Origin of the sequence: Arthrobacter sp. BB-1, from assembly GCF_006151685.1 — a bacterium.
Classification (GTDB): Bacteria; Actinomycetota; Actinomycetes; order Actinomycetales; family Micrococcaceae; genus Arthrobacter.
The window spans coordinates 285,068-398,207 of the sequence record NZ_VDEV01000012.1 but is presented as its reverse complement, the minus strand read 5'-3'; the positions used below and the strand labels follow the sequence as shown (position 1 = coordinate 398,207).

At 66.7% G+C, this 113,140-nt stretch carries 108 protein-coding genes (2 of these 108 cut by a window edge); 28 read left to right on the top strand and 80 right to left on the bottom strand.

Going from position 1 to position 113,140, the window contains the following annotated elements; translation table 11 throughout:
• Positions 1-3,476, top strand: the 3' portion of a protein-coding gene (locus tag FHJ30_RS08000; RefSeq protein WP_139028756.1) for a Pls/PosA family non-ribosomal peptide synthetase. 583 nt of this gene lie to the left of the window's left edge; 3,476 of the gene's 4,059 nt are visible here — the last part of the coding sequence; the start codon falls outside the window, past its left edge; it ends in the stop codon at positions 3,474-3,476.
• A gap of 35 nt (positions 3,477-3,511) precedes the next feature.
• On the top strand, positions 3,512-4,891 hold the full coding sequence (locus FHJ30_RS07995) for a M1 family metallopeptidase (protein WP_139028755.1): 1,380 nt from the start codon (positions 3,512-3,514) through the stop codon (positions 4,889-4,891).
• Here FHJ30_RS07995 and FHJ30_RS07990 read toward each other — a convergent pair.
• Genes FHJ30_RS07990 through pheS form a run of 3 tightly spaced genes read right to left on the bottom strand, consistent with a single transcriptional unit; the run spans position 4,779 to position 9,194 of the window.
• Positions 4,779-5,567: a 4'-phosphopantetheinyl transferase superfamily protein gene (locus tag FHJ30_RS07990; protein WP_139028754.1), complete on the bottom strand. Its 789-nt coding sequence runs from the start codon at positions 5,565-5,567 to the stop codon at positions 4,779-4,781. The genes FHJ30_RS07995 and FHJ30_RS07990 overlap by 113 nt on opposite strands.
• A gap of 19 nt (positions 5,568-5,586) precedes the next feature.
• On the bottom strand, positions 5,587-8,130 hold the full coding sequence (gene pheT / locus FHJ30_RS07985) for a phenylalanine--tRNA ligase subunit beta (protein ID WP_139028753.1): 2,544 nt from the start codon (positions 8,128-8,130) through the stop codon (positions 5,587-5,589).
• Between the two features lie 2 nt (positions 8,131-8,132).
• Complete coding sequence (gene pheS, locus FHJ30_RS07980; RefSeq protein ID WP_139028752.1) at positions 8,133-9,194, bottom strand: phenylalanine--tRNA ligase subunit alpha; 1,062 nt, start codon at positions 9,192-9,194, stop codon at positions 8,133-8,135.
• A 197-nt stretch (positions 9,195-9,391) separates the two neighbouring features.
• Between pheS and FHJ30_RS07975 the strand changes: the two genes are divergently transcribed.
• From FHJ30_RS07975 to FHJ30_RS07965, 3 genes are all read left to right on the top strand, one after another.
• Positions 9,392-9,874 (top strand): hypothetical protein, encoded by a 483-nt coding sequence (locus tag FHJ30_RS07975; RefSeq protein ID WP_139028751.1) that lies wholly within the window; start codon positions 9,392-9,394, stop codon positions 9,872-9,874.
• Positions 9,875-9,877: 3 nt separating this feature from the next.
• Complete coding sequence (locus FHJ30_RS07970; protein ID WP_139028750.1) at positions 9,878-10,651, top strand: SIMPL domain-containing protein; 774 nt, start codon at positions 9,878-9,880, stop codon at positions 10,649-10,651.
• Positions 10,652-10,722: 71 nt separating this feature from the next.
• Positions 10,723-11,892: an Rv2578c family radical SAM protein gene (locus FHJ30_RS07965; protein WP_240793631.1), complete on the top strand. Its 1,170-nt coding sequence runs from the start codon at positions 10,723-10,725 to the stop codon at positions 11,890-11,892.
• Here the strand turns inward: FHJ30_RS07965 and FHJ30_RS07960 are convergent.
• The gene (locus FHJ30_RS07960) at positions 11,889-12,338 is read right to left on the bottom strand and encodes a (deoxy)nucleoside triphosphate pyrophosphohydrolase (RefSeq protein ID WP_139028749.1); all 450 of its coding nucleotides are present in this window, start codon (positions 12,336-12,338) and stop codon (positions 11,889-11,891) included. The two genes, FHJ30_RS07965 and FHJ30_RS07960, sit on opposite strands and share 4 nt — an antisense overlap.
• Positions 12,339-12,497: 159 nt before the next feature.
• On the opposite strand from FHJ30_RS07960, the gene FHJ30_RS07955 reads away from it, so the two are divergent.
• Positions 12,498-13,706: an MFS transporter gene (locus FHJ30_RS07955; protein ID WP_139028748.1), complete on the top strand. Its 1,209-nt coding sequence runs from the start codon at positions 12,498-12,500 to the stop codon at positions 13,704-13,706.
• Between the two features lie 54 nt (positions 13,707-13,760).
• On the opposite strand, the gene FHJ30_RS07950 is transcribed toward FHJ30_RS07955, so the two are convergent.
• Entirely contained in the window at positions 13,761-14,720 is a 960-nt protein-coding gene (locus FHJ30_RS07950; RefSeq protein ID WP_139028747.1) for a cation diffusion facilitator family transporter, read from the bottom strand.
• Positions 14,721-14,915: 195 nt separating this feature from the next.
• Here FHJ30_RS07950 and FHJ30_RS07945 point away from each other — a divergent pair, with 195 nt between their 5' ends.
• Complete coding sequence (locus FHJ30_RS07945; protein WP_066274925.1) at positions 14,916-15,191, top strand: GlsB/YeaQ/YmgE family stress response membrane protein; 276 nt, start codon at positions 14,916-14,918, stop codon at positions 15,189-15,191.
• A gap of 100 nt (positions 15,192-15,291) precedes the next feature.
• On the opposite strand, the gene FHJ30_RS07940 is transcribed toward FHJ30_RS07945, so the two are convergent.
• From FHJ30_RS07940 to infC, 4 genes are all read right to left on the bottom strand, one after another.
• Positions 15,292-16,203 carry an RNA methyltransferase gene (locus FHJ30_RS07940; RefSeq protein WP_139028746.1) on the bottom strand — a complete coding sequence of 304 codons (912 nt, stop codon included), beginning with the start codon at positions 16,201-16,203 and terminating at the stop codon, positions 15,292-15,294.
• Between the two features lie 63 nt (positions 16,204-16,266).
• Complete coding sequence (rplT, locus tag FHJ30_RS07935; RefSeq protein WP_066274920.1) at positions 16,267-16,653, bottom strand: 50S ribosomal protein L20; 387 nt, start codon at positions 16,651-16,653, stop codon at positions 16,267-16,269.
• 118 nt (positions 16,654-16,771) lie between these two features.
• Positions 16,772-16,966: a 50S ribosomal protein L35 gene (rpmI, locus tag FHJ30_RS07930; RefSeq protein ID WP_009358635.1), complete on the bottom strand. Its 195-nt coding sequence runs from the start codon at positions 16,964-16,966 to the stop codon at positions 16,772-16,774.
• 118 nt (positions 16,967-17,084) lie between these two features.
• The gene (gene infC / locus FHJ30_RS07925) at positions 17,085-18,095 is read right to left on the bottom strand and encodes a translation initiation factor IF-3 (protein ID WP_240793630.1); all 1,011 of its coding nucleotides are present in this window, start codon (positions 18,093-18,095) and stop codon (positions 17,085-17,087) included.
• Between the two features lie 388 nt (positions 18,096-18,483).
• Between infC and FHJ30_RS07920 the strand changes: the two genes are divergently transcribed.
• Positions 18,484-18,870, top strand: a complete 387-nt coding sequence (locus FHJ30_RS07920; RefSeq protein WP_139028745.1) for a DUF1844 domain-containing protein — start codon at positions 18,484-18,486, stop codon at positions 18,868-18,870.
• A 167-nt stretch (positions 18,871-19,037) separates the two neighbouring features.
• Here the strand turns inward: FHJ30_RS07920 and FHJ30_RS07915 are convergent, their stop codons facing one another.
• From FHJ30_RS07915 to FHJ30_RS07885, 8 genes are all read right to left on the bottom strand, one after another.
• Positions 19,038-20,327: an MFS transporter gene (locus tag FHJ30_RS07915; protein ID WP_139028744.1), complete on the bottom strand. Its 1,290-nt coding sequence runs from the start codon at positions 20,325-20,327 to the stop codon at positions 19,038-19,040.
• 54 nt (positions 20,328-20,381) lie between these two features.
• Positions 20,382-21,269 (bottom strand): SseB family protein, encoded by an 888-nt coding sequence (locus FHJ30_RS07910; protein ID WP_139028743.1) that lies wholly within the window; start codon positions 21,267-21,269, stop codon positions 20,382-20,384.
• A 28-nt stretch (positions 21,270-21,297) separates the two neighbouring features.
• Positions 21,298-22,044 (bottom strand): bifunctional 1-(5-phosphoribosyl)-5-((5-phosphoribosylamino)methylideneamino)imidazole-4-carboxamide isomerase/phosphoribosylanthranilate isomerase PriA, encoded by a 747-nt coding sequence (gene priA / locus FHJ30_RS07905; RefSeq protein ID WP_139028742.1) that lies wholly within the window; start codon positions 22,042-22,044, stop codon positions 21,298-21,300.
• Between the two features lie 40 nt (positions 22,045-22,084).
• Positions 22,085-22,246, bottom strand: coding sequence for a hypothetical protein (locus FHJ30_RS21330; RefSeq protein ID WP_171058961.1), 162 nt, complete (start codon positions 22,244-22,246; stop codon positions 22,085-22,087).
• A complete protein-coding gene (hisH, locus tag FHJ30_RS07900) occupies positions 22,247-23,014 on the bottom strand; it encodes an imidazole glycerol phosphate synthase subunit HisH (protein WP_139028741.1) in 768 nt (255 codons plus the stop codon).
• A complete protein-coding gene (gene hisB / locus FHJ30_RS07895) occupies positions 23,011-23,637 on the bottom strand; it encodes an imidazoleglycerol-phosphate dehydratase HisB (protein WP_066274905.1) in 627 nt (208 codons plus the stop codon). The genes hisH and hisB overlap by 4 nt, the downstream gene beginning before the upstream one ends.
• Before the next feature lie 59 nt (positions 23,638-23,696).
• Positions 23,697-24,815, bottom strand: a complete 1,119-nt coding sequence (locus FHJ30_RS07890; protein WP_139028740.1) for a histidinol-phosphate transaminase — start codon at positions 24,813-24,815, stop codon at positions 23,697-23,699.
• A 107-nt stretch (positions 24,816-24,922) separates the two neighbouring features.
• Positions 24,923-25,291 (bottom strand): LysM peptidoglycan-binding domain-containing protein, encoded by a 369-nt coding sequence (locus tag FHJ30_RS07885; RefSeq protein WP_370633191.1) that lies wholly within the window; start codon positions 25,289-25,291, stop codon positions 24,923-24,925.
• 374 nt (positions 25,292-25,665) lie between these two features.
• On the opposite strand from FHJ30_RS07885, the gene lexA reads away from it, so the two are divergent.
• Entirely contained in the window at positions 25,666-26,400 is a 735-nt protein-coding gene (gene lexA / locus FHJ30_RS07880) for a transcriptional repressor LexA (protein WP_139028738.1), read from the top strand.
• Between the two features lie 66 nt (positions 26,401-26,466).
• Here the strand turns inward: lexA and FHJ30_RS07875 are convergent, their stop codons facing one another.
• On the bottom strand, positions 26,467-28,524 hold the full coding sequence (locus tag FHJ30_RS07875) for an ATP-dependent DNA helicase (RefSeq protein WP_139028737.1): 2,058 nt from the start codon (positions 28,522-28,524) through the stop codon (positions 26,467-26,469).
• Positions 28,517-30,097, bottom strand: a complete 1,581-nt coding sequence (gene hflX, locus FHJ30_RS07870) for a GTPase HflX (RefSeq protein WP_139028736.1) — start codon at positions 30,095-30,097, stop codon at positions 28,517-28,519. Before hflX ends, FHJ30_RS07875 begins: the two co-directional genes overlap by 8 nt.
• A 445-nt stretch (positions 30,098-30,542) precedes the next feature.
• Between hflX and FHJ30_RS07865 the strand changes: the two genes are divergently transcribed.
• Positions 30,543-31,166 (top strand): class I SAM-dependent methyltransferase, encoded by a 624-nt coding sequence (locus tag FHJ30_RS07865; protein ID WP_139028735.1) that lies wholly within the window; start codon positions 30,543-30,545, stop codon positions 31,164-31,166.
• Here the strand turns inward: FHJ30_RS07865 and dapF are convergent.
• From dapF to FHJ30_RS07835, 6 genes are all read right to left on the bottom strand, one after another.
• On the bottom strand, positions 31,138-32,082 hold the full coding sequence (gene dapF / locus FHJ30_RS07860; RefSeq protein WP_139028734.1) for a diaminopimelate epimerase: 945 nt from the start codon (positions 32,080-32,082) through the stop codon (positions 31,138-31,140). The two genes, FHJ30_RS07865 and dapF, sit on opposite strands and share 29 nt — an antisense overlap.
• A gap of 32 nt (positions 32,083-32,114) precedes the next feature.
• The gene (gene miaA, locus FHJ30_RS07855; RefSeq protein ID WP_139028733.1) at positions 32,115-33,023 is read right to left on the bottom strand and encodes a tRNA (adenosine(37)-N6)-dimethylallyltransferase MiaA; all 909 of its coding nucleotides are present in this window, start codon (positions 33,021-33,023) and stop codon (positions 32,115-32,117) included.
• 3 nt (positions 33,024-33,026) lie between these two features.
• Positions 33,027-34,586: a tRNA (N6-isopentenyl adenosine(37)-C2)-methylthiotransferase MiaB gene (miaB, locus tag FHJ30_RS07850; RefSeq protein WP_139028732.1), complete on the bottom strand. Its 1,560-nt coding sequence runs from the start codon at positions 34,584-34,586 to the stop codon at positions 33,027-33,029.
• 18 nt (positions 34,587-34,604) lie between these two features.
• Positions 34,605-35,096: a regulatory protein RecX gene (locus tag FHJ30_RS07845; RefSeq protein ID WP_139028731.1), complete on the bottom strand. Its 492-nt coding sequence runs from the start codon at positions 35,094-35,096 to the stop codon at positions 34,605-34,607.
• Between the two features lie 144 nt (positions 35,097-35,240).
• Positions 35,241-36,296 carry a recombinase RecA gene (gene recA, locus FHJ30_RS07840; protein WP_066274884.1) on the bottom strand — a complete coding sequence of 352 codons (1,056 nt, stop codon included), beginning with the start codon at positions 36,294-36,296 and terminating at the stop codon, positions 35,241-35,243.
• Positions 36,297-36,486: 190 nt separating this feature from the next.
• Complete coding sequence (locus FHJ30_RS07835; protein ID WP_139028730.1) at positions 36,487-36,711, bottom strand: DUF3046 domain-containing protein; 225 nt, start codon at positions 36,709-36,711, stop codon at positions 36,487-36,489.
• Between the two features lie 40 nt (positions 36,712-36,751).
• Between FHJ30_RS07835 and FHJ30_RS07830 the strand changes: the two genes are divergently transcribed.
• Positions 36,752-37,285, top strand: coding sequence for a MarR family winged helix-turn-helix transcriptional regulator (locus tag FHJ30_RS07830; RefSeq protein ID WP_139028729.1), 534 nt, complete (start codon positions 36,752-36,754; stop codon positions 37,283-37,285).
• Positions 37,286-37,364: 79 nt separating this feature from the next.
• Here the strand turns inward: FHJ30_RS07830 and FHJ30_RS07825 are convergent, their stop codons facing one another.
• The 7 genes from FHJ30_RS07825 to FHJ30_RS07795 form a co-directional block, all read right to left on the bottom strand.
• Complete coding sequence (locus tag FHJ30_RS07825; protein WP_043793869.1) at positions 37,365-37,817, bottom strand: helix-turn-helix domain-containing protein; 453 nt, start codon at positions 37,815-37,817, stop codon at positions 37,365-37,367.
• 167 nt (positions 37,818-37,984) lie between these two features.
• Positions 37,985-38,464 (bottom strand): CinA family protein, encoded by a 480-nt coding sequence (locus FHJ30_RS07820; protein ID WP_139028728.1) that lies wholly within the window; start codon positions 38,462-38,464, stop codon positions 37,985-37,987.
• Positions 38,461-39,105, bottom strand: coding sequence for a CDP-diacylglycerol--glycerol-3-phosphate 3-phosphatidyltransferase (pgsA, locus tag FHJ30_RS07815; protein WP_139028727.1), 645 nt, complete (start codon positions 39,103-39,105; stop codon positions 38,461-38,463). The genes FHJ30_RS07820 and pgsA overlap by 4 nt, the downstream gene beginning before the upstream one ends.
• A gap of 23 nt (positions 39,106-39,128) precedes the next feature.
• Positions 39,129-42,032: a DNA translocase FtsK gene (locus tag FHJ30_RS07810; RefSeq protein ID WP_139028726.1), complete on the bottom strand. Its 2,904-nt coding sequence runs from the start codon at positions 42,030-42,032 to the stop codon at positions 39,129-39,131.
• Between the two features lie 134 nt (positions 42,033-42,166).
• Positions 42,167-43,858: a ribonuclease J gene (locus tag FHJ30_RS07805; RefSeq protein ID WP_139028725.1), complete on the bottom strand. Its 1,692-nt coding sequence runs from the start codon at positions 43,856-43,858 to the stop codon at positions 42,167-42,169.
• 41 nt (positions 43,859-43,899) lie between these two features.
• Complete coding sequence (gene dapA, locus FHJ30_RS07800) at positions 43,900-44,808, bottom strand: 4-hydroxy-tetrahydrodipicolinate synthase (protein ID WP_139028724.1); 909 nt, start codon at positions 44,806-44,808, stop codon at positions 43,900-43,902.
• Between the two features lie 207 nt (positions 44,809-45,015).
• The gene (locus FHJ30_RS07795; protein ID WP_373683125.1) at positions 45,016-45,375 is read right to left on the bottom strand and encodes a hypothetical protein; all 360 of its coding nucleotides are present in this window, start codon (positions 45,373-45,375) and stop codon (positions 45,016-45,018) included.
• Between the two features lie 86 nt (positions 45,376-45,461).
• On the opposite strand from FHJ30_RS07795, the gene FHJ30_RS07790 reads away from it, so the two are divergent.
• Positions 45,462-46,697: a heparan-alpha-glucosaminide N-acetyltransferase domain-containing protein gene (locus FHJ30_RS07790; RefSeq protein WP_139028723.1), complete on the top strand. Its 1,236-nt coding sequence runs from the start codon at positions 45,462-45,464 to the stop codon at positions 46,695-46,697.
• A gap of 85 nt (positions 46,698-46,782) precedes the next feature.
• Here FHJ30_RS07790 and FHJ30_RS07785 read toward each other — a convergent pair whose 3' ends face one another.
• The 7 genes from FHJ30_RS07785 to FHJ30_RS07755 form a co-directional block, all read right to left on the bottom strand.
• Positions 46,783-47,262, bottom strand: a complete 480-nt coding sequence (locus tag FHJ30_RS07785) for a hypothetical protein (protein WP_139028722.1) — start codon at positions 47,260-47,262, stop codon at positions 46,783-46,785.
• 3 nt (positions 47,263-47,265) lie between these two features.
• Positions 47,266-48,036 carry a 4-hydroxy-tetrahydrodipicolinate reductase gene (gene dapB / locus FHJ30_RS07780; RefSeq protein WP_139028721.1) on the bottom strand — a complete coding sequence of 257 codons (771 nt, stop codon included), beginning with the start codon at positions 48,034-48,036 and terminating at the stop codon, positions 47,266-47,268.
• 96 nt (positions 48,037-48,132) lie between these two features.
• Complete coding sequence (locus FHJ30_RS07775; RefSeq protein ID WP_139028720.1) at positions 48,133-48,609, bottom strand: molybdenum cofactor biosynthesis protein MoaE; 477 nt, start codon at positions 48,607-48,609, stop codon at positions 48,133-48,135.
• The gene (locus FHJ30_RS07770) at positions 48,599-49,129 is read right to left on the bottom strand and encodes a MogA/MoaB family molybdenum cofactor biosynthesis protein (protein ID WP_139028719.1); all 531 of its coding nucleotides are present in this window, start codon (positions 49,127-49,129) and stop codon (positions 48,599-48,601) included. Before FHJ30_RS07770 ends, FHJ30_RS07775 begins: the two co-directional genes overlap by 11 nt.
• Positions 49,126-49,620, bottom strand: a complete 495-nt coding sequence (gene moaC, locus FHJ30_RS07765) for a cyclic pyranopterin monophosphate synthase MoaC (RefSeq protein WP_139028718.1) — start codon at positions 49,618-49,620, stop codon at positions 49,126-49,128. Before moaC ends, FHJ30_RS07770 begins: the two co-directional genes overlap by 4 nt.
• Complete coding sequence (glp, locus tag FHJ30_RS07760) at positions 49,608-50,933, bottom strand: gephyrin-like molybdotransferase Glp (protein WP_373683124.1); 1,326 nt, start codon at positions 50,931-50,933, stop codon at positions 49,608-49,610. The genes moaC and glp overlap by 13 nt, the downstream gene beginning before the upstream one ends.
• A gap of 23 nt (positions 50,934-50,956) precedes the next feature.
• Positions 50,957-52,456: a molybdopterin-dependent oxidoreductase gene (locus FHJ30_RS07755; protein WP_240793636.1), complete on the bottom strand. Its 1,500-nt coding sequence runs from the start codon at positions 52,454-52,456 to the stop codon at positions 50,957-50,959.
• Positions 52,457-52,800: 344 nt separating this feature from the next.
• Here FHJ30_RS07755 and moaA point away from each other — a divergent pair, with 344 nt between their 5' ends.
• The 3 genes from moaA to FHJ30_RS07740 all read left to right on the top strand — a co-directional run bounded on the left by moaA (position 52,801) and on the right by FHJ30_RS07740 (position 56,177).
• Positions 52,801-53,928 carry a GTP 3',8-cyclase MoaA gene (gene moaA, locus FHJ30_RS07750; protein WP_171058960.1) on the top strand — a complete coding sequence of 376 codons (1,128 nt, stop codon included), beginning with the start codon at positions 52,801-52,803 and terminating at the stop codon, positions 53,926-53,928.
• Positions 53,929-53,933: 5 nt separating this feature from the next.
• The gene (locus tag FHJ30_RS07745; RefSeq protein ID WP_139028716.1) at positions 53,934-54,200 is read left to right on the top strand and encodes a MoaD/ThiS family protein; all 267 of its coding nucleotides are present in this window, start codon (positions 53,934-53,936) and stop codon (positions 54,198-54,200) included.
• Positions 54,201-54,365: 165 nt separating this feature from the next.
• A complete protein-coding gene (locus FHJ30_RS07740) occupies positions 54,366-56,177 on the top strand; it encodes an HNH endonuclease signature motif containing protein (RefSeq protein WP_240793629.1) in 1,812 nt (603 codons plus the stop codon).
• 95 nt (positions 56,178-56,272) lie between these two features.
• Here the strand turns inward: FHJ30_RS07740 and FHJ30_RS07735 are convergent, their stop codons facing one another.
• The 9 genes from FHJ30_RS07735 to FHJ30_RS07695 all read right to left on the bottom strand — a co-directional run bounded on the left by FHJ30_RS07735 (position 56,273) and on the right by FHJ30_RS07695 (position 65,967).
• Entirely contained in the window at positions 56,273-56,788 is a 516-nt protein-coding gene (locus FHJ30_RS07735) for a DUF1579 family protein (RefSeq protein ID WP_240793628.1), read from the bottom strand.
• 60 nt (positions 56,789-56,848) lie between these two features.
• Positions 56,849-58,192 (bottom strand): pitrilysin family protein, encoded by a 1,344-nt coding sequence (locus FHJ30_RS07730; RefSeq protein ID WP_139028714.1) that lies wholly within the window; start codon positions 58,190-58,192, stop codon positions 56,849-56,851.
• A gap of 122 nt (positions 58,193-58,314) precedes the next feature.
• Positions 58,315-60,582: a polyribonucleotide nucleotidyltransferase gene (locus FHJ30_RS07725; RefSeq protein WP_139028798.1), complete on the bottom strand. Its 2,268-nt coding sequence runs from the start codon at positions 60,580-60,582 to the stop codon at positions 58,315-58,317.
• Between the two features lie 242 nt (positions 60,583-60,824).
• Positions 60,825-61,094, bottom strand: coding sequence for a 30S ribosomal protein S15 (gene rpsO / locus FHJ30_RS07720; RefSeq protein WP_013600532.1), 270 nt, complete (start codon positions 61,092-61,094; stop codon positions 60,825-60,827).
• Positions 61,095-61,299: 205 nt separating this feature from the next.
• The gene (locus FHJ30_RS07715) at positions 61,300-62,559 is read right to left on the bottom strand and encodes a kynureninase (RefSeq protein ID WP_139028713.1); all 1,260 of its coding nucleotides are present in this window, start codon (positions 62,557-62,559) and stop codon (positions 61,300-61,302) included.
• Positions 62,556-63,410, bottom strand: a complete 855-nt coding sequence (kynA, locus tag FHJ30_RS07710; protein ID WP_139028712.1) for a tryptophan 2,3-dioxygenase — start codon at positions 63,408-63,410, stop codon at positions 62,556-62,558. The genes FHJ30_RS07715 and kynA overlap by 4 nt, the downstream gene beginning before the upstream one ends.
• 26 nt (positions 63,411-63,436) lie before the next feature.
• Positions 63,437-64,420 carry a bifunctional riboflavin kinase/FAD synthetase gene (locus tag FHJ30_RS07705; RefSeq protein ID WP_139028711.1) on the bottom strand — a complete coding sequence of 328 codons (984 nt, stop codon included), beginning with the start codon at positions 64,418-64,420 and terminating at the stop codon, positions 63,437-63,439.
• A 122-nt stretch (positions 64,421-64,542) separates the two neighbouring features.
• Positions 64,543-64,914, bottom strand: a complete 372-nt coding sequence (locus FHJ30_RS07700) for a winged helix-turn-helix domain-containing protein (protein WP_139028710.1) — start codon at positions 64,912-64,914, stop codon at positions 64,543-64,545.
• 21 nt (positions 64,915-64,935) lie between these two features.
• Entirely contained in the window at positions 64,936-65,967 is a 1,032-nt protein-coding gene (locus tag FHJ30_RS07695; protein ID WP_139028709.1) for a TerC family protein, read from the bottom strand.
• Between the two features lie 432 nt (positions 65,968-66,399).
• Between FHJ30_RS07695 and FHJ30_RS07690 the strand changes: the two genes are divergently transcribed.
• Positions 66,400-69,255, top strand: coding sequence for a tetratricopeptide repeat protein (locus FHJ30_RS07690; RefSeq protein WP_171058959.1), 2,856 nt, complete (start codon positions 66,400-66,402; stop codon positions 69,253-69,255).
• 12 nt (positions 69,256-69,267) lie between these two features.
• Here FHJ30_RS07690 and FHJ30_RS07685 read toward each other — a convergent pair whose 3' ends face one another.
• The 3 genes from FHJ30_RS07685 to truB are packed head-to-tail and all read right to left on the bottom strand — an operon-like array spanning position 69,268 to position 71,040.
• Positions 69,268-69,726 (bottom strand): hypothetical protein, encoded by a 459-nt coding sequence (locus FHJ30_RS07685; RefSeq protein WP_139028707.1) that lies wholly within the window; start codon positions 69,724-69,726, stop codon positions 69,268-69,270.
• A 19-nt stretch (positions 69,727-69,745) separates the two neighbouring features.
• Complete coding sequence (locus FHJ30_RS07680; protein WP_139028706.1) at positions 69,746-70,099, bottom strand: hypothetical protein; 354 nt, start codon at positions 70,097-70,099, stop codon at positions 69,746-69,748.
• A 2-nt stretch (positions 70,100-70,101) separates the two neighbouring features.
• Complete coding sequence (truB, locus tag FHJ30_RS07675; protein WP_139028705.1) at positions 70,102-71,040, bottom strand: tRNA pseudouridine(55) synthase TruB; 939 nt, start codon at positions 71,038-71,040, stop codon at positions 70,102-70,104.
• 90 nt (positions 71,041-71,130) lie between these two features.
• Here truB and FHJ30_RS07670 point away from each other — a divergent pair, with 90 nt between their 5' ends.
• The gene (locus FHJ30_RS07670) at positions 71,131-72,288 is read left to right on the top strand and encodes a pyridoxal phosphate-dependent aminotransferase (protein ID WP_171058958.1); all 1,158 of its coding nucleotides are present in this window, start codon (positions 71,131-71,133) and stop codon (positions 72,286-72,288) included.
• Positions 72,289-72,309: 21 nt separating this feature from the next.
• Here the strand turns inward: FHJ30_RS07670 and trxA are convergent, their stop codons facing one another.
• Both trxA and FHJ30_RS07660 read right to left on the bottom strand, forming a co-directional pair.
• Positions 72,310-72,747, bottom strand: coding sequence for a thioredoxin (gene trxA / locus FHJ30_RS07665; RefSeq protein WP_139028703.1), 438 nt, complete (start codon positions 72,745-72,747; stop codon positions 72,310-72,312).
• 2 nt (positions 72,748-72,749) lie between these two features.
• On the bottom strand, positions 72,750-73,235 hold the full coding sequence (locus FHJ30_RS07660) for a nucleoside deaminase (RefSeq protein ID WP_139028702.1): 486 nt from the start codon (positions 73,233-73,235) through the stop codon (positions 72,750-72,752).
• A gap of 180 nt (positions 73,236-73,415) precedes the next feature.
• Here FHJ30_RS07660 and FHJ30_RS07655 point away from each other — a divergent pair, with 180 nt between their 5' ends.
• Positions 73,416-74,549 (top strand): ScyD/ScyE family protein, encoded by a 1,134-nt coding sequence (locus FHJ30_RS07655; protein WP_139028701.1) that lies wholly within the window; start codon positions 73,416-73,418, stop codon positions 74,547-74,549.
• A gap of 73 nt (positions 74,550-74,622) precedes the next feature.
• Here the strand turns inward: FHJ30_RS07655 and rbfA are convergent, their stop codons facing one another.
• From rbfA to rimP, 5 genes are all read right to left on the bottom strand, one after another.
• A complete protein-coding gene (rbfA, locus tag FHJ30_RS07650; RefSeq protein ID WP_139028700.1) occupies positions 74,623-75,132 on the bottom strand; it encodes a 30S ribosome-binding factor RbfA in 510 nt (169 codons plus the stop codon).
• Positions 75,133-75,370: 238 nt separating this feature from the next.
• Positions 75,371-78,313 carry a translation initiation factor IF-2 gene (gene infB, locus FHJ30_RS07645; protein WP_139028699.1) on the bottom strand — a complete coding sequence of 981 codons (2,943 nt, stop codon included), beginning with the start codon at positions 78,311-78,313 and terminating at the stop codon, positions 75,371-75,373.
• Between the two features lie 152 nt (positions 78,314-78,465).
• Entirely contained in the window at positions 78,466-78,807 is a 342-nt protein-coding gene (locus FHJ30_RS07640) for a YlxR family protein (protein WP_370633190.1), read from the bottom strand.
• 181 nt (positions 78,808-78,988) lie between these two features.
• A complete protein-coding gene (gene nusA / locus FHJ30_RS07635; protein WP_104997387.1) occupies positions 78,989-79,969 on the bottom strand; it encodes a transcription termination factor NusA in 981 nt (326 codons plus the stop codon).
• A complete protein-coding gene (rimP, locus tag FHJ30_RS07630; protein WP_139028697.1) occupies positions 79,969-80,583 on the bottom strand; it encodes a ribosome maturation factor RimP in 615 nt (204 codons plus the stop codon). The genes nusA and rimP overlap by 1 nt, the downstream gene beginning before the upstream one ends.
• 104 nt (positions 80,584-80,687) lie before the next feature.
• Here rimP and FHJ30_RS07625 point away from each other — a divergent pair, with 104 nt between their 5' ends.
• The 3 genes from FHJ30_RS07625 to FHJ30_RS07615 all read left to right on the top strand — a co-directional run bounded on the left by FHJ30_RS07625 (position 80,688) and on the right by FHJ30_RS07615 (position 84,083).
• Entirely contained in the window at positions 80,688-82,025 is a 1,338-nt protein-coding gene (locus tag FHJ30_RS07625) for a DUF4439 domain-containing protein (protein WP_240793627.1), read from the top strand.
• Between the two features lie 167 nt (positions 82,026-82,192).
• Positions 82,193-82,990: a VIT1/CCC1 transporter family protein gene (locus FHJ30_RS07620; protein ID WP_373683123.1), complete on the top strand. Its 798-nt coding sequence runs from the start codon at positions 82,193-82,195 to the stop codon at positions 82,988-82,990.
• Between the two features lie 49 nt (positions 82,991-83,039).
• On the top strand, positions 83,040-84,083 hold the full coding sequence (locus tag FHJ30_RS07615) for an aminoglycoside phosphotransferase family protein (protein ID WP_139028696.1): 1,044 nt from the start codon (positions 83,040-83,042) through the stop codon (positions 84,081-84,083).
• Between the two features lie 67 nt (positions 84,084-84,150).
• On the opposite strand, the gene FHJ30_RS07610 is transcribed toward FHJ30_RS07615, so the two are convergent.
• Positions 84,151-84,954, bottom strand: a complete 804-nt coding sequence (locus FHJ30_RS07610) for a TSUP family transporter (protein WP_139028695.1) — start codon at positions 84,952-84,954, stop codon at positions 84,151-84,153.
• 6 nt (positions 84,955-84,960) lie between these two features.
• Positions 84,961-86,772, bottom strand: a complete 1,812-nt coding sequence (locus tag FHJ30_RS07605) for a proline--tRNA ligase (protein WP_139028694.1) — start codon at positions 86,770-86,772, stop codon at positions 84,961-84,963.
• Between the two features lie 503 nt (positions 86,773-87,275).
• Here FHJ30_RS07605 and FHJ30_RS07600 point away from each other — a divergent pair.
• Genes FHJ30_RS07600 through FHJ30_RS07590 form a run of 3 tightly spaced genes read left to right on the top strand, consistent with a single transcriptional unit; the run spans position 87,276 to position 89,550 of the window.
• Positions 87,276-88,127, top strand: coding sequence for an ABC transporter ATP-binding protein (locus FHJ30_RS07600; RefSeq protein WP_139028693.1), 852 nt, complete (start codon positions 87,276-87,278; stop codon positions 88,125-88,127).
• An 11-nt stretch (positions 88,128-88,138) separates the two neighbouring features.
• Complete coding sequence (locus FHJ30_RS07595; protein ID WP_139028795.1) at positions 88,139-88,882, top strand: ABC transporter permease; 744 nt, start codon at positions 88,139-88,141, stop codon at positions 88,880-88,882.
• Complete coding sequence (locus FHJ30_RS07590; RefSeq protein ID WP_139028692.1) at positions 88,879-89,550, top strand: TetR family transcriptional regulator; 672 nt, start codon at positions 88,879-88,881, stop codon at positions 89,548-89,550. The genes FHJ30_RS07595 and FHJ30_RS07590 overlap by 4 nt, the downstream gene beginning before the upstream one ends.
• Here FHJ30_RS07590 and FHJ30_RS07585 read toward each other — a convergent pair.
• The 9 genes from FHJ30_RS07585 to FHJ30_RS07545 all read right to left on the bottom strand — a co-directional run bounded on the left by FHJ30_RS07585 (position 89,547) and on the right by FHJ30_RS07545 (position 97,396).
• Positions 89,547-90,437 (bottom strand): DUF4081 domain-containing GNAT family N-acetyltransferase, encoded by an 891-nt coding sequence (locus FHJ30_RS07585; protein WP_139028794.1) that lies wholly within the window; start codon positions 90,435-90,437, stop codon positions 89,547-89,549. The two genes, FHJ30_RS07590 and FHJ30_RS07585, sit on opposite strands and share 4 nt — an antisense overlap.
• Positions 90,400-91,566 (bottom strand): flavodoxin-dependent (E)-4-hydroxy-3-methylbut-2-enyl-diphosphate synthase, encoded by a 1,167-nt coding sequence (ispG, locus tag FHJ30_RS07580; RefSeq protein WP_139028691.1) that lies wholly within the window; start codon positions 91,564-91,566, stop codon positions 90,400-90,402. The genes FHJ30_RS07585 and ispG overlap by 38 nt, the downstream gene beginning before the upstream one ends.
• Before the next feature lie 34 nt (positions 91,567-91,600).
• Positions 91,601-91,894, bottom strand: a complete 294-nt coding sequence (locus FHJ30_RS07575) for a YciI family protein (RefSeq protein WP_139028690.1) — start codon at positions 91,892-91,894, stop codon at positions 91,601-91,603.
• Positions 91,895-91,971: 77 nt separating this feature from the next.
• Positions 91,972-92,487: a hypothetical protein gene (locus FHJ30_RS07570; RefSeq protein ID WP_139028689.1), complete on the bottom strand. Its 516-nt coding sequence runs from the start codon at positions 92,485-92,487 to the stop codon at positions 91,972-91,974.
• The gene (locus FHJ30_RS07565; protein WP_139028688.1) at positions 92,484-93,173 is read right to left on the bottom strand and encodes a MarR family transcriptional regulator; all 690 of its coding nucleotides are present in this window, start codon (positions 93,171-93,173) and stop codon (positions 92,484-92,486) included. The genes FHJ30_RS07570 and FHJ30_RS07565 overlap by 4 nt, the downstream gene beginning before the upstream one ends.
• Positions 93,174-93,241: 68 nt before the next feature.
• Positions 93,242-93,940, bottom strand: coding sequence for a hypothetical protein (locus FHJ30_RS07560; protein WP_139028687.1), 699 nt, complete (start codon positions 93,938-93,940; stop codon positions 93,242-93,244).
• A 57-nt stretch (positions 93,941-93,997) separates the two neighbouring features.
• Complete coding sequence (locus FHJ30_RS07555; RefSeq protein WP_139028686.1) at positions 93,998-95,329, bottom strand: RIP metalloprotease; 1,332 nt, start codon at positions 95,327-95,329, stop codon at positions 93,998-94,000.
• 17 nt (positions 95,330-95,346) lie between these two features.
• Positions 95,347-96,531: a 1-deoxy-D-xylulose-5-phosphate reductoisomerase gene (gene dxr / locus FHJ30_RS07550; RefSeq protein ID WP_139028685.1), complete on the bottom strand. Its 1,185-nt coding sequence runs from the start codon at positions 96,529-96,531 to the stop codon at positions 95,347-95,349.
• Positions 96,532-96,652: 121 nt separating this feature from the next.
• Positions 96,653-97,396, bottom strand: a complete 744-nt coding sequence (locus FHJ30_RS07545; protein WP_139028684.1) for a TSUP family transporter — start codon at positions 97,394-97,396, stop codon at positions 96,653-96,655.
• 50 nt (positions 97,397-97,446) lie between these two features.
• On the opposite strand from FHJ30_RS07545, the gene FHJ30_RS07540 reads away from it, so the two are divergent.
• The gene (locus tag FHJ30_RS07540) at positions 97,447-98,916 is read left to right on the top strand and encodes a lipase maturation factor family protein (protein ID WP_139028683.1); all 1,470 of its coding nucleotides are present in this window, start codon (positions 97,447-97,449) and stop codon (positions 98,914-98,916) included.
• A 33-nt stretch (positions 98,917-98,949) separates the two neighbouring features.
• Here FHJ30_RS07540 and FHJ30_RS07535 read toward each other — a convergent pair whose 3' ends face one another.
• From FHJ30_RS07535 to FHJ30_RS07505, 7 genes are read right to left on the bottom strand one after another with little or no spacing between them, the layout of a single operon-like run.
• Positions 98,950-99,789: a CoA ester lyase gene (locus FHJ30_RS07535; RefSeq protein ID WP_139028682.1), complete on the bottom strand. Its 840-nt coding sequence runs from the start codon at positions 99,787-99,789 to the stop codon at positions 98,950-98,952.
• Complete coding sequence (locus FHJ30_RS07530; protein ID WP_139028681.1) at positions 99,786-100,328, bottom strand: MaoC family dehydratase; 543 nt, start codon at positions 100,326-100,328, stop codon at positions 99,786-99,788. The genes FHJ30_RS07535 and FHJ30_RS07530 overlap by 4 nt, the downstream gene beginning before the upstream one ends.
• Positions 100,325-101,092: a CoA transferase subunit B gene (locus tag FHJ30_RS07525; protein ID WP_139028680.1), complete on the bottom strand. Its 768-nt coding sequence runs from the start codon at positions 101,090-101,092 to the stop codon at positions 100,325-100,327. Before FHJ30_RS07525 ends, FHJ30_RS07530 begins: the two co-directional genes overlap by 4 nt.
• 2 nt (positions 101,093-101,094) lie before the next feature.
• Positions 101,095-101,904 (bottom strand): CoA transferase subunit A, encoded by an 810-nt coding sequence (locus tag FHJ30_RS07520; RefSeq protein ID WP_139028679.1) that lies wholly within the window; start codon positions 101,902-101,904, stop codon positions 101,095-101,097.
• 49 nt (positions 101,905-101,953) lie between these two features.
• Positions 101,954-103,129, bottom strand: coding sequence for an acyl-CoA dehydrogenase family protein (locus tag FHJ30_RS07515; RefSeq protein WP_139028678.1), 1,176 nt, complete (start codon positions 103,127-103,129; stop codon positions 101,954-101,956).
• 2 nt (positions 103,130-103,131) lie between these two features.
• Positions 103,132-105,369 (bottom strand): biotin carboxylase N-terminal domain-containing protein, encoded by a 2,238-nt coding sequence (locus FHJ30_RS07510; RefSeq protein WP_139028677.1) that lies wholly within the window; start codon positions 105,367-105,369, stop codon positions 103,132-103,134.
• An 8-nt stretch (positions 105,370-105,377) separates the two neighbouring features.
• Positions 105,378-106,985, bottom strand: a complete 1,608-nt coding sequence (locus FHJ30_RS07505) for a carboxyl transferase domain-containing protein (protein ID WP_139028676.1) — start codon at positions 106,983-106,985, stop codon at positions 105,378-105,380.
• 142 nt (positions 106,986-107,127) lie between these two features.
• Between FHJ30_RS07505 and FHJ30_RS07500 the strand changes: the two genes are divergently transcribed.
• The gene (locus tag FHJ30_RS07500; RefSeq protein ID WP_139028675.1) at positions 107,128-107,868 is read left to right on the top strand and encodes a TetR/AcrR family transcriptional regulator; all 741 of its coding nucleotides are present in this window, start codon (positions 107,128-107,130) and stop codon (positions 107,866-107,868) included.
• A 60-nt stretch (positions 107,869-107,928) separates the two neighbouring features.
• Here FHJ30_RS07500 and FHJ30_RS07495 read toward each other — a convergent pair whose 3' ends face one another.
• From FHJ30_RS07495 to pdhA, 3 genes are read right to left on the bottom strand one after another with little or no spacing between them, the layout of a single operon-like run.
• Positions 107,929-109,338 carry a 2-oxo acid dehydrogenase subunit E2 gene (locus tag FHJ30_RS07495; protein ID WP_240793626.1) on the bottom strand — a complete coding sequence of 470 codons (1,410 nt, stop codon included), beginning with the start codon at positions 109,336-109,338 and terminating at the stop codon, positions 107,929-107,931.
• Positions 109,339-109,346: 8 nt separating this feature from the next.
• Complete coding sequence (locus tag FHJ30_RS07490) at positions 109,347-110,357, bottom strand: alpha-ketoacid dehydrogenase subunit beta (RefSeq protein ID WP_139028673.1); 1,011 nt, start codon at positions 110,355-110,357, stop codon at positions 109,347-109,349.
• Complete coding sequence (gene pdhA / locus FHJ30_RS07485) at positions 110,357-111,526, bottom strand: pyruvate dehydrogenase (acetyl-transferring) E1 component subunit alpha (RefSeq protein ID WP_139028672.1); 1,170 nt, start codon at positions 111,524-111,526, stop codon at positions 110,357-110,359. Before pdhA ends, FHJ30_RS07490 begins: the two co-directional genes overlap by 1 nt.
• Before the next feature lie 195 nt (positions 111,527-111,721).
• Here pdhA and FHJ30_RS07480 point away from each other — a divergent pair, with 195 nt between their 5' ends.
• A complete protein-coding gene (locus FHJ30_RS07480) occupies positions 111,722-112,195 on the top strand; it encodes an Lrp/AsnC family transcriptional regulator (protein ID WP_139028671.1) in 474 nt (157 codons plus the stop codon).
• A gap of 161 nt (positions 112,196-112,356) precedes the next feature.
• On the top strand, positions 112,357-112,914 hold the full coding sequence (locus FHJ30_RS07475; protein WP_171058957.1) for a hypothetical protein: 558 nt from the start codon (positions 112,357-112,359) through the stop codon (positions 112,912-112,914).
• A gap of 106 nt (positions 112,915-113,020) precedes the next feature.
• On the opposite strand, the gene FHJ30_RS07470 is transcribed toward FHJ30_RS07475, so the two are convergent.
• Positions 113,021-113,140, bottom strand: the 3' portion of a protein-coding gene (locus tag FHJ30_RS07470; protein ID WP_139028670.1) for a cation acetate symporter. 1,497 nt of this gene lie beyond the right edge of the window; 120 of the gene's 1,617 nt are visible here — the last part of the coding sequence; its start codon lies beyond the right edge, outside the window; it ends in the stop codon at positions 113,021-113,023.

Genomic DNA, 113,140 nt, shown 5'->3' with positions numbered 1-113,140 from the left:
ACGACGCGTGGGTGATCTTCACCTCCGGTTCAACCGGAACCCCGAAGGGCGTTGCTGTACGGCACCGTTCTGCTGCGGCGTTCGTGGACGCCGAAGCCCGGATCTTCCTACCTGCGGAACCGATTGGAACGGCGGACCGGGTGCTGGCGGGGCTGTCCGTGGCGTTCGACGCGTCCTGCGAGGAAATGTGGCTTGCGTGGCGGCACGGCGCCTGCCTGGTCCCTGCGCCCCGTGCCCTGGTGCGGACCGGCATGGATCTTGGCCCCTGGCTCATCAGCCACGGCATCACGGTTGTATCCACCGTCCCTACCCTGGCTGCCCTCTGGCCCGCCGAAGCGCTCGAAAACGTCCGGCTGCTGATCTTCGGCGGGGAGGCGTGCCCGCCGGAACTCGCGGAGCGGCTGGCCGTGGACGGCCGGGAAGTGTGGAACACCTACGGCCCCACCGAGGCCACGGTAGTGGCCTGCGCTGCGCGCCTGGGCGGCCCGGGTCCGGTGCGGATCGGCCTCCCGCTGGACGGCTGGGATCTGGCCGTGGTGGACGGCAGCGGGATTCCCGTTCCCCCGGGAGGCATTGGCGGGCTCATCATCGGCGGCGTTGGGCTTGCCCGCTATCTTGACGCGGCCAAGGACGCCGAAAAGTATGCGTCCTTTCCCACGCTCGGCTGGGACCGCGCCTACCGCTCGGGGGACCTTGTCCGCTTTGAAGCCGAGGGCCTCATCTTTATGGGCCGCGCCGACGAACAGGTCAAGCTGGGCGGACGGCGCATCGAACTGGGAGAAATCGACGCAGCCCTGCAGGCACTGCCAGGGATCGCGGGCGCTGCGGCCGCGGTCCGGACGACGGCGGCCGGGAACCAGATCCTCGTGGGGTACCTTGCGCCGGCCGGGCCTGCTGGGCTGGACCTGGCCGCCGCCCGCAGGCTCCTCGCTGACAGCCTTCCAGCTGCGTTGATTCCGCTGCTGGCCGTCGTCGACTCCCTGCCCACCAAGACCAGCGGCAAGGTGGACCGCCATGCCCTGCCCTGGCCGCTCCCCGGCAGCGGAGCCGACGACGCAGGCCCCGCCCTGGTGAACCTTCCCGATGACGCCCAGTGGATCGTTGACCAGTGGGGCGCTGTCCTGGGCAGTAAGGCAACCAGCCTCGACGCGGATTTTTTTGCGGCCGGGGGCGGATCCCTTGCCGCGGCGCAGCTCGTCTCTGCGCTGCGGGTCCGCTACCCCACGATCACTGTGGCAGACATCTACGCCACGCCCCGCGTCGGGGCCCTGATCGATGTAGCCCGTCAGTCACTGCCGGACGGCGCCCCCGCCGGCCCTGCCAAAGCGCGCACGGTCCGGCCCACCGCCCGGAAGTCCCAGGTTTTCCAGACGCTGATGGGCGTCCCGCTCCACATCCTCGTGGGCATGCGGTGGCTGACGTACCTGATGGCGGCGAACAACCTCCTGGCGGGGCTGGCCGGCTTCACCGCTGCGGCCACGGTGTCCTGGTGGTGGGTGGGTGCGTCCTGGCTGGTGTTCGTCAGCCCTGCCGGGCGCATGCTCATCTCCGTTGCAGCGGCCCGGATCCTGCTCCGGAACGTCAAGCCGGGCACCTATCCCAGATCCGGGAAAGTCCACCTCCGGCTGTGGCTGGCTGAGCAGATCCAGGACCTCGCGGGAGCGGTCAGCCTGGCCAGCGCACCCTGGGTGCCCTACTACGCAAGGGCCCTGGGCGCGAAAATCGGCAGCAACGTCAACCTGCACTCGCTGCCGCCCGTCACCGGTCTCCTGTCGCTGGGCACCGGAGCCAACGTGGAGCCCGAAGTTGACCTGTCGGGATGGTGGATCGACGGTGACAGCGTGCACATCGGAGCCATCCGGATCGGCGCAGGCGCCACGGTAGGCGCCCGGAGCACCCTGATGCCCGGCGCCAGCATCGGCGCCGGCGGCCAGGTGGAGCCCGGCTCGGCGGTCCTGGGCAAGGTCAAGGCAGGCCAGGTAGTGGCCGGTTCACCGGCGGAACGCCGCGGCAAAGCGAAGCAGAACTGGCCCGCCCAGCCGGCCACCGGTGCATTGCTGGCCCGGCTCTGGTTCACAGCCTTCGCCGCCGCAAGCGCACTGCTGGCCATGATCCCCTACGTTTCCGCTGGCGCTGCCTGCCTGGTGGCCTTCCTGTTCATCCGGGGCCACAGCTCACTGTCCGAGGCCTGGTTGCCCCTGCTGGCCTCCCTGCCCCTTGCCGCCCTGGTCTGGTTCACCGCCAACCTGCTGCTGGTCCTGGGAACCACGCGCCTGCTTGGGCTGGGCCTGCGGGAGGGCCACTACCGCGTGCGGAGCCGGATCGGCTGGCAGATCTGGGCTACCGAACGTGTCCTGGACCTGGCCCGGGACCTCCTGTTTCCCGTCTACGCCAGCCTCTTTACGCCCGTCTGGCTTCGCCTGCTCGGAGCAAAGGTCGGCAGGAACGTGGAGGCCTCCACCGTGCTGCTGGTTCCCAAGATGACCACCGTGGGAGAGGGCGCGTTCCTGGCGGATGACACGATGGTGGCCTCCTACGAGCTTGGCGGCGGCTGGTTGCGGATCGCACCGGCCAAGATCGGCAAACGCTCGTTCCTGGGCAACTCGGGCATGACGGGGGCGGGACGCAATGTTCCCAAGAACTCGTTGGTGGCCGTCCTGTCCGCGACACCTTCGAAAGCGAAGTCCGGAACCTCCTGGCTGGGCAGCCCGCCCGTACGGCTGCGGCGCACGGCCATCGCCTCGGACAGTTCGCTCACCTACCAGCCGCCAGCCAGGCTGAAGCTGGCACGTGCGTTGTGGGAGGCCTGCCGGTTCGTTCCCGTGGCGCTCACGGTGGGCCTCGCCGTGGGCGTGCTGCTGGCCCTGGACTGGCTCGCCGCATCCTTGGGCTACGCCGCGGCGGCCCTGCTGGGAGGCATGGTGATGCTGCTGGCCGGTGCCGTGGCTGCTGCCAGTGCAGTGGTTGCCAAATGGGTGCTCGTCGGCCGCATCAGGGCCGGGGAACACCCGCTCTGGAGCTCGTTCATCTGGCGGAACGAAGTAGTGGATACATTCATTGAAATGGTCAGCGCGCCGTGGTTCGCCCGGGCAGCCACCGGCACGCCGGCCCTTGTCTGGTGGCTGCGCGCCCTGGGCGCCAGGATTGGCTCCGGAACATGGTGCGAGAGCTACTGGCTGCCGGAAGCTGACCTGGTCACCCTTGGGGCGAACTCCACCGTCAACCGAGGCTGCGTCGTGCAGACGCACCTGTTCCACGACCGCATCATGAGCATCGGCCCTGTTACGCTCGAAGACGGCGCAACGATGGGACCGCACGGTGTCATCCTCCCGCAGGCGCGCATCGGCCACGGCGGAACGGTGGGACCGGCCTCCCTGGTAATGCGCGGGGAAACGGTACCGGCCGGAACCTACTGGATGGGCAACCCCGTCAGTCCGTGGGCCGGCCCCGGTGTTCCTGCACCCCGCCTGAAGTAAGTATTCGCCACCGTTTGTGATTGAGGCCCGCGTCCATGAGTCTTCCTGAACCAACAGCGTCCGGACCCGCCACCGGGACGGCCATCCCGGGGGTGCTGTCCGACCGCTACATGCCGGGCCACGGTACCGACTCGTACCGGGTGTCCCGCTACGAGCTGGACCTCGACTACCGGATGGCCGCCAACCGGCTCAGCGGCCGTGCCGTCATCTACGCCACGGCAGCCAGGCAGGCGTCCGCCGTCGTCCTGGACCTGGCGGGCCTTCGCGCCGTCAAAGTGCAGATGAACGGGCGGCGCGTGCGGCGCTTCGCGCAGCGGGCAGAACAACTGGTGGTCCATTTGGACGCCGACCTCGCCCCGGGCGAAACGTTCACAATAGACGTCCGCTATGAGGGCAATCCTGCTCCGCGCCGCGGGCTGTGGGGTGAAGTGGGGTGGGAGGAACTGACCGACGGCGTACTGGTGGCCGGCCAGCCCAACGGCGCGCCGTCGTGGTTTCCGTGCAACGACCATCCGCGGAGCAAGGCAAGCTACCGGATCGCGGTGACTACTGACGCCAATTACCGTGCCGTCTGCAACGGCACGCTGGTGGGCCACAGCATCAGGGCAAGCCGGGAGACCTGGACCTACGAGCAGGAGGAGCCGATGGCCACCTACCTGGCCACGGTCCAGATCGGCCGGTACGAATCCCTGGTCCTCGACCCGGGGGTCGCCCCGGGCGTGCGCCAAACCGCCGCAGTCCCGCCTGCCCTGGCAGCCGCGGCCCGCCAGGGGCTGCGCCTGCAGCCGGACATGATGCGCACGTTCGTCAGCTGCTTTGGGCCCTATCCGTTTTCCGAGTACACGGTTGTGGTGGCGGACGATGTCCTGGAAATTCCGCTGGAGGCCCAGACAATGGCCATTCTGGGCCGTAACCATCTCAGCCTGGACTGGGACGCCCAGCGGCTGATCGCCCACGAACTCTCGCACCAGTGGTTTGGAAATTCGCTCACAGTCGGCGGGTGGCACGACATCTGGCTGCACGAGGGGTTTGCCTGCTACGCCGAATGGATCTGGTCCGAGGCGGCAAGCGTGATGGCCACCCAGGACAGGGCGGCTGCGGCGTGGCGCAGGCTTTCCGCCGCCGGGCAGGACCTGCTCATCGGAGACCCCGGACCGGCCCTGATGTTTGACGACCGTGTCTACAAGCGCGGGGCACTGGCGCTGCACGCGCTCCGCCTGCACTGCGGGGACCTTGCGTTCTTTACCCTGTTGCAGGAATGGACCAGGACCCACCGCCACGGCACCGTCTCAACGGCCGACTTTATCCTGATCGCCAACGGTGTTGCTGGCATTGACGCCGAGGCAGTGCTCCACCCGTGGCTCTTTGAGCTTGCGCTTCCACCGCTGCCCGCGGCGCGGAGCCGGCTGGCCTAGCTAGGGCCACGGCAGCAACCAGCGACGCCGGCAGGCCCGTTGCGGTGGACGGCAGGTCCCGCACTCCGGGTTCCTCCAGTGCGGCCACCGTCCTGGGATCCACCCTGAGCCCGTCGCCGGTCATCTTGAGCCAGGCCTCCTTACGGCTCCAGAGCCGGGCCCGTTCCCGCAGCAGCGCCCCGCCGTGAAGTCCTGCAAGGGTGAGCCTCTCGGAGGGGGTCAATGCCACGGCGTCGAACCCCTCGAAGCCGAACCGTCCCGGATCCTCGGCGTCCACCCCCAGCCCCTCTCCCCTGCCGGGCGGGGAGACTGCCGCCAGCAGGACCCAGTTGCCGGTCCTGGCCATGCTTAGCAGCAGGGGCGCCGGACGGCCGCGATGCAGGAAGCCCGGGCGGCCATGGGAGAGGCCGGGTCCGGAACCGCATTGGGGGCAGGAGTAGGAGGGCTGCAGCTGCGATGCCGGGAGACCGAGCACGTCGCCGGCGAAACGGCGCAGTGCTGCCCTGCCGGCCAGGAACCGCCGGGCCGCAGCCGGATCCATGGCCGCTGCCCGCAGTTGTTCAGCGGGTCCGGGGACGAGCCCTTCCGTGAATCCTTCCAGGCAGTCCTGCTGCGCCTGCGGGCAGTGGACATCGGTTGCGATGTCCACTGCCCGCAGGGCCAGCCTGGCGTCCATGGGACTTGGGTGATACCGCCTAGCGCTGGACCGCGCCGAAGCGCTCAGCGGCCAGGGCGACGGCGCTCTCGCGTGCAGCCGAGGCCTCGTCCGCCGTCAGGGTGCGGTCGTTGGCACGGAACCGGAGTCCGAAGGCCAGGGACTTCTTGCCTTCCTCGATCCCCTTGCCGGCGTAGACGTCGAAGAGCGCAACGTCCTCCAGCAGTTCTCCGGCACCTTCGCGGAGGGCGGCCAGTACCTCATCGGCCGGAATCCCGGCGGGAACCACCAGCGCCACGTCCTGGGTGGCTACGGGGAACGTGGAGATGTGTTTCGCCACAATGACATCAGGCGCAGCATCGAACAGCGCGTCGGCGTTGAGCTCGAGGGCTACGGAGCGGGGCGGCATGTCCGCGGCGGCCAGCAGTTTGGGGTGCAGTTCACCGGCATAGCCCACCACTTCACCGCTGCGGAGCGAGAGCTTTGCGGCGCGGCCCGGGTGGAACGCCTGGTGCGCGCCCTGGCTGACCACAATGTCCACGCCCAGGACGTCGCCGGCGAGGCGGGCGACGTCCACGGCGTCAGCCCAGTCCCACAGCCGCGGCGTGTGCCCCGGTGCGGCGGGTGAATCATGGCCAGTGAGGACTGCGGCGAGGTGGAACGGCTGGGCGGGGACGCCGTCGTACAGCGCATCCAGCACCTCATCGGCAGGCTTGGCGCCCAGCGGCGGGATGGCGTCGGTGCCCGTCTTCTCGGACGGGTGGAACACCAGGCCCGATTCGAAGAGTGCCAGGTCCCGGAACCCGCGGGAGTGGTTCCGCTTGGCCACCTCGATCAGCCCGGGCAGGATGGAAGTCCGCAGGAAGCCCTGCTCCTCGCTGATCGGGTTTGCCAGCTTGACCGCGGTCCGGGCGGCACCCTGTTCAGGCACGCCGAAGGTGTCGTTGGCCGCCTTGGACACGAAGGGGTAGGCCAGGACTTCGGTGAGCCCGGCATCGGCCAGCGCCTGGATCAGGCGGCGGCGCTGCTGCTGCACGCGGGTCAGGCCGCGGCCGGGAGGTGCCACAGGCAGCGTGGCGGGAATCTGGTCGTAGCCCACCAGGCGGGCGATCTCCTCGGAGAGGTCCTCCTTGGTCTCCAGGTCGTGGCGCCAACTGGGGGCAGTGACGCTCCAGCCGTCGTCGTTCTTCACCACGGCTGCGCCCAGGTCCTCCAGGGAGGTGGTGATCTGCTCTTCGGTGAAGTCGATGCCGATCCGGGCGGCCGCGAAGGCCGCCGGAAGTTCGATGGTGACAGAGTCGGGGGCGGTTCCCACGTCGGTTCCCGCTTCGTCTGCCGTGCCTCCGGCGAGCTCCACCAGGAGGTCCACCACGCGCTGGGCGGCGATGCCGGCAACCTGCCAGTCCACACCGCGCTCGAAGCGCTTGGACGCTTCGGACGGCAGCTTGTGGCGGCGGCGGGAACGGGAGATGGACACCTCGTCGAAGTGCGCGGCCTCCACCAGGATGTTCGACGTCGAGTCCCCCACCTCGGTGTCCGCCCCGCCCATCACGCCGGCGATGCCGATGGCGCCGGAGTCATCGGTGATCAGCAGGTCCTCGGCGTCGAGGGTGCGCACCTTGTCATCGAGGGTGGTGATCTTCTCGCCGGCCGCGGCCCGGCGTACCACGATGTCCCCGGACAGCTTGTCGAGGTCGTAGCAGTGCGTGGGCTGTCCAAGTTCCAGCATCACGTAGTTGGAGATGTCTACCGGCAGCGAGATGGAGCGGATGCCGGCCAGCCGGAGGCGGGACACCATCCACGGCGGGGTGGGCCTGGTGGCGTCCACGCCGCGGACGGTCCGGGCCACGAACCGGTCGCAGCCAGGGTTCCCGTAGATGGGGGCGTCGTCGTTGAGCTTGACGCCGTAGCCGCCGGAAAGTTCCGCCGGAGCGTTGACGCGCGACGCGGGATCCGTGAAGGCGGTGCCGGTGGCGTGGGCATACTCGCGGGCTACCCCGCGGATGGAGAAGGCGTAGCCGCGGTCCGGGGTGACGTTGATTTCCGCGGCTTCATCGTAGAGGCCAAGCAGTTCCATGGCGTCGGTGCCGACCTCGGGGTCCAGCCCGATCCGGGACAGCACCAGGATGCCGTCGTGGTCCTCGCCGATGCCCAACTCGCGGACGGAGGCGATCATGCCGGCGGACAGGTGGCCGTACGTCTTCCGCGCGGAGATGTGGAAGTCGCCGGGCAGCACGGCGCCGGGAAGGGTGACCACCACTTTGTCGCCTTCCACGAAGTTGTGGGCGCCGCAGATGATGCCCTGCACGCCGGACGGGTCAATGCCGTCGCCGGTGAGCGTCTGCTCCTGGCCCTCGGGGACCACACGGACCTGGCACCAGTTGATGGTCTTGCCGTTGGTCTGCGGTTCCTTGACGATGCTGAGGACCTGGCCCACCACGATGGGGCCCTTCAGGGTGTCCGTGGGACGGTGGACGTCCTCTTCCTCGAAGCCCACCTTGACCAGTTCGGCCATCACGTCTTCGGCCGTTGCTTCGGCCGGTACCTCTGCAAATTCACGCAGCCAGGAAATTGGGATACGCACTGTTAGATCTCCATCCCGAAGTGCTCGCTGAAACGTACATCGCCTTCGATCATGTCGCGCATGTCGCCGACCTCGTTGCGGAACATCAGGGTCCGCTCGATGCCCATGCCGAAGGCAAAACCTGAATAGACGTCGGGGTCGATGCCCGCGGCGCGGAGCACGTTGGGGTTGACCATGCCGCAGCCGCCCCACTCGATCCATGCCGGTCCGCCCTTGGCGCCCGGGTGGAAGATGTCCAGCTCGGCAGAGGGCTCCGTGAAGGGGAAGTAATTGGGGCGCAGGCGGATCTGGGCTTCGTCGCCGAACATCTGCCGGGCGAAGTGTTCCAGGGTGCCGCGGAGGTCCGCCATGCTGAGCTTTTTATCAATGGCGAGGCCTTCGAACTGGTGGAACACCGGCGTGTGCGTGGCGTCGAGCTCGTCCGTGCGGAACACTTTTCCGGGGCACAGCACGTAGATGGGCAGCTCGCGTTCCAGCATGGAGCGGACCTGCACCGGGGACGTGTGGGTGCGCATCAGCAGGTGGGCCTCGGGCGGCTCCACGAAGAAGGTGTCCTGCATTTCGCGGGCCGGGTGGTCCGGCTTGAAGTTCAGTGCGTCAAAGTTGAACCACTCCGATTCCACTTCCGGGCCCTCGGCGATTTCCCAGCCCATGCCGACGAAGATGTCCGAGACGCGGTCCTGGAGGGTGGACAGGGGGTGCCGGGCACCGGCACGACGACGGCGGGGGGCGGCGGTGACGTCCACCGTCTCTTCGAGCAGGATCCGGGCGTCATTTTCGGCTTCCAGCTCGGCGGTGCGGTCCGCGAGCGCCTTGTTGACCCGCCCGCGGGAGGAGCCCATAAGCTTTCCGGCCACGGCCTTCTGGTCCTTGGGCAGCTTGCCGATTTCGCGGTTGGCAAGGCTGAGGGGGGACTTCTCGCCGGTGTGGGCGAGGCGCACCGCCTTCAGCTCGTCAAGGGTGGCCGCGCCGGCGATGGCGGCGACGGCCTGGTCTACAGCGGCAGTGATGGCGGCTTCATCCGTGGGGTTCGGGATGGCGGCGCCCGGCAAAGTTTCAGTCATCTACTGTTCTTAGCTACGAGTCGTGGCTGCCGGTGAATGGCGCAGCCTGCGCGGTTTCCCGGCGGCGCGTCCATCACTGGCAGGTCATGGATGAAAGCCCCAAGGGCAGGGCATTCAATGACCAGGTCAGGGCCCACCGGCAGAACCGGCGGCCACTATCCTCCAGTCTAATTGAACCGTCCGGCTAGCATGGCCTCATGACAGCGCCTCGAAGCCAGCGGGCACAGGAGCGCCTCACGGCCGCCCAGCGGCTGAGGCAGGCCGCCAACCTGGCCAACGGCAGCACGGTCCTTGGCCTCGCCGTCGCCCTTGCAGCGCGGACGGACATCCGCAGCGGACCGCGGGGCCTGGTCCTCGCCGGCGGGTACGGGTGGCGGCTGCCGTTCGCGGGGGCGTTCACCCTGGGCAACGTGGTGCTGTGCCGCTGCCCCGCCGACAACCTGCAGTTGCAGCCGGCCCTGCTGGGCCACGAGGAACGGCACTGCAACCAGTACGCCTGGTGCCTGGGTTTCCCGTTCCTGCCGTTGTATCTCCTCAGCGCCGGGTGGTCGTTGCTGCGCACCGGGAACCCTGGGACGGCCAACATCTTTGAACGGCACGCCGGACTGGCCGCCGGCGGCTATCCCGAGCACGTACGCCCCCGCCGCCGGCGCCGCGGGCCGGCTGAAGCGGAGGCGTGACCCATGGCAGCGGATTCCAGCAGCGGCAGTGAGGCAGAGGACGGCTTCGGGGCGGCCGGCTATCAGCCCGGCGGCACGGGTTTCCCCGGGAATGGTCCTGGCGGCACCCACGCGCCCGGCGGTCCTCCGCGCGGCGCTGACCGGTTCGGCACCGTCACAGTCACCGGGACCGGCTCGGCGGACGCTGCCCCTGATCTCATGGTGGTGTCCATCGGGGTGGAGTGCCGCGCCGACTCGGTGGAGGCCGCCTACTCCCGCGCCGGCGCCAGCTCGGAGGCCGTTGCGTCCGCGTTCCGCCGGCACGGCGTCGATGGTGCGGACGTCCGCACTGCCGGCCTGAACGTGCGGGCGGACCTCGCGTGGAGGGAAGGGGAGGGCCAGCGTGTGACGGGGTATGTTGCAGCCAGCACCCTCACAGTAAGGTTGCGGACGCCTGGCTCCGCATCCGCCGCGATCTCCGGAGCCGTCGAGGCGGGCGGCAACGAGGTCCGGCTGAACGGCCTCGAACTCACGTTCAGCGACGACGCCGCGGTGCGGGCACGGGCCCGTGAAGCTGCGTGGGTGGATGCGGCAAGTACGGCGCAGCAGTATGCCCGGCTTGCCTCGGCCCGGCTGGGACGGGTGCTTTCCATTGAGGACAACATTCCGGTCCAGGGTCCGGTGCCGCTGGCGCGGATGCAACGCGCCGCTTCGGTGAAATCCCTCGCCGTGGAAACCGGGGATTCGACGGTGGCCATGTCCATCACCGTGGTGTGGGAGCTCCTGGACCTCCCCTAAGTGCGTTGCGGTTCGTCGACGCGGGGCAGGCATGCTTGACTTTGCTTCGAACATACATTCGAATGGAGGGCATGAGATGGGATGCCCAAGCACTGATGCCCCGGCCCGCAGGAACTGCTCCGGACACCGCTTCCCCACCCCTGCTTCCCTTGGCTGGCCTGGTCCGCTCTGTCACCACACCCGAGTTCGCCGGCATCACTTTCCACGAGGTCACCGCCAAATCGGTGCTCAACAAAGTGCCGCCCGGCTCCAGGATGCCGTTTGAGTGGACCATCAACCCCTACCGCGGCTGCAGCCATGCCTGCGTCTATTGCTTCGCGCGCAAGAGCCACACTTACCTGGATTTCGACGCCGGCCTGGACTTCGACAGCCAGGTGGTGGTCAAGGTCAACGCCGCGGAGGTCCTCCGCAAGGAACTCGCCAAACCATCCTGGGGCCGCCACCAGGTGGCGCTCGGCACCAACACGGATCCCTACCAGCGTGCCGAGGGCCGTTACCGGTTGATGCCCGGGATCATCACCGCCCTTGCCGAGTCAGGCACTCCCCTCTCCATCCTCACCAAGGGGACGCTGCTGGCAAGGGATATTCCATTGCTGAAGAGCGCCGCAACCCAGGTGCCTGTGGGCCTGGGCATTTCCCTGGCCATGACCGACGAAGCCCTCTCCGAGGCAGTCGAGCCCGGCACGCCGGGGCCCCGGGCACGGCTCAAGCTTGTGTCCCGCCTTCGCGAGGCCGGACTGCCCTGCGGGGTGATGGCCATGCCCATCCTCCCCTGGCTTTCTGACAGCGATGAGGCCCTTGACGCTCTTTTCGCTTCATTGGCTGCTGCCGGTGCCACGGGCGCCACCGCCGGAGCCCTGTACCTGAAGCCGGGAACCAGGGAGTGGTTCATGAGGTGGATTGCCGCCAACCATCCCGGACTGGCCGGCCGCTACCGCCGCCTGTACGGCTCCGGCTCGTACGCCTCCAAGGAGTACCGGTCCTGGCTTGCCGGCAAAGTACGGTACTTCAAGGCACGCCACGGATTCAGCAATTCTTCCGGCTTCAGCCACAGGGACCTGGAGGACGACCCCCGTGGCGAGGAAGCCGAGTACCCGGCAGGCGCCATTCCGGCAGCGGCAGGCCATGGTGCCGGCCCCGCTACGCCCGGCAAGCCCGGAGTGCCAGGGCTTTCAGGGCCGGAGGGGCTTCCCCGGCTGGCAGGCCAGGGCGGACCAGCAGGACAGGCAACGCTCTTCTAGGAGCGCGCAGCCCCTGCCTGCACTGCCAGGGCGGAAAGAAGCGCCCTGACGATCGGGAAATCGGCGGGTATCCAGGGCAGGCCCAGGACGGCTTCCGGATCAGACAGCGCCACCCACCGCAGTTCATCGTGGTCTTCAAGCGGCCGGGCTTCCCCGCGGGCCACTTCCGCCAGCCACACCCTCATGCTGGCACTGTCGTTCAACGGCCAGCCTTGCGGCGCCTCCGCCGGAAGCTCGGGGCCGAGCCGCACGCCGATCCCGAGTTCCTCGAACAGCTCGCGGGCAAGTGCCGCTTCCGGTTGCTCGCCGGATTCCACCTTGCCGCCGGGGAACTCCCACATGCCAGCCAGCTTTTCAGGCGCGCTGCGCCGCGCCACCAGCAGCAGGGAGGGTTCCGCCAGGCTGTCAACGACGGCTCCGCCTACCACCTGTATCAGTCCAGTCACTGGCTCATTCTATGGGGGACAATGGTGGGGCCGGACACACCATCCCCGCAGCGGGAATACCCTTCCCCCTTCCCGGGGTTGTTGGCAGGGTCCGGATTTACCAGCCCCACTGCCGCGGCATCGGTCCCATCATCACGTCCTACCCCGAAAAGCAGGCCTATGAGCAGCGTCCTCGAAACGTCCACGGCAGCCCCCACCCGGTCCCCCAACATCGCCATGGCCATCTTTGCCCTCGCCATGGGCGGCGTGGGCATCGGCGTCACGGAATTCACCATGATGGGCCTGCTGAAGGAAGTTGAGCAGGGCCTGGGGATTTCGACGCCGGAAGCCGGACACCTCATTTCGGCCTACGCCCTGGGCGTGGTGGCGGGGGCACCGCTGCTCGCCGCCGTCGGCGCCAAGCTCCCCCGCAAGCACCTGGCGCTGGGACTCATGCTGTTTTTCACCGCCGCCAACTTCCTGTCCTTCCTTGCCCCTGACTACGGGACCATGCTGGCCTCGCGCTTTGCTGCGGGCCTGCCCCACGGTGCGTTCTTCGGAGTGGCAGCCGTCATTGCTGCCTCGCTGGTTCCGCCAACACGGCGGGGGTGGGCGATCTCCATGGTGATGGCCGGGCTCAGCATCTCCAACGTGGTGGGGGTTCCCTTTGCCACGTGGATGGGGCAAACATACGGCTGGCGGCTGCTGTTCATCATGGTGGGATTTATCGGGCTCCTGACGCTTGCCCTGGTCTGGAAGTTCGTCCCGTTCCACCACGCCCACCCGGACGCAAGCATCCGGCGCGAGCTGGGAGCCCTCAAGCGCCTGCAGGTCTGGCTGGCCATCCTGATCGGCATTGTGGGCTTTGGCGGCTTCTTCGCCACCTACACCTACATCGCGCACACCATGACGCTGGTGGCGGGCATCCCGTCGTCGCTGATTCCGCTGGTGGTGGCGCTGTATGGCCTGGGAATGGTGGCCGGCAACATCGTGGGCGGCAGGATCGCGGACAAGTCGGTGATGGGAACCCTGTACAAGGTGTTGCCCGCCATAGCCGTTGCCCTGGTGGTCTACGCCGTCGCAGTCCACTGGCCGTGGTCCGCCTTCGTCATGGTGTTCGTGGTGGGCGCATCAGGATCCATGCTGATCCCCGCGCTGCAGACCAGGCTCCTGGACGCGTCCCCTGACGCGCCGTCCCTTGCCTCGTCACTGAACCATGCGGCGCTCAACGTGGCCAATGCACTCGGCGCCTTCCTGGGCGGGCTGGTGATCGCCCTGGGCTGGGGATACGTTGCCCCCGCGCTGGTAGGCGCTGTCCTCGCCGTGATGGGACTCGGCGTCGCCATTGCCAGCGGCCTCCTGGAGCGCAGGAAGCCGCTGACCGCCTGATCCTTGGACCGGGCTGGCAGCGGCTTCCGGCCGCCAGCATTTGCCAGGCCGGCCTTACGACTGCGGGGCTGTTGCTGCAGGCTGCTGGCCTGTCCCCGTGGCGTTGGCCCGGTGCAGGTCGGGCTCCAGGTAGATGACGCGTGCAATGGGCACGGCCGCGCGGATCCGTGCCTCCGCTGTGTCGATTTCCGAGGCGATCTGGTCTCCGGTGGCAGAGCGGGTGACGGCGATCTTGGCCGCCACGAGGAGTTCCTCCGGCCCAAGGTGCAGGGTCTTGAGATGGATGATCCGCCCGCCGTCGGCTTCGATCGCCGCGGCGATTTTCTCGACGTCCTCCCTGGTTGCGGACTCGCCCAGGAGCAGGGACTTGGTTTCCAGCGCAAGCACGACGGCAATGGCCACCAGCAGCAGGCCGATCATTGCGGTGCCGGCCGCATCCCAGAGTCCGTCCCCGGTGATGAGCGTCAGGCTGACGCCAATGAGGGCGAAGACGAGGCCCACGAGGGCACCGAGGTCTTCCAACAGGATCACCGGCAGCTCAGGCTGCTTGGCACTGCGCACGAACCTGGCCCAGGACTGCTTTCCGCGGGAATGGTTCGACTCGATGACGGCTGTCCGGAGCGAGAAGGATTCCGCGATGATGGCGCCTACCAGCACGGCGAGGGGAACCCACCAGAAGCCGCCTTCGATGGCGTGCGGGTGCTGGAACTTGTCCCATGCCTCGTAGAGGGCGAAGAGGCCACCGACGCTGAACAGCACGATGGAGACGATGAAGGCGTAGATGTAGCGCTCCCGGCCGTAGCCGAAGGGGTGCTCGGGGCTTGGTGCCCGTTTGGCCTTCTTTCCGCCCACCAGGAGCAGGATCTGGTTGCCGGAGTCGGCCAGGGAGTGGATGGCTTCGGCGAGCATGGACGAGGAAAGCGTCAGGGCATACGCCACGAATTTCAGGGCGGCGATGGTCAGGTTCGCAGCCAGGGCCGCCACAACCGCCTTGGTACCGCCACTTGCAGCCAAGGGCTCCACCTCTTTCCGGTCAGGTTCAGTTGGGAAACTGCGGATCCTGCCTCGGCTCCGCCCGTAGTTACCGTACCCGCCGCAACGCCCTGCATGCACCAGTGACTAACCGTAAGCCTGCTGACATTGCCGGGGCCTTATGTTAGCTTGAGCCTCATCGGGACCAAGGGATCCCGGCCACTATAAGGAGGAGACATGGGTTTTCTTGCTTGGATTATCCTCGGCCTTATCGTAGGGGCCATTGTTAAGGCCGTCATGCCCGGACGGGTTGGCGGCGGCTGGGTCACCAGCCTTGTTTTGGGTGTAGTGGGCGCCATTGTGGGCGGCTGGATCGGCAGCCTCCTGTTCAACAAGGGCGATCTTGCCTTCTTTGACCTGGGCACCTGGATTCTCGCTATCGTCGGCGGCCTTGTTGTTGCCGGCATCTACGGGGCAATCACCGGACGCGGCAAGGCTACCCGCGCACCCTGATCCGCTTCGATAACTCAACATTTACGCAAGGGCTCCGGACATCCGGGGCCCTTATCTTTTCCGGCAAGGACCCCGCATGGAAGCGCTGCCAGGTCTTGGCCTAGGCGGTCACCGGCGCGGGCAGGTGCTGCGACCGCGCGCTGGCGTAGAGGCAAACCGTTGCCGCAGTACCCAGGTTCAGGCTCTCGGCGGAACCATAGACCGGCACGGCAACCCTGTGGTCTGCCAGCGCCAGCTCCGCCTGGGACAGGCCCTGGGCCTCGTTGCCGAACAGCCAGGCGGTGGGCTGCTCCAGGGCATAGGCGGACTCCGGACCGCCGCCTGTCAGCCGCCGCCGGGCGTTCTCGTCCTGCAGGGTGTCGAGGTTGAGGGAACCGTAGCCGTCCGCCGCCAGGATGCCGATCCCCCGTGCCCGGCACGCGGTTACCAGTTCACCGATGTCCGCGCCCAGCACTACCGGGAGGTGGAAGAGGGATCCCGCGGTGGAGCGGACGGCCTTGGGGTTGTAGATGTCCACGCTCGAGGAGGTGAGGACGACGGCGTCCGCACCGGCCGAGTCCGCCGCACGGAGGACCGTTCCCGCGTTCCCGGGATCACGGACCTGGCACAGCACGGCAACCAGGCGGGGACCGGCGTCGAGCACTTCTTCCAGTGCCACGTCCAGGAAGCGGCAGACTGCCACGATCCCCTGCGGATTGACGGTGTCCGCCATGGCCGCAAGGACGTCATCAGTGGCAAGGCGGGCGTTGACCCCTTGGGACAGTTCCTCAAATTCCGGGAACCGGTCCAGGCAGCTTTCGCTGGCAAAAACCTCAGTGACCACGCCCGGGGCTCCGGCGGCCAGGCGCTTCTGGTGGAGTTTGAGGGCTTCGCGGACAGCCTGCGGCCCTTCAGCAAGGAACAGGCCACGCTTTAAACGCGCCGGGCGCCCGGCAAGCTTTGCCACGTCCCTCACCCGATCAGCTCGGGGATTGGACAGCGGAAAATCTTGCGGGCGCCCGGTTTCGTTCATACAAGAACTTTAGTGGCTGCGGCCACCGGTTCCTGAACTGCCCCTGACGGGAACAGCCAGTTGCTACGCAACTACCTTCTTGGCGGAGGTGTCGGCAGGCAGGGAATCCTTGGCAACCTTGACCAGTGCAGCGAAGGCGTTGGCGTCGGAAACGGCCAGCTCGGCGAGCATGCGGCGGTCAACCTCAACCTCAGCGGCCTTCAGGCCCTGGATCAGGCGGTTGTAGGTGAGACCATTGGCGCGGGATGCAGCGTTGATGCGCTGGATCCACAGGCGGCGGAAGTCGCCCTTCTTCTTTTTGCGGTCGCCGTAGCTGTACACAAACGAGTGCAGCAGCTGCTCTTTGGCCTTGCGGTACAGGCGTGAACGCTGTCCACGGTAGCCCTTTGCGCGTTCAAGGATAACCCGGCGCTTCTTGTGGGCGTTGACCGCCCTCTTCACACGTGCCACGTGCGTACTCCTTCGAAAATCTGATCCCAAGCATCTACTGCCGGTTTCCCGGCGGCCTGAGAAGGCTTTTTGGTAGGTGACCGGCCACCAGGTGGTGGTCAGTCAAAGAACTTGGAAACTAGATGCCGAGCATCTTCCGGATGACCTTGGCGTCGCCCTTGAAGACGATCTTGTCGCCGGCAAGGCGACGGGTCAGCCGCGAGGACTTGTGCTCGAGGTAGTGGCGGCGGTTGGCCTGCTGGCGGCGCAGCTTGCCGCTGCCGGTCAGCTTGAAGCGCTTCTTGGCACCACTGTGGGTCTTCATCTTCGGCATGGGAACCGATCTCCTTACGTATCCGCAGGCTGGGCCTGCAGCTCTCTCGCGCAGCCGCCCCTGCGGGCGGCATGCTGGTTGCTGACTGCCCGGGGACGGAACCCCAGGCAGTTGTGAACTAAGTGGTCTTCTTGCCAGCCGGCTTCGGCACTGCCTTGGGGGCAGGGCGGGCAGCAGGCTTCGGTGCCGCAGGCCTGGCCACCGGCTTCGGCGGAGCAGGAACCGCTGCAGGCTTAGGTGCTGCTGCGGGTGCGGCCGGAGCAGCCGGGGCAGCCGCAGCGGGCTTCTCGGCGGCCTTGGGTGCGGGAGCAGCCTTCGGGGCAGCAGCCTTGGGGGCCGCAGCCTTCGGAGCAGCTGCCTTGGGGGCCGCAGCCTTCGGGGCTTCCTGCTTTGGTGCTTCCTGCTTGGGCGCTTCCGCTGCCTTCGCGGGAGCTTCTGCCGCAGCAGGCTCGACGGCGGCCGGCTCCTGGGCCGGGGCCTCGGCTACTGTTTCCGGCTCCGTAGTGATGGCGAAACCCTCCGGAAGCAGATCCGCCAGCGACTGGGTCAGCGGAGCCTGGTCGTCACCCGAGGTGTCCACGCGGCCCGAAGCTTTGGCTTCGTTCTGCGCCTTCGCCTCGGCCCGCTGGGTAGCGCGGCGGGCTTCCGCCTTGGCCTCTGCCTTGTTCTTCAGGGGGCCAACCACCATGACCATGTTGCGGCCGTCAATGCGGGGGCTGGACTCCACTACGCCAACTTCAGCGACGTCGTCGGCGAAACGCTGGAGCAGGCGGATGCCCATTTCCGGGCGCTGCTGCTCACGGCCACGGAACTGGATCATGGCCTTGACCTTGTCCCCGGCGCCGAGGAAGCGCAGTGCGTGGCCGCGCTTGGTCTCGTAGTCGTGGGTGTCGATCTTCAGGCGGAAGCGGATTTCCTTCAGAACGGTGTTCGTCTGGTTCTTCCGGGCTTCGCGTGCCTTAACCGCGGCCTCGTACTTGTACTTGCCGAAGTCCATCAGCTTGCACACCGGAGGCTTCGCCTGAGGTGCAACTTCAACGAGATCAAGGTCGGACTCGGCAGCCAGACGCAGGGCATCCTCAATACGGACGATTCCTACCTGTTCACCTGCAGGGCCGACCAGCCGCACCTCGGGGACGCGGATACGCTCATTGATTCTTGGCTCGCTAATGTTAAAGCTCCTGTTTTTGTAGTGGATTCCGGCAAATAGAGAAGGCCCCCAATTGCCGGAGCAATCGAAGGCCTCTGAAAGATCGGATGCAGCTCCCGTCAAGGGACTGCCCGCACGGTTCCGGCGGACGCCGGTTCCATGCCCAACCAGGTACCCGGCAACCTTACGCCCCGAAATGAATCGGAACAGCGGCTGACGCGGGTGGGAGAGAACTCCGCTTGCAAACTGCATGCCATCTTACAGAAAAAATTCCCGACGACGCTGTGCAGCGCCGGAGGGAACCTTGATCCGTAGGATCAATCTCTGAAATAACGACATCCAGTCGGTCTGTGTCAAGCTTACCAGTATGAGCACCCCAGACAGTAATTCACACGTTTTCGAGCCATCAGCCGGCGGTCCCGATGTCTCCCAGCAGGTTCGCGACATTTCCGAAGTGCCGGCAATCGAGGTCATCACCACGGCAGCCGTCCACCTGATGAGCGCAGCCGCCGTCAAGCTGGGGCTGGCGGCCGAGGACAATGCCGAGGAGCTGAAGGACCTGGACGAGGCACGGAAACTGATCACGGCCCTGGCCGGCCTGGTGACGGCCGCCGCCCCGGAGATCGGCTCGCAGCATGCAGGGCCGTTGCGTGACGGCCTGCGGTCGCTGCAGCTGGCATTCCGCGAAGAGTCGCTGATCCCCGATGCGCCCGGCAAGGGCCCTGGCGAGAAGTACACCGGCGCGGTCAACTAAGGCAACTTCTCCCCCAGCAGTCCGCGACGGCGGGCCGACCTCCAAAGGTCGGCCCGCCGTCGCGCTTTCCAGGCTCAGGCCGTCCCCTCCCCTTCATCGATTGCTCCGTAACTGCCGTTTAGCGGGGCCAAAAGGACATTTGCGGAGCAATCGATGGGCGGGAGTGCTCACACCGCTGCGCGCCGCCGCCGCTGCTGCAGGACCAGCCCCGCAAAGCAGAGCAGCACCCCTGCAACCCCCACCGATACGAACCCTCCGGAGGGGCCCGTGCCGTCGATAAAGACGCCGGCGAGCGGTGCGCCCAGGGCCACGCCTGCCGTCAGCGCGGACCCGTACCAGCCCATGGCTTCCCCACGGCGGTCCTCGGCGACCAGGTCAGCCACTTTTTCTGATGCCGAGGACAGCACAGGCGCGCACAGCAGTCCGGGCAGGAGCGAGGCGAAGGCCAGGGTCCAGGTGTCGTGGGCGAATCCCATGGGGATGGTCAGTGCCGCCATCCCCAGCAGCAGGACGAGTGGCGGGACTGGGCGGTGCATGGCGCCGTACACCAGGCCGCCCACTACCGACGCCGCGCACCAGAAGACGAACACGATGCCGATGTCGCGCTGGTGCCCGCCCGTCTCCAGGGCGGCAACAATGCCCACGTCCGTCCCGCTCAGGACCATGCCGGCACCGGCTGCCACCGCAAAAACAGCGCCGACGGCGGAGGTGAACCATGCGAAATTGTGCGCCACTTTGCCGCGCAGGCCAGCGCTGCCCCGGGCTTCCGCCGGCGCCAGTTCCGCCGCTGCCCCCTGCAAATGCGCGGGGGCGGCGGTCACTACGGCGGCCTCTGCCGCACGGCATTCGTCGGCGTTGGATTCCCCGGCCTGGTCCGCGCTCCGGGTGGGCGGGTTGAACCACATCAGGAACAGGCCGGCGAGAGACGTGGAGACGCCCACCACGGTCAGGCCCAGCACAGTGAACCCGCTGGTGGCAACGATGGCGCCCGCAGCGGGGCCGATCATGAACACTATCTCGGTGGTAATCGCGTCGAGGGCGAAGGCGGTACGGCGCTGGTCGCCATCCGCCAGAACGCCCAGGGACTGGCGGACCACGCTGAAGATAGGGAGCGTGAGCAGCCCGCCCACGAACACCAGGGGAAGGAGCCACTGGTACGACACATGCGGAACCACCGACCAGATAATGGTTTCCGAGATCACGGACGGGACCAGTGCCGTGCGCAGGCCCACGGTGTCAACGCGCCGCCCGCGCCAAGGTGCACCAAGGGCAATGCCGATGGTCATGACGGCGGCAGCAGCACCCGCGGCGGCATATCCCTGGTCCAGGGTGAGGACGATGTGCAGGGTCAGCAGCACGCCGGCCGCGGAATGGGGAATACGGGCAACCATGCCCACCAGCAGCAGCCTGCGGACAGGCCCGACGGCGAGCAACTCCCGGTAGAGAGCGAAATTCACGGCGATCCTCACGTCTGCCGCAGTTGGGCCGGGGATCACCCCGCCTGGCTGCGGCTAGCGGTCTGCGCGCCTCAACTTGACCTCGATCGAGTCGACGCGCTCCCCAAACAATACATTCCGCGACCACTGCGCCTGGAGGCCTGCCACGAGTTCCTGCACTCCGGCCGCATCAAGGCCGTCTTCAAGGTAGAGCACAACCTGCAGTTCAGGCCCCGGGCCGCCGCCGGCAACCACGGTCCCATCGGCGGCGCGGGCGGCCACTCCCCTGCCCGGCACCAGGTCGATGCTCCGCACTGCGGGAAACCCCGCAGCGGCCCGGACCATCTCTTCCGCCAGCTCTCCGTCCTCGTAGGAGGGGACCCACCCGTGCTGCTGCGCCAGGGCCCAGACCCCGGGCCGGCGCACCACGAACGTGAACTCGGAGCCCGGATCAAGGACCAGCAGCTCGGCGCCCTCTGCGACGGCCGAGAGCGCCGCGCGGGCAGCGTAGACGGCAACCGGCCTGGCGTCCGGGTGCCAGGCGGCCAGGGCAGCCGTGGTGGTGAAGGCGGGCATTGCCGTCCTGCCGTCGGCGGCTTTGAGGGTTACCAGGGCCATGTCCGCCTGTTTGTCGGAGCTCAGGCCGTGGGCGCCCTCGGCATCCTCTGCGAGCTGGGCGACGATGGGGATGAAGACCCGGGCGCTGGCGAGTGACGCCACTACGCCTGCTTCGTCCCCGGTCCCTTCCCGGAGCGCTGCTATGGCGGCCAGGTAGGCGCTGCTGGCCGTTCCGTCGTCGTCCTCGAAGTTATGGATTTTGGCGTGTTCACCGGCCAGGCTGCGTCCGGCCCACGGTTGCCCGGCGGAGTCGGCAACGCCTCCCGCACCTGCCAGCGCGGCGGCGATATGGCCGGGAAGGTGTCGTTGCGGAGGGACCCCGGGTCCGGTTTCGTTGCTGGCCATCGCTTGCCTTTTGCTGCGCCGGGGCGGCCTAGCGGCGGCCGGCGACGTCGAGCGCTTCGGGCAGCGTGAAAGCGCCCGCATAGAGGGCCTTGCCCACGATGGCACCCTCGACACCCAAAGGCACCAAGGAACGGAGGACCTTCAGGTCGTCGAGGCTGGAAATGCCGCCTGACGCGACCACCGGCTTGCCTGTCTTTTCCACCATCTGGCGGAGGAGTTCTACATTGGGTCCCTGCAGCGTGCCGTCTTTGGTCACGTCCGTGACCACGTAGCGGCTGCAGCCTGCTTCCTCGAGGCGGCCCAGGACGTCCCAGAGGTCCCCGCCTTCCTTGGTCCAGCCCCGGCCGGAGAGCGTGGTGCCGCGGACATCAAGTCCGACGGCGATTTTGTCGCCAAAGCGTTCGATGGCCCGGCGCGTCCATTCGGGGTTCTCCAGCGCGGCGGTTCCCAGGTTCACCCGGGCCACGCCGAGGTCCAAGGCCGCTTCGAGGGTTTCGTCGTCACGGAGACCGCCGGAAAGTTCCACTTTGATGTCCAGACGGCCCACCACGTCGCGGAGCAGTTCCGCGTTCGAGCCGCGGCCGAATGCGGCATCGAGGTCCACCAGGTGCACCCACTCGGCACCCTGCTGCTGCCAGTTCAGGGCGGCTTCCAGCGGGGTGCCGTAGCTGGTCTCACTGCCCGCTTCCCCCTGGACCAGCCGGACGGCCTGGCCATTGACGACGTCGACGGCGGGCAGCAGTTCAAGAACCGGCAGATCGGTTGCGGTGGTCATGTCAATCCTTCGGGTCGGGGTCAGTGTGGCCAGCTGCCGGTCAGTTGCCGGGCAGCGTCAGCAGGTAGGCAGCGAGCAGGGACATGCCCGCCAAAACGTAGAACGATATCTGGGTCCAGAGCGGCTTGTGCTGCTGCCTGAATGACAGGGCGCCGCCGATCAGCAGGCCGGCGAGCCCCATCAGGAGGACGGACCACCACATCTAGGTGGTGCCGTCTTCCCTTGATGGGACGCCGGCGGGCGCCGCGGCACCGGCAGCAGGCTTCTTCAGGTTGTGCACCCAGTTGTGCAGCAGCCGGGCGCCGGCGTCACCCGACTTCTCCGGGTGGAACTGGGTGGCACACAGCGGACCGTTTTCGACCGCAGCAATGAAGGGGCCGCCGTGCTCGGACCAGGTAACCAGGGGTGCGGCCATCCGAGGCTGGACAACATCGAAGTTCCATTCCTGCACGCCATACGAGTGCACAAAGTAGAACCGCTCGTTTTCGACGCCGGCGAACAGCTTGGATCCCTCCGGCACCTTCACGGTGTTCCAGCCCATGTGCGGCACCACGTCAGCGGGCAGGAGCTCCACCTTGCCCGGCCATTCACCGATACCCTCCGCCTCCGTGCCGTGTTCGACGCCTGCCTCAAAGAGCACCTGGAGCCCCACGCAGATGCCCAGGACCGGGCGGCCGCCGGCCACCCGCCTGCCGATGAGGCGGATGCCGTCCACCGCTTTGAGCTCACGCATCACCGTTTCGAAGGCGCCGACGCCGGGAACCACCAGGCCGTCCGCGTTCAGGACGTCCTCGGGCTTGGAGCTGAGGATGACTTCCGCGCCGGCGCGTTCGAGGGCACGCACTGCGGACCGGACGTTACCGGAACCGTAGTCCAGGACCGTCACGGTGGGCTTGCCTTCGGGCGAGGGCAGCTTCCGGGAGGCCGAGGGGTCGACGATGGCGCCGTCCCGCAGGACCTGCCCGCTCACAGCGCACCCTTGGTGGACGGGATTCCCTCAACGCGAGGATCCGGTTCCACGGCTGCGCGAAGTGCCCGGGCGAAGGCCTTGAACTGGGCCTCGACAATGTGGTGGGGATCCCGGCCCGCGATGACGTTCATGTGCAGGCAGATGCCGGCGTGCAGGGTGATTGCTTCGAAGACGTGGCGGGTGAGGGATCCGGTGAAGTGGCCGCCGATGAGGTGGTATTCCTGGCCGGCAGGCTCGCCCCCGTGCACCAGATACGGACGCCCGGAAACGTCCACCACGGCGTGGGCCAGTGCTTCGTCAAGGGGAACGGTGGCTTCTCCGAACCTGCGGATGCCTGCTTTGTTCCCCAAGGCGGTGCGCAGCACTTCGCCGAAGGTGATGGCCACGTCCTCCACCGTGTGGTGGACATCGATGTGGATGTCACCGGTGGCTTTGACGGTCATGTCGATCAGGGAGTGCTTGCAGAGCGCGGTGAGCATGTGGTCGTAGAACGGCACCGACGTGTCGATGTCCGAGGTGCCGGTACCGTCAAGGTTGATTTCCACGAGCACGGAGGACTCACTGGTGGCACGTTCCATGCGCGCGGTCCGGGCCGCGGCAACATTCGATCCGGTGGTACTCATGCTTGGGGTCCTTTTGGGCAGAAGGGGTGGTTCGGGCGTCCAGCGCCGGTTCTTCCAGTCTAGGCGGGAAGCTTGGCCTGGCTGGCAAGGATGCTTTCGAGGGAGGTCAGGAAGGCTGTGGTTTCGGTCTCAGTTCCGGCCGTGACGCGGAGATGCCCGGGGATTCCCACATCCCGGACCAGGACGCCGGCCTCCAGCAGCCCCTGCCACACCTGGTGGGGGTCCTCCAGGCCGCCGAAGAATACGTAGTTGGAGTCTGAGGCGGCAGGCTTGAGGCCCATCCGCGTCAGCTCGGAGACGATGCGGTCCCGCTGCCGTTTGATGTCTTCCACATCCGCCATCAGCGCCTCCCGGTGCTGGAGGGCTGCGAGGGCGGTGGCCTGCGTGATGGCGGAAAGGTGGTACGGAAGCCGGACCAGCCGCAGTGCATCGGTAACTTCGGGGGCTGCCGCCATGTAGCCGAGGCGTGCGCCGGCCAGCGCGAACGCCTTGCTCATGGTCCTCGAGACGATCAGCCGTTCCCGGCCTGGCAGCAGCGTCAGCGCACTGGGCGTTCCGTCATGCGCAAACTCGTGGTACGCCTCGTCGACGATGACGATCGTCTGGCTTGCCTCGCCGGCCTCGTAGACGGCTTCCACCACGTCCAGCCCAAGGCCGGTTCCCGTGGGGTTGTTGGGTGAGCACAGGAAGACGATGTTGGGCTGCAGCTCCTTGACCTGCCGCGCTGCGGATTCAGCACTCAGCCCGTAGCCTTCGGCCCGCTCGCCCACAATGTATTCGGTGTCTGTTCCGCTGGCCAGCAGGGGATACATGGAGTACGTGGGAGGGAATCCGAGCGCCGTGCGTCCCGGGCCTCCGAAGGCCTGGAGTATCTGTTGCAGGACTTCGTTGGAGCCGTTGGCCGCCCACAGGTTGGATTCGTCCAGCCCGTGCCCCAGGTACTCCGCCAGCGCCTTCCGCAGGTCCGTGAATTCCCGGTCCGGGTATCGGTTGAGGCCGGCTGCCGCCTCTGACACCGCTGCGCTGATGGCTGACCTGACGTCCGCCGGGACCCCGTGGGTGTTTTCATTGACGTTCAGGAGAATTGGAACGTCCAGCTGGGGCGCGCCGTAGGGGGTAAGCCCACGGAGGTTGCTGCGGAGGGGAAGCCGGTTCAGGCGCTCTAGCTGGTCATTCACCTGAACAGTTTAGTGCCCGCGCCGGACACCGGAAAATGTGACGGCTCCCTGTTCGCCCTCGGCGTGCTGCGCCCCTTCCGTTGCCGGACAGGCATGATGCCCGGGGGCTAGGTGGCGGGCACGAACAGCTGCTGGCCGGGGAAGACCGCGCCGGCAGGCAGGTTGTTGAGCTGGACGATGTCCGCCACGACGTCCCGAGGGTCGCGCTCGGGTGCGACGCTGGCCGCAATGCCCCACAGCGACTCGCCGGGCTGGACGGTGACCGTGACAGTGGGCGTGGTAGCAAGATCAGCAGCAGACTCCGACGCCTTGGCCGGGGCATTGAAGAAGCCCGCCAGGGAGAGGAGCAGGGCCGCCAGCATGACCAGCGGAATCCCGATCAGCACGATGCGGCCGCGGCGCGTCAGGCGGAGCGGCGGAAGCGGCGCCGGCCGTTCGGCCTGCCGGATCTCGGACTCGGACAGGATTTGCTGCACCGAAAGCAGCTGCTGGCGTGAACCCCGCGAAACAGATGTAGCTGACATGATCTAAGCCCTCCTGGACCGTACTGTGCTGCCCGGACGTCCTCCCCACCACCTGCACCCGGCGGCCTTCCGGCCTGGTCTTCGAATGACCGGGGCAGTGAGTAGAACATATATTCGAACTTTGCTTCCTCAGTTTTAGCACCTATCAACGAATCTTGTCGAGACTCGCTAGAACAAATGTTTGAAAAAGCAATGCGGCTGGCCTAGTTTTGAACCAAAGAACAACCACCTGGACAGTCGACCAGCAGGGTCTGACATTCAAGGACGGGACCTTCCAGGGCCTGGCCGTGGAGCGGCCCGGCGGAAACCGAAAGGCATTGGCGAATATGGCAGCAGCAGCCGCCGGGGGCAGGGGAACCGCGCAACCGAAGAGGACCGCCAAGGGCCTGACTCCACGGCAGAAGAAGATCCTCGAAACCATCCAGCGTTCGGTCAATGAGAACGGGTACCCGCCTTCCATGCGGGAGATCGGCGACACCGTGGGACTGGCGAGCCTTTCGAGCGTCACGTACCAACTGTCCCAGCTGGAGAAACTTGGCTACCTCCGCCGCGACCCCAAGCGTCCGCGGGCCATGGAGGTCCTGATGCCACTCACCCTGGATGGCGGGGCTGCAAAGCCCGCAAGCCAGCCGTCCGCCCCGCGTTCACCGGGCGCAGGCACTGTCACCGAACTGCCCACCGCCCTGGACACAGCCATGGTTCCCCTGGTGGGCCGGATCGCGGCGGGCGGTCCCATCCTTGCTGACCAGCTGGTGGAGGACGTGATGCCGCTCCCCAGGCAGCTGGTGGGGCAGGGCGAACTGTTCATGTTGAAAGTGGCCGGGGATTCCATGGTGGATGCAGCCATCTGCGACGGTGACTGGGTTGTGGTTCGCCGCCAGCAGGATGCGGCCAATGGGGATATCGTGGCTGCGCTCCTCGATGACGAGGCCACCGTCAAGACCTTCCGCCAACGCGACGGCCACACGTGGCTGCTCCCGCAGAACACCCAGTACGAACCCATCCTTGGGGACCACGCCACGATCATGGGCAAGGTTGTCTCGGTACTCCGCTCGCTGTAACGCCCTGCCCAGCCCCGCACCAGGCCATGTTTGCCCTGGTACGGCCTGTTCAATCTGCCTGACGGCTCAGGCGTTTTCCCGGGCCAGCCGCTCCAGGGCGGCAATCGCCGTCGTCCGGTCTGTCGTGGCCCAGAACGGCGGCAGGGCAGCCCGGAGGAACCCAGCGTAGCGCTCGGTGGCGAGCCGGGAGTCAAGGACGGCCACCACTCCCCTGTCGCCGGTGGAACGGATCAGCCGGCCTGCCCCCTGGGCGAGCCGGATCGCGGCGTGCGTGGCGGAAACCGTCATAAAGCCGTTCCCGCCGGCCTGTGCCACGGCCCGTGAACGGGCGGTCATAAGGGGATCGTCCGGCCGCGGAAAAGGAATCCTGTCGATCACCACAAGCCGGCACGAGCCTCCCGGGACGTCCACGCCCTGCCAGAGGGACATGGTTCCGAACAGGCAGGTATCGGGCTCGTCGGCGAACTGCTTCACCAGGCCGGTCATGGTGGAGTCACCTTGGCAGAGGACCGTCATGCCCAGCTTGGGACGCAGTGCCTCGGCCGCTTCTTCTGCCCCCCGGCGGGAGGAGAAGAGGCACAGCGCCCCGCCACCTGAAGCACGGATCAGGGCTTCCAGCTCGTCCAGCGCTTCCGGCGACCCGCCCCTGCCCGGCTTCGGCAGGTGACCGGCCACATAGAGGATGCCCTGCTTCTGGTAGTCGAAGGGCGATCCCACGTCCACGCCCGTCCAGCTCGGGGCCCCGTCACCCACCAGTCCCAGTCCGCCTGCGGCCGGTTCGAACGCCGATCCGATGGCCAGCGTCGCTGAAGTCAGCACCACCGTGTGGCCTGCGAAGAGCCCTTCCCGCAGCCTTCCGGCAACGGACAGCGGCGCGATGTTGATCAAGGCGGGGGCGGTCTCGTCCGGCTGGGAGAATCCCTGCGCCGGGTCAAAAGAACTGGCGCGCGAGAACCACACCACTTCGCGGTTCTCCCGGGCTGCGAGGAGCCGTTCGCAAAGTTCCAGGATGAGCAGGAGCCGGGACCGCGCGAGCTGCCTGCCGCCGTCGGCCGTGGTGCTGCTGTCCCCCTTCGAATCCGAGAGGGCAGCACGGCAGGCGTCGCGCAACTGGTCCACGCAGTCCAGCTGTTCGTCGTTGAGCCCGTTCGGCAGCAGGCCGTTCGGCACGCCCGCCAGGGCAAGCTCCAGGTTGGCGGCTGCGGCATTCAGCGCGTCAACGGTAATGGCGGTGTGCTTCCGCGCGCCGGCAGCAGCAGCGTGGACCATGGCCACGGAAAGCTGGCCTGAGACCGCCCCCGTGACCCGGTCCTGAAGTTCATGGGCCTCATCCACCACCACGACGTCGTACTCGGGCAGGACGGCCAGGCCCTCGAACGCGCTGACGGCAAGCATCGCGTGGTTGGTGACCACCACGTCTGCTTCCGCAGCATCCTGGCGCGCGAGCTCACTGAAGCATTCCGCAGCCATGGGGCACTTCTGGGCGCCCAGGCACTCCATGGAAGTCACGGACACCTGCCGCCAGGCGCGGTCCGTCACTCCCGGGAGGAGCTCGTCACGGTCCCCGGTGTGGGTCTTCTCCGCCCATTCCCGGAGCCGCACAACCTCTTTGCCGAGCTGGGACGACGGGCCGCCCACGGCTGCCGCGAAGTGGGGCACGCTGGTGTCCTCGCCCAGGCTGAACAGCTGGCCCTCGGCTGGCTCCTCGCTGGGGAAGCCGCCTTCCAGCTTGTGCCGGCACACGTAATTGGAACGGCCCTTGACCAGGGCCACTTTGACCGGCCTGTCCAAGGCGGGGGTGATCGCTTTGAGCAGGCGGGGCAGGTCCCGGCCCACAATCTGCGTCTGGAGGGCCAGGGTGGCCGTTGACACCAGGGCGGGCTTGTTGCTCTGCAGGGCATGCGCGATCAGGGGGATGAGGTAGGCCAGGGACTTGCCGGTGCCGGTCCCCGCCTGGACCAGGAGGTGGTCCCCCGTTTCAATGGCACGGGCCACCTGCCTGGCCATCTCATGCTGGCCGGCGCGGCTTTGCCCGCCCATGCCGGCCACGGCCCGGTCGAGCAGTTCGATCACGAACTGCTCGACGGCCGTTTCCGTGGCTTCTCCTGCCACGGCCTCAGTCATTGCTGACGAAAGGTTCCAGTTCAGCCGCGAAGCCTTCCCGGACCATCACGACAGCCCTGGTACCGGCCTCAACGTGGTCGACGCTGATGATCTCGGCGTCGGAATCGTGAAGCTTGCTCATCAGGTCCCCGCGGTCGTACGGGATGAGCAGTTCCAGCTTGACGCTGGGCCGGGGAATGGCGTCGCTGATTGCCTTCAGCAGCTCTGCGATGCCTTCCCCCGTGCGGGCCGAGACCACCACGTGCCGCGGCTCGCGCTGCTTGAGCCGTTCCACCACGAAGGGATCAGCGGCGTCGGCTTTGTTGAGCACGATGATTTCGGGCACCTTCCGGGCGTCCACTTCGCTGAAGACCTTGCGCACTGCGGCGATCTGGCCCTCAGGATCCGGGTGCGAGACGTCCACCACGTGCAGGATGAGGTCCGCGTCCGCGACTTCCTCGAGCGTGGAGCGGAACGCCTCCACCAGCTGGGTTGGCAACGAACGGACAAAGCCGACAGTATCGGCCAGGGTGTAGCCGAGGCCGTCCGCAGTTTCCGCTTTGCGGACGGTGGGATCCAGGGTGGCGAACAGTGCGTTCTCCACCAGGACACCGGCGTCGGTGAGGCGGTTCAGCAGCGAGGACTTGCCGGCGTTGGTGTACCCGGCGATCGCCACGGACGGCACGGCATTACGACGGCGGTTGGCCCGTTTGGTCTCGCGGGCGGGCTTCATTGCGGCGATCTCCCGCCGCAGCTTGGCCATCCTTGTACGGATGCGGCGGCGATCCAGCTCGATCTTTGTCTCACCGGGACCACGCGAACCCATGCCGGCGGCCGCGCTGCCCACCTGGCCACCGGCCTGGCGGGACATCGACTCGCCCCAGCCGCGCAGGCGCGGCAGAAGGTATTCCAGCTGCGCCAGCTCCACCTGGGCCTTGCCTTCACGGCTCTTGGCGTGCTGGGCGAAAATGTCCAGGATCAGGGCCGTCCGGTCGATCACCTTAACCTTGACGATGTCCTCCAGGCCCCGGCGCTGGGAGGGCGCGAGCTCGGCATCCACCACAACCGTGTCCGCACCGGTGGACATCACGATGTCCCGGAGCTCCAGGGCCTTGCCCGAGCCGAGGAACGTTCCGGGATCCGGCTTGTCGCGCCGCTGGACCAGCCCGTCCAGGACCTCGGAACCGGCAGTTTCGGCGAGGGCTGCAAGCTCCCGCAGAGAGTTCTCGGCGTCGGCCAGGGTCCCTTCGGACCAGAGGCCGGCCAGGACCACCCGCTCAAGGCGCAACTGCCGGTACTCAACCTCGGTGACGTCTTCCAGTTCAGTGGAAAGGCCTGCTGTGCGGCGCAGGGCGCGGCGTTCCTCGAGGTCCTGCTGGTCACCGTCGTACGTTGTGTGTTCTTCGTCCAGGCGGGAAATCGCCTGGGCTTTGCCGAGCATAGCCTTCCCGTCACGGCCCTCGTCACCGCCCGGCGTGCTGAGGTTCCTGGCCGGTACATCCTTGGAGAGAATCCGGTCGATGACAGCCTGGATTTCGGCAGGACTCATGTCCTGGGCGGCTGGATCTGATCCGGTGTTGGGCTGGCTGGTCATGGTCTCCTTTGAAGATTCGGCAGTTCCAGAATAGTGCCGAATGATGGTGATTGGTGAAGTATTCGCGCTGGGCTGACGGCCTGCGGTCATCCAAGCCTCCTGGCTTGTTGGGCCTGGCGCTGCAGGAGGCAGCGCCGGCGGACATGCCACGACGTCGATTCGTGGCAGAGATGGACAGCCGGAAAAACGGCGGGAAGTCCAGCGGGAGGCTGACCTTCGAGTGTCGTCCGGCGACCGGCAGGCGGAAATCCGTTGGCCGGTGCACGCAGCGGAAGGTTCAAAACCTGCATCGCTGGGTGGGACATGCTGTCGCTTGAAGACAGGCTGCGGGACGGGCTGGGCCCGTGCCGGCTACTCGAAGATCAGGAACATGCCCACCAGCGTAGCAGAGGGGCCTGCCCGGCAGTTTCCCTTTACGCTGCAAGGGGAACTACTCTGGCCAGTTATGGAGTCCGCACATTATTTCAGCGCAACACCCGCCGGCCCTTTTACCCGCAAGCCGCTGAGTGTCGAACTCGCAGGGCAGGTGCGCAGGCTGCAGACTTCCACCGGCATCTTCAGCCCGGACGGGATCGACAAGGGCACCGCCATCCTCCTCGCCGAGGTCCCGCCCCCCGCGCCGCAGGGGAACCTGCTGGACATCGGCTGCGGCTGGGGCCCGATTGCCCTGACCATGGCCCTGAAGTCGCCCTCAGCCCGGGTCTACGCGGTGGATGTCAACGAACGCTGCATCACCCTGACGAATGAGAACGCTGCGGCGCTGGGACTGGCCAACGTCACCGCCAGTACCCCTGAAGCCGTGGACCCGGACGTGCGCTTTGACACCATCTGGTCCAATCCGCCCATCCGGATCGGCAAGGACGAACTGCACTCGCTCCTGAAGCTGTGGCTGCCCCGCCTTGCGCCGGGCGGAACAGCGTGGCTGGTGGTGCAGAAGAACCTGGGGGCCGACTCGCTCCAACGCTGGCTTGCTGCGGAGCTGGACGAATCCTTCAGTGTCAGCCGGGAGTCGACGTCCAAGTCCTTCCGGATCCTGAAGGTCAGGAAAGCGTCCCGGTTGCCACAATAACGGCCGGGCCACTCAGCTCGACATGTTCATGCCCCGCCGGGCCGGCAAAGAACTTGACGCCAACCACGCCGCCTGGAACGTGAACGCGCCAGGTGTCGGGGGCTTCCGCGCCTGCCCAGTGACGGATGGCCACTGCCGCTGCACAAGCCCCGGTTCCGCACGACTGGGTCTCCCCCACCCCGCGTTCATGCACGCGCATGGTCACCGTCCCGACGCCGTCGTGCACCAGGGGCTCTGACGGAACCACGAACTCAACGTTGGTCCCGTGGGCCGGGACAGGGTCCACCACGGGCGCCGTGAACAGGCGGGTTGCCGCGAGTTCCGACAGTTCCGCCAAGGCAACGACGGTGTGGGGGTTGCCCATGCTGACGGAGAGTGCAGGGCGGGGAACTTCCAGGCCCTCAGCGGTAACCAGTGAATCCATTGCCTTGGCTGTGGCTTCACCGGGGAAAATGAACTCCCACGGCCCCATGTCCACGGCGTAGTCTTCGCCTGTGCGCACCACGGTCTTGACGCCCGCGCGCGTGCCGATGGTGAGGGCGCCGCCGTCGGCCAGGTCAATCAGCCCCTCGGCGCGGAGGAAATGGACAAAGACGCGGACGCCGTTGCCGCACATCTCGGACAAAGAGCCGTCACCGTTGCGGTAGTCCATAAACCATTCGGCGTCCGGGGCGGCGGCGAGCAGCTCGCGGCCCTCGGGCAGGAAGCGCGACGGGACGGCGCGGATCAGCCCGTCCCCGCCGATGCCGCGGTGCCGGTCGCACAGGGCTGCCACGTCCTGGGCGGCTATGGTGTGGACGCCCTCGGGATCGGCCACCAGGACAAAGTCGTTGCCGGTGCCGTGTCCCTTGGAAAAGCGGAGTCCGCTCAGGGTGCGGAAGGCCGGCTCGGTGGTTTCTGCGAGGGTTGCGTCCATGTTTCCAAGGTTACCGGCCGGGCGGGTCAGCCCTAAATACGCGGCGCTTCGCACAGCGCTGCGGCCTTGGCCACCAACGAAGGGTCCTGCCAGTCCAGCCAGGAGATGCGGGGATCGGCACGGAACCAGGTGAGCTGGCGCCGCGCGAACTGCCGGGTGGCCACGATGGTGTCTTCCGCTGCCTCCGCTACGGTCCACCCGCCGTCGAGCACCTTGAGGAACTGCGCGTACCCAAGAGCACGGGAAGCGGTTTTCCCTTGGCGCAGCCCTAGGGTGTCCAGCCGCTGGACTTCAGCAAGCAGGCCGGCGTCCACCATGCGGTGGACGCGGCTGGCGAGCCGCTCCCTGAGCACCTCCCGGTCCACGCCCAGTCCCACTTGGACGGCGGGCTGGAAATACTCGCGCTGCGGCATAAAGGAACTGAACGGCCTGCCGGTGAGCCGGTGGACCTCCAGGGCACGGATAATGCGCCGGGAGTCGGACAACCTCCCCGCCGATACCGGGTCCACGTCGCGCAGCCGCTCCAGGAGGACCGCCTGCCCGTTCTCAGCGAGCTCAGCTTCCAGCTGTTGGCGCACGGCCGGGTCCGTTCCGGGAAATTCCAGGACATCCAGTGCCGCCCGCACGTACAGGCCGGAACCGCCGGCCAGGATGGCCCGTTTGCCGCGGGCGTGGATGTCCGCGATCAGGGCGCGCGCCTGCTCCTGGAACCGCGACACGCTGGCTTCCTCGGTCACCTCCAGGATGTCCAGCAGGTGGTGGGGCACCCCCCTGCGTTCGGCCTCGGTGATCTTTGCCGTTCCGATGTCCATGCCGCGGTAGAACTGCATGGCGTCGGCGTTGATGACTTCGCCATCCAGTTCCAGTGCCAGGCTGACGGCGAGGTCCGATTTGCCGGAACCGGTGGGACCGACGACGGCGATGACAGGCGGGGAGCCCAACGGTCAGCGGGTGCGGACGGGCAGCGCGGGCATGCCCAGCGAGACGCCCTTGCCCCCTGTGCCGGCGCCCGGCCCGGGAGCACCGCAGGAGTCCGCCTGGGACCTGTCCCAAGCGTCGCCGGCCCGGGAGCGGCGCAGGCTGTAGTCCTCAAGGGTGGGATCGGCGACGAGGTGGAAGGCTGCGGCCTCGGTGATGGTGACGGTGACAAGGTCTCCCGGCCGCGGAGCCTGGGCACCGTCGGGCACGGAGAAGTGCACCAGCCGCTGGTCCTGGGAGCGGCCGGACAGCCGGTGGGTCTCCCCCGCTTTCCGGCCGGACTGCGCAGTGACCATGACCTCAACCCTGCGGCCCAACTGGCGCTGGTTTTCCTCCGCCGCAATCCTGTCCTGGAGGGCGGTTAGCCGTTCGAAGCGTTCCTGCACCACGGCTTTGGGCAACTGGTCCGGCAGGTCCGCGGCCGGGGTGCCCGGGCGCTTGGAATACTGGAAGGTGAAGGCGGTGGCGAAACGGGACTTTTCCACAACGTCCAGGGTGGCCTGGAAGTCCTCTTCCGTTTCACCCGGGAAGCCCACGATGATGTCGGTGGAGATGGCGGCATGGGGAATCTTTTCCCGCACCTTGTCCAGGATGCCCAGGAACTTGGTAGACCTGTACGAGCGCCGCATGTCCCGCAGGACCTTGTCCGAGCCCGACTGCAGCGGCATGTGCAGCTGCGGCATGACATTGGGGGTCTCGGCCATGGCGTCGATGACGTCGTCGGTGAAGGCTGCGGGGTGCGGGCTGGTGAAGCGGACGCGCTCCAGGCCTTCGATGTCGCCACAGGCCCGGAGGAGTTTGGAGAAGGCCAGCCGGTCGCCGAATTCGACGCCGTAGGAGTTGACGTTCTGGCCGAGGAGAGTGACTTCGATGGCGCCGTCGTCCACGAGGGCCTGGATTTCAGCGAGGATGTCCCCGGGCCGGCGGTCTTTTTCTTTGCCGCGGAGGGCGGGGACGATGCAGAAGGTGCAGGTGTTGTTGCAGCCTACGGAGATCGATACCCAGCCCGAGTAAACGGAATCGCGTTTGGTGGGAAGCGTGGAGGGGAACACGTCCAGTGACTCGAGGATTTCAAGCTGGGCCTCGTTGTTGTGCCGCGCGCGCTCCAGCAGCGCGGGCAGGGCGCCAACGTTGTGCGTGCCGAAGACGGCGTCCACCCACGGCGCCTTTTTCAGGATGGTTTCCCGGTCCTTCTGCGCCAGGCAGCCGCCCACCGCAATCTGCATGCCGGGGTTCGCCGCCTTCACCGGAGCGAGGATTCCCAGGTTGCCGTAGAGCTTGTTGTCAGCGTTTTCACGCACGGCGCAGGTGTTGAACACTACGACGTCGGCCTGCTCACCGTCCGCCGGTACGTACCCTGCGTCCTCGAGCATGCCTGCCATGCGTTCCGAGTCATGGACGTTCATCTGGCAGCCGAAGGTCCGCACCTGGTAGGTGCGGGGCTTTTGGGCAGCCTCCTGCGGAGCGCCACCGGTCGCTGTGGCGGTGCCGGTACCGGAAAGGGGGGAAGGGATGGTCAAACTCACCTGTTAAGGGTACCGGTTTTACCGTTCGCCGCTGTCGGGTGCGGCTTGGGACTCCAGGACGTCATTAACGATCCGGAACGCCTGGGAAGGCTGGTAGCCCTTGCGCGCCAGCATGGATGCCAGCCGGCGGGCAGCCTTGTCCCGTTCCGCCCGGTCCTGAAGATCCAGCCCGGGGCGGAGCTTACGCTCCACAAGCTGCCTTGCAGAGGCCTCTTCGTCGGCGTCCGACAACTGTTCCAAGGCTGCCGCGGCCGTCTCCTGGTCAATGCCTTTCTCCGCCAGCTCGCGCCGGAGGGCCCCCTTTGCCAGTTTCCGGGACTGCGCACGGCTCCGGACCCACATGTCGGCGAAGTCGGCGTCGTTGATCAGGCGCGCTTCCTGGAACCGGTCCAGCACCGCCTCGGCGACATCCTCGGGGATGTTCCGCTCGGCAAGCTTCCGTGCGAGCTGCCGCCTGCTCTTGGCCGATGCGGTCAACTGGCGGTAGACAATGGCCTGCGCAACCGACACCGGATCAGGCTCGGGATCACCGTAATGGGGTGCGTCGGGGTCGCCCGGCCCGCGCGGCTCCCCCTCTGCAGGGGAAGCCGGGCGGGTCCGCCGCGGGCGGCCCCCGCTGCTGCGGGGCCGCTCCCGTTCAAAACCAGTCAACGGTTAGAACCCGTCGACGGCCTTCAGCTTCGGGGAATCCTTGGACTCGGGCTCCGCCGGCTTCACACCCACGCCAAGCTTTTCCTTGATCAGGCGCTCGAGCTCGGCGGCCAGCTCCGGGTTGTCGCGCAGGAACCGGCGCGAGTTCTCCATGCCCTGGCCCAGCTGGTCGCCATCGTAGGTGAACCAGGAACCGGACTTCTTGATGATGCCGTGCTCAACGCCCATGTCGATGATTCCGCCCTCGCGGGAGATGCCCTGGCCGTAGATGATGTCGAACTCGGCCACCTTGAAGGGCGGTGCCATCTTGTTCTTGACGATCTTCGCCTTGGTGCGGTTACCGACCGAATCCGCGCCCTCCTTGAGGGTCTGGATGCGGCGCACGTCGATACGGATGGAGGCGTAGAACTTAAGGGCCTTACCGCCGGTGGTGGTTTCGGGGGAACCGAAGAAGACACCGATCTTTTCACGGAGCTGGTTGATGAAGATGGCGGTGGTCTTGGTCTGGCTCAGCCGGCCGGTGATCTTACGCAGGGCCTGGCTCATGAGGCGTGCCTGGAGGCCCACGTGGCTGTCGCCCATGTCGCCTTCAATTTCGGCCCGGGGCACCAGCGCTGCGACGGAGTCGATCACGATGACGTCCAGGGAACCTGAGCCCACCAGCATGTCCATGATTTCGAGGGCCTGCTCGCCGGTATCCGGCTGGGACACCAGGAGCGCGTCCGTGTCCACACCAAGCTTTGCAGCGTACTCCGGATCAAGGGCGTGTTCGGCGTCAATGAAGGCCGCGATGCCGCCCAGGCGCTGGGCATTGGCCACTGCGTGCAGGGCCACGGTGGTTTTACCGGAAGATTCCGGGCCGTAGATTTCAACGACGCGGCCCCGGGGAAGGCCGCCAATTCCCAGGGCAACGTCCAGGGCGATGGAGCCGGTGGGGATGACCTCGATGGGGGCCCGGACTTCATCGCCGAGCCGCATGACTGAGCCTTTACCGAACTGCTTGTCGATCTGGGCCAGCGCTGCTTCGAGCGCTTTTGCACGATCCGGGGCTGCCGCCATGGTTCACACCTCTAATGCTTTCTCGCTTTGGAGTGGCCTCAGCGGCCGTTTATTGGTCATCTCTGACGCTAATGGGACCCACTGACATTCCGGCCGGATAACGGCGGCTATGTGGATAACCCGCTAGGAAAAGCATAGCTTTACCCGAACAGGTATTCGAACAGGAGCGCGGCGTGTCAGGAGATTCCGGCTAGTTCGTGCGGGGCTTTATATCCCGGCCCAGCCTGCGCTCGGCCGGGACGTCCTGGACGTCGCAGACAGCCAGCCACACCTTCCGCGGTTCCACGCCGGCAGCCAGCGCCTGGTCCGCGGTGCGCCCGCCAACCCCTGCCAGCACAAGCGTGCTGCTGAGGACCCGCGAGTACCCGGCGCCGAATTCGTCGTCCATAAGCCGCCAATAATCGCTGATTCGCACCAGAAAAGTCTCTCACGGTCCGCACCCTAGAATTGTTGCCATGAGCAGCTCCCCCGATGTCCCCTTCCTGCAAGGCCGCCACGACGAAGCTACAGTGGACGCCGCGTTGCAGAACGTGGAGCACCAGATAAGCCTCTTCTGGCGGCGCGCCCGGGCCATCTCCAACCAGCTCTCCCGCCAGGTGCATCCGGACATGGAGCCGGCAGCCTACGGCCTGCTGACGGTGATCCGCAGGGAGGGCCCCATCCGGCTCACCGACCTGGCCATGAACATTGGCGTGGGCAAGCCGTCCGTCAGCCGGCAGATCGCCTTCCTGGAGAGCCTTGGACTCGTGTCCAAGGAGGCCGATCCGCTGGATGGGCGTGCCCAGGCCATCCGGCTGACGCCCAAGGGCGAGGAAAAGATGCACCAGGTCCAGGATGCCCGGCGGCAGGTGTTCCGTGAACGCCTGGGCGAATGGCCGGTGGAGGACCTGGAAGAACTGGCCCGGTACATGGCCAAGCTGAACGCCACCTACGAGCGTGACGGGTTCCCGAAGGACGGCCCCGCGGCCGCTCCTGCTGACGACCGGTAGGCAGATACAACTGAAGCCCCCGGCCGGGGCCGGGGGCTTCAGTGCGTCTTACTTCCAGGGCCGCCTTACAGCGGCGCCCTTACCGGGCGCCGGACAGAAGGCCGGTGGAAAGTTCGTCGTTAAGTTCAGTGTTCAGGTCGCGCTCAAGGTCACGGCCATAACGCTGGGAAAATTCCTGCGGAACGGTGTCCGGAACGGCGACGCCTTCGGCAACTGCCACCCGGTCGCTCACTTCGCGGAGCATGCTGGACAACGGGACATCCAGCGCCGAGCAAATCGAAGACAGGAGCTCTGATGATGCTTCCTTCTGGCCGCGCTCCACTTCACTGAGGTAACCCAGGGAGACACGGGCGCTGTGCGAAACTTCACGGAGCGTACGCCCCTGACGCTGGCGGACATCGCGCAGGACATCACCGATTTCGTGACGAAGTACAACCATCTTGCGCTCCTTCTGTTCGCTCTTAGCCTGATCGGCGAGGCCCACATCCTTCCAGCGGACAACGCCGTTTACGGATACGGGCTGCTTTACCATCTGTATCGCCTTGCTCCCTCATTGGTCAGGTCCGCCATATAGCGAACCGTCGTGGTCATTTCATCCTAGGCGCCTCCACTCTCCGGAAGCGACACAATGTAATAACTAATCGGTACCGGCTTTTGTTCCCGCCAACTTTACGTCCGGGTAACTTCGGCCGGCCGGGGTCACCGGGACAGGGCCTCGAGAAGCCTTTCCAGGGCAGCTGCGCAGGCCTGCCCGCGGATTTCTGCCCGGTTGCCGGCAAAGGAATATTCGAAGGCCGACGCCCCACCGGCGGTGGCAATCCCTACATACACCGTGCCCACGGGCTTTCCGTCGTGCGCGTCGGGTCCCGCAACCCCGGTGGTGGAGACGCCGATGTCAGCGCGCAGGACCGTCCGGGCTCCAGCCGCCATGGCCGCGGCGACATCGGGGTCAACGGATCCCACGCGGGCCAGCAGCTCCGACGGGACGTCCAGGACCGATTCCTTGACCGAGTTCTGGTATGCAACCACGCCGCCCTGCAGAATCCCGGAGGCGCCGGGCGTGTCGGCAAGGACTGCGGACACCATGCCTGCGGTCAGCGATTCTGCAGCGGCCACGGTGCGCCCTGTGTCGAGGGCCTTCCTGACCGCTTCGGCAGACAGATGGTGGAGATTGGTCATGCCGGCTCCTGTCCTGTGCTGCTGCCTGCCTGCAGCTTTCCCTTGGCCCGAAGGCGCAGCGCCTCAACAACGTATTGGACGCCGGTCCAGACGGTAATGGCCACGGCAGCCATCATCACGGCGAACGCCACCCAGGCCAGCCATGGGGCGAGTGCACCCAGCGGCAGGAGGTAAAGGAAGATGGCCGCGGTCTGCACAACTGTCTTGAGCTTTCCGCCCCGGGAAGCAGGGATGACCCCGTAGCGGATCACAAAGAATCTCAGGGCGGTGATGCCCCATTCACGGACCAGGATCACCAGCGTGGCCCACCAGGGCAGTTCGCCGAGCACCGAGAGCATGACCAGGGCGGAGCCGGTGAGGAGCTTGTCCGCGATGGGATCGGCGATTTTGCCGAAGTCGGTCACCAGGTTCCGGCTCCGGGCGATGTCGCCGTCGAGCTTGTCCGTGTAGATGGCGACGGCGAACACCGCTGCCGCCGCCCACCGCCATGGCCCGGACGCGCTCTGCAGCCCCGGCGCGTCAACGATAAGGAACCACACGAAGAACGGGACCAGCGCGATCCGGATCATGGTCAGGACATTGGGAAGGTTCCAGACCCCGGCACGGCCTGGGCCGGCCGCGGTGGCATCGGTGCTAGTCACCTAACTAGGCTACATTCTTTGGGCTAGCGCCCCGTGAGGGACCAGGCATCTTCGGAACCGTCTTCGTCGTCGTAGCCGCCAGGCGGGGAATCCGAGCCGTCGTAATATTCGACACTCTGCTTCCGTTGGTCGAGGTCCGCGGCCACGAGGTCTTCCGCGTATCCACCCTGGGCGATGTTCGCGTTGGCGTTGTCGCTCAGGGCTGCGGTCTGCGAGTCCGGCGCCGCCGGCGCGTCCTGGCCCTTCATGGCGGCCAGGACGGGAGCCAGGTCGTCCGGCTTCACCAGGACGTCGCGGGCCTTGGACCCTTCGGACGGGCCAACGACACCCCGGGATTCCAGCAGGTCCATGAGGCGCCCTGCCTTGGCGAAGCCCACGCGCAGCTTGCGCTGGAGCATGGAGGTGGAGCCGAACTGCGTGGTGACCACGAGTTCCGTGGCCTGCAGCAGGACCTCAAGGTCGTCCCCGATATCGTCGTCGATCTGCTTCTTCGGCGCCTCGGCGGCAACGTCGTCGCGGTAGCTCGCCTGGAGCTGGCCCTTGACGTGCTCAACCACCTTGTGGATCTCGGATTCCGTGACCCAGGCACCCTGGACGCGCATGGCCTTGGAGGCGCCCATGGGCAGGAAGAGCGCGTCACCCTGGCCGATGAGCTTCTCGGCCCCGGGCTGGTCCAGGACAACGCGTGAGTCGGTGACGGAGGACGTGGCGAAGGCCATGCGGGACGGCACGTTGGCCTTGATGAGCCCGGTGACGACGTCCACGGACGGCCGCTGCGTGGCAAGCACCAGGTGGATGCCTGCCGCGCGGGCAAGCTGCGTGATGCGGACGATCGAGTCTTCAACGTCGCGCGGGGCGACCATCATGAGGTCCGCGAGCTCGTCCACGATCACCAGCAGGTAGGGATACGGCCGAATGACGCGCTTGGAGTCCACCGGCGGGTGGACCTTGCCGGCGCGGACCGCCTTGTTGAAGTCGTCGATGTGCTTGAAGCCGTAGTTGGCCAGGTCGTCGTACCGCGCGTCCATCTCCCGGACCACCCACTGCAGTGCCTCGGCCGCCTTCTTCGGGTTGGTGATGATGGGGGTGATGAGGTGCGGGACGCCCTCGTAGGCAGTGAGTTCCACGCGCTTGGGGTCCACCATGACCATGCGCACCTCATCGGGGGTGGCGCGCATCAGGATGGACGTGATCATCGAGTTCACGAACGACGACTTGCCGGCACCGGTGGCACCTGCAACGAGGAGGTGGGGCATCTTGGCGAGGTTGGCCACCACGTAGCCGCCCTCCACGTCCTTGCCGACGCCCATCACCATGGGGTGGTCCGTCCGGCGGGCGTTCTGGCTGCGGAGGACGTCGCCGAGCGAGACGGTTTCGCGGTCCGTGTTGGGGATCTCGATGCCGATGGCCGATTTTCCCGGAATGGGGCTGAGGATGCGGACGTCGCTGGAGGCAACGGCGTAGGAGATGTTCTTGGACAGCGCGGTGACGCGTTCCACCTTGGTTCCCGGAGCGAGTTCGATCTCGTACCGGGTGACGGTGGGGCCGCGGCTGAAGCCTGTGACGGTGGCGTCCACATTGAACTGCTGCAGGGTGTCGGTCAGCGCGGCGACGACGGCGTCATTGGCTTCCGTGCGCTCCTTGGGGATGGAGCCGGGCGTCAGATAGTCCGATGCCGGGAGCGTGTACGTTACGTCGCCGGCGAGGGACAACTGCTCGGTGCGCTGCGGGATGGGAACCGGCGGCGGGGCGGGCGCCACGGGGTTGGACGGCACTGTGGGTGCGGCGACTGGTTTGGCAGCGGCCGCGGACATGCCGGGGGTGATCATGGGGATGGCTTCGGTTGCGTTTTCACCCGCGGCGGAGGAAGCGCCGGCGCCCAGGCCTTGGGCCGCCTTGATCTTCTCGACGGCGATCTCGGCCTGGGTGGGCCGCCGGATGCCCGGCGCCGGGCGCGCCTCCGCGCTTTCCTTGGGGTCGTCGTCGTCGATCACTGCATGCTCAAACGCCTCGTCCCCAACGTAGCCCTCCAGTCCGGCGTCGGCGTCCTTCTCGTCCTTGCCGAAGAAGCGGCGCTTCTTCTTGGGGCCCTTGGGCGGCGCGGGCGGGGTCCGTTCCAGGTAGCTGCGGTCATGGGCGTCCCGGTCCTGGTCATCCAGGAGGTCGATGCCCATCAGGTGCTCATAGCCGGCGCGCAGCCGCCGCGGAATGGCAGTGAACGGAGTGGCGGTGATGATCAGCAGGGAGACGAAGGCCAGCAGCGAGTAGAGGGCCACTGGAACAACGGGATGGATGGCCGCCAAGGGCGACGCAGCCAGGAAACCGAGCATGCCGCCCGCCTGGCGGAGGCCGTCGAATCCCTGCGCCACAGTGGGCTGGCCGCCCAGGATGTGCGCCAGCCCGCAGCCGGCGAACGCCATGATGAGGAAGCCGATGCCCACCCGGTTGTTGCCCCGCCCGTCGGACGGCTGGCGGAAGAGCCGGAAGGCGCAGACAAACAGCATCAGCGGGAGGAGCAACGAAATCCACCCGAACGTGCCGTTGACAACGGCGTACACGGCATCCGGGAACCAGCCGGTGAGGCCCCACCAGGCGAAGGTGGCGATGAAGATGCCCAGGGCCAGGTTGAACAGGGCTGCGCCGTCCCGCCGTTCCTCCGCGGGCAGGTCGCTGACGTCATGGCCGATGCGCCGCACCCCGCCGCCTACCAGGTGGCCGACGCCCAGCCAGGCTCCGCCCACCACACGCAGCAGCCAGGGCTGGTGATGTTCGACGGCGGGGAGCTGGCGGGTGCGCGCGGTGCTGCCGGAACCACGCCCCGATTTGGCGGCCGTGGAGCCTGAACCGCGGCCGGAGGAGCTGCCGGTTTTGCTTCCGGCGCTGCCCCTGCTGGAGCCATTGGGCGCGGACGTAGTACGAGTGGCCATACCAGCCACGGTACCCGAGTGGGGCTGGTTTTCCGGGGATTTAGGCCCCCTGATCCCCCGGTTCGCGGCCCTTAAATGCCTCCGGCCCGCGGTCCCGCTGAACGGGAACGCGGGCCGGAGCAGGCAGGCTGCTGTTAGGCCTCGAGCACCACGGGGATGATCATCGGCTTGCGGCGGAGCTTCCGGTTGACCCACGTGCCCACCACGCGGCGGACCACCTGCTGGAGCTGGTGGCTGGTGTGGTCGGCGTGGTTGAGGACAGCCTCCTCCAGCGCGGCATTGATCTTGGGGATGATCTCGTCGAACACGGAGTCATCCTCGGCCACGCCGCGGGCGTGGATCTCGGGGCCGGACACCACCTTGCCGGTGGCGCGGTGGATGACCGTGATGATCGAGATGAAGCCTTCGTCTCCAAGGATCCGGCGGTCCTTGAGGTCGGCATCGGTGATCTCGCCGACGCTGGAGCCGTCCACGTAGACGAAACCGACTTCCACCTGGCCCACCACGTCAGCCCGGTGGTCCTTCAAGTCGATGACGGTGCCGTTGTCCGCAAGGATGACGCTGGCTTCCGGTACGCCGGACTCAATGGCGATCTTGCCGTTGGCGATCAGGTGGCGGGTCTCACCGTGCACCGGCATGGCGTTGAGCGGCTCGAGGATGTTGTAGCAGTACAGGAGCTCCCCGGCCGCGGCGTGCCCGGAAACGTGGACCTTGGCATTGCCCTTGTGGATCACGTCGGCCCCGAGCTTGAGGAGCCCGTTGATGATCCGGAAGACGGCGTTCTCGTTGCCGGGGATGAGGCTGGAGGCAAGGATGACGGTGTCGCCGTCGCCCACCACCACACGGTGGTCGCCGTTGGCCATTCGGGACAGCGCTGCCATGGGCTCGCCCTGGGAACCGGTGGACATCAGCACCACGCGGTTGTCCGGCAGGTTGTCGATGTTCTTGATGTCCACGATCAAGCCCGGCGGGACATCCAGGTAGCCCAGCTTCTCGGCGATCGCCATGTTGCGGACCATGGAGCGGCCCACGAAGGCCACCTTGCGGTTGTGCTTGGCCGCCGCGTCCAGGACCTGCTGGACCCGGTGCACGTGGGACGAGAAGGAAGCAACGATAATCCGCTTGCTGGCCTGGCCGAAGAGCCGTTCCAGCGTGGGTCCGATTTCCTTCTCGGCCGTGGTGAAGCCGGGAACGTCGGCGTTGGTGGAGTCGGACATAAAGAGGTCCACGCCCTCCTCGCCGAGCTTGGCGAAGTGCCGGAGGTCGGTGATGCGCCCGTCCAGCGGCAGCTGGTCCATCTTGAAGTCGCCGGTGTGCAGGACAGTGCCGCCGGCGGTCCGGATGAACACGGCCAGGGCGTCCGGAATGGAGTGGTTGACGGCCACGAATTCACACTTGAACGGACCGAACTTTTCGACCTGCCCTTCCTCGACCGTGAGGGTGTACGGCCGGATGCGGTGCTCCTGCAGCTTCGCTTCGATCAAAGCGAGGGTGAGCTGCGAGCCCACCAGCGGAATGTCGTTGCGGCGGCGCAGCAGGTACGGAACAGCGCCGATGTGGTCTTCGTGGCCATGGGTGAGGACCACGGCGACGATGTCGTCCAGCCGGTCCTCGATGTAGGAGAAGTCAGGCAGGATCAGGTCGACGCCGGGCTGGGTTTCCTCGGGGAAGAGGACGCCGCAGTCCACGACCAGCAGTTTGCCGTCGATTTCGAACACGGCCATGTTCCGGCCGATCTCCCCCAGCCCGCCGAGCGGGACAATCCGGAGCGTGCCCTGCGGCAGGCGGGGAGGGGTAACAAGGCCGGTGAGGGCGGTTTGGGTCATATTGCACTACTTTCCAGGCGGAAGGGTGCCGGTCTTACTCCTCAGGAAAAGACCAGCCCCGCTTCCGCCAAATCCCCGCGGATGGTTTCGATCTCGGCTTCGTCCGGCTCCACGAGGGGCAAACGGACAATCGAGTTGGGCAGGACTCCCTGCCATTTAAGAATCTGCTTGGCCGCAACGGCCCCCTGGACCCGGGTCATGGTGGCCCGGACTACCGGCTGGAGATCAAAGTTGATCTTCCGGGCAGTGCTGAGGTCGTTCGCGTTGACGGCGTCGATAAGTTCGCGGAAACGGCGCGTGGCCACGTGGGTGGTGACGCCCACCAGGCCGACGGCGCCAAGGGCCATCCACGGAAGGGTCAGTCCGTCATCGCCCGAGTAGAACGAGAGGTCTGTCTCCGCCATGACGCGCGTGGCGGCGACGAAGTCGGCCTTGGCATCCTTGACTGCCACGATGTTCGGGTGCTGCGCCAGCCGGATCATCGTGTCGGGCTCAATGGCGATGGAGGAACGTCCCGGGATGTCGTACAACATAACGGGCACGTCGACGGCGGAGGCGACGGTTTCGAAGTGTGCGCGGACGCCGGCCTGGCTGGGCTTGTTGTAGTACGGCGTCACCAGGAGGAGGCCGTCGACGCCGAGGGCTGCTGCCTGCTGGGAAAGGTGGACTGAGTGGGCGGTGTCGTTGGTGCCCGTGCCGGCGATGATCGCGGCCCGGCCGCCCACGGCGTCCTTGACGGCGCGGAACATGCCGAGGTTCTCCTCGTCCGTCAGCGTGGACGTTTCGCCAGTGGTTCCGGTGACCACCAGCCCGTCGCAGCCGTCGTCCACCAGCTTGGCGGCCAGTTCAGCGGCCTGCTCATAGTCCACTGCGCCGTCCTTGGTGAACGGCGTGACCATGGCGGTCAGAAGAGTACCAAGGGCAGGGAGATGCGCGGAATTGTCAGCCATGGAAAAAACGTTACCCTGTCCGCGGCTGGTTAGGACAATGCCGGGAGCGTGATGCACGTCAAATGGGCGTCTCTGCACCCCATCTCCACCTCATGGCCAACGCCTCCTGCCGACCGTCCAGGCCTTGCCGTCACCACCCGGCCGATAGTCAGGGAGCGGGCTGGCAGTCAGCCAGGGAGCGGGCCGGTAGGCGGAGCCGGCTGGCAGTCAGGGAGCAGGCTGGCTGGCGGAGCGGGGCGTCCCTGCCGGCGGGTGGCAATACCGTCCGACGGCGGCCTGCCGCAGCTCCTCTGCCCATGACGCCAGCCGCTGGGCTGCCCGGACGTAGTGGAAGAGCTCCACGGGGGTCAGGGCGTCAATGTCCGCTTCGGCGAGGCGGCGGGCGAGCTCCGCGCCCTCGGGCTGGGCGGCGAGGCTGAGGCCCTCCTGCTCCCACTGGACATCCTCGGGCGGCCGGCCGGCCACCAGCTGGCGGAAGAGGAAATCAACAACCCCTGGACTCATGGCCTTCATGAGCCCTGCATTGCCGGACTCATGAGCGGGGATTCCGGATGATGGAGTGTGCATGGAGCCCATATTATTCGAACACATATTCGAATACAAGGAGATTCGTGTGACAGCCCGGGCACAGGCAGGTATGAGACGATCTGGTCATGACGTCCCGTAACCCGGCAAGAACGTCCCGTAAGACTGCCGGGCGGCTGGTGGCGGCGCGCCTCCACGGCATCGACGCTGCCCGCGGCCTGGCACTGCTGGGGATGATGGCCACCCACCTGCTCCCCACCTTCGAATCGAACGCGGACCTGACGCCCACCTGGATTGGCCTCACCTTCTCGGGCAGGGCGGCGGCGCTCTTTGCGGTACTTGCCGGGGTGGGCTTGGCCTTGTCCACGGGAAAGCACAGGCCGCTGCAGGGCCCCGACCTGTCCGCCGCCCGCCGGGGCATTGCCCTGCGTGCGCTGGTGATTGCCGCCGTCGGACTTTCCCTGGGCGGGCTGGAAGTCAACCTGGCCATCATCCTGGTCCACTACGCGGTGCTGTTCCTGTGCGTCCTGCCCTTCCTGGGGATGGGGCTGAAGCGGTTGTGCGCCTGGGCCGGCGGCTGGATCCTGGGGTCCCCGGTGCTGGCGTACCTGCTGCGCCCGTGGCTCCTGGCCGCCGAACCACCGCTGCAACTGGGCCACAACCCGTCCTGGGAGGACCTGGCAACACCGTCGAGCCTGCTGGCGGACCTGTTCTTCACCGGCTACTACCCCGTGTTCCAGTGGCTTTCATACCTGCTCGTGGGACTCATCGTGGGCAGGCTGGTGCTGGCCAGGGCAATGGTGCCGGTGGTCCTCCTGGTTGGCGGTACCATCGTGGCAGTCCTGGCAAAGACTATGGGCGTCACGGCGATGGAGAGCTGGGGCGGCCGGGCTGCGCTGGAGGAAGTGCTGGACTCTCCGGGTTATCCGCTGGAGAGCATCCTGCAGGTCAACCTGACGGGCATCCCGCAGGAGGGCTCCTGGTGGTGGCTGGCATCCGCGGCACCGCACTCCGCCACCACGTTGGACCTGCTGCACACGTCGGCGGTGGCGGTGGCGGTGATCGGCGCGTGCCTGCTGCTGGGCCGGCTGGCCGAGTGGGTGGACCTGGACCTGCTGCTGCCGCTGCGCGGTGCGGGAGCGATGACCCTGACCCTCTACACGGCCCACGTCTGGGTGGTTTCCGGCTTCTACCTCAAACCGCTGCCCGCCGGCTGGACGGAGGACGGGATGTATTTTGCCCACGCCGCCACTGCCATCGTCGTGGGAATGGTGTTCGTGCTGCTCAAGTGGCGCGGGCCGCTGGAGTGGGCCGGGCACGCCGCGAACCTGGCGGGCCGGGGCGAACTCACGTCCGTCCGCTAGCGCGGCCGGTTGCCTTGAACCGCGGGCAGCCGGTGCCTCAGGGTGCCACGCGGCCGGTTGCCTTGAACCGCGGGCAGCCAGTGCCTCAGGCGGGAACGTCCCCGCGGAAAAGCCTGACGGCGTCCCGCATGGAAGCGCGGGCGCGTTTCCGGTCGCCGGCGGCGTCATAGGCGCAGCTCAGGCGGAACCAGGAGCGCCAGTCATCCGGAGCAGCCTCGGCCTCGGAACGGTACTTCTCGAACTCGGCATCCGCGGCAGCACGGACGATGCGGCCGGCCGGCGTGCGGGGCAGTTCGTCCACTGGCAGCCCGCCCTCCGCCTCCAGCACTTTTGCCATCTGCTCCGTACGGGCGCCGAACATCAGTTCGCGGATGAGTGCCCAGGCCCCGATCATGGGCAGCACCAGGTAAGCCGCCCCGATAGCCTGCGCTGCGAGGTTGCTGTCCGTCAGCAGGAGTATGGAGCGCTGGAAGGACACCACCAGGTAGAAGACCAGCAGCAGCGTCACCGCACCCACCCAGATCTTGGTGCGGTTTTTCCGGAACCCGGCCAGCAGTCCGCCCATGGCCTAGAGCCCCAGGTCCAGGTAGCCGTCCAGGCCCACGGTCAGTCCGGGGTGGGCCGCCACGTTGCGGACGCCAAGGAGCACGCCGGGCATAAAGGAGGCGCGGTCAAAGGAGTCATGGCGCAGGGTCAGCTGCTCACCCCCACTGCCGAGAAGGACTTCCTGGTGCGCCACGAGCCCGCGGAGGCGCACGCTGTGGACCCGCACGCCGTCGACGTCACAGCCGCGCGCCCCAGCCAGTTCGCTGGTAGTGGCGTCCGGGCTGGGCGGCACCTGCGCCGCAGCGCGTTCGGCGGCGATCAGCTGGGCGGTCCGGACCGCCGTGCCCGAAGGCGCATCCACCTTGTCAGGGTGGTGCAGCTCGATGATCTCCACCGATTCAAAGTACTTGGCGGCCTTGGCCGCGAAGGCGGACGCCAGCACGGATCCGAGGGCAAAGTTGGGCGCGATCAGGACCCCCGTGTCAGCGTGTGCTGCCAGGAGGCTTTCCAGCGCGGACAACCGGTCCGCATCCCAGCCCGTGGTTCCCACAACAGCGTGGATGCCGTGTTCCACGGCGAAGCGGACGTTCGCTTCGGTGCTTTCCGGGACCGTCAGGTCCACCACATACCGCGCACCGGCAGCCGTGACCTGGTCCAGCGAATCGCCGCGACCCAGGGCCGCCACCAGCTTCATGTCCGCTGCGGCTTCGATGGCTTTTACGGCTTCGGCGCCCATGCGCCCGTTCGCGCCCAGCACGGCAACGGGCATGGGAGCAGGGAGTTGTTCGGTCATGGCGTTAAGCCTACCGGTGGGCCCGTGCCGCACAGGAACCGGGGAGTGTGCGTTACCTCGCAGGAACCAAGGTCTTGGGCGGCGCCAGCGGGAGGTTCAGCTGCCTGCTCCCACCCATTCCACTGTGCCGTCCGTGAAGAATTGTTCCTTCCAGATGGGCACCTGCTCCTTGATCCGGTCCACCAGCTCGGAGCAGACGGCGAAGGCCTGGCCGCGGTGTGCTGCGGACACGGCGCACACCAGCGCGGGGTCGCCGATTTCCAGCATGCCGATCCGGTGTGCCGCCCAGATGCGGACCGGCTGCGAGGACCCGCCCTCTTTCCCGCCGGTTCCGGCCGCCTGCTCCTCGGCAAGGCGCGCGACGACGTCGGCCATCACCTGGTGCGCCGTGGGGTGCGCGCTGTAGCTAAGGCGCTCAACCGGCTTTCCGCCGTCGTGATTGCGGACCACGCCGCTGAAGCTGACCACCGCCCCCGCAGTGTCGCTCTCCACCGCCGCGATAGCCCGGTCAACGGAGATCGGCTCCGCGCTCAGGACGGCGTTGACTACTTCGAAAACTGCCTCAGTGCCCATGTCCGCCTTCCAGCTGGTCGCAAAGGTGCCCGATCAGCGGGTCCAGGACGGACAGGCCGTCCATGACCCCCTTGGGTGATCCGGGCAGGTTGATGATGAAGGTACTGCCGGCAGCGCCGGCATAACCACGGCTCAGCGCCGCCAGCGGGGTCTTCGCGGCGCCGGCGCGGCGGACCGCTTCCATGATGCCCGGGATCTCGCGGTCCAGCAGGGGCAGCGTAACGTCCGGGGTGCGGTCGTCCGGGCTGAGGCCCGTGCCGCCGCTGGTGATGACGACGGCGGGGTGCTGGGTTAGGAGCGCACGGACGGCTGCTCCTACGGGATCACCGTCCGGAACCACCATGGCGGGAAAGACGTCGAAGCCGTGTTCGGTCAGCCAGTCGGTGATCACGGGGCCGGTTTCGTCGTCGTAGATACCGGCGGCGGCACGGGTGGAGGCGATCACGACGCCGGCCTTCCGGCCTTGGACGTCGCCGTGGCGGTGGGGTTCGGGGGCGTTGAGGGTGCTGGGCGTGCTCACAGTGTCCAGTCCCCGCTCTTGCCGCCGCTCTTGGCAACCACTTTGATGTCGGTGAGGACGGCATGCTTGTCCACGGCCTTGATCATGTCGTAGACGCTGAGCGCCGCAACGGACACTGCCGTGAGGGCTTCCATCTCCACGCCTGTGACGCCGCGGGTCTTGACGGTGGCGAGGATCGCCACTGTCCCGGTGCCAAGTTCAAAATCCACGGTTACCTTGGACAGCGGAAGCGGATGGCAAAGGGGTATCAGTTCTGGGGTTTTCTTGGCTGCCATGATCCCGGCGACCCGTGCCACGGCCAGGGCGTCCCCCTTGGGCAGTCCGCCTGAGCCGAGCAGGGCCATGACCTCAGCCGTGGTGTGGACGGTGGCGGTGGCGGTGGCCTCGCGGGTGGTTTCGGCTTTGGCGGAGACATCCACCATCTGGGCGCTGCCGTCCTGGCGCAGGTGCGTCAGCGCGGCCGGGGTTTGTTCTGCATTCACAGCATCCATACTTCCACCTCCGCACCGGCCGCGAGCGCGGCCACTCCCACCGGGACGTGGACCAGCACGTTGGAGCCGGCGAGCGCGTGCATCAAATGGGAGCTTTCGCCGCCCTGCAGCTCCACCGTGCCGTCGGGCTGCAAAGTGCCGCGGCGGACCTGGTGCTTGTGTTCGGGAGACGTGAGCGGCTGGGCGAGGCGGGCGCGGACCGGCAGGCGCGGTGCGGGTGTGCCCAGGAGCCCGGCCAGGACCGGGCGGAAGAACATCTCGAAGGACACCAGGCAGCTGACGGGGTTGCCCGGGAAGCCCAGGAAAGGAATCCCTTCGAAGCTGCCGATCCCCTGCGGACCTCCCGGCTGCATGGCCACGTGCAGGAATTCCACCGGCTGGTCCTCCATGGCCTGCCGGACCACCTCGTAGGCGCCTTTGCTGACCCCTCCGGTGGTGACGATCAGGTCCGCAGCCCCGCCCTCTGCACGAAGCAGCGTGCGGAGGGCGTCCGGGTGGTCCGTGGCAATGCCTGCCCGCCGGACCAGCAGGCCCGCCTGCCTCATGGCAGCTTCCAGGAGCGTGCCGTTGGAATCGTAGATCTTCCCGTCGGGCAGCTCATGGCCCGGCTCCACCACTTCGTCGCCGGTGGTCACCAGCAGGACCGTCACGGCCTTGTAGACCGTCACGTCCGGGATTCCCAGTGCCGCGAGCAGGCCCAGCTGGGCCGGGCCGAGGAACGTGCCGGCTGCCAGCGCCGTCTCGCCGGCAAGGATGTCACTGCCTGCTGCCCGCACAAACGTTCCGGGCACTGCCGGTGGCAACTGCACCGTTGCCTGTTGCGTCGTTTGTCCCGTGGCTTGTCCCGCTGACGGCACTACGGGCGGCAGGAAGCGGTCCGGAACGGCCCGCTCAATGGGGACGACGGCGTCGGCTCCGTCCGGAAGCATGGCTCCCGTCATGATCGGTGCGGCCGTGCCGGGCCTGAGTCCGTCCGGACTGGCACCGGCGGGGACGGGAGGCATAACGCGCAACTCTCCGCCGCCGTCGGGCACGTCAGCGGAACGGATGGCATAGCCATCCATCTGCGAGTTGGGGAAAGGCGGCAGGCTGATGGGAGCGGGGATATCGTGGACGAGGCCCCGGCCCAGGGCCACGCGCAGCGGCAGCCGTTCCGTCCGCTCCGGTGACCGCAATGGCCGCAGGAGATCCTCGACGGCGGCGGCGTGGTCAGCCACGGACCGCGCATGGTGCCCTGCCTGGTGCCGGGCGGAATGCGGGGCCGCGTGCCGGATTCCGTCCACAGGCATTCCATGCGGTTCGGGGCTGGTCATGGTTCCGCCTTCGGTGTCAGCCTTCAGGGTTTCACGTCCACTCTAATCGTGTGGAACCCGGTTGCTCCGTTGGGGGCGGCGGGGCGGTTCTGCTCGTCCTGGATGCGGCCGGAGAGGTCCGTGGCCCTGACCTGGACTTCGTACTGCCCTTCCGTCAGGTCCAGTCCAAGCTTCCACTGGCACCAGGTGTCCAGCGAGATGCTTTGCGCCAGCCCGGTTTGTTGCCACGGTCCGCGGTTCACCCGCAGTTCCACCTTCCCGATGCCGGTGTGCTGCGCCCAGGCCACCCCACCGAAGAGCACCGTTCCGGCTTTCACGGGGCGGCCGCCACGCGGCACGTCGATCCTTGAAGAGGTCTTGATGGGACCACGTTCCGACCAACCACGGGGCGTCCAGTAGGCCACATCATCCTCGAACCGGGTGACTTTGAGCTGAGTAACCCATTTGGTGGCCGACACGTAGCCGTAGAGACCCGGCACCACCAGCCGCACGGGAAAGCCGTGCTCAAGGGGCAGTGGCTCCCCGTTCATTCCGACGGCGAGCAACGCATCCCTGCCGTCGGTGAGCACCTCAAGGGGCGTTCCAGCCGTCCAGCCGTCGGCGCTCCTGGAGAGGACCATGTCCGCGCCGGCCTGCGGGCCTGCCAGTGCCAGCAGTTCGCGGACCGGCCACCCGAGCCAGCGCGCGTTGCCGATGAGGTCGCCGCCCACGTTGTTGGACACGCAGGCGATGGTGACATGGCGTTCAACCAAGGGTTTGGCCAGGAGCTCAGCGAAGGACAGCTCAACCTCCCTGTCCACCATGCCGGTGACCTTCAGGACCCACGTCGCGGGATCGACGGCTGGGACCGACAGCGCGGTATCGATGCGGTAGAAGTCGGTGTTCGGGGTGACCAGCGGGGTGATGCCCTCGACTCCTGCCTCTGCGGCTGCCGCTATGGCCGGCGCTGCTGAGGCGGGAACCGGCAGCGCCACGCGGCCCCGGGCTTCGCTTGCGACGGCGGCGGCCCCCCGCCAGGCTGCCGCGAGCGCGCCGCCGACTGCCGTGAAGGCGGCTCCCCCGGCCAAGGCCTGCAGGAAGCGGCGCCGGGCAGGGGCATGCCTTGGGTTTGGGGTCGGCGATGGGTATGCGGTCGGCGTTGGGCTTGCAGCTGGGGATGGGGTTGCAGCTGCGGTGGCCGGCTCCGCGGCCTGGCTCCCCCACTCCTGAAGCCTGCGGACCAGTAACCTGAGCAGGACCACCGCGACGACGGCGGTGAGTACCGCCAGCACCAGGGCGTTGGCACTCGCTTGGGCGCGGGTCAGGACGGCTGCCAGGCCGGCCAGGCCAAAGGCGCCAACCACTGCTATGCCGGCAAAGCGACGGCGGTCCTCCACGACTCCTGCCAAAGCGGCCAGGCCGGCAATGACCAGCGCCATGCCCACCAGGAGCGCAACCTTATCGGCCGTCCCGAACAGCGCGACCGCCCAGTCCTTGACACCGGGAGGAACGGCATCAATGACGGCACCACCCACAGCGGTCATGGGTGACAGCGATGGACTGAAGATGCCCGCCAAGAGTTCCCCAAGCACTACCGCGCTGCCCACCGCCACTGCACCTGCTGCGGCTGCCAACCACGCACGCCGCCCGAGCGCCTGCCCTTGACCCTGAGCCTGCCCCTGCCCCTCCCCCTGCGGCAGGGAAGGCGCCGGGCGCTCCGGAAGCCGCGTTCCGCCGTCGTGCGTTGCCTCCTGTTGCTCGGAGCTGTCCACACCTCCAGCATAGGTTCGACGGATACCCGCGGCGCCGTTCCGGCTGCACATTCTGCGGCGGCAACCCGCGTGGACCCGGGTGTGATGCAGAGCCCATCGTGGCGTAGCCTGAATTCATGAGTGTCCAGCTAGGTATGCCGCAGCCACGGGAGGAAGCGGCCACAGCGCTGCCATCCGTCCCCGCGGCCCGCCCCGCCGACGCTCCCGCCGGGCTCGTGGACCGGTACGGCCGCCGGGCCACGGACATGAGGCTGTCCCTGACGGACAAATGCAACCTCCGCTGCACGTACTGCATGCCCGCCGAAGGCCTGGAATGGCTCGCAAAGCAGGCAGTGATGTCGGCGGACGAGATCATACGGATCGTGCGGATCGGCGTGGACCAGCTGGGGGTGCGCGAACTGCGGCTTACCGGCGGCGAACCACTCGTCCGGCACGATCTGGTGGAGATCATCGCCGCTCTCCGCCGGAACCATCCCGACCTGCCCATTTCGATGACCACCAACGGTGTGGGGCTGGCGAAGAAGGCAGCAGCGCTGAAGGCGGCCGGACTGACCCGGATCAACGTGTCCCTGGATTCCCTGCACGAGGAAACCTTCACGCAGCTGACCCGGCGGCCGTTCCTGGACCAGGTGCTGGCCGGGGTTGATGCTGCCTGGGCGGCAGGTCTTGGCCCGGTCAAGCTCAACGCAGTACTGATGCGTGGCATCAACGATACGGAGGCGCCGTCATTGCTGGCGTGGGCGCTGGGGCGCGGCTACGAGCTGCGTTTCATTGAGCAGATGCCGCTTGACGCCGACCATGGCTGGACCCGGCGGAACATGATCACGGCCGCGGAGATCCGCGAGCTGCTGTCGTCCGACTTTGTACTCAGCTCCGATCCCCGCGCCCGGGACGGCGCCCCGGCGGAACGCTTTGAAGTACGACGGCGGGAGGCTGGGCCTGACGGTTCCTCCGGTCCCGCGCTGGGCACCGTGGGGATTATCGCCTCGGTGACCGAGCCCTTCTGTTCAGACTGCCGGCGGACGCGGATCACGGCCGAGGGCAAGATCATGAGCTGCCTGTTCTCCCGCGAAGAGTTCGACCTGCTGGGATTGTTGCGGACGGGCGCCAGCGATGACGACCTTGCCCAGCGGTGGCAGGACGCCATGTGGATCAAGCCAAAAGCCCACGGAATGGACCACGTGGGACTTGACGCACCGGACTTCGTCCAACCGGACCGCAGCATGAGCGCCATCGGGGGCTGAAACTTTTGAACGTACGTTACTTCGCTGCCGCACGCGCTGCGGCGGGCGTGGAGGAAGAGCGCTTCGAGCTGGGGGCAGGCGCCACTGTTACCGATCTGCTGGAGGCAGTTCTTTCCGTGGAGCGGCCTGAACCGCCTGCCGGCACTCCCCCGCTGGCCCGCATTTTGTCACGCAGCAGCTTCCTGCTTAATGAGGTGGCGGTGAGGGACCGCGCCGTTGTGTTGAAGGCTGACGACGTGGTGGATGTGCTGCCTCCGTTTGCCGGGGGCTAGGCGAGACGGCCCATTGGTGGCGTTCCGCCCGCCCCAACAGCCACCTTGTTCAGCAGCCGCCTGGAAGGATCCTCCTGGGCGGGCTTGTTGCCTCTAAAGGGTTCGCCGTTGGCGGTTGGTTCGTCGCCCGCTCAAAATGTCGGTGCCTCGATGGATGATGTCCGTATGGAAACCAGCCCGGGCACGGCACCGGCGATGGAGGGCATTACGGCCTCCACCGCCCGCATGAATGCGCTGTTTCTTGAAGATGCCGCCCTGGAAGCCGGCACTGGTGCGGGAGCTGGAGTCGATGTGCTGCAGCGCAGGTATGAGATCCGTTTGGAGCGGATGGCCGTGGCGAAGCAACTTGAAGCGCAGGTCGCCGCAGTGAAGGCCGGGGACGCGGTAGAGGCCATCGGGATCCAGCACGCCATGACCCCGCCGGACGCGCCCGTGCACGAACGGACCTACACCGAGATGTCGGCGGTTGAGGAAATCGCAGGGGTCCTGACCCTCAGCTCCCCCGCCGTCGGGGCCCTCGTCACACAAGCCCGCCAGCTCGCCACCCTGCCCCTGGCCATGGATGCCCTGGCGGCCGGGACCATCTCCTGGCAGCACGCCAAAATCCTCGCCGACGAAACCGACACCCTCGGCCCCGCCGGGGCCGCCGCCCTCGTCGCGCGCTTCCTCGATCCCGACGCCCCTAAACCGGCCCGGGGAGCCGCCGCCGGTGAACTCGTGCCTCACCGGTTCCGCGCCAGGGTCCGCGCCTGGCGTGAACGCCACCACCCCGAGACCCTGGAGAAACGCCACATCAAATGCGCCGCGGACCGCCGGATGGAATGCACCCCGGACCGCGACGGCATGGCTTGGCTCTCGCTCTATCTGCCAGCCGACACCGCAAGCGCCATCTGGAACCGCACCACCGCCCTCGCCCGTGGTCTCCAGGGCCCCGAAGAAACCCGGACCTTGGCGCAAATGCGGCCCGACGTCGCCGCCCACCTGCTCCTCAGCGCAGGACCGGCCCTTGGCCACGCCGCGGGTACTGACTCCGGAGCGGGTACCCGCGCAGGAAGAACCGGCACGGCAAGAGCCAGCGGTGTAGAAGGCAGCACAGTAGAAGGCAGCGTTGCAGAAGACACCGGCACCCCCATTGGGCTGGCTTCCCTGTCTGTCAATGACCAGCCAGATGCCACTGCCAGAACCAGCGGCACAGACGCTGCCGGGGTAACGGTCGGGGATGTCGCTGCGGGGGCTGGCGCTGAAACCGGCACCGCGTTCACCAATCTCGGTAACGTCCCGGTCCCGAACGCCCAAGTCCTCGTCACCGTCCCGGTGTTCTCACTCCTTGGCCTCACCGACGAACCCGCAGACCTTGACGGCTACGGGCCTATCCCTGCCTCGATGGCCCGCAAACTCCTCGCCGACGGAGCACACTCGTTCCATCGGGTCCTCGTCGACCCCCGGGATGGCGCACCCCTCGAAATCGGCCGGGCCGGCTACCGCCTCACCAAAGCCATGAAAAAGGCCCTACAGCTCAGGGACGGCAAATGCACCTTCCCTGGCTGCAGCAACCGGACTTTGGACACCGAGGCGGACCATCTACAGGCCTGGCAGCACGGCGGCAACACCGGGGTCAGCAACCTGGCCCTTCTCTGCCCAAAACATCACCGCCTGAAACACAACAGCGGTTGGAAACCCACCCCGGCCACCAAAACCGAACCGCCCGGCTGGACCTCACCTACCGGCAGGCTCTACAAGGCGGAACACCACGACCGGGAACCAGCACAATGGCCTCCCGGGCTCCTTCCCGGTGCACCGGAAACACCTGGATTCCAAGGCGGGGAACCTCCGCTTGAAGAACCAGTCGCTGGCAATCTTGAGGATCCCGAGGTCTTTTCGCCCGACGATCCCGTGTGGGTCGACTTCTATGCCAGGCCCCCAAAGCTGCCCGAGGACCCGCTCAAGGAGTGGGAGTGGGACGTGCTGCTCTGCTGAGGCCGCCTGGAACCTGACTGGGAATGCGGTAAATGAAACGCGTTGTATAAGGTGCAAATGCAGCCTGTTGTGTCAGATGCCGTTCCGTTGTGCAGTCACCTGGAACTGTCAGCCCGCTGGAACGATGACGTCAAAAACGGAACGTAAGCCGAGCCCGTCCCGTCGGGCATGCCGGCGCCTTGTTCTGCGGACTTCCCGCCCCGTGTACGGAGCTCTGTCACGTGCGTCAGCACACCGCCGTCGACCCTCAAGGTGTGCCGGGTCCACCCGGCACCGCCCTCGCGTTCCACCCTGAGGGCGCCATGCTGCCACGTGCAGCGGGCTGCAGCGGCGAGTGCCGGGCCCGCGTTGTCCACGTAGTACCAGAAAACGTCCTGGTGGTCGGGATCGACGGTGAAGATTCCGTGACCTTCGAAATGCGTGCCGTCCGGCTCCAGGTGGCGGTAGCTCTGGACCACGGCCGATCCGCCGGCCACCGGGGTGTAGGTTACTTCGGCGTCGACCGCCCGTTCAGGACCCCAAGGACCGGCGGCGAACCGGGTGATCCCCCGCCAGTGGCCCAGGAAGCCAGCCAAAGCTTTCGGCGCGCGGCCAGGCGGGGTCCGTTCCACTGTCCGTTCACCTCCAGAGCCAAGTCCTGCCGTTGACGAGCCCATCCTGCTGTTCCGCCGTCAGAGGCCGAACGTTTCCGTCTCCTCGAAAGGTCCGACCACGGTCACAGTCCGGGGAGCGGCAGCGAGTTCGGCCGCAAGTTCCTGGACCTGATCGGTGGTTACAGCCTTGATCAGGCGCAAGGTCTCGTCAATGTCCTGGTACTCACCGGACACAAGCTCTGCCCGGCCAAGCCTGGACATCCGCGAACCAGTGTCCTCCAGGGCCAATACGATCCCGCCGCCCAGCTGGCCCACGGCCTTACGGAGTTCGTCCTCGGAGATGCCGTGCTCCGCCAGTTTGTCCAGCTCAACTGCGAGCAGGTCCAGTACCTGGCGCACCTTGGACGGCGTGCACCCGGCGTACATACCGAAGTAGCCGGCATCCGCGTAGGAGGACGCAAAGGAGTACGTGGAATAGACCAGGCCGCGCTTCTCGCGGATCTCCTGGAACAGGCGTGAGGACATTCCCCCGCCCAGCACGGCGTTGAGGACGCTCATGACATAGCGCCGTTCGTCCGTGGCCACGATCGTGGGGCAACCCATGATGATGTTCGCCTGCTCAACGGCGCGTTTGACGACGTGGAGCCCGGCCGTCCCGGTGATGAGGGCACGTTCCGTGGACCGGCGTTCCACTGGCGCAGCGTCGGACTCAAGGGACCAGCCCGCAGACTCAAGCGCTTCCACCACAAGGCCGCAGACGACGTCGTGCTCCAGGCCTCCGGCGGCGGTAATCACCAGTTCATCCGGCCGGTAATAGCGCTGGTAGTGCTCCCAGACGGAATCGCGGGCCACCGCCCGGATGGCGTCCGGCGTGCCGCCGATGGGGCGGCCCAGGGGATGGCTTCCCAGGACGGCCGCAACAAAGTTCTCATGGGCGACGTCCGTAGGGTCATCGCTGTCCATCGCGATTTCCTCAAGGATGACGTCGCGTTCCTGCTCCATCTCAGCAGGATCAAGGACGGCGCCGGTGATCATGTCCGCGATGACGTCGATAGCCATCGGCAGGTCGGTATCCAGGACCCGCGCGAAGTAGCAGGTGCTTTCCTTGGCCGTGGCCGCATTGGACTCGCCGCCAACCTCGTCAAAAGCCGAGGCGATCTCCAGTGCGGTGCGGCGTTTGGTGCCCTTGAAGAGCAAGTGCTCAAGGAAATGGGTGGAGCCGTGCTGGCCGGGCGCCTCGTCGCGGGAACCGACGCCCACCCAGAACCCGATCGTGGCCGACCTCTGCCCGGGCATCGCCTCGGTAAGTACCCGCACTCCGCCGGGCAGCACCGAACGCCGGACTTCGGAGCCGCCGTCGGCCCCGTGGACCAGGGTATCGCCGCGGTGGTTCTGCTCAAGCGGCAGGGGTACAACAGTCATTGAGGCCTTTCGAAAGGGGCAGCCGGGATCTGGCTGCCATCGTAACAGCGGCGGGGCCGGTGGATCATCCACCGGCCCCGCCGATTCATGCTTGCCGCGGGCTGCGCCCGCATGGCGGAATGCTAGATGTCAGCGCCTTCAGCGGGCTCCGTGGTGTGGGCGCGCTCGGTCTCAACCTCAACCTCGGCGCCTTCTTCCTCGGCAACCACCGGGGCGAGCGAGAGCTTGCCGCGGTCGTCGATCTTGGTGATCTCCACCTGGACCTTCTGGCCCACCGAGACAACGTCGTCAACGTTGTCCACGCGCTTGCCGTTGGCCAGCTTGCGCAGCTCGGAGATGTGCAGGAGGCCGTCCTTGCCCGGGGTCAGCGAAACGAAGGCACCGAAGGTGGTGGTCTTGACGACCGTACCCAGGTAGCGCTCGCCGATTTCCGGGACCTGCGGGTTCGCGATGGCGTTGATGGCGGAACGTGCTGCTTCTGCAGACGGGCCATTGGTGGCGCCAATGTAGACCGTGCCGTCGTCCTCGATGGAGATGTCGGCGCCGGTGTCCTCCTGGATCTGGTTGATCATCTTGCCCTTGGGGCCGATGACCTCGCCGATCTTGTCCACGGGGATCTTCACGGCGATAACGCGCGGTGCGAACTCGGAGAGCTCGTCCGGGGTGTCAATGGCCGAGTTGATGACCTCGAGGATGTGGAGGCGTGCTTCGCGGGCCTGCTTCAGGGCTGCTGCCAGCACGGAAGCGGGGATGCCGTCGAGCTTGGTGTCCAGCTGGATGGCCGTGACGAACTCGGAGGTACCGGCAACCTTGAAGTCCATGTCACCGAAGGCATCTTCAGCACCAAGGATGTCGGTCAGCGCAGCGTAGCGGGTCTGGCCGTCCACCTGGTCAGAGACCAGGCCCATGGCGATGCCGGCGACGGCGGCCTTCAGGGGCACACCTGCGTTCAGCATCGAGAGGGTGGAGGCGCAGACGGAACCCATCGACGTCGAACCGTTGGAGCTGAGAGCCTCAGACACCTGGCGGATGGCGTACGGGAATTCCTCGCGGGACGGCAGGACCGGCACCAGCGCGCGCTCGGCCAGCGCACCGTGGCCGATTTCGCGGCGCTTCGGCGAACCGACGCGGCCGGTCTCACCGGTGGAGTACGGCGGGAAGTTGTAGTTGTGCATGTAGCGCTTGGTCTTCACCGGCGACAGCGAGTCGATCTGCTGTTCCATCTTCAGCATGTTCAGCGTGGTGACACCCATGATCTGGGTCTCGCCGCGCTCGAAGATGGCCGAACCGTGGACGCGGGGCAGGACCTCGACCTCGGCGGTGAGCTGGCGGATGTCCGTCAGGCCGCGGCCGTCGATGCGGATCTGGTCCTTGAGGATGCGCTGGCGCACAACGTGCTTGGTGACCGAGCGGAAGGCTGCGGACAGCTCCTTCTCGCGGCCCTCGAACTGGCCGGCCAGGGAAGCGGTGACCTCGTCCTTCAGGGCGTCGGAAGCGTTGTCGCGCTCCTGCTTGTCCGCGATCTGGAAGACAGCGGCCAGCTTCTCGGCGGCAGCGGACTCGACAGCGGCGTAGACGTCGTCCTCGTAGTCCAGGAACACGGGGAATTCGACGGTGGGCTTGGCAGCGCGGGCGGCGAGGTCGGCCTGGGCGTCGCAGAGTGCCTTGATGAACGGCTTGGCAGCCTCGAGTCCCTCGGAAACAACCTCTTCCGTGGGGGCGGTGGCGCCCTGTTCCTTGATGAGGTTCCAGGAGTTGTCCGTGGCTTCGGCTTCGACCATCATGATCGCGACGTCGTCACCGGCAATACGGCCGGCTACCACCATGTTGAAGACGGAGTTCTCCAGCTGCGAGTGCTTGGGGAACGCCACCCACTGGGATCCGTTTTCGTCGGCAACCAGGGCAACGCGGACGCCGCCGATGGGGCCGGAGAACGGCAGGCCGGACAGCTGGGTGGACATCGAGGAGGCGTTGATGGCCACCACGTCGTAGAGCTCGTCCGGGTTGATCGCCAGGACGGTGACCACGATCTGGACCTCGTTGCGCAGGCCCTTGATGAAGGCGGGGCGCAGCGGGCGGTCCATCAGGCGGCAGGCCAGGATGGCTTCGGTGGACGGGCGTCCTTCGCGGCGGAAGAACGAGCCCGGGATGCGGCCGGCAGCGTACATGCGCTCTTCGACGTCGACCGTCAGCGGGAAGAAGTCAAAGCCTTCACGCGGGTGCTTGCCGGCGGTGGTGGCGGACAGCAGCGCGGTGTCGTCGTCGATGTACACCATCGCTGCGCCGGCTGCCTGCTTGGCAAGGCGGCCGGTTTCGAAGCGGATTACGCGCTTGCCGAAACGGCCATTGTCAATGACTGCTTCCGAGAACTGGATTTCGGGACCCTCCAAGAGAGTCACCTCCGTTTCATTTTTACGGAAGTCCAGCCGCATCAACCCAGCCAGCATCTGTCTACTGGCCCTGCACCCGGTCATCGATCGAGACCCACGGGCCGGGGCTTCACTCAAGGAAGCCGTTCCCGGGGATCACTACCGAGGACCGCGAATGCGTGATGCGGTTGATCCTCCTGTTTAGTTTTTCATTTGAAGAAGGCGGCCCGTTCCATGGCGGAAGGGGCCGCCCCTAAGTCCGACTAGCGGCGCAGGCCGAGGCGCTCGATGAGCGAACGGTAGCGGGCGATGTCAGTCTTCTTGAGGTAGCTCAGCATGCGCTTGCGACGACCAACCATGGCCAGCAGACCGCGCTGGGTGTGGTAGTCGTGCTTGTGCTCCTTCATGTGCTCAGTCAGATCCTTGATCCGCTGGGTCAGGACTGCAACCTGGACCTCCGGTGAACCGGTGTCGCCTTCGCCGGTTGCGTATTCCTTGATGATGGACTGCTTTACAGCGGCGTCAAGTGCCACAATAACTCCTTGGGATGTGCCGTGAGGGCCCAGGTCAGTAACTCACTGCCGGGTCTGCCGCTGCGGCCCCTGCCGGAAAACCGGTGCGGGCCGTACGCAACAGGAACCAGCCGCCACGGACTGCAGCCGGATCCATCGTTCAGTTTACCGGCCACTGCCTAATGTTGTCGAAACCGCACTCCGTCGGTCGCTGCAGGGGCCGTCGTTATCCCTGCAGGCGGTCCCGCATCGCCTCCATGCCCTGGAGAACCTCCCCGAAGCTGGTGCTCAGCGGCGACAGGCCTACGCGGATACCGCGGGGGGCGCGGAAGTCCGGGATGACGTCGCCTTCCCACAGCGCCTCCACCGTTGCCTTGGTGAAATCCGGATGGTCCACCGTAATGTGGCTGCCGCGTTCTGCGGGATCCCGCGGTGAGGCAAGTTCAGCTCCCAGCGGCGCCAGCCAGGCATCAAACACCTCGACGGCGAAGGCTGTGAGCTTCTCCGATTTAGCCCGAATGGCAGCCATGGAGGCTTCCTCAATCAGGTCCAGGGTTCCACGCATCGCCAGCATCCCGAAGATCGCCGGCGTCCCGCTGAGGAACCCCCGGATCCCCGGCGCCGGCTCATAGCCGGCAGCCATCCCGAAGGCGTCCTTCCGCCCCATCCAGCCCCAGATGGGCTGGTTCAGCGCGGGCAGGTGCCGGGCATTGACGTAGGCGAAGGCAGGCGAGCCGGGACCCCCGTTAAGGTACTTGTAGGTGCAGCCGGCCGCGAAGTCCACGTCGGCACCGTCCAGGTCGATCTCCACCGACCCCGCCGAATGGCAAAGATCCCACACCACCAGGGCCCCTGCGTCGTGCACTGCTGCGGTGATGGCGGGAAGGTCCGCCAAATGGCCCGAGCGGTAGGCGACCTGGCTGAGGAGTACGACGGCGGTGCGCTGCCCCGTTGCCTCGCGCACCTGGTCAACGGTCACCCCCGCGGCCGGGTCCGCCTGGATCCAGCGCAGGGTCAGGCCCTCTTCAAGGGCAATGCCCTCGACGAGGTACCGATCCGTGGGAAAGTTTTCAGTGTCAAGGACCAGTTCGTTGCGGTCCGGATCCGCTACAGCGGCAAGGGCTGCACGGATCAGCTTGTAGAGCACCACGGTGGTGGAGTCGGCGATGATGGTCTGGCCCGGCGCGGCGCCCAGCACTGCCCTTCCCAGCTGGTCGCCGATGGACTGCGGCAGGCCCAGCCACTGCTCGTCCCAGCCGCGGATGAGCCGCCCACCCCAGTCGTCGCGGATGAAGGCGGCGATGTCCTCGGCAGTGCGCTTCAGCGGCCGGCCCAGCGAGTTTCCGTCCAGGTAGGACAGGGGTGTGTCCGTGCCGATGAAGTGACCGCGGCAGTGCCCCAGCGGATCCTCCCGGTCGAGGTCGGCGGCGCGCTGCTGCAATGGCGCCGCCGCTGGTGCAGCTGGGTTCTCCCCTTGGATGGTCATTGTCCGATCTCCGTCCTGACTGCGAAAAGTTCCGGGAAGAAGGTCAGCTCGAGGGCCTTCTGCAGGAACGCGGCGCCGCTGGATCCGCCCGTTCCGGATTTCATCCCGATGGTCCTTTGGACGGTCCGCAGGTGCCGGAAGCGCCACAGCTGGAAGTTGTCCTCAAGGTCCACCAGTTCCTCGCACGCCTCGTACGCGCCCCAGTTGTCCGCGGCGTTCTCATAGATGTGCTTGAACAGCGGCACCAGTTCCGGGGTGTACTCGTGTGCCTTCGTGACGTCCCGTTGCAGGACCGACGCCGGCACGTCGAAGCCCTGCCGGGCGAGGTAGGCGAGGAATTCGTCGTAGATACTGGGTGCTGCCAGCAGTTCCTCCAGCATGGCGTGCGCCTCCGGGTCCGACTCGAACACCGGGAGCATCTTTCGGTTCTTGTTGCCCAGCACGAACTCCACAGCGCGGTACTGGCTCGACTGGAAGCCGGAGGAATTGCCAAGGAAGCCGCGGAACTGGGAATACTCGGTGGGGGTGAGGGTGGCCAGCACGGACCACTGCTCGGTCAGCGTTTTCTGGATGTGCTTCACCCGGGCAATGCCCTTGAGCGCCGACCCCAGGTCATCTGCCCGGAGCCACGCCGCGGCGCTGCGCAGTTCATGCAGCACCAGCTTCAGCCACAGCTCGGTGGTCTGGTGCTGGATGATGAAGAGAAGTTCATCGTGGTGTTCGGGCTTGCTGACCGGCTGCTGCGCGCTCAGGAGGGTTGGCAGCTGCAGGTAGGACGCGTAGCTCATCCGTGAGCTGAAGTCGCGGACAATCCCCTTGTCCAGCTTCCGGGTGTTCTTCTCGACGGACACGGGTACAGCCTTTCGTTGGTGGCGCCCTAGCGCCTGGCCAGCAGCCCGTGGGCCTGGATGACGTCCAGGCGCATCTGCTCCACGAGTGCCTCCGGCCCACGGTAGGCCACCATGCCCCGCAGCCGGGCTACAAATTCCACGACTACTGTCTGGCCGTAGAGATCGAAGTCCTCCACGTCCTCCTTGGGCCGGTCGATCACGTGGGCCTCCACCTGGCGGCTGACGCCGTCGAACGTGGGGTTGGAACCCACGGAGATTGCCGCAGGCCACCGCGTTCCAGTCTGGTCCACCAGCCACCCGGCGTAGATCCCGTCGGCAGGGACCAGGCCGCTGGCGTTGCTGGCGAGGTTGGCGGTGGGGAAACCAAGGGCACGGCCGCGGGCGGCCCCATGGACAACCTCGCCGCGCATGCGGTGCGGACGGCCCAGCACGGCGGCAGCCGTGGCAACGTCTCCCTCCTGGAGGGCTTCCCGCACCCAGGTGGAGGAGCAGCGGCGGTCCGTCCCGTCGTCGTCATGCAGGGGGTAACCCTCGGAGCCGAACTCGCTGATCACCTGCACCTCGAACCCGAACTTCTGGCCGAGGGCCTTCATGGTGTCCAGGTCCCCTGAGTTGCCGCGGCCGAAGCGTACGTCGTGGCCGATAACAACATGGCCGGCGTGCAGGCAGTCCACCAGGTACTGCTCCACAAATTCTTCAGGGGTGAGGCTGGCCAGGTCCAGTGAATACTTCATGACCAGGATGGCGTCCAGGCCCAACTCCCCCAGCGCCTCCAGCTTGTCCTGCAGCCCCATGATCAGCTCGGGCGCGGACTCGGGGCGGTGAACCAGGGCAGGGTGTGGATCGAAGGTGACAACAACCGCTTTGGACTTTGTGATCCGTGCCGTGCGCACCAGCTCGGACAGGACCTGCTGGTGTCCCCGGTGCACGCCGTCGAAGTTTCCGATGGTGACCACAGATGGGCCGAAGTCCGCCGGGACCTCGGACGGATCGTTCCAGATGTAGACCATCACCCTCGCCTTAACCGCTTGCAAGTATCAGTGTCCGGGCCGGTGCCGGCCGCGGAACTCTCTAAGATTACCTGCATTCGGCGGTCCGGCCGGACGTCGGCAAAGCATGCAGGTGGTGGCTGTTACGGTTCCGCCCGCGCCGCCGGACCACCGCCCGGCGCAGGCTCTGTGAACAGGCGGATCAGGCCGTCCACTTCCTGCGCCGCAGTGGCGGGATGCCGGAAGTGCTGGTGGGGCCGGATGGTGTAGTGGGTTCTGCGCCCTACCCTTGTCCGTTGCAGATAGCCCGCAGTTTCGAGGTCCTTGAGGATCTGCAGGGCGGCCCGGGTGGTGATGCCCACCCGCTCCGCGATATCCGTAACCAGGATGTCGGGCTCCCGTGCCACGGACAGCAGGACATGCCCGTGGTTGGTGAGGAAGGTCCAGGCGGGCCGGGCAGGCCTGCCTGGACCTGGCGCCTCCTGACGGCTCGCGGCGGCACGTTCAGCTGTCATGGACGCTCCATTGGTTCGGTGTCACAGATGCTCCGACCTGTTTGGCTCCCTGCGCCGCCACAGCGGTTCCAAGGCCTCCAGGTCCTCGGGGGAGGCGGTTCCAAACGGCGCGCGCTCAGGCCGGGGCAGGGCCCGGCGCTCCTGGCCCCGTGTCGCCCACAGGCTGGCCGCTACCGACACGGCAAGGATCGCGGCAATCACTGCGAGGGAAACCGGAGTGGGGATGTAGAAGACATCGATCTTCAGGAACATCTTGATGCCCACCCAGATCAGGACGAGCGCCAGGCCGGTCTTCAGGTAGATGAACCGGTGGATCAGGTCCGCCAGGAGGAAATACATGGCACGAAGGCCCAGGATGGCGAACGCGTTCGCAGTGAACACCAGGAACACGTCATCGGTAACGGCGAAGATGGCAGGAATGGAGTCAACGGCGAAGATGATGTCCGTCACCTCGACGAGGACCAGGACCGCAAGCAGCGGAGTGGCCAGCAGGACCCCGCGGCGCCGGATCAGGAACCGCTGCCCGTGGAAGTCATCCGTCATGGGCACATGCCGGCGGAAAAACATCAGCGCCCGGGACTTCTCCGGATCAACATGGTCGTTCCGGTGCCGGATCATCCGGTAGCCGGTGATGAGCAGGAAGGCTGCGAACAGGTAGAGCACCCATCCTGCGCTGGCGATAATCGCCGCACCGGCCGCAATGAAAATGCCCCGGAACACCAGTGCCCCCAGGACGCCGAAGAACAGGACGCGGTGCTGGTACTCCCGCGGTACGTCGAAGTACGTGAAGATGATGGCCCAAACAAACACGTTGTCCACGGCGAGGGACTTTTCAATCAGGTAGCCGGCAAAGTACTGCTGGCCGAACTCGGCACCGAACACCTGCCACACCATGACACCGAAGCCAACACCAAAGGCCACCCAGACGGCGGACCAGAGCGCTGCTTCCCGCACGCCGATCACGTGTGCTTTGCGGTGGGCAAAGAGGTCAATCGCAAGCATCAGGACGATAAAGAGAAGGACAGCCAGCCAGCCCCACAGGGGAACGTTCATCAGGGAACCCACTTCCAGTCAGATTAACCAACCGGAGGTCTTTCCCGGCTCCCGCAGGAGCCTGCTTCGCCGGGCCGCTCAGGGGCGGCCGGACTGACGACGAAGCATTCGGGGATACTCCCCTCCACACGCAATAGTGAAGCAGAGTTCATGTATTTCGGCAAGCTTCAGCATCAAACGCACCCAAAGCGTCCATTCGGGGCGCAGGGAAGCCTGAACGAAGACGGCCAAGAGTCACGACGGCAGTCCTCCTTGTCGCAAGCCACCGCTTCCGCTGGCATCGACAGGCGAGGGCGCCCAGGTGCAGCGGTCCAGGGTTTCAGTTCAGTTACTGTTGCACTGAGCTAGCGGAGCCCTGGTACGGGTCGCGCACACACATAGATTTGGGGGCCAATCGTGGATGCTATGGAACGGGCGCAAAAGAGGGTCCGCATGCTTACGGCACAGCATGGCCCGGAACACCCCGATGTGTTCACCGCCCAAATTGCGCTCCTTACCGTCACCAGTGAAGCCGGACTCAGGCACACGTTGGTTGCCCCCTCGAAACAGCTCTTCAGCCTGGCAAGGGAAGTGCTGGGTGCGCAACACCCGCTCACCCTTACTTTGGGCCATGAACACGCTGAAGCCCTGGGTGCGGTGTCCCGCGACGTGGAGTCCTTGAAGCTCCACCAGGAGATACACGGGCTGCGCATGCAAGCGCTCGGCCCGGACCATGACGACACCTTGGAGAGCCTGGACAGCATCGGCGCGCGGCACCGCGCCCTCTCCGATGGCCCGGCTGCTCTATCCATTTATGAACAGCTCTACCACGCCCGACTTCGGTTGAGCGGTCCCGGACGCCGGGAAACCCTGCTTGCGCGCAACGGCGTGGGAATGGCTCTTTCCGCCCTTGGCCGGAACGACGAAGCCATTAGGCTTTATGAGGATTTGCTCCTTGCAGCCGTCGGCATTTATGAACCTGATTCCTCTGCCCTCTTGAGCTTCCGCAACAACTACGCAAACGCCTTGGGCGCCGTTCGGCGGTATGCCGAAAGTGCAGCACTCCATCGGGACGTGTACGGTGCCCGGCTGCGGACATCCGGCCCCGGGCAGTTGTCGACTTTGAGATCGGCCACAAACCTCTGCCTCCAACTGAGGGAAATCGGGGAATACCGCGAGGCTATGGCCATCCTCCAAGAAGCCATTGACGCCGCGTCCGGCATCCTGGGCGGCAGGCATGCGCAGGTGACGGAGGCGAGGCTGGAGTTTGTCGCGCACCTTTGGCTGTCGGGCTCAAAGCAGGAAGCCTTGGAGTTCCATGCCAAAATCAGCGAAGACTGCGTTGAAGCGTATGGTCATGCGCACCCCACTACGCTGTTTTGCCAGGAGTCACTGGCCGAACGGCTCGTCGAGACAGGCCAGATACCAGCCGCAACAGTGCTGAGGCGCAGGATTCACGGGACGGCAATGGACGCTTTTGGTGACGGGCACCTGATGAGGTACTGGGCCCACCACATCCTGGCCGCCGGCCTGAGTTGGGCGAAGGAACATCAAGAGTGCCTGGAATTTGCCCTCCTCGCTGCGGATGGGCGCCGGCGCTTCCTGGGTGATGATCACCAGGCAACGGTGGATTCAGAGACAGTGGTGGCCCACGCCCTTGGCTGGTTGAAGCAGCACCGTCAAGCGGCCGATCAGTACAGTTACGTTGCGCGCCTCTTAGCCAGGAAGCGGGGGAAATCGGACCGGGCAGTCATTAAGAACAGTTGGAGCGCAGCCCGGCAACTTTTCAAGGCCGGGGAGCACGAAAGTGCGTTGCCCGCTTTGCGCAACGTGCTGCAAACCCAGATAGCTGCGTACGGCGAAGGTGATGCCGAAAGCCTCCAAATGCTCTCGCTCTACGCCCGCAACGTATACGAGTCGGGCGATTGGGAATCGGCACTGGCGCTGACCACATGCTGGGTAGATCGGGTTGAGTCAGCCTTCGGTGCATCTGCCCGGCAGACTATCGACGCGATGAATGACCTGGCTGAGTGGTGCGAGGGTTTGGAGGTTCCGGAGCAGGCATTGGCGGTCCGGCACCGTCTGCTTCAGGCATGGCGTTCAGCGAGCGGTCCGGACAGCAACGAGTCGATTGACGCCGAGACCTCCGTCATTGCGGCGCACATAATGTTCGGGGAGACCCGGGCGGCCACGCAGGAAGCCACCAGTTTCAACGAAGACCGCCGACAGCGGCTTGGCTACCTCCACGAGAAGGCACTTGAATCGCAGGCAACCCTCGCCAACCTGCTTGAGCTGCAGGGCGAGTGGGAAGCCCTGGTCTCGTTGCGGCGCCAGGCTTTGGACCGGGTCCAAATGGAATCGAGTGACAGCGCGATTATCGCCGACCATCAGTTTGCCCTAGCCGACACCCTGGCTTCCGCCGGCAAGGACGAGGAAGCCATAATACGCTTCAGCCTGCTGCTCGCAGGCCAGGAGGCTGCGGTGGGCTTGGCGCACCCGCAAACCGTCCCCATCCGGCAGTCCCTGGCCCGCCTATGCCTTCGGTCCGACAAACCAGGTGATGCTGTGGCCCACTATGAGGCCCTGATCGCTGCGCAGGTGGACATTGACGGAGCCGACACCCCTGAATCCCTGGAATCGCGCATGGAATTGGCTCACCTCCAGCAGGAACTGGGAAGCCTCGAGGCGAAAAGTTCGTTCCGCTCAAACTACGAGCTGGCCCAACAGCTTGTCCCCGACGATGTGAGGCTTCTGGCGGCTCGTAACGACTATGCCGGCAGCCTCTACGAAGAGGACCGGCGCGAGGAGGCTTTCGAATTGCTGCGGTGGAACGTTGTGGAGTCGACCCGGCTCTTGGGAGCGGAACACAGCGACACCATACGAATCCGGTGCAGCCTCGCAACAGCACTCCTCGACGATGGTCAGGCACGGGAAGCCGGGGAGATCCTCGAGGCTGCCGTCGACGACCATGCCCGGACCGGCGGTGGACTGAACAGCGTTCTCCCTATGCTGCAGACACTCGCGGAAGCCCTGCGCGACGGCGGGCGGCCTGAACACGTACCCGCAGCATACCGACACGTGCTTGGCATCCTGTCGGAACAACTCCCGTTCCCCGACCACCTTAGTGACCTTGAGCTGGGCAGAACCTTGCCGGATCCCTTCCGCTACGAAGACGCTATCGAACTTGAGAGGTTGAATGTAGCCGAACTGCACAGCACCTACGGACACCACCACCCGGAATCCCGCGCCGCGACCGACCAGCTGTTGAAGACCCTTCAGGCCGTTCTGTGGGCCCTGACTGAGAAATAGGCGGAACGGCTTCTAGGCAACACGGTCAGGGCGCCGCCGGTACAGCCACACCAGGCCCAGGATCGGCAGCAGCAACGGAATGAAGGCGTAGCCCCTGCCGAACAGCGACCAGACGGTTTCGTGCGGAAACTGGACGGGATCGAAGAGGCTCAGGGCGCCCACCACCAGCACGCCCACCAGTTCAACCAGCACCGCGGCCACCGAAACCTTGAACCAGGTGCTTCCGGCCTTCGCGAGCGAGATGGTGGCCACCACGTATACAAGGGCCGCGAAGGCGGACAGCAGGTAGGCCAGCGGAGCTTCGGAAAACTTGGTGAGGATCTGGTATCCGGCACGGGCGGACGCCGAGATGGCGAACACGGCATACACGGCGATCAGCAGGCGGCCGGGGCCCGTGTTGCGGCTGTTGGCGGCGGCTTGGCTGTTGCCCGTGGTGTTTTGTCCGGCGTCTGTTGTTCGCTGGTCTTTCATGTTGCGTGCTTCTTCCACTTCAGTACCAGATCTGGTTCATGCGGGCGGCCATCACCAGCGCGGTGACGCCGACGGCGGCCAGGACAAAGTTGCTCCATCTGGTCCGCTCCAGGATGGACCAGTAGACGGCGGCCGGCGGCAGGAGCACTGCCGTGACCAGGTAGCCCCAGAATTCCCATGCCTCACCGGCGATGGGTTCGCCGGCGATGACCCGGATAATGGAGCCCACCAGGTACACGAGGAGGGCAACCTCCACCGCGGCCACGGACAGGATCGTGACGTCGTTCGGCGCTTTTTTGAGGATTCCTGCCGCAAGGCACACGCCCGTGGACAGGAGCCCCACCACCAGGATGATGTAGAAATACGCGTCCACGGTCAGCGTTCACCGAGGTCCTGGACCGTGGCACTGCCGTTGCCGGGGGCAAACACCAGCACGGGCTTGGCGAAGTTGCCGGCATCGGCCAGGAGCGCCACCAGGCTTCCGTCTGGCGCGAAAGCGGCTGCGGGGTGGTCGGCGGTGGCCGCGGCGGGGCTGCCGGGGGCGGCGCCGGCAGCGATCCGCCGTCCGAAGGAGATTTCGGTGGTTTCCTCAGGGCTGAGCTCGCGGTTGGGCATCAGCGCCCGTGCGGCGTCGGCCATGTCCAGGACGTTGAGCTCCTCGGCAAGCTGTTCCAGCGTTCGCGCCTGCTCCAAGGAGTACGGGCCCACGTGGGTCCGGCGGAGCGCGGTGAGGTGTCCGCCCACTCCCAGCGCGTTGCCCAGGTCGCGGGCAAGGGCGCGGATGTAGGTCCCGGAGGAGCATTCCACGGTGACATCCAGGTCCATGACGTCCGCTTCCCGGTCCCGGCGGATGGCGTGCACCTCGAAGCGGTGGATGGTGACGGGGCGGGCTGCAAGCTTCACGTCCTCACCGGAGCGGACCCGCGCATAGGCCCGTTCCCCGTTGACCTTGATGGCGCTGACGCTGCTGGGCACCTGCTGGATGTCCCCGGTAAGCGCTGCGACGCCGTCGTGGATTGCCTGCTCGCTTACCGCCGAAGTGCCTGCCGTCGCGGTGACCTCGCCCTCGGCGTCGTCCGTGACTGTGGACTGGCCCAGGCGGATGGTGGCGGTGTAGGTCTTGGAAGTGCCCACGATATACGTGAGCAGGCGGGTGGCTTTGTTGATGCCCACCACCAGGACGCCCGTGGCCATGGGATCCAAGGTTCCGGCATGCCCTACTTTCCGGGTACCTGCGAGGCGCCGCATCCGGCCAACCACATCATGGCTGGTCCATCCCTGCGGCTTGTCCACTATCACCAGTCCAGAAAGCACGCCTCCCAGTATATCGGCGCTGGTTGGCGCCCCGCGCACCCGCGAGGCCAGGGCCGTGCGGCAACCCTGGCGCCAGCTAGGATGGCAGGCATGCCTGAGCTTGCCGCCCATGTCCGCGACGTGCCCGTCAACCAGATCCGCGAGATTACCGAGGCCGCGTGGCGGACTCCCGGTGCCCTGGTGCTCAGCATCGGTGAACCCGGCTTTCCGCTCCCCCGCCACGTCCTGGACGCCGGCATGGCCTGCCTGGACCGGGACGAGACCAACTACACGCCCAACGCGGGCATCCCGGGGTTGCGCGAGGCCTTCGCGGCCCGCTTCCGGGAGCAGCAGGGCATTGATGTTGCCGCTGACAGGGTCTACGTGGTGGACGGGGCGCAGCAGGGCCTGCACTTCGCCATGAGCCTGCTGCTCTCCCCCGGTGACGAAATCCTGGTCCCCAATCCTGGCTACCCCACGTTTGCCATGACCAGCCGCCTCCTGAACGCTGTTCCCGTGGGCTACCCGCTGTACCCGGAGCACGGATTCCAGCCCAGGCCCGGCGACATCGAGGCACTGGTCACGGACCGTACCCGGGTGCTGGTCCTCAACTCCCCTTCCAACCCGCTCGGCGCCGTGCTGGCCGAGGACCTGACCCGCGACCTGATGGACCTGGCACGCCGGCATGACCTGTGGGTCATTTCAGACGAGTGCTACGAGGCGTTCACCTACGACGTGCCGCACATCAGCCCCGCCAGGTTCGACGGCGACACGCCGGCTGATGCGCGCGTGTTCACTTCGCTGACCCTGTCCAAGACGTACGGGCTCACCGGGCTGCGGATCGGGGCGCTGATCTGCCCGCCGGGGATTAAGCAGGAGATGGATAACGTGATGGAGGCGATCGTCTCCTGCGTTGCATCACCGTCGCAGTACGCCGCGCTCGCTGCCCTGACCGGGCCGCAGGATTATGTCCAGCACGCGCACCGCCATTACCGGGCGAACCGGGACGCCGCATGTGCGGTTCTCGATGCCAAGGGAATCCCCTACCTGAAGGCACAGGGCGCTTTCTATTTATGGGCGGATGTTTCCCACGCCAGCGGAGGGGACGTCCGCAGTTGGGTCCGCCGCTTCCTCGCGGACGCGGGCGTTGCCCTGGCGCCCGGGACTGCATTCGGTTCCATCGGCGAGGGCTGGGTCCGGGTTGCTTTGTGCGGAAAGCAGGAGGACCTTGTGGAGGGCCTGAACCGGCTGCCCGGCCGCCACGGCTGAAGGGCCGGGCAGTGCAGCCCGCTAGCTCCGGGTCCCGGACAGCGCCCCGTCCAGCCACGTCCGCAATACCTCCGCGGGGGCTGCCCCGGCCTGGCGCGCTGCCACCTTGCCGTCCACCAGGACCATCAACGTGGGAATGGCCTGCACGTCGAACCTGCGGGACAAGCCCGGTGACTTGTCAACATCCACCTTGACGAGCTTGATCCGGCCCGGCCGTTCCCTGGCCAGCTTGTCCAGCGCAGGACTGACCATCCGGCAGGGGCCGCACCAGTCCGCCCAAAAGTCCACCAGCACCGGAACGGGTGACTGCTCCGCGACCGCGGCAAAGTCCGCGTCCCCCGCCGCCACGATCCACGGCAGGTCCGCTTTGCAATTGCCGCACCGCGGCCGGCCGGCCGCCTGCGCCGGGACCCGGTTGGTCTTCCCGCAGGCCGGACAGGTGGTGAGTGCAACGTCCATTCCTAGTACTCCTTTTTGTCTGCGAACGCCCCCCACGCCTGGAACGGCGCGTCCGACGACGTGATGTCGCCCCTGGTGACCGGCAGCAGTTCCGGCCGGGTCCCGTTGAAGTAGTCGTAGAAGACGGCGTCGTCGAAACCGGCCGCCGCGGCGCCATGGCGGTCCGCGGCGAAATAGACGCGGTCGATCCTGGCCCAGAGCGCGGAGGCCAGGCAGAGCGGGCAGGGTTCGCAGCTGGCATAGAGCACCGCGCCGTGAAGGTCATAGTTGGCGATGGCCGCGGCTGCAGCCCGAATGGCCACCACTTCGGCATGCGCGGTGGGATCGTTGTCGCGGGTGACGCGGTTGACGCCTTCGTGCACGCGCCCGTCCGCCGTGACCACCAGCGCACCGAAGGGCCCTCCTCCTTCGCCGACGTTCCGGGTGGCCAGTTCCACGGCCTGTTCTAAGTACTTCGCGGTGTGGTCAGTGTCATTCGGCTGGGTCATAGCTAGATCCTAGCCAAGGGGCTGGCGTTAGGGGACGAAATAGGGGGCGGAATAGGGGGAAATCGCGGCGACAAACCGGCTGGAGGAGGCATACTCTGGCGGCCAGGGGTCCCCGAATTATTACCTCTACCGAGGCTTCTTAACCCGGCCCGCTACTGGGCGCCAACCCCGGAGTACTCAATGAAGAGAAAGCTAGCCATCATCGCCTGCGTGGCGGCTGCAGCCGTCATCGCACCGGCGGCTCCGTCCTGGGCCCGCGACGAGGCCCAGGACTATGACACCCTGGCAGACAGCCTCGTTTCGCCCCTGCATCTGGCCGTAGGAACAAACAAGTCCGTCTATGTCACCCAGGACTTCGCAGGGAAGCTCAGCCGCATAGGCCGGGACAAGACGGTTGAAACCGTTTACGAGGCTCCGAAAGGCTGGGGCGTGGCGGGGGTGGAAACACGCGGCGCCACGGCCTTCTTCCTTGAAGCCAAGGGCGCCGGCCGAGGTGTACCTGCCGAATTGGGAGGTTACCTGAAGTCGATCAGCCCGCGGGGCGAGGCAAAGACAATAGCTAACCTCGCAGAGTACGAGCGGAGCACCAACCCCGACGCAGCCCAGCACTACGGCTTCGCCCCGGGCACGAGCGAGCAATGCCTTAAGGAAGCCGCAGGAATCCCGGACGCCCCACCGCCGCAGTACACAGGCGCGCTGGATTCAAACCCGTACGCAACCTATGTCCAGGCCAACACGGCGTATGTCGCCGATGCCGGAGCCAACGCGATCCTGAAGGTCAACATCAGCTCGGGCGACATCACCACGCTGGCGGTCCTGCCGCCCCGGCCCGCAGTGCTTACGGCAAAGGCTGCGGATACCTTGGGCGCACCAGCCTGCGCAGGGTTCGAGTACGCGTTTGAACCTGTTCCGACGGATGTGGAGATGGGGCCGGATGGCTGGCTGTACGTTTCGTCCCTGCCCGGCGGCCCCGAGGTCCCATCGCTGGGTGACCGCGGCGCGATCTTCAAGGTCAATCCGTGGACCGGCAAGACGAAGCTCTGGGTCGACTACATCCTCAGCCCGACAGGGCTGGCGGTGGCGAATAACGGCGACGTGTATGCTGCATCGCTCTTCGGCAACCAGATCCTGAGGTTCATCGCATCGAAGGGACACCGGACCGAATTCCTCGCTGTGGAATCGCCGGCCGACGTCGAAATCCGCGGCGGCACGCTGTACGCCACAGCCAACGCACTGGGTGGCCCCCCACCGGGTCCCGGCGGGGCGCCCGCAGGGCCCCCGGCCGGCAAGGTCATCGAAGCTGACCTTCGCTAGCCGGCGGAACAGTTTTCTGGGAAGCAGAAGGCCCGGACCACGTGGCGGTCCGGGCCTTCTGCTGTGCTGACGGTTACTTGTGGCCGTCTTCGTCGAGTTCCCCGCTGTCATTGAGGTCGAGGTCCTCTTCGTCGAAGTCGTCCTCGTCGATCTCCACATCGGCGGACGCGTCACTCTTGTACGGATCGGCGTCGCCGGCGTGCTTGGCCTGGGCAGCCAGTGCGGCAACCTCGGCGTCACGCTTCTTGGCCTCCCGCAGCAACTCCTCCAGGTTGGAGGCAACCACGGGAACCTGGTCGGCCACGAACTCAAGGCTTGGCGTCAGCCGGACGGTAATGTTCCGCCCGACCTCCTGCCGAAGCACACCCTTGGCCTTCTCCAGTCCCTTGGCAGCATCAGCCTGGACAGCCTGGTCGCCGAAGACGGTGTAGTAGATGGTGGCATGCTGCAGATCGTTGGTCACCCGGGCATCGGTAACAGTAATGCCCTCCAGCCGGGGATCCTTAACCTTCCGGCCCAGGGCCTCAGCAACAACAACCTTAATCCGCTGCGCCAACTTGGCAGCACGTGCCGGATCAGCCATGAACAACTCCTAAAAGAAGAAAAATTTGGGCGGCGCACATCAGCGCCAATCGATTTGGTGGCCGGGAGTGGCATCTAAGGAGATGGCCGAGGGCCCCGAGCCGAGCTTGCGAGGGTTGGGAAGGCCAGCTCCGCTGCCGAAGCTGGGTGGCCGACGTCGTAAGACGTTGGCCACCCAGCGAAGGGGCGGGGCCGCCGGAAAAATCCAACGACCCCGCACCCTTTAAGGCTGGAACAGCCTAGACGCGCGGCTTCTCACGCATCTCGAAGGTCTCGATGATGTCGCCTTCGTTGATGTCGTTGTACGACCCAAGGCCGATACCACACTCGAAGTCCGTGCGGACCTCGGTGGCGTCGTCCTTGAAGCGCTTGAGCGTCTCAACGGTGAGGTTGTCACCGATGATCTTGCCGTCGCGGCTGATGCGGGCCTTCGAATTGCGTCGGATAACACCCGAGCGGACGATCGAGCCGGCGATGTTTCCGAACTTGGAGGAGCGGAAGACCTCGCGGACCTCGGCGGTGCCCAGCTGGACTTCTTCGTATTCCGGCTTGAGCATGCCCTTGAGCGCCATCTCGATGTCATCGATTGCCGAGTAGATGACGGAGTAGAAGCGCATGTCCACGCCTTCGCGGTCTGCCAGTTCGGCAACGCGCTCGGCAGGCTTGACGTTGAAGCCGATGATGACGGCGCTGTCCACTGTTGCCAGGTTGACGTCGTTCTGCGTGATGGCACCAACACCGCGGTGGATGACGCGCAGCTGAACGCCTTCGCCGACGTCGATCTTGAGCAGGGCGTCTTCGAGGGCTTCCACGGCACCGGACACGTCACCCTTGAGGATGAGGTTGAGGGTGTCGATCTTGCCTTCGGCGACGGCCTGGTCGAAGTCTTCCAGGCTGATGCGCTTGCGGCGCTTGGCCAGGGCGGCGTTGCGGTCCGCAGCTTCACGCTTCTCGGCGATCTGGCGGGCGGTGCGCTCGTCAGCGGTCACGAAGAAGGTGTCGCCTGCACGCGGAACGTTGGACAGGCCCAGCACCTGCACGGGGCGGGACGGGCCGGCCTCGGTCAGGGCGCTGCCGTCGTCGTCGAACATCGCACGGACGCGGCCGTGGGCCGTGCCTGCCACGATGGTGTCGCCGACGCGCAGGGTGCCGGACTGCACCAGGACGGTGGCCACGGAACCGCGGCCCTTGTCCAGGTTGGCTTCAATCGCGATGCCGCGGGCGTCCTTGTTCGGGTTGGCGCGCATGTCCAGGGCAGCGTCCGCGGTGAGCAGGACTGCCTCGAGCAGCTCGTCAATGTTGAGGTTCTGGCGTGCAGAAACCTCAACGAACATGGTGTCGCCACCGTATTCCTCGGGAACCAGGCCGTACTCGGTCAGCTGGCCGCGGACCTTGTCCGGGTTGGCGCCTTCCTTGTCGATCTTGTTCACGGCCACGACGATCGGCACGTTGGCCGCCTGGGCGTGGTTGAGGGCTTCAACGGTCTGGGGCATCACGCCGTCGTCCGCTGCGACCACCAGGATGGCGATGTCGGTGACCTTCGCACCACGGGCACGCATGGCGGTGAACGCCTCGTGGCCCGGGGTATCGATGAAGGTGATCTTGCGGTCGCTGCCTTCATGGTTGTGCGTGACCTGGTAGGCACCGATGTGCTGGGTGATGCCGCCGTGCTCGCCCGCCATGACGTCGGACTTGCGGATGGCGTCGAGCAGTCGGGTCTTACCGTGGTCAACGTGGCCCATGACGGTGACAACCGGAGGACGTGCCTCGAGGTCTTCATCGCCTTCGGCTTCGAGCTCTGCATCAAAGTCGATGTCGAAGGTGGAGAGCAGCTCGCGCTCCTCGTCCTCCGGCGAGACGACCTGGAGCTTGTAGCCAAGCTCCTCGCCGAGCAGGGCAAAGGTCTCTTCATCCAGCGACTGGGTGGCCGTGGCCATTTCGCCGAGGTGGAAGAGGACAGTTACCAGCGCGGCGGGGTTTGCCTCGATCTTGTCGGCGAAGTCCGTGATGGACGAGCCGCGGCGCAGACGGATGACAGTGTTGCCGTCGCCGCGGGGTACGCTCACGCCACCCAGCGACGGTGCACTCATCTGCTCAAGTTCCTGGCGCTTTGCACGCTTCGACTTGCGCTGCTTGCCACGTCCGGCGCCGCCCTTGCCGAAGGCACCCTGGGTGCCGCCGCGTCCGCGGCCGCCCTTGCCGAAGCCACCGCCGGCGGGAGCACCGCCGCCGCCACCGGGACCACCGGTTCCGGGAGCGCCGCCCGGGCGTCCGGGACCACGGCCACCGGCACCGGGGCGTCCTGCACCGGCGGGTGCCGGACGCTCAGTGCGGTTGGGCATCATGCCCGGAGTAGGACGGTTGCCACCGGCACCACCGGGGCGCGGTGCACCGGCACCGGGGCGCGGGCCACCGGCACCTGCTGCGGGACGCGGCCCACCGGCACCTGCTGCGGGGCGGGGACCGCCGGGACGGGGGCCGCCGGCACCTGCTGCGGGGCGCGGACCGCCGGGACGGTCGCCGTCAGTACGGCTTCCGCCCGGACGGGGCATGCCCTGGGAGGTGGCAAACGGGTTGTTGCCGGGACGGGGAGCGCGCTCACCGTCGCCGCCACGGCCGCGGGGCATGCCCTGGGACGTAGCGAAGGGGTTGTTGCCCGGACGGGGGCCGCCGGGACGGGGTGCAGAACTGCCCGCCGAACCACCCTGGCCTGAGCCGGAGCGGGTGGGCGCAGCAGGGGTTTCAGCCTTGGGGGCCGGCCGGGCACCGGGCTTTGCCCCGGTGGACGGAGCTGCCTGGGCAGGGGCGGCCGGAGCTGCGAGTGCGCTGGCAGCGGGTGCTGCCGGGGCAGCCGGCTGTGCCGGTGCTGCCGGAGCAGCGGGGGCCTGTGCCTGCGCCTGCGGGGCGGGCGCCTTGGGGGCGGCCGGTCCGGGAGCGGGGGTTGACGGGCGTGCTTCTGCCGCCGGGGCCGGAGCCTTGGGGGCGGCTGCCGGTGTTGCTGCCGGAGCTGCCGCCTTGGGGGCTGCATCCGGGAAGGCGTTGCGCAGCTTCCGCACAACGGGGGCCTCAATGGTGGAAGAGGCGGAGCGAACAAATTCGCCCAGTTCCTGCAGTTTTGTCACTGCATCTTTGGAAGTAATACCGAGCTCTTTGGCGAGCTCGTGTACGCGGACCTTGGCCACATTTCTCCTGTCTCGGTCCGCACCGAGCCAGGCACGAACCGTCTACTTCTTACTGCGGGCCCCAGGCGCGTTTACTGCAGCAGGGCCCATTGCAGAGCGCAACAAAGTTGTCATCGTTACGCACTCATCGCTGGGAACTCATCGGGTTTCCATCAGATTTCTGACCCGCTTTCAGGTTGGACGGTTGGTGTTGCAGTTGCCGGAACACCTGCAACGGCCGCACCTGACTTGATCCGGCGTTCGACGGCGGCGGTACCGGTTGCGCCCCCCAGGGCACGTCCGAATGCACGCCGCTTAATGGCCAGAGCCAGGCACGATTCGCTGGGATGCAGCCATGCACCCCGGCCAGCCATCCGGCGTCGTTCATCCACCAGGACAGCGGTTGATCCACTGCCTTCGGCGACGAGCCGGAGTAACTCAGACCGCAGCCCCTTCTTTCGGCATCCGATGCAGGTACGCTCCGGTTGATTCCCGCTTGCTACTGGCACGGTCATCTTCCTGACGTTCATACTTGCTGGCCGCGAACGGGCCTCCTCCGCGGTGAACGGAATGGGCACGCCCAAGGCGCACGGCTGCCGGCCGTTAGGCGCGGTCTTTACTATTCTAGCCCCTCCCGGCCGTTCTGCCCGAAACTGCGGGGGCGTTTCCGGCGCGGGAGGGCCCTCGGGGAACTGCTTAGTTGTCCCGGGCCTGGGCGGCGTCGGAGACGATGTCGATGCGCCAGCCGGTCAGCTTCGCCGCGAGCCGGGCATTCTGGCCCTCCTTGCCGATTGCCAGGGAGAGCTGGTAGTCCGGAACCACAACACGGGCAGACCGGGTCGCCTCATCGGTGATAGTGACCGAATTCACTCGCGACGGCGACAGCGCGCTGGCAATGAAGGTAGCCGGATTTTCGCTGAAATCGACGATGTCGATCTTTTCGTCGTTGAGCTCATTCATGACGGCGCGGACCCGCGAGCCCATCTCGCCGATGCAGGCACCCTTGGCGTTGATGCCGGGGACGTTTGCCTTGACCGCGATCTTGGTGCGGTGGCCAGCTTCCCGGGCCAGCGCCACGATTTCGACGGAGCGGTCGGCGATCTCCGGCACCTCCAGTTCAAAGAGCTTGCGGACCAGGCCGGGGTGGGACCTGGACAGGGTGACGGACGGGCCCTTTGAACCACGGTGGACGTCAATGACCAAGGCGCGCAGCCGGTTGCCGTGGATGTATTTCTCCCCGGGAACCTGCTCGGGCGGCGGCAGCAGCGCTTCGACGGAGCCCAGGTTGACCTGGATCATGTGCGGGTTGTTGCCCTGCTGGATGGTGCCGGACACCAGTTCGCCTTCACGGCCCTTGAACTCGCCCAGTACGTTGTCGTCCTCAACGTCGCGCAGGCGCTGCAGGATGATCTGGCGCGCGGTGCTGGCGGCGATCCGGCCGAACCCCTCAGGGGTGTGCTCGAACTCACCAATGGGGGCGCCGTCGTCGTCAATCTCCACAGCCCAGATGGTCACGTGGCCGCTCTTGCGGTCCAGTTCGGCACGCGCCTTCTCGAAGGCGCCGGGCGACTTGTGGTAGGCCACCAGGAGCGCCTGCTCGATGGTGGGGATCAGGAGGTCCAGCGGAATTTCACGCTCACGCTCCAGAAGTCTCAGTGCGCTCATGTCAATATCCATCAGGCCTCCTCAGAAGGTCCATTGTGTTCAGGTTCCAGACCGTCCCCAGAGAGGTGGCTGAATTCGATCTCGACTTTTCCGTTGCGGATCCTGTCGAAAGGAAGCTTGATGGGATCGCCCTGCTTGGGCTTCATCCCCTTTTTCACGGCGATCTCCGGGATGATCGTCACTCCGTCGTCGTCCACCGACTGGATACGGCCGGTGACGTTGTCCCCCTGGACAACATTGACCTTGACCATGCGGCCCTTGGCGCGGTGCCAGTGGCGCGGCTCGGTCAGGGGGCGTCCCACGCCGGGCGAGGAAACCTCGAGATCGTACGGGCGGCCGTCGTCATTGGGGTCGTTGTCCAGCACGTCGGAAAGCACCTTCGAGATGTCCGCAATGACATCCAGGCCGACGCCGCCGGTTTCCTCCTGGGGCAGGTCCACCACAACGTGGACCACCCGGTGGGAACCCGCCACGATGGCTACGTCCTCGAGGTACAGGCGGTTCGCCTGCACCGCGGGTTCAAGGAGCGCGCGGAGCCGGGCAGCTTCCGGGTTGTTTGCGGGTGAAGCATCAGCCTTACCCGTTCCGGTCAGGTCCGATGAAGCCGTAGCTTCTGAATTGCTCACGATGCCCGCCGCCTCCCTATAGATGATGTTGTGTGTACTAGCGTAGCTATTTTACCGGTCCGGCGGGACGAGGATTCCCCCTCGACGTGACACCATGGTCTGTTGTGAAAGACGACAATCGGGAAAACCGCCCAAAGCTGCGCTATTTCCGGTACGCCGTTATTTCGTTCACAGCCCTCCTTGTCCTCAGCCTTGGATTTGCCCTGATCCCCGCGGAACCGCCGCCGCCCGCGGATCCGCCGTTCTCCGAGCAGGCCAGGAGCGCCGCCCTGCACGATGCGCTGGAGCTGCGGGCAGCCGCCGAGCGGCTGGGGGCTGCGGCCGCAGTGGGCGCGGCCCCGGATGCTGCCGGAAAAACAGCCGCCGTGGACTCGACTGTGACTTTGCTGACGCTGCAGGCACGCGCCCTCCTTTCGCCGTCGGAATCCTCCCCCGCACAGGAGGCACCAGCCCCCGCTTCACCCTCCGGTCTCCCCCAACCCTCGACGGCGTCCCCAGCGCCGGCGCCTCCCGCGGCATCGTCCCCAGCGACGGCGTCCCCGGTTGCGCCGGCAACGGCCCCGCCTCCCAGCCTTGCAAAGCTCGCCTCCGCGCTCTCCGCCAGCGGAGTGCAGCGCCTCGCCGACGCAGCAAAGGCCGACGGCGGCATGGCACGCCTTTTGGCGGGTGCCGGCACCGCCCAACTGCTGGCCGCAGAGGACGTGGCCGCCGCCGGCGGCATCGCAGTGGAGACGCTGCCCCACGGAGCCGCAGGGACACCCGGCAGCGCCCCAACCACCGACCCATCCGCCACAGCAGCCGCACCCGCGGCCAGCCCCACGTCCCCGCCCACTTCCCCCGCCTGCCCGTCCCTTCTAGAGGCGCCCGCTGGCCCTCCCACGGCCCAGGTTCCGGCACCAGCTGGAGTTCCTGCATCTGCTGGGCAGGGAACAACTGCACAGGGCACAACAGGTCAGGGCACACCCGGAACCGGGACGGGTGCAGCCGTTGCCACTGCGCTCTCAGCAGCCGTGGCAGCCGAACAGCAAAGCGTTTATGCCTACCAGGCGGCACTGCCCCGGCTCGCAGCCAACGACGCCGGTCCGGCGGGAGCCTTCCTTGCTGAGCATGAGGACCTGGCTGAAGAAGCCGCGGCACAGTCCCTGGCCGCATGCGGTGCCGCGCAGGCACAGCAGCCCGGCTACGTACTGGCCCCCGATTTCCTCGCCGCCCCGAGTGCCGGGCTTGCCCGCCTGGAGCTGGCGTCGCTGCCTGCCTTCGGCGACGTCATTGCCCTTGCCGGCGGCGGCACGCGGGCCTGGGCCATCGCCGCGCTACAGTCCGCGGCACGGCGCGCCGCCCACTGGGGCGGCGATCCGGGCCCGGTTCCGGGCATCCTCCTCGAGCAGGACCAACTGCCGGATCTTCCGGCCAGCCCCACGCCCGCGCCGGCAGCGCCCTGACCTCCAGCCCCACCCTGAAACTCCGGCAGGGCCTGGCAATACTCCTTCCAATTACGGGACTCCAAGGCAACCTCCGCAGCCCCCGAAGCCGCCGGGACCGGCCGGCAGCATCGATTCCTGTCCGGGCCGGGTGGCCCCGGAAGGCTTCTGATGGTTTGCTGAAGAGCATGGACGCACACGAACCGGCGGAGCAGGGAGCAGCGGAGCACGGAGCAACGGAGCAGGGAACAGCGGACGCCGGGAGCCCCGGACTTCGCCGCCACATGGAGACCGAACCGCACGGCAACGACATTGCCCAAAGGCTGAACTGGCTGCGGGCGGGTGTCCTTGGTGCCAACGACGGCATCGTCTCGGTGGCTGCAATCGTGGTTGGCGTGGCAGGGGCCACCGCCGAGTCCGGTCCCATCCTCGCCGCGGGGGCTGCGGGGCTGGTAGGCGGAGCGGTCTCCATGGCACTTGGCGAGTACGTCTCGGTGAGCAGCCAGAGCGACAGCCAACGGGCGCTGATAGAGAAGGAACGCCGGGAGCTGGCTGAGGAACCGGAAGAGGAGTTGGCAGAACTTACCGCCATCTACCTCGCCAAGGGCCTCAGCCCCGAAACTGCCGGCAAGGTCGCTGAAGAGCTCACGGCCCACGATGCCCTGGCCGCGCACCTGTCCGCCGAACTCAACATCGACGAAACGGACATCGTGAGCCCCTGGCATGCGGCCTTCGCTTCAGCCGCGGCTTTCATCATCGGCGCGGTCCTCCCAATGCTGGCAATCCTCCTTCCCCCGCCGGAAATCCGCGTCCCCCTGACCTTCGCCGCCGTCCTGGTGGCGCTGGCCCTGACAGGAGCCCTGGGTGCCTGGATTGGCGGCGGCTCAAAGTCCAGGGCTGCGGTCCGGGTGGTGGTGGGCGGCGCCCTGGCCCTCGCGGCCACGTTCAGCATTGGCAGCCTGCTCGGCGCTACGGGCGTCGTGTAGTGCCCACCCTCTTCCAGGAGGGCAGGGCCGTGCCCGTAGGCTGGACGTGATGAGCCAAGCACCGGAACTTCCCATCCCTCCGGACCTCACGGCGCGCTACCGCGGCACCGCTGAAGGCCGGACCTGGCTGGCTTCCTTGCCCGGCATCGCCGAAAGCCTCCTGGCCCGGTGGCGGCTTGTCTCCGGCCTTCGTCCCGGCGTCGTGCCCTGGAACGGCCACGGCGCGGTGGTCATTCCGGTGGTCCGGGAGGACGGTTCCCCCGCTGCCTTGAAGATCGCCTTCCCCCACGACGAAGCGAGGGTGGAGCGGCACGCGCTGGAACTGTGGAACGGGAAGGGCGCGGTTGCGCTGGCAGCCTCGGATGCTGCCACGTGTTCCATGCTCCTCGAAAGGCTCGACGCCGGGCGCCCGCTCAGCAACGCGCCGATGGCTGACGCCATGGTGGTGTGGGGCGGACTGGTCAAACAGCTGGGTATCCTTCCCGATGACCGGCCACAGTGGCGGGAATTCGAGCACATCGCCGCGCGTGCCGAGCAGTGGAGCGATGACCTGCCGGCGGACTGGGACCTGCTGGGACGCCCTTTTCCACGCTGGCTGCTGGAGGCGGCCCTTGAAGTCTGCCAGACCCGCGGCGCAGTGGGCCGCCGCTCGGCCCGGGACGTCCTGGTCCATACAGACCTGCACTACCTGAATATCCTGGCCAGGCCGGGCTCCAGTGGAACCGACGGAAAGCCAACGCCGGACGGGTTCGCGGCCATTGACCCCCAGCCCATGATCGGCGAGCCGGAGTTCGGCGTGGCACCGCTGTTATGGAACCGCCTGCAGGACCTGCCGCTGAACCAGCCCGAATCCGGCCTGCGTGACCGCTGCGCGGACTTCAGCTCCGCCGCCGGCCTGGATCCCGAAGTTGCCCGGCAATGGGCCGTGGCCAGGGAAGTGGCCAATGCGCTGTGGTACGCAGGGAAGCCCGGCCACCGCGGCGACCTGGCGAGATCACTGTGGGTAGCCAGCACCCTTGCCGGGCGAACCCTGGAAGGACTGCCGCCAGCCCGCGCCCTGCCGGAGCCCGGCGCAGCGGTGGGTGCCGGCTGACTCCGGCTCTGCCATGTGGCGTAACCGCATGCGACGCCGCGCCGTCCCGCGGCCACGCGGCTCCCCGCTACCCCTGTTGGGCGAAGTTTTCCTGCCAGACGTCGTGGCCAAGCTTGATGATGAGGGCGGACACGACCAGGAGGAAGACCACGCGGACAAAACGGCTCCCCTGCTTCACGGCTGTCCTGGCTCCCAGGTATCCGCCGGCCATATTGGCCGCCCCCAGCAGCAGGCCCAGGCCCCACAGGAGGGAGCCGTGGGGCAGGAAGAACAGCAGTGCGCCCGCGTTGGTGGCCATGTTGACGATCTTGGCTTTGGCGCTGGCTTCGATGAAGGCGTAGCCCATCGCCGAGACCAGGGCGATGACCAGGAACGAGCCTGTCCCCGGGCCAATGAGGCCGTCGTAAAAACCAATGACGGCCCCGATCAGGCAGGCAACCACGTAGTGCGTGCGGCCATCGTGACGCAACGCGGTGACGCCGCCAACGTCCGGCTTCAGTGCCGTGAAAAGCGCGACGGCGACCAGCGCCGTGACGATGATTGGCTTGAAGACAGTGGCGGGCAGGGTAGCTGCCAGGACGGCGCCGCCGAAGCTTCCCGCCAAGGCGATCACGGCCATGGGCAGCGCCGTCCTGAGGTCCGGACCCACCCGCCGGTAGTAGGTGGCAGCACTGGTGGCGGTGCCAAAGATGGACCCCATCTTGTTCGTCGCCAGGGCTTGGACGGGGGTGATCCCCGGGACCAGCAGCAGGGCCGGGAGCTGGATCAGCCCGCCCCCGCCCACCACTGCATCAACCCACCCGGCGGCGAAACCGGCCAGCACAATCAAGAGGAGCGTTGTCAGCCCGAGGGATTCGAGTCCGGACTCCACTGCCGGTCAGCTGGTGCGGACAGCGTTGACTACGTAGTCAACTGCCTTGTCCACCGCCACGTTTTCCGCGTCACCGCTACGGCGGTCCTTGATCTCGACCACACCGTCCACCAGGCCGCGGCCAACAGCCAGGATGGTGGGAACGCCTACAAGTTCAGCGTCACCGAACTTGACCCCGGGCGAAACCTTCGGCCGGTCGTCGAGCAGGACATCCAGGCCCGCTGCCTCAAGGTCGGCTGCCAGCCGCTCGGCGGTGGCAAAGATCTCCTCGCCCTTGCCCACGGCCACCACGTGGACGTCTGCGGGCGCAACAGCGCGCGGCCACACCAGGCCCCTGGCATCGTGGTTCGACTCAGCCAGCGCCGCCACAGCCCTGGTGACACCCACGCCGTAGGAGCCCATGGTTACGGTGACCTGCTTGCCGTTCTGGTCCAGGACCTTCAGCTCCAGGGCCTCCGCATACTTGCGGCCAAGCTGGAAGATGTGCCCCATCTCGATGCCCCGGGCGGTCTCCAGCGGGCCGGAGCCGTCCGGGGCGGGATCGCCTTCGCGGACCTCGGTGCACTCAATGACGCCGTCCCACGTGAAGTCCCGGCCTGCCACCAGGCCGAAGACATGCTTGCCGGCCTCGTTTGCGCCGGTGATCCACGCTGTGCCGCGGACCACCCGGGGATCCACCAGGTACAGGAGCTTCGTGGTGCTTTCGGCTCCCAGCAGGGGCTCGTCCAGCGACAGCCCCGGGCCAAGGTAGCCCTTCACGATGAGCGGCTGCTTCTTGAGGTCGTCGTCGTTGGCCGTTTCCAGGCCGATCTCGCCGCCGATGGGGAGGAAGGACCCGATGTTCGCTTCGACGCGCTTCAGGTCCACGGCGCGATCGCCAGGTACCCCGATGACCACCAGCTGGCGCTCCCCGGTGGGCAGGGTGACCGCGAGCACCACGTTCTTCAGCGTGTCGGCGGCAGTCCAGGCGCCGCCGTCGGCATCGCTGCGCGGGGCAAGGACATTGGACGCTGCCACCAGGGTGTCGATAGTGGGGGTGTCCGGGGTGTCGAGCACCTCGGCTGCCGGAGCGCCGGTGAAGTCGATCTCAGCCGGGGCCACGGTGGTCACGGCTTCAACGTTGGCTGCATAGCCGCCCGCCGAGCGGACGAAGGTGTCCTCGCCGATGTCGGTGGGGTGCAGGAACTCTTCGCTCTTGGAGCCGCCCATGGCGCCGGCCGTCGCGGTGACCGGGATGACCTCCAGCCCTAGGCGCTCGAAGATGCGCAGGTACGCCCCGCGGTGGGCGGCGTAGCTGGCGTCCAGGCCGGCGTCGTCCACGTCGAACGAGTAGGAGTCCTTCATGATGAATTCGCGGCCGCGCAGGAGGCCCGCGCGGGGGCGCGCCTCATCACGGTACTTGTTCTGGATCTGGTAGAGGCTCAGCGGCAGGTCCTTGTACGAGGAATACAGGTCCTTGACCAGCAGCGTGAACATTTCCTCGTGCGTGGGGGCCAGCAGGTAATCGGCCCCCTTGCGGTCCTGGAGCCGGAACAGGCCCTCGCCATACTCTGTCCAGCGGTTGGTGGCTTCATAGGGCTCCCGCGGCAGGAGCGCCGGGAAGTGGACCTCCTGCGCTCCGATGTTGGCCATCTCCTCCCGGATGACGGCTTCCACTTTGCGCAGGACGCTCAGTCCCAGCGGCAGCCACGTGTAGATGCCGGGGGCCGCACGGCGGATGTAGCCTGCGCGGACCAGGAGCCGGTGACTGGCCACCTCGGCGTCGACGGGATCTTCGCGGAGCGTGCGCAGGAATAGCTGGGACAGTCTTGTAACCACGGGTGGATATCCGTTTCTGGGGAAGTGCTGGAGAGCAGGGCCGGGATTTCGTCTGGTACTAATCTACCGGCTGGCAGGACCACTCCCGGCTGTCACGCCCACTCCCCGCTGACGCATGTCTGCCACCGGGCGCCCGGGGGCAGGCACTGCGTCCTGCCAACAGGCACTGCCCTCCCGCCAACAGGCCCGGGAAACAGTTGAGCCACGCCCGGACATGCAAAGCCCCTGGCCCCCCATGAGGCTGGTCATCGCATCCGGGCGTGGCTCGACGCCGTTATCGCCTAAGTACTGGTGAGGACTGGTGAGACCGCCCACGCCACTCCAGCGCAGCTAGATCGAACCTATGTGATGACAGCCACGTTTACAAGTGTTTCCCATTTCTTGCTGTGGACCCGTTCCTGCTGTTGACCGGCCCCTCCCGGCGTCCTAGCTTTAATTCATCAGGTGATGAATTACGGTGCCAGCAGGTGCCGGCAGCCTGCTCCTGGCAATGGAGGGCGATCATGTCCCATGCGGCAGCACTAACCGGACTCCAGGGCGGCGCGGCCGGAGACGCCATTGCCGCCGCCGGCCTGCATGTGGTGCGCGGTAAAGTTTCCGTTCTTCGCTCACTGGACTTCACCATTCCGGCCGGCAGGATCACGGGACTGCTGGGACCGTCCGGCAGCGGAAAAACGACCCTCATGAGGGCGATCGTCGGGGTGCAGCGGCTGGCCTCCGGAACGGTGCAGGTCCTGGGCCTGCCCGCCGGGAGCGCTGCCCTGCGGCACCAGGTGGGCTATGTGACCCAATCACCGAGCCTGTACCCGGACCTCACGGTGGAAGCGAACGTCCGCTACTTCGGAGCCATGCACCGGAAAAGGAAGGCCGAGGCAGCGGAGGCGATTGCCGCCGTCGGGCTTGAACGCCAGGCCCGGCAAAAGACGGCCGACCTGTCCGGCGGCGAACTCAGCCGCGCCTCCCTCGCCTGCGCGCTGGTGGCGCATCCCCCGCTCCTGGTGCTGGACGAACCCACCGTAGGCCTGGACCCGGTCCTGCGGGCGGACCTGTGGAGCCGGTTCCAGTCCATGGCCGAGGCCGGAACCACCCTCCTGGTCTCCAGCCACGTGATGGAGGAAGCCAGCCGGTGTGACGGCCTGCTGCTCCTGCGCGGGGGAAGACTGCTCGCCCAGTTGACGCCCGGGGAACTCAGCCGGCGCGGACACAGCAGCGACCTCGAGAAGGCATTCCTCCACATCATCCAGGAAGCGGCGACGGCGGCGGACGATGCCACCACGGGGACGGAGACTCAAAGGTCCGGGAAGCCAACAGCCGGCACCGGGGAAACCAAGGCACGGCCAAGGAGCGTGCGGTGATGGACGTCCGAATGATGCTCGCCACGACGCACCGGGTGCTGGACCAGCTCCGGCACGACCACCGAAGCATCGCCCTGATCCTGGTGGTGCCTGCGCTGCTGCTCACGGCGGTCTACTTCCTGTATGAAAACGAGACGCTGCCCCCGGGGGTCCCCCGCACCTTCGACAGGGTTGGCCTGATGATGCTGGCCATCTTCCCGTTCGTGGTGATGTTCCTGGTCACTTCCATCACCATGTTGCGTGAGCGCACCTCCGGAACGCTGGAACGGCTGCTCACCACGCCCGTGCACAAAGCCGACCTCCTTTTTGGCTATGGCCTCGCGTTTTCGATCATGGCCGCCCTGCAGTCGCTGGTGGCCACCGCCGTGGCCTACTGGATTTTCGATCTTGATATCCAGGGGTTCCCTGGCTACGTGGTCCTGATCGCCGTGATCAACGCGGTCCTGGGGGTGGCGCTGGGACTGCTGTGCTCAGCCTTCGCAAGGACGGAATTCCAGGCAGTGCAGTTCATGCCCGTCGTCGTGGTGCCCCAGCTCCTGCTGTGCGGACTGTTCGTGGCCCGCGACCGCATGAATGACGTCCTTGAGGCAATCTCCAACGTCCTTCCCCTGACGTTCTCCGTGGACGCTCTGCAGGAGATAGCCGCCAACACGGAAGCCACGGAACAGCTGTGGCAGGACGCCGGGATCATGGTGGCGATTGTTGTGGGAGTCCTGGTGCTGGCCTCACTCACCCTGCGCAGGCAGAGCGAGTGAGCGCAGCGGACGGACAGCCACCGGCTGTACGCCGGGGACGCCGGGGCGGGACAAACGCGTCGCGCGGCCACATCCTGGACGCGGCCCGGCGGCTGTTCGCCGAGCACGGCTTCGAGGGGACCAGCCTGCGGCAGGTGGCCCGGTCGGCAGGCGTGGACCCGGCCATGATCCACCATTTCTTCAACGGCAAGGACGAACTCTTCGCCCTCAGCGTGGAGCTTCCGGCCAACCCCGAGGAGGTCTTGGCCGGCGTGGAGGATGCTCCCCCCGGGGAGCGGGCCGAACTCATCGTCCGGGCCGTGCTGCGCCTGTGGGAGAGCCCTGCCCAGCCAGGCCTGGTGGCGTTCCTGCGCGGGACTATAGGCTCAAAGCCGAAGACCGCCCTCCTGCGGGAGACCGTCACCCGCGCCATCATCAGCCGGATCATGGTGGGGGTGCCCGGGACAAAGGAGGACGTGGCGCTCCGCGGCGACCTGGTGGCGACCCAAATGGTGGGACTGATGATGGTCCGCTACGTGGTCCGGCTGGAACCGCTGGCGTCCGCCGCCCCGGAGGATGTGGTGCGGCTGGTGGCGCCCAATGTGCAGCGCTACCTCACGGGAGACCTGGGCGGCTGGAAGCGGGAGCAAGGCCGGAAGCGAGAGCCCGGCGGGGATGGGCAGTCCTAGAAAAGAACGGTGGCGAAGGTCCCCACCTGCTGGAAGCCGACCCGCTCGTAAGTGGCCCGTGCGCGGGTGTTGAAGCCGTTGACGTAGAGGCTGGTGGTGGGCGCCACCTTTTGCGCCTGCTCCACCACCGCCGCCATGTATCCGGAGCTCAGCCCCTTGCCGCGGTAGAGGGGGTTCATCCAGACACCCTGGATCTGCGTGACGTCAGAGGTGACGGCACCGAGTTCGGCCTTGAACACCACCTCGCCGGCGTCGTTCAGGTGCACGAGGGAATGGCCCTGCCGAATCAGGCTTTCCACCCGGCGGCTGTAGAACTCCCGCCCGCCCAGGAAAGGGGAATATCCCACTTCTTCCTCGAACATCGCGGCGCACGCCGGCAGGATGCGGTCAAAATCAGCTAGGTTTCCGAGACCCAGCCCGGGGTTCGGCTCAACGGACGGGGGCCCGCCGATAGTCATCAAAGGCTGGTCCGGGCGCACCTCGTGGGCCCGGTGCCCCAGCTCAACCAACTCGGCATGAAGGGCCAGCACGGAATGGGCGGGGCCGAAGGCGGAGGCGTAGCGGCGTCCCGACGCACTGGCCGCCGCAGCCACCACGCCGGCCAGGGCCGGGTCCAGCTGGACGGGGACCAGGTTGGCCCCTGCCCAGCACGCACCTGCCAGGACGCCGTCGTCGAACACGCCCAGGACCCCCGCGCCGCCGCTGGTGGCCGCGGCGGAACCCGCAGTACGCAGGTGCGCCAGGATGAACACGTTGGTCACCGGATCACGCTGCGCCAGGACCCTCAGCGCCGCAGTGTCCTCCCGCTCCAGGGCGCGCACGGAAATCCCCGGCGGGTCGGGGACATCCTTACGAGACGCTAACCACGGGGCTACCCTTGACAGCATCTTCGCCATCGGTTTCCCCCATCTCTTCCGCGATACGCATGGCCTCTTCGATCAGTGTCTCAACAATCTGGCTTTCGGGGACAGTCTTGATGACCTCGCCCTTCACAAAGATCTGGCCCTTGCCGTTGCCGGAGGCAACGCCAAGATCTGCTTCGCGGGCCTCGCCCGGGCCGTTGACCACGCAGCCCATGACCGCCACGCGCAGCGGGATCTCCATTCCTTCCAGCCCGGCTGTGACCTGCTCGGCCAGCGTGTAGACATCCACCTGGGCGCGGCCGCAGGAGGGGCAGGAGACGATTTCCAGCTTGCGGGGACGCAGGTTGAGGGACTGCAGGATCTGGTTGCCTACCTTGATTTCCTCCACCGGCGGGGCGGAGAGGGATACCCGGATGGTGTCGCCGATGCCCCTGGACAGGAGCGCGCCAAAGGCGGTGGCGGACTTGATGGTGCCCTGGAAGGCCGGTCCGGCCTCGGTGACCCCAAGGTGGAGGGGCCAGTCGCCTTTTTCTGCCAGCATCTCGTACGCCGCCACCATGATGACGGGGTCGTTGTGCTTCACGGAAATCTTGAAGTCGTGGAAGCCGTGCTCCTCGAACAGGGAGGCCTCCCAGACGGCAGACTCCACGAGTGCCTCCGGGGTGGCCTTTCCGTACTTCTTCAGGATTCCGGGCTCCAGGGAGCCGGCGTTCACGCCGATGCGGATGGACGTCCCGTGATCGCGGGCGGCCGCTGCGATCTCCTTGACCTGGTCGTCGAACTTGCGGATGTTGCCGGGGTTGACCCGCACCGCCGCGCAGCCGGCCTCGATGGCCGCGAAGACGTACTTTGGCTGGAAGTGGATGTCCGCGATCACGGGAATCTGGGACTTCCGGGCAATGATGGGCAGCGCCTCCGCGTCGTCAGCGGACGGGCAGGCCACGCGGACGATGTCGCAGCCCGAGGCCGTCAGTTCGGCGATCTGCTGGAGGGTGGCGTTGATGTCCGTGGTGGGCGTGGTGGTCATGGACTGCACGCTGATGGGCGAATCCGAACCGACTCCGACGGAGCCAACTTTGATCTGCCGCGTCTTGCGGCGTGGGGCAAGGACGGGTGGCGGTGCTGAGGGCATTCCCAGGCTGACCGAGGTCACGAGGACTCCTAGAGATTCGAAAAGTGGAGGCGGCTTATGCGGCGAGGCCGGCCAGCATGCCGGTAACTGGTGACCATTCGGTGATGCGGGTTCCGGCGATGACTCCCGCTGCTGCGAACGGATCCTGCTTCAGGATCGAGTTGAGGGAGGCTTCATCAGCGGCCTTGAAAATCAGCAGCGCCCCGGCACCGTCACCGTACGGCCCGCTGGCCAGGATGGCGCCGTCCTGGGCCAGGCCCGCGGTCCATTCACGGTGCGCCGGCCGGACGGCATTGCGTTCTTCAGTGGATTCGGCGGCATAAACGTACTCAACGGCAAAAACTGTCATACCGCTACCCTATCGCCCCGCCTGCCTTCGCACGCATCCGGCCGGCAGCCTGCCATGGATCCGCCGCCCCTTTTTCATCACGCCAGGAAGGTGACCTTGACGGCCGCGGCCGTTCCCGCGGCCCACAGCATGGACGTCAGCGTTCCGATGATGAACCGTTCGGCGGCCACGGGGGTTTCCTTCAGCTCCGCGAACCTGCCCAGGCCCTTGATGGCCACGATGTAGGCGATGGCCACCGGCTGGCCGGTGAGAATGGCAAGGCATACTCCCAGCCGCTCAAGGATTCCGATGATGGCACCACCACGGAGGATCCGCTGGGTGGGAGCCGCGGGCTCGGAGCCAGGACTGCCCGACGGCGGCGTGCTGGCCCGGGCGGTCAGCTCATCGTCCACACTCTGGGCCCCGGGTGGAGTCGGGGGGTCGACGGTCACGTCCGCGGACGGATCATCGGCTGCCCTTCCGGCTTCTTCGGCCGCCTTGGCGGCGTCTGCCTTGTCATCAATGGTCTTGGCGAGCCGGAACACCAGTGCTGTCACAGGCCAGCCGGCGAATCCTGCCACGAGCAGCGCAACCGTGATCCAGAGTGCGTTCACTGGTTTCCTTCTGTCGGGGTGCGGGCAATCAGGGACTGCGCGTGGTCAAGTAGCATGGCTGCTGCGGGCCTCGCCGCCCATTCTTCCTGCCATCCGGACCTCAGCACGGCACGGCTCACCGACTGCTCGGTGATTCCCAGTTCCTGGGCCACCTGCTTCTGGCTGCCGTGCCTTCCGTCCCCCTGCGCACGCAGATGGTCCACCACCCGCCACTGGGCCTCCGTGCGCTGCTGCACCAGGCGCCCGATCAGCCGGAGCACCGCCTGGGCGTTTGAGCAGGCCGTGATGCCTTCCTGTGCTGCATTCTTCTGTTGCGGGGACCGGATGTCCTTGCCACGGACCATGGTGCCGGGTACCACTGACAACGGGACCTGGCCTGCTGCGCCCTTGGCCAGTTCCACCGCCCTGCGCGCCGCCACGAAGCCGCTTCCGGACCCTTCGCGGGGACTGGCACCCGGAGCGAGCTGGACGCCGCCAATGCCGATCCCCACGTACCAGTACCCGCTGCGCAGTGCATGCAAGGCGATGTCCACCACGTCCGCAGCGTGTTCCACGACGCCCTGGAGTTCGTCACCCACTGAACGTTCGAACGGAACCGGTGTCAGGTTCCGCAGCGCGGCGATCAGGTCCGGGACGCGGTCCACGTCCGAGGTGCTGCCCCGCTGGTCAATGGTGAGAACGTACATGTTCCCACCCTAGGCAGCTGATCCCGCCAAATCAACCATCAATGGCTGATTAGTAAATATCAGCCGCATTAGGCTGATAGACGCCGATCACCCTGGACAGCATCAGGACCTGCCACCTGACGGGTGCCGCCCAGCGCGAACCATCCTCCGGCCACCGCCATCGCCACGGCTCCTGCGGCCTGGGTAGGCAAGCTGCTCCCCGTGGTGGCCTGGCCCAGGACAACGCCGAGGGCGTAGAACAGCACAGCCCCGGCAACCCAGAGCGCCGCGGCCGGACGGGGCAACCGTTGGGAACGCCACGCTGCGATGCCCAGTAATACCGTTCCCACAAACGCGAGCACGAGGCCCAGCAGGAAAGTCCCGGTCATGGAGCCAGGAAATTCCAGCTGCATCACCTGCTGGTTCCCTGCAAGATAAGCCCTTCCAACAGCGGGTGTGACAAAGGTGGAAATTACTGCCGGCACCAGCAGCAGGGCGGTGCCCAGGGCAGCAGTGACCATCGCTCCCAGCGCCAGCCGTCCCGCCCGGCTGTTGGCCAGGCAGCAGCCCAGGGCGAAGATCCCGAAGATTGCCACGACGGTGCCCAGCGTGCTGCCCACGAGGTGGCCGGTCTGGTAGGAGTCGGAGCTGACAAACCGGGCCCAGGCGGCCGGGTCCTTGTCCTGGTCCGGCTGGGGCTCCAGGCTGGACCACGCGGTGACCAGCCACGCCGCCGGCAATGCCCAAAGTCCCGCCCGGATCCAGTGTCCGATGTTCCGGGAGTTCATGTGTTCATCCTTTCTCGAGGTGGCTGCAGGGCCCGCCTCTCGATGGAGTCACAGGCGTCAGCCGAAGAGGTTCACCGGCTTCACGATGTCGGCATAGATGAGGAGCGCGCTCATGCCCATGAGCAAGGCGGCCACTACGTAGGTCGCCGGCAGCAGCTTCGCAATGTCGAAGGCTCCCGGGTCAGGTTTGCCGAGCAGCCTGGCCACCCGGCGCCGCGCGCCCTCATACAGGGCGCCGGCAACATGTCCACCGTCCAGGGGCAGCAGCGGGACCAGGTTGAACACCGCCAACGCGAAGTTCAGCCCTGCCAGGAGGCCGATCAGTGCTGCCAGGCGGGACTGGACGGGGATTTCTTCCATGGCGGCCACTTCACCGGCCACCCTTCCCACGCCCACCACGCTGATGGGGCCGTTGGGGTCGCGGGGCTCCTCGCTGAAGGCAGCCTTCGCCACGCCCACAACGCGTGCGGGCAGGTTGAAGACCACCCCTGCCACCTGGCGGATGTTCTCCCCCGCCATCGGAAGAACGGACGACGCCGGCTGGGCCACCAGCTCAGTCCGGGAACCGATGCCCAGGAAGCCGACGTCCTGGTAACGAAGGTTGCCGGCGTCGTCCTTTTCCTGGCGTCCGTCCGCCCCAATAACGGGACGGGCCGACAGCACCGGAGTCACGTTGGTGGACACCCGGGCGCCGTCCCGCTCCACGGTGATGGTTACCTCGCGCCCCGCGGAGGCCCGGATCCATTCCGTCAGCTGGTCCCAGCTGTCCACGGCCTTTCCGTCAAAGGCGATGACCCTGTCACTGGGCTTGAGTCCTGCCGCGGCGGCGGGCGTGAGCCGGCAGTCCGCGGAGTCCGGGTCCACGGTCTCCCCTGCCGCCACCTGGCACTTGGAGACGTCGGAGATGGTGGTGGTGGCCGTGGCGACGCCAAAGCCCATCAGCAGGACGGCGGTGAGGAGCACGCCGAGCACCATGTTCATGGCAGGCCCGCCCAGCATCACGATGATCTTCTTCCAGACAGGCAGCCGGTAGAAAACCCGGTGCTCGTCGCCGGGACCCACTTCCTCATGGGCCACGGACCGGGCTTCAGTGGCCAGTGTCTGGAACATGCCCGTGCTGGAGGGGCGGACCGAGCCGTCTTCCTTGTTGGGCGGGTACATGCCAATCATGGACACGTAGCCGCCCAGCGGAATGGCCTTGACGCCGTACTCTGTTTCGCCTTTCCGCCGGGACCAGAGCGTGGGGCCGAAGCCGATCATGTACTTGGTGACGCGGACCTTGAAGAGCTTGGCCGGCACCAGGTGGCCCACTTCGTGGAGCGCGATGGAGGCAGCGATGCCGATCGCCACAAAGACGACGCCGAGGACAAAGAGGAGAACGGGGGTCATTGTCGTGCTGCTGCTTCCTAGAGACTGCTGACTGCTAAACGTTCGTGGGCGCGGGAGCGTGCCCAGTCCTCAGCATCCAGCACTGACTCCACTGTGAGCCCGGAGGAGCCTGAATGTTCGCTGAGGACGGACTCGATGGTGTCCACGATGTCTGTAAACCTGATGCGCCCGGCGTGGAAGGCTGTCACCGCTTCCTCGTTGGCTGCGTTGAACACGGCGGGGAACGTGCTGCCCTGCTTCGCGGCGTCCTTGGCGAGTCCGACGGCGGGAAAGGCCTCCGTGTCCAGCGGCTCGAACGTCCACGTGGCGGCTTTTGTCCAGTCGCAGGCTGCGGCCGCTTTGGGCACCCGGTCCGGCCAGCCCAGCCCCAGGGCGATGGGCAGGCGCATGTCCGGCGGAGAGGCTTGGGCAATGATGGACCCGTCGATGAACTGCACCATTGAGTGGACCACGGACTGCGGATGCACCACGACGTCGATCCGGTCCAGGGGAACATCGAACAGCAGGTGCGCCTCGATGACCTCCAGGCCCTTGTTGACGAGGGTCGCCGAGTTGGTGGTGACCATGACGCCCATGTCCCAGGTGGGATGGGCCAAAGCCTCCTGCGGGGTCACGCCGTGCAGCAGGTCCCTGCTCCTGCCACGGAACGGGCCGCCGGAGGCGGTGAGGATCAGTTTTTCCACCTCCGCGACAGACCCGGAACGCAAGCACTGGGCGATCGCCGAATGTTCGGAATCCACGGGCACGATCTGGCCTTCGCGGGCAGCGGCCTTCACCAGTGAGCCGCCCACAATAAGGGACTCTTTATTGGCAAGCGCCAGCATGGCGCCGGATTTGAGCGCCGCCAAGGTGGGCGCCAGGCCGATGGAACCGGTGATTCCGTTAAGGACCACGTCGGCCTCTACACCGGCAATACGGGTGGACGCGTCCGGGCCGGCAATGATTTCCGGCCGGTAACCCTGCTTGCCGGCCGCTGCTGCGGCTTCGGCCACCAAGGAGGCCAGCTGTCCGGGGTCGCCGCCGGCGATGCCAATGACAGGGGCCCCCGTGTGCACCGCCTGGCGCGCCAGGAGTTCCAGGTTGCCTCCCCCGGCACTGAGGGCCACCACTTCGAAAAGGTGCGGGGCGCCGTCGACGACGTCAATCGCCTGGGTGCCGATGGAACCGGTGGATCCGAGGAGGACGATTCTGCGTGGCTGCATTGCTTAAGTATCCCGCACCACGCTGCCGGACAACCGCTCGCGGACACCCTCTGCCGCAAGAAGGGCAGGATGAGCGGGGCTGGACACGCAGCGCAGGCACGGTCACGGCTGGCGGCACCGCTTAGGCTGCTCCCAGTTCCACCAGGCCCTTGGCCAGGGTGGACACAGCTCCCAGGTAGGCGATGGCCGTGACGATGCGCCGGGCGGAGGACGGACGCACCCGGCCGGAGAGCAGGTCGCCGGCAACGATTCCGGTGACCATTGCCGCCAGGATCGCCAGCCACTGCCAGCCTTCCAGGGCGGGAATGTGACCGCCGGACAGCACATATTTGCTGGCCAGGGACGTAAAACCGGTGGTGATGAAGTACGACTGAAGTGTGGCGCTGAAGCTCTTCTGCTCCCAGCGGGTGGCAATGGCATAGGCCGTGATGGCAGGCCCGCCAACTCCGGCGGCGGCGTTCATCAGGCCGCTGGAAAACCCCAGGGACATCATGGGTACCGGGCCGCTGGCACGCCATGAACTCCTGGTCAGCCGCTGGGATGCGAGCAGGGCGGCGATGAGCAGGAGGCCGATGCAGATTTCCAGCGGGGCTTCGGGCACGTTGCTGGCCAGCCAGGCTCCGGGCAGGACGCCCGCCAGGGCGGCGAGCGCCAGGCCGAAGTACTTCTTCCAGGCCACGTGCCGCCAGACCCGGGAAAGGATGAGGAGGGACGATGACGCCCCGCAGAGGTTGATGATCATGACGCCGTCGAAGGGGCCAAGGAGCACCACCAGCACCGGGGACACGAGCAGCCCAAACCCCAGGCCGGCAATCCGCTGGGCCAGGGCGCCTGCAACAACGGCGATCAGCACCAGCACAAACATCCCTCGATCCTAGTGGCAGGTCCGTTGGGAGCGGGCGTAACGTGGACTGCGTGGACTGGCTCTCCTGGTTTGATGCGCCGGAATACGAGTTCGCCCGGCAGGTGCTGCAGCGAGGCGTGGCAGCACTGTATTTCGTTGCGTTCCTGTCCTCGCTGAACCAGTTCCCGGGTTTGTTGGGTGAGCGCGGCCTGCTTCCGGTTCCCGAGTACCTTTCCGGCTTCAGCCGCCTGCGCCGGCCCTCCCTGTTCCGTTGGCGGTACTCTGACCAGCTGCTGCGGTGGGTCTGTGCCGTCGGGCTGCTGGTATCGGCGCTGCTCGTGGCCGGCATCCCGCAGCAGGGCCCGCCGTGGGTTCCCCTGGTCGCGTTCCTTGTTCTGTGGCTGCTGTACATGTCCATCGTGAACGTGGGCCAGACGTTCTACGGTTTCGGCTGGGAGATGCTGCTCCTGGAGGCCGGGTTCACGGTGGCCTTCCTGGGCTCGGACCAGACAGACCCGCCGCGCACCATCCTGATCCTGGTTGTGTGGCTGGTGTTCCGGCTGGAGTTCGGTGCCGGCATGATCAAGATCCGCGGCGGCCGGGAATGGCGCGACCTGACTGCCCTCTATTACCACCACGAGACGCAGCCCATGCCGGGGCCGCTAAGCCGGCAGGCGCATCTGCTGCCCAAGCCCCTGCATAAGGTGGAAGTGGTGGGCAACCACTTCGCCCAGCTGGTGGTGCCGTTCTTCCTGTTTGCTCCACAGCCTGTTGCCAGCGTCGCGGCAGCTATTGTCATCGCCACCCAGCTCTGGCTGGTGGCCACGGGCAACTTCGCGTGGCTGAACTGGATTGCCATCGTGCTGGCGTTTGCCGCGGTCAGTGACCCCGTGGCCCACGCCGTCCTGCCGGCCATTCCGCTGGACTGGCACGGCGCGCCTGGCGTGGACCGGGAAACGCCGCTGTGGTGGCTGGCCATCACCCTGGCCGCCACGCTGCTGCTGGTGGTGCTCAGTTATTGGCCGCTGCGCAACCTCTTCTCCCGCCGGCAGCTGATGAATGCCAGCTTCAACCGGTGGCAGCTGGTCAACACCTACGGCGCATTCGGCACGGTCACCAAGCAGCGGATTGAAATCGTTGTTGAAGGTACCCTCGACGAGGACCCGGACGACTCCTCCGAGTGGCGCGAGTACGGCTTCAAGGGCAAGCCTGGCGACGTCCGCAGGCTCCCGCGGCAGTGGGCGCCCTACCACCTCCGCCTGGACTGGCTGATGTGGTTCCTGCCGCTGCGGACTGTCCACGAGGAGTGGTTCTACGCCTTCCTCGGCAAGCTCCTGGAGGCGGACCGGCAGACGTTGCGGCTCCTCCGCCATGACCCGTTCGACGGCGCCGCGCCGCGTTGGGTGCGCGTGCGCAGCTACCATTACCGGTTCGCAAGCCGCAAGGAGTTCCGGGAGACCGGGGACCGATGGGTGCGGCGGCTGCTGTACGAGCCGATCCCGCCGCTGTCTTTGCGGCGCTCGCCGGGCCGGCTGGGCTGAGGCTCGCCCGGGCGGCTGTGATGAAACGGTCAGCTAACCCAGGGCCTGGGCGCGGCGGATGATTTCCTGCGCGTGCTTGATGATTGGACCGTCGATCATCTTTCCCTGGTACTGGAACACTCCCGAGCCTGCTGACGCCGCAGCCTCAAGCAGGGCTTCAGCCGCGGCCACTTCTGGACCGGATGGTGCGTAGGCAGCACGGACCACGGCCGCCTGGCTGGGATGGATGCAGGCTTTTGAGCTGAAACCGGAAGCCACGGCGTCGGCAGCTTCCGCTGCGAGGCCGGCCAGGTCCGGGATGTTGGTATAGACGGCGTCCACAGCTTCCTTGCCGTGGGCACGCGCGGCGAGCAGCACCGACGAACGGGCGTGGAGGGCCACGGCCCGGTAGCCGCCGTCGTCCTTCCTGCTGGAGGTCCCGCCGAGCGTTGCCAGCAGGTCCTCGGCTCCCCACATCAGTGCCACGACGTTAGGGGCGGCGGCAATGGCGGGGGCATTGAGCACCCCCAGTGCTGTTTCGCACAGCGCGATCACCTGGTAGCCCTCAAGTGCCTCAAGCTGCTGGGCGGTTTCTGTCTTGGCCAGCATGACAGTGTGGTACGGCGTGTGCTTCAGGCAGTGCAGGTCCTTCTCGAATTCCTCGGTTCCTGCCGGGTTCATCCTGATGATGGTCCTGCTGGGCTCCAGCTCCGGCACGTCGCCCGTTGCGCCCACCTGGGCAAGGATGGCGCCCCGGGCGCGCTGTTTGTCCGCCGGCGCCACGGCGTCCTCAAGGTCCAGGATGACGGCGTCGGCACGGTCGGCGGCCTTCTGGTAGCGCTCCGGCCGGTCGGCAGGGCAGAACAGCAGGGCGGAACCCATCACAAAAGTCATACCGGCATTGTCTCCTGTCCGTCGGCTTGTCCACCGCGGAGGTGCGCCTGGTGGGCTTCCCGCGTCCACATCAGGCAGCTCCGCGTGGCCAGTGCCACCACCGTGCCGTCCTGGTTCCGGCCTGTGTGCTCCATGGTCACGATCCCCTGCCCCGGCCGCGATCCGGACAGCCTCTTGCCGCTGATCACGGTCTCGGTGTACAGGGTGTCGCCGTGGTACAGCGGATGCGGGAATGAGACGTCGGCCAGGCCCAGCTGGGCAATGATGGTGCCCTGGGTCAGCTGGGAAACGGACTGGCCCACCATGGTGGCCAGGGTGAACATCGAGTTCATGAGCCGCTGGCCGAACGGCTGGCCGGCACTCCAGGCGGCATCCAGGTGCAGCGCCTGTGTGTTCATGGTGAGCGTGGTGAACAGGACATTGTCCGTTTCCGTCACCGTGCGCCCGGGGCGGTGGGCGTAGGTAACCCCCTCCTCCAGTTCGTCGAAATAGAGCCCGCGCTGCTCAATGACGCGCGGCTCGCCCTGGGCGCCCGTCATACGGTCAGTTCCCGGTCCTCTTCGAAAAGATCCGCGCCGGTGGCGGCTGCCACGTCCTCCACGGAGACGTTGGGCGCCAGTTCCCGCAGTACCAGCCGGGAACCGGACTCGTCCGCGACGACGTCGATAACCGCCAGGTCCGTGATGATGCGGTCCACGCAGCCTTTGCCCGTCAGGGGCAGGGAGCACTGCTGGACAATCTTCGGGTTGCCGTTGCGGTCCACGTGCTCCATCATCACGATCACCTTCTTGGCGCCGAACACCAGGTCCATGGCGCCGCCCATGCCCTTGACCATCTTGCCCGGGATCATCCAGTTCGCCAGGTCGCCGTTGGCGGCAACTTCCATGGCACCCAGGACTGCCACGTCCACGTGGCCCCCGCGGATCATCCCGAAGGATGACGCGGAGTCGAAGAAGGCGGCGCCCTTGTTGACCGTGACGGTTTCCTTGCCGGCATTGATGAGGTCCGGGTCAACGGCGTCCTCCGCAGGATAAGGTCCGACGCCGAGGATTCCGTTTTCGGAGTGGAGCACCACTTCCACGCCGTCGGGGATGTAGTTGGGGATCAGCGTGGGCATGCCGATCCCCAGGTTGACGTACTGCCCGTTGCTGAGTTCCCTGGCCACCCGGGCGGCGAGTTCGTTCCGGGTCCAGCCTTTGGTGCCGGCGGCGTCGCCAGTCATGTCGTGCTGTTGGGCGGCCGCCCGGCGGTATTCTGGGCGGACGCCTTCGGGCCGTGGAGCGTAGGGGCTGTTGGGATCCATGGCTATGCTCCTGCCTGCCGGTGGGTGCCGGCCTCGTTCCCGGATGTTCCACTGCCTGGCCGGGGAAGGGCAACGGTGCGTTTTTCAATGCGCTTTTCCGCGTTGGCGGCCAGCACCACCCGCTGGACGAAGATTCCTGGAGTATGGATGTGTTCCGGGTCCAGTTCGCCCGGCTCCACCAGTTCCTCCACCTCGGCGATGGTGATCTTTCCTGCCATGGCGCAGAGCGGGTTGAAGTTCATTGCCGTGGCGTGGAACACCAGGTTTCCGTGGCGGTCGCCCTTCCAGGCGTGCACCAGCCCGAAGTCCGGCGTCAACGATTCCTCCAGCACGTAGTCGACCCCGGCGAAGGAGCGGACCTCCTTTGGTGCCGATGCGATCGCAATCCCGCCCTCGGCGTCGTACTTCTGCGGCAGTCCGCCCTCGGACACCTGCGTGCCAACGCCCGCCTTGGTGTAGAAAGCCGGGATGCCGGCGCCGCCGGCGCGCAGTTTCTCGGCCAGGGTGCCCTGCGGGGTGAGCACCACCTCGAGTTCGCCGGCCAGGTACTGCCGCGCGAACTCCTTGTTCCCCCCTACGTAGGAGCTGATGGTGCGGCGGATGCGGCCGTCCCGGAGCAGGATGCCCAGGCCCCAGTCGTCCACACCGCAGTTGTTGCTGACGGTTTCCAGCTCCGCTGTTCCGGCCCGGTGCAGCGCGTCGATCAGGGTGACCGGGATGCCGCAGAGACCGAACCCGCCCACCGCCAGGGAGGCGCCGTCCGGTATGTCCGCGACAGCTTCGTCAGCGCTGGCAACAACCTTGTCAATCATCAGTGATCCTCTCAGGCCGGCTAACTCCGAAGTTACTACAGACCCGTTGCTACAGGCCCAGCTCGCGGGCGATCAGCATCAGCTGGACCTCCGTGGTGCCCTCCCCCACTTCAAGGATCTTGGAGTCGCGGTAGTGGCGTGCCACGGTGAACTCGTTGATGAAGCCATAGCCGCCGAATACCTGGGTGGCATCCCGCGCGTTGTCCATGGCTGCCTCGCCTGCGACCATCTTAGCGATGGCCGCCTGCGTCTTGAACGGCTTGCCGGCAAGCATGCGGAACGCCGCATCATAGTAGGCCAGGCGGGCGGTATGGGCCCGGGCTTCCATGCGCGCAATCTTGAACGAAATGGCCTGGTACTTCCCGATGTTCTGCCCGAAAGCGCTGCGTTCCCTGGCGTACTTGACCGACAGGTCCACGCAACCCTGGGCTGCACCGGTGGCCAGTGCCGCGATGGCGATGCGGCCCTCGTCCAGAATGGACAGGAAGTTGGCGTAGCCGCGCCCCTCCACCCCCAGCAGGTTGGCCTCCGGGACGCGGACATCCTTCAGGGTCAGCGGATGGGTGTCCGAGGCGTTCCAGCCCACCTTGTTGTAGGGCTTCTCCGCCTTGAAACCCGGGGTATCGGTGGGCACCAGGATGGTGGAGATTTCCTTTTGCAGTGTGCCGTCACCGCGGTCCTTTTGGCCAGTGACGGCGGTGACGGTGACAAGGCGCGTGATGTCCGTTCCGGAGTTGGTGATGAACTCCTTGTTCCCGTTGATCACCCACTCTGTCCTGTCGCCGGCAGTCTCCCGCCGGGCGTGGGTCTTGGTGCCGCCCGCGTCTGATCCTGCCTCAGGTTCGGTGAGGCCGAAGCCTGCGAGCGCCTGTCCCGACGCCAGCATGGGCAGCCACTCCTGCTTCTGCGCGTCCGTACCAAACCGGTAGATGGGCATGGCGCCCAGGGAAACCCCCGCTTCAAGGGTGATGGCCACGGACTGGTCCACCCGGCCCAACTGCTCCAGGGCGAGGGCCAGGGCGAAGTAGTCGCCGTCCATTCCGCCGAACTCCTCGGGGAAGGGCAGGCCGAACAGCCCCATCTCCCCCATCTGCTTCACCACCTCGTAGGGGAAGCTGTGCTCCTCGTCGTGCTTCGCGGAAACGGGTGCCACCACGGTGTCCGCGAAGTCCCGGACGGTGTCGCTGAGGTCCTGGTATTCCTCGCTGAGTTCAAACCCTGCCATGTCTAGGCTCCTTCGCCGTTGGGATCGTTAGGGGTGTTTGTATCTACCAGGGGATGGACCGTGGCCAGGACCTGGTCCGCCTTCACCAGGTCTCCGGGACGGATGCTCAGGTGTACCGTCCCCTCCAGGGGAGCCAGGAGCTGGTGCTCCATCTTCATGGCCTCCACCGAAACCAGCACCTGGCCGGTCTTCACCGTGTCCCCGTCGCTGACCGGGACGGACACCACGGTTCCCGGCATGGGTGAGCGCACCGCCGGATCGGCAGCGCCCTCCTCCCGCTGTATCGCCGCAAGGACCCGCTCAAGCCGCGCTTCGCGGGTCAGGACTTCCAGCCGGCAGGACCAGCCTTCATGGCCGAAGAAGAGCTCCGACGGAGCGCCGGGCAGCGGGTTGGTCCACGTGGGGCCCGCCGCTCCGGTGTAGACCGGGGCCAGCGAGTACTCCCTGGCCTCGCCGTCGAGCTCCAGCCGGAAGCTGCTCCGTGATACGAGGGACAGTGAGACGCGGCGCAGGGGCCCGCCGTCCACCTGGACGGATGCCTGGATCGGCTCAGAGGCCCGGGCCAGGCCCTCCGGCACCTCCATGCCGCTGACTGCCACGGTGGCCACGCCGCCGTCGGGCGTTCCGATGCTGATGCGCCGCGGCGCTGCCTGGCCCACCCGCCAACCGTCCTGCCGCTGCCAGGGGCCGGCCGGCGGGAGCGGTGTGTTTTGGCGTTCCAGCTCGGCCGCGTAGAGCGCGGCTGCCACGAATTCGAAGGCGCCTGCCCGGCGGAAAGCGAGTTCGGGCATCCTGCGCCCGATCAGGCCGGTGTCCAGCCGCCCGGCCCGGACGTCGCCGTCGTTAATCAGCAGGCGAAGGTACTCAACGTTCGTGTGCACGCCCAGGGCCGTGTATCCGGTGAGGGCCTCGTCCAGCGTATCCAGGGCGTCGGTCCGGTCCTTGCCCCAGGCGATGACCTTGGAGATCATCGGATCGTAACTGGACGAGAGCTCCAGTCCTTCGATCAGCGATGAGTCCACGCGGACCCTGCCCCGGGCGGCCACCACTTCGGTGCGCTCCAGCGCGCTGGGCCGCTGCCGCGGGCCGGGCAGCTCATGCAGCAGGAGCACCCTCCCTGTGGAGGGCAGGAAATTCCTTTCCGGCACCTCCGCGTAAACGCGCGCCTCCACGGCGTGGCCGTTAAGTTCGACGTCGGCCTGCCGGACGGTGAGTTCCGCGCCGGCGGCGATCCGCACCTGCCACTCGACGAGGTCGATACCGGTGACCATTTCGGTGACCGGGTGCTCCACCTGCAGCCTGGTATTCATCTCCATGAAGTAGAACTGCTCCGGTTCGTCGTCTGAGACGAGGAACTCGACGGTCCCGGCGCCGCTGTAATTGACGCTGCGGGCGGCATTGCAGGCGGCCTCGCCGATGCGGGCACGGAGGGCAGCACCGTCCGGGTGCGCTTCGAGCAAGGGCGACGGCGCCTCCTCGATGACCTTCTGGTGACGCCGCTGCAGCGAGCATTCACGCTCGCCCAAGTGGATGACGTTGCCGTGGGTGTCCGCCAGCACCTGCACCTCGATGTGCCGCGGAGTGGATACCAGGCGTTCCAGGAACAAGGTGTCGTCGCCGAAGGCGCTGGCGGCCACGCGCCGGGCGGTGGCCAATGCCGCAGGCAGATCCTCCGGGCGTTCCACCACGTGCATGCCCTTGCCGCCGCCGCCCGCGGAGGGCTTGATCAGCAGCGGAAACCCTACGGCGTCGGCTGCCTGTACCAGCTGCCCATCCGTCATGCCGGGCTCCGCCACGCCTGGCACCACGGGGACGCCGTAGCCCGCCACGTGGTTCTTGGAGCGGATCTTGTCCCCCATCATGTCCAGCGCTTCAACGCCGGGGCCGATGAAGGCGATGCCGGCCTGGTCCAGGGCGCGGGCGAAGTCGGCGTTCTCGCTCAGGAAGCCGTAGCCCGGATGCACAGCTTCCGCTCCGGCCGTGCGGCAGGCCTCGATGATGGCTTCGATCTTCAGGTAGCTCTCCGTGGCCGCGGCGGGGCCGATCCGCACGGCAGCGTCAGCTTCGCGCACGTGGCGCGCACCGGCGTCGGCATCGCTGTAAACGGCCACCGACCGGATTCCCAGCGCGCGGAGGGTGCGGATCACGCGGCAGGCGATCTCACCGCGGTTGGCCACCAGGACAGTGCTGAACAGGGGCCTGTTTGCAGTGGAGATACCGGCGAAGGAAGGAGTAGTCATGTGCGGGCTCACATCCTGAAGAGGCCGAAGGAGGTTTCCGGCAGCGGCGTGCGGGACACGACGTCCAACGCCAGCCCCAGCACGGTGCGGGTATCGGCTGGATCTATCACGCCGTCATCCCAGAGCCGCGCAGTGGAGTAATAGGGGCTGCCCTGGTCCTCGTACTGTTGGCGGATGGGCGCTTTGAAGGCCTCCTCGTCCTCGGCGGACCATTTCTGGCCCGCGGCCTCGAACTGGTCCCGCTTCACGGTGGCCAGCACGCTGGACGCCTGGTTGCCGCCCATGACCGAGATCCGGGCTGCCGGCCACATCCACAGGAACCGGGGTGAGTACGCGCGGCCGCACATGGAGTAGTTGCCGGCGCCGAAGGAGCCGCCGATGACCACCGTCAGCTTGGGCACCCGGGCGGTGGCCACGGCCGTGACCATCTTGGCGCCGTTCTTGGCGATGCCTCCTTGCTCCGAGTCCTTGCCCACCATGAAGCCGGAGATGTTCTGCAGGAAGACCAGCGGAATGCCGCGCTGGTCGCAGAGTTCGATGAAGTGCGCGCCTTTGAGGGATGACTCGCTGAAGAGCACGCCGTTGTTGGCCACGATGCCCACAGGGTGGCCGTGCAGCCTGGCGAAGCCGGTTACCAGGGTGGCGCCGTACTCCTTCTTGAATTCATGGAACCGGCTGCCGTCCACCAGCCGGGCGATCACCTCGTGGACGTCATACGGGGCGTTGACGTCCGTGGGCACGGCACCGTACAGCCCGTCAGGGTCTGCTGACGGTTCGACGGCGGCACTTACGTCCCACGCCGGCCGCGCCGGCGGCGGGAGGGTGGAGACGATGTCGCGGATGATCTGCAGCGCGTGTTCGTCGTTTTCGGCAAGGTGGTCCGTCACGCCCGAAATCCTTGAGTGGACGTCCCCGCCGCCAAGCTCTTCCGGAGTGACGATCTCTCCGATCGCGGCCTTTACCAGCGGCGGCCCGCCCAGGAAGATGGTGCCCTGGTTCCGGACGATGACCGTTTCGTCGCTCATGGCCGGCACGTAGGCGCCGCCGGCGGTGCAGGAACCCATGACCGAGGCGATCTGGGGAATCTTGGCCGCGGACAGCCGTGCCTGGTTGTAGAAGATACGCCCGAAATGCTCCTTGTCCGGAAACACCTCGTCCTGCTTGGGCAGGAACGCTCCGCCGGAATCCACCAGGTAGATGCAGGGCAGCCGGTTTTCGAGGGCGATCTCCTGGGCCCGCAGGTGCTTCTTGACGGTCAGCGGATAGTAGGTGCCGCCCTTGACCGTGGCGTCATTGGAGATGACCAGCACGTGGCGCCCATGGACCAGCCCGATGCCCGCGATGACGCCGGCGCCGGGGGCCTCGTTGTTGTACATCCCGTTCGCGGCCAGCGGGCCGATTTCGAGGAAGGGGCTGCCGTCGTCGAGCAGCTGGTCGATGCGCTCGCGGGGCAGGAGCTTTCCCCGGGCCACGTGGCGCTGCCTGGACTTCTCCGGGCCGCCCAGGGCTGCGTCCGCAAGCCTTTTCCGCAGGTCCGCCACCAGCTGCAGCTGTGCTTCGCGGTTTTCCACGAAGGCCCCGCTCGAGGGATCGAGCCGGCTGGCAATGGTCTCCATTGACGCATCCTGTTCATGTTCGGACCGGCGGGCGAAGCCAACTCGGTTAGTGCTGAGTAACTGAAATTCAGGTTAGTCTCGATTAACTGTGATGTCCAACACAGGGCTGCCTTGCTAGACTCACCGGGTCCGAGGAGGAATTGTGCCAAGCACCAACGCCGCGCCGGCTGGCGAGCGCAGCAGTCCAGCGCAGCCCAGCAGTACCCAACAGCGCGGCAGTACAACCCAGTCCAGCAGTACAACCCAGTCCAGCAGTACAACCCAGCGCAGCAGGGCAAAGGAGAACCGCCGCCGGGCGCTGCTGTCCGCTGCCGCTTCGCTGTTTGCCCTGCACGGCTTCAACCGGGTTTCCCTGGAAGACCTCGGTGCTGCCGCGGGCGTCAGCGGCCCGGCCGTATACCGCCATTTCCCGGGCAAGCAGGCGGTGCTGGCCGACCTGCTGGTCACCGTCAGCCAGGAACTGCTGGACGGCGGGCGCCGGGTGGTGGCGGCCAATGCGGACCCCCTGGCCGCGCTTCGGGGGCTGGTGGAGTTCCAGGTGGATTTTGCCCTGGGCAAGCCGGACGTGATCCGGGTCCAGGACCGGGACTTCAGCAGCCTGTCTGAACAGGACCAGGACGCGGTGCGGACCCTCCAGCGCAGTTACGTGGAGGTCTGGGTGGATGTCCTGGCGAGGCTCCATCCCGCAACCGACATTTCAGAGCTCCGGATGCGTGCCCATGCCACGTTTGGCCTGATCAACTCCACCCCCCATTCGGTCCGCAGCCACGGCCGGAAGGTGGCAGCCGGAACCGCCCGCCCGCTGCTCGAGAGCATGGCACTGGCCGCGTTGCTGGTTGACGCCTCCCCTGGCCCCCAGCACGAACGGCCTTGGACCGCTTAAGCGGTGCCGGGCAGCAACGCTCAAGCGGTCCAGGGCCGCCCCTGCAGGTAACCGCTGGATTTAGACCATGGTCAGGACCATGCCGGGATCGGCCAGGATGGCACCCACTCCTGCGAGGAACCGCGAGCCCTGTTCGCCATCCACCAGCCGGTGGTCAAAGGACAGGCTCAGGGTCATCACCTGGCGCAGGGCAATCTCGCCGCGATACTCCCACGGCATCTTCCGCACGGCCCCCAGGGCAAGGATCGCCGCTTCCCCGGGATTCAGAATGGGCGTGCCGGCGTCGATCCCGAAGACGCCGATATTGGTGATGGAGATGGTGCCTCCGGACAGGTCCGCGGGCGGGGTCTTGCCGGCGCGGGCGGTTTCCGCGAGCGCTGTCAGTGCTTCCGCCAACTGTGCCAGGGACAGAGAGTCCGCGTCCTTGATGTTGGGCACCGTGAGGCCCCTGGGGGTTGCAGCCGCTATGCCGAGGTTCACGTAGTCGAACGTGACAATCTCCTGGTTTTCCTCGTCCCAGCGCGAATTGAGCGACGGATTGTGCCGGAGGGCAACAAGCACTGCCTTCGCAGCGAGGGTCAGCGGAGTCAGCTTGCGGCCCGCGAATTCCCTGCTGTCCCGGAGCCTGGCCAGCAGTTCCATGGACGGAGTGACGTCGACAGTCAGGAATTCCGTGGCATGCGGCGCGGTGAACGCACTCTGCACCATGGCGGCAGCCGTGAGTTTCCGGACGCCCTTGATGGGGGTCCGGCTCTCCCGCCCGCCCGGCCGCGCGGCCGCCGTAGGAGCAGCTGCTTCGTGGCCCACGCCAGCGACTGCACCAACGCCAGCGGACGTGCCCTCCACGAAGTCCCGCACGTCCTCGCGGGTGATCAGCCCCTGGGGACCGGTCCCGGCGACATCCGCCAGGTCCACCCCGAGATCCTTCGCCAGCTTCCGGACCGGCGGCGTGGAACGGGGGCGGTCAGCAGCAACCCCGGCAGGCTTGCTTTGGACGGGACCGGTTTCGGCAGGCTCCACCACCAAGGGCCGGGTTTCGGCAGGACTGCTGTCGACTCGCCTGGATTCGGCAGGCCGGGCCGCCGGGAAGTTCCGCGGCCGCCGCGCGGGCCGGCTGGTGCTTTCGACGACGGCGCCGTACCCCACGAGGTTTGGTTCCCTCTTCGGCGGCCCGGACTCCGCCCCGGACGCAGCCTCGCCCGCTCCCTCCGAAGGTGCCGTCCCGGCGTCGTCCGCTACCTCGAACGAGACGATGGGCTTGCCCACCTCCACGACGGTACCCGGCTGTTCGTGCAGTTCCTTGATGACCCCGGCGAACGGGGACGGGAGCTCCACCACTGCCTTGGCCGTTTCAACCTCGGCAATCACCTGGTTCAGGCTGACGGTGTCGCCGACTCCCACCTTCCAGCTGAGGATCTCCGATTCGGTGAGTCCCTCGCCCAGGTCCGGTAACCGGAATTCCTTGATCATGGTGGCGCTCATCCTTCCAGCCCGCTGAGGGAGTTCGGCCGGCCAAGGGCGCGGTCCACGCCGTCGAGGATTCGGTCCAGGCCGGGCAGATGGTGCATTTCAAGTTTTGAGTAGGGGTAGGGAATGTCGAAACCGGTGACCCGGACCGGCGCGGCTTCCAGGTAGTAGAAGCACCGCTCGGTAATGCTCGCTGCCACCTCTGCGCCCAGGCCGCCCGACTGCCCGGCCTCGTGGGTGATGACCAGGCGCCCGGTACGGCGGACGGAGGCCACAACGGTGTCATAGTCCACCGGCGCCAGGGACCGAAGGTCGATGACCTCGATGGAAATCCCTTCGTCGGCGGCCGCGGAAGCGGCATCGAGCGCCGTCTTGACCAGCGGGCCGTAGGCCACCAGCGTGACGTCGCCGCCCTTGGCCAGCACGCGCGCCTGGCCCATGGGCACCGCGGCGTTGGGGTCAACGGCCTCGTCCACTTCGCCTTTGTCGTGGTACCGGCGCTTGGGTTCAAAGAAGAGTACGGGGTCGTCACAGGAAATTGCCTGCTGGATCACGGTGTACGCGTCCTGGGGGTCCGCAACCGTCACCACGCGAAGGCCGGACGTGTGGGTGAAGTAGGCCTCCGGCGATTCGGAATGGTGCTCGGGTGAGCCGATGCCTCCGCCGAACGGAACCCTGATGGTGATGGGCATCTTTACCGCTCCGCCGGTGCGGTAGTGGATCTTGGCCACCTGGCTGACGATCTGGTCGAACGCGGGGTACACAAAACCGTCGAACTGGATTTCCACCACCGGGCGGTAGCCGCGGTAGGCGAGGCCGACGGCGGTGCCCACAATGGCCGATTCCGCCAGCGGCGTATCAACCACCCGGTGCTTTCCGAAGTCCTTCTGCAGCCCGTCGGTCACACGGAACACGCCGCCGAGGGTGCCGATGTCCTCACCAAGGAGGACCACTTTGGGATCGTTCTCGAGGGACTTCCGCAGGCCGGCGTTGATGGCGCGGGCAAAGGTCATCTGGGTCATCAGCGTGCACCTTCTTCTGAAACGGCCCCTGCAGGATCACCGAAGGAGGCCAGGTAACGGGCGTAGTGGTCCTGCTGCCGGTCCAGCCAGGAATTGGGTGTGCTGTAGACGTGTTTGAAGACGTCCATGGGCTCCGGGTCCGGCATGGTGGTGCACCCCGTGCGGATCCCCCGCGCCACGGCGTCGGCCTTGTCCTTCACCTGCTGCTGCAATTCTTCGGTCAGCAGGCCCTTCCGGTCCAAAAGGGCGGCAATCCGGCTGATGGGGTCCTTGGCAGCCCAGTCCTCAAGTTCGTTGGCGTCGCGGTAGCGGGTGGGGTCATCCGCCGTGGTGTGCGGGCCCATCCGATAACTGACCGCCTCGATGAAGGTGGGGCCGCCGCCGCGCCGTGCCCGGTCCAGGGCCACCCGCGTTGCCGCCATAACGGCCAGGACGTCGTTACCGTCCACGCGCAGGCTGGGAATACCGAACCCGGCAGCCCGGTCCGCGAGGTGGATGTGGGACTGGAGCCGGACGGGCTCGGAGATTGCCCAGTGGTTGTTGGTGCAGAAAAACACCACGGGCACCTGGAAGCTCGCGGCAAACACCATGGCCTCGTTGACGTCGCCCTCGCTGGTGGCCCCGTCACCGAAATAGGTCATGGCCACCGAATCAGCGCCGTCGTTCTGGATGCCCATGGCGTAGCCGGTGGCGTGCAGCGTCTGGGCGCCAATGATGATCTGCGGGGTGGCCATGTTGACGGTGTAGGGGTCCCAGCCTGAGGAGGCATTCCCGCGCCACACCCGGACAAGGTCCGTCAGGTCCACTCCACGGCAGTAAGCCACCCCGTTCTCGCGGTAGCTTGAAAAAACAAAGTCATCGCTGCGCAGCGCCCGGCCCGAGCCGATCTGCGCTGCTTCCTGTCCCAGCAGCGGCGGCCACAGCCCGAGTTCTCCCTGCCGCTGCAGGGCGGTAGCTTCGACGTCGATCCGCCGGATGACGGTCATGTCCTCAAAAAGGGAACACAACTGCTCGTCGGTGATGTCCTTGACCCAGTAATCGAACTCCGGATGGCTGACCCGTTCCCCGGATGGGGTAACCAGTTGGACCAGGTCCCCTCCCTGACCATGGGGGTGCCCCGCGCTGGTGGAGGCGGCTGATCCGCCCTGGCCCGTTTCGTCTGTAGACACGATAGCCCGCAATCTTCTCACGTGGTTGACCCGCAGTTTTGGGACTTGTGGTCCCGCTGGCCGCTGGCCGCCCGGGCACCTTTGCCCCGGATATTTGTGACCCTACTCACAATGCTCAGGAGGTACAACCACCGGCGCGATCATTGAGCAAAATGCTCTGCGGGGCGGTGCTGGACCGTGCTAACGTTGCGCATTATGCAAGCCTTGGATGGCACCGATACCCGCCTGCTCTCTGTCCTGGCCCAGGACCCCCGAAAGACAGTGGTGGCGCTGGCCCAGAAGCTTGGCCTCTCCCGCAACACCGTGCAGGCGCGCATGGCGCAGCTGGAGAAGAGGCACGTCTTCCTGTCCTTCGAGCGGCGGATCAATCCGGCCGCGCTTGGCTACCCGCTGATGGCGTTCATTTCCGTCCACGTCCAGCAGCAGCGGCTCACCCAGCTGGCGAAGGAACTGGCCGATATCCCCGAGATCCTTGAGGGCTACGGCCTGACAGGTTCGGCGGACCTGCTGCTGCGGGTGGTTGCCTTGGACGCCGAAGACCTGTTCCGGATCAACGGGAAGATCCTGGCGTGCGCCGGCGTGGACAGGACAGACACGGCGCTGGCCATGGGAGAACTCATCCCTTTCCGCGTGCAGCCCCTGCTGGACCGCGGTTCCGAACGCGCCTAACAGGCTGTCCCGCGTCAACGGAAGTACGACGGCGGGAAGCGGGCTGGAGTACGACGCCGGCGGCCCGCGCTATAGGCTGGTGCCAGTTAACAGGCGGGGCCGGCACCACGATCCCCGCCACCAAGCGGTGCGAAGCACCACTTTTCCCGAAAGGCTCCATTTTGAGCGCTCCTCAGGAACCGTACCAGCCGGGCCACTCCAGCCTCGGGTCCCGGCAACTGCCGCAGCAGCCCCCCTTCGGTCAAGATTCGGAGCCCGCACCCTTCGGGCTTCCGGGACAGCCGCCGCCCAGGAGCCGGCGGAAACTGTGGATTATCCTGGCCAGCGTCGGGGGTGTCCTGCTGCTGGTGATCCTTGGGATCGTCATTCTGGTCAACATAGCGGGCAGCGCCACCAACCAGGCGCGAGGCCTGGCTGACGGGTTCACCCGGCTGGTCCTGGCCGGGGAGAACTCCCGGGCTTACGACGAGTACCTTGATCCGGCCCTGCAGGAACAGCTGTCCAAGGAGGCCTTCATTTCCGGCGTCGAGAGCCTGGAGATGGACAAGAACTGCACGCCGGACTACCGGGACCTCAAGGTGGGCACGGAGAACGGGATCAAGTCGGCAGACATTGCCGGACTCATCACCTGCGAAGGCAAAGTGGTGGACCTGGCCTACCGCTTCGAGGGAGCCGACGAGCTCAAGATGACCAACATCAAGCTGCGGCCCGCAGGCTAGCAGCGCCCGCAGACCTGCAGGGAACGGAAGAGCCTCCGCACCGGGAATGACGTTTCCGGTACGGAGGCTCTTCGCTGTTCAGTGGCCCACCAGCGGTTGCTGCAGGTCAGTGGCTGGTGGCCTTTTCGGCGCCGACCCCGGTGAGGGAGCGGACTTCCATTTCGGCCTGCTTGGCGGTGTCCTCGCGCTTCTTGTCGAGGACAGTTCCCAGCCAGCCCAGGAGGAA

Bases quoted from the DNA above. Each gene is read 5' to 3' on its own strand.
- FHJ30_RS07655 (WP_139028701.1), top strand. From the start codon at position 73,416: ATGAAGAGAAAGCTAGCCATCATCGCCTGCGTGGCGGCTGCAGCCGTC.
- FHJ30_RS07705 (WP_139028711.1), bottom strand. From the start codon at position 64,420: ATGGTCTACATCTGGAACGATCCGTCCGAGGTCCCGGCGGACTTCGGC.
- FHJ30_RS07495 (WP_240793626.1), bottom strand. From the start codon at position 109,338: ATGATCAAGGAATTCCGGTTACCGGACCTGGGCGAGGGACTCACCGAA.
- FHJ30_RS07685 (WP_139028707.1), bottom strand. From the start codon at position 69,726: ATGAAAGACCAGCGAACAACAGACGCCGGACAAAACACCACGGGCAAC.
- FHJ30_RS07510 (WP_139028677.1), bottom strand. From the start codon at position 105,369: ATGACTACTCCTTCCTTCGCCGGTATCTCCACTGCAAACAGGCCCCTG.
- rpmI (WP_009358635.1), bottom strand. From the start codon at position 16,966: ATGCCGAAGATGAAGACCCACAGTGGTGCCAAGAAGCGCTTCAAGCTG.
- FHJ30_RS07695 (WP_139028709.1), bottom strand. From the start codon at position 65,967: ATGAACGTTCCCCTGTGGGGCTGGCTGGCTGTCCTTCTCTTTATCGTC.
- FHJ30_RS07525 (WP_139028680.1), bottom strand. From the start codon at position 101,092: ATGGATCCCAACAGCCCCTACGCTCCACGGCCCGAAGGCGTCCGCCCA.
- FHJ30_RS07575 (WP_139028690.1), bottom strand. From the start codon at position 91,894: ATGACAGTTTTTGCCGTTGAGTACGTTTATGCCGCCGAATCCACTGAA.
- FHJ30_RS07520 (WP_139028679.1), bottom strand. From the start codon at position 101,904: ATGATTGACAAGGTTGTTGCCAGCGCTGACGAAGCTGTCGCGGACATA.
- FHJ30_RS07670 (WP_171058958.1), top strand. From the start codon at position 71,131: ATGCCTGAGCTTGCCGCCCATGTCCGCGACGTGCCCGTCAACCAGATC.
- FHJ30_RS07955 (WP_139028748.1), top strand. From the start codon at position 12,498: ATGAGCAGCGTCCTCGAAACGTCCACGGCAGCCCCCACCCGGTCCCCC.
- FHJ30_RS07970 (WP_139028750.1), top strand. From the start codon at position 9,878: ATGGCAGCGGATTCCAGCAGCGGCAGTGAGGCAGAGGACGGCTTCGGG.
- FHJ30_RS07640 (WP_370633190.1), bottom strand. From the start codon at position 78,807: ATGACCGTGCCAGTAGCAAGCGGGAATCAACCGGAGCGTACCTGCATC.
- FHJ30_RS07965 (WP_240793631.1), top strand. From the start codon at position 10,723: ATGAGATGGGATGCCCAAGCACTGATGCCCCGGCCCGCAGGAACTGCT.
- moaC (WP_139028718.1), bottom strand. From the start codon at position 49,620: ATGGATGCTGTGAATGCAGAACAAACCCCGGCCGCGCTGACGCACCTG.
- FHJ30_RS07805 (WP_139028725.1), bottom strand. From the start codon at position 43,858: ATGACCCAAACCGCCCTCACCGGCCTTGTTACCCCTCCCCGCCTGCCG.
- FHJ30_RS07945 (WP_066274925.1), top strand. From the start codon at position 14,916: ATGGGTTTTCTTGCTTGGATTATCCTCGGCCTTATCGTAGGGGCCATT.
- FHJ30_RS07535 (WP_139028682.1), bottom strand. From the start codon at position 99,789: ATGACTTTTGTGATGGGTTCCGCCCTGCTGTTCTGCCCTGCCGACCGG.
- FHJ30_RS07975 (WP_139028751.1), top strand. From the start codon at position 9,392: ATGACAGCGCCTCGAAGCCAGCGGGCACAGGAGCGCCTCACGGCCGCC.
- FHJ30_RS07790 (WP_139028723.1), top strand. From the start codon at position 45,462: ATGACGTCCCGTAACCCGGCAAGAACGTCCCGTAAGACTGCCGGGCGG.
- FHJ30_RS07795 (WP_373683125.1), bottom strand. From the start codon at position 45,375: ATGCACACTCCATCATCCGGAATCCCCGCTCATGAGTCCGGCAATGCA.
- FHJ30_RS07820 (WP_139028728.1), bottom strand. From the start codon at position 38,464: ATGACCAATCTCCACCATCTGTCTGCCGAAGCGGTCAGGAAGGCCCTC.
- FHJ30_RS07515 (WP_139028678.1), bottom strand. From the start codon at position 103,129: ATGGCAGGGTTTGAACTCAGCGAGGAATACCAGGACCTCAGCGACACC.
- FHJ30_RS07995 (WP_139028755.1), top strand. From the start codon at position 3,512: ATGAGTCTTCCTGAACCAACAGCGTCCGGACCCGCCACCGGGACGGCC.
- glp (WP_373683124.1), bottom strand. From the start codon at position 50,933: ATGACCAGCCCCGAACCGCATGGAATGCCTGTGGACGGAATCCGGCAC.
- FHJ30_RS07810 (WP_139028726.1), bottom strand. From the start codon at position 42,032: ATGGCCACTCGTACTACGTCCGCGCCCAATGGCTCCAGCAGGGGCAGC.
- FHJ30_RS07700 (WP_139028710.1), bottom strand. From the start codon at position 64,914: ATGACAGCTGAACGTGCCGCCGCGAGCCGTCAGGAGGCGCCAGGTCCA.
- FHJ30_RS07600 (WP_139028693.1), top strand. From the start codon at position 87,276: ATGTCCCATGCGGCAGCACTAACCGGACTCCAGGGCGGCGCGGCCGGA.
- hflX (WP_139028736.1), bottom strand. From the start codon at position 30,097: ATGACCAGCCAGCCCAACACCGGATCAGATCCAGCCGCCCAGGACATG.
- dxr (WP_139028685.1), bottom strand. From the start codon at position 96,531: ATGCAGCCACGCAGAATCGTCCTCCTCGGATCCACCGGTTCCATCGGC.
- recA (WP_066274884.1), bottom strand. From the start codon at position 36,296: ATGGCGGCAGCCCCGGATCGTGCAAAAGCGCTCGAAGCAGCGCTGGCC.
- trxA (WP_139028703.1), bottom strand. From the start codon at position 72,747: ATGGACGTTGCACTCACCACCTGTCCGGCCTGCGGGAAGACCAACCGG.
- dapB (WP_139028721.1), bottom strand. From the start codon at position 48,036: ATGACCGAACAACTCCCTGCTCCCATGCCCGTTGCCGTGCTGGGCGCG.
- priA (WP_139028742.1), bottom strand. From the start codon at position 22,044: ATGACCACCGCAACCGATCTGCCGGTTCTTGAACTGCTGCCCGCCGTC.
- FHJ30_RS07910 (WP_139028743.1), bottom strand. From the start codon at position 21,269: ATGGCCAGCAACGAAACCGGACCCGGGGTCCCTCCGCAACGACACCTT.
- FHJ30_RS07875 (WP_139028737.1), bottom strand. From the start codon at position 28,524: ATGACTGAGGCCGTGGCAGGAGAAGCCACGGAAACGGCCGTCGAGCAG.
- rbfA (WP_139028700.1), bottom strand. From the start codon at position 75,132: ATGGCTGATCCGGCACGTGCTGCCAAGTTGGCGCAGCGGATTAAGGTT.
- FHJ30_RS07865 (WP_139028735.1), top strand. From the start codon at position 30,543: ATGGAGTCCGCACATTATTTCAGCGCAACACCCGCCGGCCCTTTTACC.
- FHJ30_RS07560 (WP_139028687.1), bottom strand. From the start codon at position 93,940: ATGAACTCCCGGAACATCGGACACTGGATCCGGGCGGGACTTTGGGCA.
- FHJ30_RS07830 (WP_139028729.1), top strand. From the start codon at position 36,752: ATGAGCAGCTCCCCCGATGTCCCCTTCCTGCAAGGCCGCCACGACGAA.
- FHJ30_RS07505 (WP_139028676.1), bottom strand. From the start codon at position 106,985: ATGGAGACCATTGCCAGCCGGCTCGATCCCTCGAGCGGGGCCTTCGTG.
- FHJ30_RS07615 (WP_139028696.1), top strand. From the start codon at position 83,040: ATGAGCCAAGCACCGGAACTTCCCATCCCTCCGGACCTCACGGCGCGC.
- FHJ30_RS07920 (WP_139028745.1), top strand. From the start codon at position 18,484: ATGAGCACCCCAGACAGTAATTCACACGTTTTCGAGCCATCAGCCGGC.
- FHJ30_RS07545 (WP_139028684.1), bottom strand. From the start codon at position 97,396: ATGTTTGTGCTGGTGCTGATCGCCGTTGTTGCAGGCGCCCTGGCCCAG.
- nusA (WP_104997387.1), bottom strand. From the start codon at position 79,969: ATGGATATTGACATGAGCGCACTGAGACTTCTGGAGCGTGAGCGTGAA.
- FHJ30_RS07940 (WP_139028746.1), bottom strand. From the start codon at position 16,203: ATGAACGAAACCGGGCGCCCGCAAGATTTTCCGCTGTCCAATCCCCGA.
- FHJ30_RS07715 (WP_139028713.1), bottom strand. From the start codon at position 62,559: ATGACCATCCAAGGGGAGAACCCAGCTGCACCAGCGGCGGCGCCATTG.
- FHJ30_RS07755 (WP_240793636.1), bottom strand. From the start codon at position 52,456: ATGACCGCTGTGGGTGGTGCCGTCATTGATGCCGTTCCTCCCGGTGTC.
- FHJ30_RS07990 (WP_139028754.1), bottom strand. From the start codon at position 5,567: ATGGACGCCAGGCTGGCCCTGCGGGCAGTGGACATCGCAACCGATGTC.
- dapA (WP_139028724.1), bottom strand. From the start codon at position 44,808: ATGGCTGACAATTCCGCGCATCTCCCTGCCCTTGGTACTCTTCTGACC.
- dapF (WP_139028734.1), bottom strand. From the start codon at position 32,082: ATGGACGCAACCCTCGCAGAAACCACCGAGCCGGCCTTCCGCACCCTG.
- FHJ30_RS07785 (WP_139028722.1), bottom strand. From the start codon at position 47,262: ATGGGCGGACTGCTGGCCGGGTTCCGGAAAAACCGCACCAAGATCTGG.
- FHJ30_RS07620 (WP_373683123.1), top strand. From the start codon at position 82,193: ATGGACGCACACGAACCGGCGGAGCAGGGAGCAGCGGAGCACGGAGCA.
- lexA (WP_139028738.1), top strand. From the start codon at position 25,666: ATGGCAGCAGCAGCCGCCGGGGGCAGGGGAACCGCGCAACCGAAGAGG.
- FHJ30_RS07690 (WP_171058959.1), top strand. From the start codon at position 66,400: ATGCTTACGGCACAGCATGGCCCGGAACACCCCGATGTGTTCACCGCC.
- FHJ30_RS21330 (WP_171058961.1), bottom strand. From the start codon at position 22,246: ATGTGGTGGTCCGTCCTCCTGATGGGGCTCGCCGGCCTGCTGATCGGC.
- FHJ30_RS07480 (WP_139028671.1), top strand. From the start codon at position 111,722: ATGCAAGCCTTGGATGGCACCGATACCCGCCTGCTCTCTGTCCTGGCC.
- FHJ30_RS07565 (WP_139028688.1), bottom strand. From the start codon at position 93,173: ATGTACGTTCTCACCATTGACCAGCGGGGCAGCACCTCGGACGTGGAC.
- hisB (WP_066274905.1), bottom strand. From the start codon at position 23,637: ATGAGTACCACCGGATCGAATGTTGCCGCGGCCCGGACCGCGCGCATG.
- FHJ30_RS07825 (WP_043793869.1), bottom strand. From the start codon at position 37,817: ATGGTAAAGCAGCCCGTATCCGTAAACGGCGTTGTCCGCTGGAAGGAT.
- FHJ30_RS07585 (WP_139028794.1), bottom strand. From the start codon at position 90,437: ATGCTGTCAAGGGTAGCCCCGTGGTTAGCGTCTCGTAAGGATGTCCCC.
- FHJ30_RS07555 (WP_139028686.1), bottom strand. From the start codon at position 95,329: ATGACCCCCGTTCTCCTCTTTGTCCTCGGCGTCGTCTTTGTGGCGATC.
- FHJ30_RS07660 (WP_139028702.1), bottom strand. From the start codon at position 73,235: ATGACCCAGCCGAATGACACTGACCACACCGCGAAGTACTTAGAACAG.
- moaA (WP_171058960.1), top strand. From the start codon at position 52,801: ATGAGTGTCCAGCTAGGTATGCCGCAGCCACGGGAGGAAGCGGCCACA.
- FHJ30_RS07775 (WP_139028720.1), bottom strand. From the start codon at position 48,609: ATGGGCACTGAGGCAGTTTTCGAAGTAGTCAACGCCGTCCTGAGCGCG.
- pheS (WP_139028752.1), bottom strand. From the start codon at position 9,194: ATGACTGAAACTTTGCCGGGCGCCGCCATCCCGAACCCCACGGATGAA.
- FHJ30_RS07595 (WP_139028795.1), top strand. From the start codon at position 88,139: ATGATGCTCGCCACGACGCACCGGGTGCTGGACCAGCTCCGGCACGAC.
- FHJ30_RS07490 (WP_139028673.1), bottom strand. From the start codon at position 110,357: ATGACCCAGATGACCTTTGCCCGCGCCATCAACGCCGGCCTGCGGAAG.
- FHJ30_RS07730 (WP_139028714.1), bottom strand. From the start codon at position 58,192: ATGACTGTTGTACCCCTGCCGCTTGAGCAGAACCACCGCGGCGATACC.
- FHJ30_RS07530 (WP_139028681.1), bottom strand. From the start codon at position 100,328: ATGACGGGCGCCCAGGGCGAGCCGCGCGTCATTGAGCAGCGCGGGCTC.
- FHJ30_RS07740 (WP_240793629.1), top strand. From the start codon at position 54,366: ATGGAAACCAGCCCGGGCACGGCACCGGCGATGGAGGGCATTACGGCC.